The following is a 115,343-nucleotide window of genomic DNA, read 5'->3' as shown; positions in this document are numbered from 1 at the left end:
TCAGACTGAACGGCACGTTTCTTAGCTGATTTGATATTAGCCAAGTCCAACTCCCAAATATGTTCTATGTGGACAATTCAAAGGCCGAGGAATATGCCCTCTTTGCCTTCTTTTGTCAATGGATTTGTGCAAATAAGCGCCGTTAATTAGCGACGCTACGTTACGTAGTGATGGCTCAGGATTCTACCAGCTTGTCTTCCCTGAATACAGCCTTTCGGCATAAAAATCGCAGTTCACGAGCAGATTTTTTCGCTGCGAAAGGTCAGCCTGATGAAATCATTACGGCTTTCTGTTTTGCGCGAACAATCGCCGGTTAACCTTAACCGCTGTACAAGGTATACTTTGGCGATTTTCACTGTTTTGAGCCAGACATGAAGCTGATACGCGGCATACATAATCTCAGCAGCGCACCGCACGGGTGCGTGCTGACTATTGGTAATTTCGACGGCGTGCATCGTGGTCATCAGGCGCTGTTGCAGGGATTGCGTAAAGAAGGGGAGGCCCGCGGCCTGCCTGTTGTAGTGATGATTTTCGAGCCGCAGCCGCTGGAGCTGTTCGCGGGCGATAAATCTCCCGCCCGCCTCACTCGCCTGCGCGAGAAGTTGCGCTATCTGGCGGAGTCCGGCGTGGACTATGTATTGTGTGTACGTTTCGATCGCCGCTTTGCCGCGCTGACAGCACAAAATTTCGTCAGCGACCTGCTGGTTAAGCGCCTTGGCGTGCAGTTTCTCGCCGTGGGCGATGATTTCCGCTTTGGCGCTGGTCGTCAGGGCGATTTCTTGCTATTACAGAAGGCTGGTCTGGAGTACGGATTTGACGTCACCAGCGCGATGACCTTCTGCGAAGGCGGCGTGCGCGTCAGCAGCACGGCGGTTCGCCGGGCATTGGCCGATGATGAACTGGATACGGCTGAAACCCTGCTGGGGCATCCGTTTACTATCTCTGGCCGCGTGGTCCATGGCGATGCGCTGGGCCGCACGATAGGCTTCCCGACGGCGAATATACCGCTGCGTCGTCAGGTTTCCCCGGTTAAAGGGGTTTATGCGGTGGTAGTGGCAGGACTGGGCGATAAGCCGTTCTACGGCGTCGCCAACATTGGCACGCGTCCGACCGTCGCGGGTGTGCGTCAACAGTTAGAAGTGCACCTGCTGGACGTTGTAATGGACCTGTATGGTCGCCATATAGATGTGATACTGCGTAAAAAAATACGCAACGAGCAGCGATTTGGTTCGCTGGATGAACTAAAAGCGCAAATTGCGCGAGATGAATTGACGGCCCGCGAGTTTTTTGGGCTTTGAACCCGGCTTAACTGCCTACGTGATAAATACGGAACCGAGAATCTGATGAGTGACTATAAATCAACCCTGAATTTGCCGGAAACAGGGTTCCCGATGCGCGGCGATCTCGCCAAGCGCGAACCGGGAATGCTGGCGCGTTGGACCGATGATGACCTGTACGGCATCATTCGTGCAGCCAAAAAAGGCAAAAAAACCTTCATTCTGCATGATGGCCCTCCATATGCGAATGGCAGCATTCATATTGGTCACTCGGTTAACAAGATTCTGAAAGACATTATCGTGAAGTCCAAAGGGCTCACGGGCTATGACTCGCCTTACGTTCCAGGCTGGGACTGCCACGGTCTGCCAATCGAGCTGAAAGTGGAGCAAGAGTTCGGCAAGCCGGGTGAGAAGTTCACCGCCGCCGAGTTCCGTGCGAAATGCCGCGAATATGCAGCCACGCAGGTCGACGGTCAGCGCGCTGACTTCATCCGTCTGGGCGTGCTGGGCGACTGGTCGCACCCGTACCTGACCATGGATTTCAAAACTGAAGCCAACATCATCCGTGCGCTGGGCAAAATCATCGGTAACGGTCACCTGCACAAAGGCGCTAAGCCGGTGCACTGGTGCGTGGACTGCCGCTCTGCGCTGGCAGAAGCGGAAGTGGAGTATTACGACAAAACTTCCCCATCTATCGACGTGGCGTTCCATGCCGTCGATCAGGATGCGGTGAAGGCTAAATTTGGCGTCTCCTCGGTAAACGGCCCGATCTCTCTGGTGATTTGGACCACCACCCCGTGGACTCTGCCTGCCAACCGTGCGATCTCCCTGTCCGGTGAGTTCGAATACGCACTGGTGCAGATTGACGGTCAGGCGGTTATCCTGGCGAAAGATCTGGTTGAGAGCGTGCTGAAGCGCGCGCATATCAGTGACTACACCGTGCTGGGCACCGTGAAAGGTGACGCCCTGGAGCTGATGCGCTTCAAGCACCCGTTCCTGGACTTCGACGTTCCGGCGATCCTGGGCGATCACGTGACGCTGGAAGCGGGTACCGGTGCGGTGCATACCGCCGGTGGCCACGGTCCTGACGACTACAACATCAGCCTGAAGTACGGTCTGGAAATCGCTAACCCGGTCGGCCCGGACGGTTCTTATCTGCCTGGCACCTACCCGGCGCTGGATGGTATCAACGTCTTCAAAGCGAACGACATTATCGTCGACATGCTGCGTACCAGCGGCGCGCTGCTGCACGTAGAAAAAATGCAGCACAGCTATCCGTGCTGCTGGCGTCACAAGACCCCGATCATCTTCCGTGCGACCCCACAGTGGTTCGTCAGCATGGATCAGAAAGGCCTGCGCGAGCAGTCTCTGAAAGAGATCAAAGGCGTGCAGTGGATCCCTGACTGGGGCCAGGCGCGTATCGAATCCATGGTAGCTAACCGTCCTGACTGGTGTATCTCCCGTCAGCGTACCTGGGGTGTACCGATGTCTCTGTTCGTGCACAAAGAGACGCAGGAACTGCACCCGAACACCCTGGAACTGATGGAAGAAGTGGCGAAGCGCGTCGAAGTTGACGGCATTCAGGCGTGGTGGGATCTCGACGCCCGCGACATCCTGGGCGCTGATGCAGATAACTACGAGAAAGTGCCGGATACCCTGGACGTGTGGTTCGACTCCGGGTCTACCCACTCCTCCGTGGTTGACGTGCGTCCGGAATTCGCCGGTCACGCTGCCGATATGTATCTGGAAGGGTCGGACCAACACCGCGGCTGGTTCATGTCATCTCTGATGATCTCCACCGCCATGAAGGGTAAAGCACCTTACCGTCAGGTACTGACTCACGGCTTCACCGTGGATGGACAGGGCCGTAAGATGTCCAAGTCCATCGGTAACACCGTTTCTCCGCAGGATGTGATGAACAAGCTGGGCGCAGACATCCTGCGTCTGTGGGTGGCTTCGACCGACTACACCGGCGAAATGGCGGTGTCTGACGAGATCCTGAAGCGTGCTGCCGACAGCTATCGCCGTATCCGTAACACCGCGCGCTTCCTGCTGGCGAACCTGAACGGGTTCGATCCGGCAAAAGACATGGTGAAACCGGAAGAGATGGTGGTGCTGGACCGCTGGGCGGTAGGCTGCGCGAAAGCGGCGCAGGACGATATCCTGAAAGCCTATGAGTCTTACGACTTCCACGAAGTGGTGCAGCGCCTGATGCGCTTCTGCTCCATCGAGATGGGCTCGTTCTACCTCGACATCATCAAAGACCGCCAGTACACCGCGAAAGCGGACAGCGTGGCGCGTCGTAGCTGCCAGACCGCGCTGTTCCACATCGCAGAAGCGCTGGTACGCTGGATGGCGCCGATCATGTCCTTCACCGCGGATGAAATCTGGGGCTATCTGCCGGGTGACCGTGAGAAGTATGTCTTCACGGGTGAGTGGTACGAAGGTCTGTTCGATCTCTCCAGCACCGAAGCGATGAACGATGCCTTCTGGGACGAGCTGCTGAAAGTGCGTGGCGAAGTGAACAAGGTTATCGAGCAGGCGCGCGCAGACAAGAAAGTCGGCGGCTCTCTGGAAGCGGCAGTCACGCTGTACGCCGAACCGGAGCTGGCGGCGAAGCTGATCGCGCTGGGCGATGAATTACGATTTGTCCTGTTGACCTCCGGTGCGAAAGTTGCGGATTATGCCGAGGCTTCTGCTGATGCTCAGCAGAGCGAACTGCTCAAAGGACTGAAAGTCGCGCTGAGCAAAGCCGACGGTGAGAAATGCCCGCGTTGCTGGCATTACACCACCGATGTCGGTCAGGTGGCGGAACACGCAGACATCTGCGGACGCTGTGTAAGCAACGTCGCCGGTGACGGCGAAAAACGTAAGTTTGCCTGATGAGTAAAACTCTCTGTTCAACAGGACTGCGCTGGCTGTGGCTGGTTGTGGTGGTGCTGATTATCGATCTGGGCAGCAAATTCCTGATCCTCCAGAATTTTGCTCTGGGGGAGACGGTCCCGCTGTTCCCATCGCTTAACCTGCACTACGCGCGTAACTACGGCGCAGCGTTTAGTTTCCTTGCCGACAGCGGTGGCTGGCAGCGCTGGTTCTTTGCAGGTATCGCTCTGGGTATCTGCGTGATCCTGGCGGTGCTGATGTACCGCTCGAAGGCCACGCAAAAGCTGAATAACATCGCCTACGCGCTGATCATTGGCGGCGCGCTGGGCAACCTGTTTGACCGCCTGTGGCACGGCTTTGTGGTCGATATGATTGACTTTTACGTCGGCGACTGGCATTTCGCGACCTTTAACCTGGCCGATACGGCAATTTGTATCGGTGCGGCGTTAATCGTGCTGGAAGGCTTCTTGCCTAAACCGGCTGCGAAAGAGCAGGCGTAACACACTCGCCCGGTGGTGTAATGCCACCGGGCAAAACAAGCGAGCAATTTGCATGTCTAAATCCGTACAGAGCAACAGCGCGGTTCTCGTTCACTTCACGCTGAAGCTGGATGACGGCTCCACGGCCGAATCCACCCGCAATAACGGCAAACCGGCCCTGTTTCGTCTTGGCGATACCTCCCTGTCTGAAGGTCTTGAGCAGCAGCTTCTCGGTCTGAAAGAGGGTGAGAAAAAGGCCTTTTCGCTGGAGCCGGATGCCGCGTTTGGCGTGCCGAGTCCGGACCTGATCCAGTATTTCTCGCGCCGCGAGTTTATGGATGCGGGTGAACCGGAAATCGGAGCGATTATGCTCTTTACCGCTATGGACGGCAGCGAAATGCCTGGCGTGATCCGCGAAATCAACGGCGACTCCATTACCGTTGACTTCAACCATCCGCTTGCCGGGCGTACCGTTCATTTTGATGTTGAAGTGCTGGAAATCGATCCTGCACTGGAGGCCTGAAATGCAGATCCTGTTGGCTAACCCGCGCGGCTTCTGCGCCGGTGTAGACCGCGCTATCAGCATTGTTGAAAACGCGCTGGAGATTTACGGCGCGCCGATTTATGTGCGTCACGAAGTGGTGCATAACCGCTATGTGGTCGACAGCCTGCGCGAGCGCGGCGCAATTTTTATTGAGCAGATCAGCGAAGTACCGGACGGTGCGATTCTGATCTTCTCCGCGCACGGTGTCTCGCAGGCGGTCCGTAACGAAGCAAAAAGCCGCGATCTGACCGTATTCGATGCTACCTGTCCGCTGGTGACAAAAGTGCATATGGAAGTGGCGCGCGCCAGCCGTCGTGGTGAAGAGTCGATTTTGATTGGCCATGCCGGTCATCCGGAAGTCGAAGGCACCATGGGCCAGTACAGCAACCCGGAAGGGGGGATGTATCTGGTTGAGTCGCCTGAAGATGTCCTTACGCTGAACGTGAAAAACGAAGCGCGTCTGTCGTTTATGACCCAGACGACGCTCTCCGTAGACGATACCTCAGACGTGATTGACGCCCTGCGTCAGCGCTTCCCGAAAATCGTCGGCCCGCGTAAGGATGATATCTGCTACGCAACCACTAACCGTCAGGAAGCGGTGCGCGCGCTGGCTGAAAAGGCGGATGTGGTGCTCGTGGTCGGCTCCAAAAACTCATCTAACTCCAACCGTCTGGCCGAACTGGCGCAGCGCATGGGGAAAATGGCTTTCCTGATTGATGACGCGTCGGATATTCAGGAAGCGTGGGTTAAAGACGCGGCCTGTGTCGGCGTGACGGCCGGGGCATCTGCGCCAGATATTCTGGTTCAGAACGTCATTTCCCGTCTGCAGGAGCTGGGCGGTGGCGAAGCGGTGCCGCTGGAGGGGCGTGAAGAGAACATCGTTTTCGAAGTCCCGAAAGAACTGCGCATCGACGCCCGCGAAGTTGAATAGTCCTTTTTCTGATGAAAGGCCAGCACCTCCTGTGCTGGCCTTTTTTTTACCCGTTACTTTATCGTGACGACAAAATCATGTCTTTTACTGATATTTAAGTCGGTTTCACGTTAAATTCTAATTATCGGTGTTTTCAGTTGGCAGTGCTTCTCAAGGCTGGTTAATCTGAAAACGGTTTACATCATTTTAACGTAAGAGAATAACTATGCATGATGCACAGATCCGTGTCGCCATTGCGGGCGCGGGTGGACGTATGGGCCGTCAGCTTATTCAGGCGGCACTTCAGATGGATGGCGTAGCGCTTGGCGCGGCACTGGAGCGTGAAGGTTCTTCGCTTCTGGGGACCGATGCCGGTGAGCTGGCGGGCGCTGGCCACACGGGCGTTACCGTGCAAAGCAGTCTGGAAGCGGTAAAAGAGGACTTCGATGTATTCATCGATTTTACCCGCCCGGAAGGGACGCTCACGCATCTGGCGTTTTGTCGTCAGCACGGCAAGGGGATGGTGATCGGCACCACCGGTTTTGACGATGCGGGCAAGCAGGCTATCCAGGATGCATCAAAAGAGATTGCAATTGTCTTCGCGGCAAACTTCAGCGTGGGCGTTAACGTCATGCTGAAGCTGCTGGAGAAGGCCGCGAAGGTGATGGGCAATTATACCGATATCGAGATTGTAGAAGCTCACCACCGTTACAAGGTTGATGCGCCATCTGGCACGGCGCTGGCGATGGGCGAAGCGATTGCTCATGCACTTGATAAAGATTTAAAAGACTGCGCGGTCTATACCCGCGAAGGTTACACCGGCGAACGCGTGCCTGGCACCATTGGTTTCGCAACCGTGCGAGCGGGTGACATCGTCGGCGAACATACGGCGATGTTCGCCGATATTGGCGAACGTGTCGAAATTACGCATAAAGCTTCAAGCCGAATGACGTTCGCCAACGGCGCCGTACGTTCCGCTTTGTGGCTTAAAAGCAAGAAAAGCGGTCTTTTTGATATGCGAGATGTGCTCGATCTCAACAATTTGTAAGCATTATTACCCATCGTGATGTGGTTATTGCAGTCGTAATTGTTTGATTGCATAGGGCAATATTTTATTGCCCTTTTATTTTATCTGTTTCATGTGTTATTTTTAATTAAGCATCTAAATTTCTTTATCTTGTAGCGTTTTAACGTTGCTGAAATGTAAATTTTGACCATCCGGTCCACTTTTTCATGCTCTAACACGACATTTTTTATTAAACCAGGCGCGCAAGCGTTTTCAGCAGTGATTTACCTGATCTTTTTGTCGCTTAAGCCGCATTACTCTCGCCAGGGCTGCAAAACACTAAACAAAATATCCGTTTTAAGTTGACTTTTACCCACCAAATCTCCAGAATGCCGCCGTTTGCCAAAAATCCGCTGGCAACACATTTGCATTGATTCATGACACGGTTATGAATTAATATGCAAATAAAGTGAGTGAATATTCTCTGGAGGGTGTTTTGATTAAGTCAGCGCTATTGGTTCTGGAAGACGGAACCCAGTTTATCGGTCGGGCCATAGGGGCAACGGGTTCGGCGGTTGGGGAAGTCGTTTTCAATACTTCAATGACCGGTTATCAAGAAATCCTCACTGATCCTTCCTATTCTCGCCAAATCGTTACTCTTACTTATCCTCATATCGGCAATGTCGGCACCAATGCGGCTGACGAAGAATCCTCTCAGGTACATGCGCAAGGCCTGGTCATCCGCGACCTGCCGCTGATTGCCAGCAACTTCCGCAATACCGAAGATCTTTCTTCTTACCTGAAGCGCCATAACATCGTGGCGATTGCCGATATCGATACCCGTAAGCTAACGCGTCTGCTGCGCGAGAAGGGTGCACAGAACGGCTGTATCATCGCGGGTGATAACCTCGATGCGACGCTGGCGCTTGAAAAAGCGAAAGCCTTCCCTGGCCTGAACGGCATGGACCTGGCGAAAGAAGTGACTACTGCTGAAGCCTACAGCTGGACTCAGGGTAGCTGGACGCTGGAAGGCGACCTGCCGGAAGCGAAAAAAGAGAGCGAGCTGCCGTTCCACGTGGTGGCCTACGATTTCGGCGCCAAGCGCAACATCCTGCGCATGCTGGTTGACCGCGGCTGCCGCCTGACGGTGGTTCCTGCACAAACGTCTGCCGAAGACGTGCTGAAGATGAATCCGGACGGTATTTTCCTGTCCAACGGTCCTGGCGACCCGGCGCCGTGTGATTACGCCATCGCCGCCATCAAGTCCTTCCTGGAAACCGACATCCCGGTATTCGGCATCTGCCTCGGCCATCAGCTGCTGGCGCTGGCTAGCGGTGCGAACACCGTTAAGATGAAGTTCGGCCACCACGGTGGTAACCACCCGGTGAAAGACATCGATAACAACACGGTGATGATCACCGCGCAGAACCACGGCTTTGCCGTCGATGAAGCCTCAATGCCGGCTAACCTGCGCGTGACCCATAAGTCGCTGTTCGATGGCACCCTGCAGGGTATCCACCGTACCGATAAGCCAGCATTCAGCTTCCAGGGCCACCCTGAAGCCAGCCCGGGTCCACACGACGCCGCGCCGCTGTTCGATCACTTCATCGAACTTATCGAGCAATACCGTAAGACAGCTAAATAATCAGGAGCCGAGAAGACAATGCCAAAACGTACAGACATAAAAAGCATCCTGATCCTTGGCGCTGGCCCGATCGTGATCGGCCAGGCCTGCGAATTCGACTACTCCGGCGCGCAGGCGTGTAAAGCCCTGCGCGAAGAGGGTTACCGCGTTATCCTGGTGAACTCCAACCCGGCAACCATCATGACCGACCCGGAAATGGCAGATGCAACCTACATCGAGCCGATTCACTGGGAAGTGGTGCGTAAAATCATCGAGAAAGAGCGTCCGGACGCGGTGCTGCCAACCATGGGCGGCCAGACGGCGCTGAACTGTGCGCTGGAGCTGGAGCGTCAGGGCGTGCTGGAAGAGTTCGGCGTGACCATGATCGGCGCGACCGCCGACGCCATTGATAAAGCAGAAGACCGTCGCCGCTTCGACGTGGCAATGAAGAAAATCGGCCTCGACACCGCGCGTTCCGGTATCGCACACAATATGGAAGAAGCGCTGGCCGTTGCCGCTGAAGTGGGTTATCCGTGCATCATCCGTCCATCGTTCACCATGGGCGGCACCGGCGGCGGTATCGCCTACAACCGTGAAGAGTTCGAAGAGATTTGTGAGCGCGGTCTTGATCTCTCCCCAACCAAAGAGCTGCTGATTGACGAGTCGCTGATTGGCTGGAAAGAGTACGAGATGGAAGTGGTGCGTGATAAAAACGACAACTGCATCATCGTCTGCTCCATCGAAAACTTCGATGCGATGGGTATCCACACCGGTGACTCCATCACCGTTGCGCCAGCCCAGACCCTGACCGACAAAGAGTATCAAATCATGCGTAACGCCTCGATGGCGGTACTGCGTGAAATCGGCGTGGAAACCGGCGGTTCTAACGTGCAGTTCTCGGTTAACCCGAAAACAGGCCGCCTGATTGTTATCGAAATGAACCCGCGCGTGTCCCGTTCCTCCGCGCTGGCGTCTAAAGCGACCGGCTTCCCGATTGCGAAAGTGGCGGCGAAGCTGGCGGTGGGTTACACCCTCGACGAGCTGATGAACGACATCACCGGTGGCCGCACGCCTGCGTCCTTCGAGCCGTCCATCGACTACGTTGTGACCAAAATTCCTCGCTTCAACTTCGAGAAATTCGCGGGCGCGAACGACCGTCTGACCACCCAGATGAAATCTGTCGGTGAAGTGATGGCGATTGGCCGCACCCAGCAGGAATCCCTGCAGAAAGCGCTGCGCGGCCTGGAAGTGGGCGCGACCGGCTTTGACCCGAAAGTGAGTCTGGACGACCCGGAAGCGCTGACTAAAATTCGCCGCGAGCTGAAAGACGCGGGCGCAGAGCGTATCTGGTACATCGCCGATGCCTTCCGTGCGGGCCTGTCCGTGGACGGCGTGTTCAACCTGACCAACATCGACCGCTGGTTCCTGGTGCAGATTGAAGAGCTGGTCCGTCTGGAAGAACAGGTTGCCGAGCTGGGCATTACCGGTCTGGACGCTGACTTCCTGCGCGTGCTGAAGCGTAAAGGCTTCGCCGACGCGCGTCTGGCTAAGCTGGCGGGCGTGCGTGAAGCAGAAATCCGCAAGCTGCGCGACCAGTACAACCTGCACCCGGTCTACAAGCGCGTGGACACCTGTGCGGCTGAATTCTCGACCGACACCGCGTACATGTACTCCACCTATGAAGACGAGTGCGAAGCGAACCCGTCAGTCGACCGCGACAAGATTATGGTGCTGGGCGGCGGTCCAAACCGTATCGGCCAGGGCATCGAGTTCGACTACTGCTGTGTACACGCCTCGCTGGCGCTGCGCGAAGACGGTTACGAGACCATCATGGTCAACTGTAACCCTGAAACGGTTTCTACCGACTACGACACCTCTGACCGCCTCTACTTCGAGCCGGTTACCCTGGAAGACGTGCTGGAAATCGTGCGCATCGAGAAGCCAAAAGGCGTTATCGTGCAGTACGGTGGCCAGACCCCGCTGAAGCTGGCGCGCGCGCTGGAAGCGGCGGGCGTACCGGTTATCGGCACCAGCCCGGATGCGATTGACCGCGCGGAAGACCGCGAGCGTTTCCAGCAGGCGGTTGACCGTCTGAAGCTGAAACAGCCGGCGAACGCCACCGTGACCGCTATCGAACAGGCCGTTGAGAAGGCGAAAGAGATTGGCTACCCGCTGGTGGTGCGTCCTTCCTACGTGCTGGGCGGCCGTGCGATGGAAATCGTTTATGACGAAGCCGACCTGCGTCGCTACTTCCAGACCGCAGTGAGCGTTTCCAACGATGCGCCAGTGCTGCTCGACCGCTTCCTCGACGACGCGGTGGAAGTAGACGTTGACGCCATCTGCGACGGCGAAATGGTGCTGATTGGCGGCATCATGGAGCATATCGAGCAGGCGGGCGTGCACTCCGGCGACTCCGCCTGTTCTCTGCCAGCGTACACCCTGAGCCAGGAGATTCAGGACGTGATGCGCCAGCAGGTACAGAAGCTGGCCTTCGAGCTGCAGGTTCGCGGCCTGATGAACGTCCAGTTCGCGGTGAAAGACAACGAAGTCTACCTGATCGAAGTCAACCCGCGTGCGGCACGTACCGTACCGTTCGTCTCCAAAGCCACCGGCGTACCGCTGGCGAAAGTGGCAGCGCGCGTGATGGCGGGCCAGACGCTGGCGCAGCAGGGTGTGACCAAGGAGATCATTCCACCGTACTACTCGGTGAAAGAAGTGGTGCTGCCGTTCAACAAATTCCCGGGCGTTGACCCGCTGTTAGGGCCAGAAATGCGCTCTACCGGGGAAGTGATGGGCGTGGGCCGCACCTTTGCCGAAGCGTTCGCGAAGGCGCAGCTGGGCAGTAGCTCTACCATGAGAAAATCAGGCCGTGCGCTGCTCTCCGTTCGCGAAGGCGACAAAGAGCGCGTGGTTGACCTGGCCGCCAAGCTGCTGAAACAGGGCTTTGAGCTGGACGCAACCCACGGTACGGCGATTGTGCTGGGTGAAGCCGGCATCAATCCGCGTCTGGTGAACAAGGTGCATGAAGGCCGTCCGCACATTCAGGACCGTATCAAGAATGGCGAATACACCTACATCATCAACACCACCGCAGGCCGCCAGGCGATTGAAGACTCCAAGCTGATTCGCCGCAGCGCGCTGCAGTACAAGGTGCACTACGACACAACCCTGAACGGCGGTTTCGCAACGGCTATGGCGCTGAACGCGGATGCTACCGAGAAGGTGATTTCAGTGCAGGAAATGCACGCGCAGATTAGCAAGTAAGTAAAAATGCCCGGTGCCGTTCGGTTGCCGGGCATTCTCCCCATCTTCAGAACCTTCTGGTTTTTCATCCGGTTTCAGTCAGTTAGCCTAAAATGGTTAGGTCGATAACGAAATTCAACTGAGAGCAGGGGAAAACACCATGCAAAATAAATTACTGATCGCTTCCGTTCTGGCTGCTACGGCAATGTTTACCGTTGCGGGCTGTTCGTCTAATCAGGCCGTAAAAACCACCGATGGCAAAACCATTGTCACCGACGGCAAACCGCAGGTGGATGACGATACCGGTCTGGTGTCGTACAAAAACGCCGAAACCGGTCAAACCGAGCAGATTAACCGTGACCAGGTGAAATCCATGGGCGAGCTGGATAACTAATTCAGAATTCTGACGTAAGCCCGTCAATAATATTCACTATTAGCCTGTTGAATTACTGACTACACTCTTTTGTTAAAAGAAAGCAGTAACAACAGGCTAATCAATGATTCTGATAATTTATGCCCATCCTTATCCGCAGCACTCGCATGCGAATAAGCGGATGCTTGAGCAGGTAAGGACGCTTGATAACGTTGAGATACGTTCCCTCTATCAACTCTATCCCGATTTTAATATCGATATCGCCGCCGAACAGGAGGCGCTTTCTCGTTCCGATCTGATTATCTGGCAGCACCCCATGCAGTGGTACAGCACGCCTCCGCTGCTGAAACTGTGGATTGATAAAGTCTTCTCCCACGGCTGGGCGTATGGACACAACGGCCATGCGCTAAAAGGGAAAAGCCTGATGTGGGCGGTCACCACCGGCGGTGGGGAAAGCCATTTTGATATCGGTTCCTTCCCGGGTTTTGACGTCCTGGCGCAGCCGCTGCAGGCGACAGCGCTCTATTGCGGTCTGAACTGGCTCCCGCCTTTTGCGATGCATTGCACGTTTGTTTGCGACGATGAAACGCTGCAGGCGCAGGCTCGCCATTATAAACAACGCTTACTTGAGTGGCAGGAGACGCACCATGGATAGCCATACGCTGATACAGGCGCTGATTTACCTCGGCGCGGCGGCGCTGATTGTGCCCGTGGCGGTACGCCTGGGGCTGGGCTCTGTTCTCGGCTATCTGATTGCGGGCTGCGTCATTGGGCCGTGGGGCTTTCGACTGGTCACGGATGCAGAGGCGATTCTCCATTTTGCTGAAATCGGCGTTGTGCTGATGCTGTTTGTGATTGGCCTGGAGCTTGATCCCCAGAGGTTGTGGAAGCTTCGCGCCTCGGTATTTGGCGGAGGGGCACTGCAGATGGTGGCCTGCGGCCTGCTGCTGGGTGGGTTCTGCATCCTGCTGGGCATGGACTGGAAAGTGGCAGAGCTCATCGGCATGACGCTGGCGCTCTCCTCAACGGCTATTGCCATGCAGGCGATGAACGAGCGAAATCTGACGGTATCCCAGATGGGACGTAGCGCGTTCTCGGTGCTGTTGTTCCAGGATATTGCCGCTATTCCGCTGGTGGCGATGATCCCGCTGCTGGCAGCCAGCGGTTCCTCTACCACGCTGGGCGCTTTCGCGCTGTCGGCACTGAAGGTGGCGGGCGCGCTGGCGCTGGTGGTGCTGCTTGGCCGTTACGTGACCCGCCCGCTGCTGCGGTTTGTTGCCCGTTCAGGCCTGCGCGAAGTGTTCAGTGCCGTGGCGCTGTTCCTGGTGTTTGGCTTTGGTCTGCTGCTGGAAGAAGCCGGGCTGTCGATGGCGATGGGGGCGTTCCTCGCAGGCGTCCTGCTTGCGAGCTCGGAATACCGCCACGCGCTGGAAAGCGATATCGAGCCGTTCAAAGGGTTACTGCTGGGGCTGTTTTTCATCGGCGTGGGGATGTCCGTCGACTTTGGCACGCTTGTGGCTCACCCGCTGCGGATCGTCATCCTGCTCGTCGGCTTCCTGATCATTAAAATGGTAATGCTGTGGCTGATTGCGCGTCCGCTGAAGGTTCCAAATAAGCAGCGCAGCTGGTTTGCAGTGCTGCTGGGGCAGGGGAGTGAATTTGCGTTCGTGGTCTTTGGCGCCGCGCAGATGGCAAACGTGCTCGATCCCGAGTGGGCGAAAGCGCTGACGCTGGCAGTCGCGCTGTCGATGGCCGCAACGCCCGTTCTGCTGGTGGTGCTGACGCGTCTGGAAAAATCGGGTAGCGAGCAGGAGCGCGAAGCCGATGAAATTGACGAAGAACAGCCGCGCGTCATCATTGCCGGATTTGGCCGCTACGGGCAGATCGTTGGCCGTCTGCTGCTGTCCAGCGGGGTGAAGATGGTTATCCTCGATCACGACCCCGACCATGTCGATACTCTGCGTAAATTTGATATGAAGGTATTTTACGGCGATGCGACCCGCGTCGATCTATTGGAATCCGCCGGTGCGGCCAAAGCGGAGGTATTGATTAACGCGATTGACGATCCGGAGACCAGCATGCAGATGGTGGAAATGGCAAAAGAACATTTCCCGGATCTGACCATTATTTCCCGTGCCCGCGATGTGGATCATTATATCCGTCTCAGGCAAGCGGGCGTAGAAGCCCCTGAGCGTGAAACCTTTGAAGGCGCGCTGAAATCTGGCCGTATGGCGCTGGAAAATCTGGGGCTCGGCGCGTATGAAGCGCGCGAGCGGGCGGACCTGTTCCGCCGCTTTAACACCGAGATGGTCGAAGAGATGGCGGCGATGGCCGGGAGTACGGCCACCGAGCGTGCGGCGGTGTTTAAACGCACCAGCGCCATGCTGACGGAAATCATTAACGAGGACCGTAATCACCTGTCGCTGATCCAGCGTCACGGCTGGCAGGGCACGGAAGAGGGCAAGCATACCGGCGATCCGTCTGACGAACCGGAGAGTAAACCTTCCGCGTGAAGTGGAGTTGCCAGCAATATTAAAAAATTTCTTTATCTTTACTCTGCCGCCAGTCGACGAAAGATTAAGCTTTCCGTATAGTGGCGGCAATTTTTTGCATCCGGGAAATTTTCAATGATCAGTCTGATTGCAGCGCTGGCGGTGGACCGCGTTATCGGTATGGAAAATGCCATGCCGTGGAACCTGCCTGCCGATCTCGCATGGTTTAAACGTACTACGTTAAACAAGCCGGTAGTGATGGGCCGCCTGACCTGGGAGTCGATTGGTCGTCCATTGCCGGGCCGTAAGAATATCGTTATCAGCAGCCAGCCGGGCACTGACGATCGCGTCGAATGGGTAAAATCAGTCGACGAGGCGATTGCTGCATGCGGCAATGCCGAAGAGATCATGGTGATCGGCGGTGGGCGCGTGTACGAGCAGTTCCTGCCAAAAGCGCAGAAGCTGTATTTGACCCACATTGATGCAGAAGTGGAAGGGGATACTCATTTCCCGGACTACGATCCGGACGAGTGGGAATCGGTATTCAGTGAATTCCACGACGCGGATGCACAGAACTCCCATAGCTACTGCTTCGAGATTCTGGAACGTCGTTAAGTGATTTTCCCTCTCCCGGCCGGGAGAGGGAATAGCGTATCAGGAGGCGACGGCCTCGCCTTCTCCTAAGTCCAGCTGTCGGTTGGACGGCTGCACAAAGTAAGCTTTATCTTCCCAGCGCAAGCAGGTTAACTCTCCGCCCCAGCAGCATCCGGTATCCAGACCGTAAATCCCTTCCGGCGTTCCTTTTCCTTCCAGTGCCGCCCAGTGACCAAATACCACGCTGTACTCGCTTGTCACCGGCCCCGGAATGGCAAACCACGGTTTCAGCGGAGCGGGCGCACTTTCCGGCGTCTCTTTGGAATACATGTCCAGCTGTCCGTTCGGGAAGCAGAAGCGCATGCGGGTAAAGGCGTTGGTGATAAAGCGTAGACGGGCCAGACCGCTGAGATCCTCGCTCCAGTGGTTCGGCATATCGCCGTACATGGCATCGAGGAAGAAAGGATACGAGTCGCTTGCCAGCACCGCCTCAACGTCGCGCGCGCAGGTTTTCGCCGTCTCAAGATCCCATTGCGGGGTGATCCCGGCATGCGCCATGACCAGCTTTTTCTCCTCGTCGACCTGCAGCAGCGGCTGACGGCGAAGCCAGTTAATCAGATCGTCCGCGTCCGGCGCATCCAGCAGCGGAGTGAGGCGATCTTTAGGTTTGTTGCGGCTGATCCCGGCGAACACCGCCAGCAGATGCAGATCGTGATTGCCCAGCACCATGCGGACGCTGTCGCCCAGCGATTTGACGAAACGTAATACTTCAAGGGAGCCGGGGCCACGCGCGACTAAATCGCCCGTCAGCCAGAGCGTGTCCTGTCCTGGCGTAAAGTCGACCTGTTTTAATAATGCGATCAGTTCATCGTAGCAACCGTGAACGTCGCCAATCAGATATGTAGACATTAGATTAATGAATAAGTGTGGTTACGGCGAGACGGAACACGGGAATGGCAACGCGGAAATCATTGCCATCGACATCGACCATTTCATAATGGCCCTGCATCGTACCCATCGGCGTTTCAATCACCGCGCCGCTGGTGTACTGGTACTCTTCGCCAGGGGCGATGTGGGGCTGTTCACCGACCACACCTTCACCCTGAACTTCGATTTCGCGGCCATTGCCGTTGGTGATAAGCCAGTAGCGTCCGCGCAGCTGCACGGGCGTCCGCCCCAGATTGCGAATGGTCACGGTGTAAGCAAAGACAAAACGTTCTTCGTCCGGCGATGACTGTGATTCAACATAGACGCTTTGTACATGGACACATACGCGGGGCGAATCAATCATGGCTTAACTCTCCTTCGGCGGCGCATTATCGCTGATGTAATTAGCCAGCTTGCAGTATTGCTCTACGGAAATGTTCTCCGCACGCATTGCCGGGTCGATTCCCAGTTCGGCTAACACCTCAACGGTAAAGGAATTGCTGAGGCTGTTACGGATCGTTTTACGACGCTGGTTAAAGGCTTCAGTGGTAATGCGGCTCAGTACACGCAGATCTTTAACCGGATACGGTTTCGTTTTGTGCGGTACAAGGCGCACAACCGCTGAATCCACTTTCGGTGGTGGTGTGAACGCTGACGGCGGTACTTCGAGTACCGGGATCACGTTGCAGTAATATTGTGCCATCACGCTTAAACGACCATACGCTTTACTGTTCGGGCCTGCAACCAGACGGTTAACAACCTCTTTTTGCAACATGAAGTGCATGTCGGCAATGGCATCAGTATAGCTAAAGAGGTGGAACATGAGCGGCGTGGAGATGTTGTACGGCAGGTTGCCGAAGACGCGCAGCGGCTGGCCCATTTTTTCCGACAGTTCGCCAAAGTTCATGGTCATGGCGTCCTGCTGATAGATGGTCAGCTTCGGCCCGAGGAACGGGTGCGTTTGCAGGCGAGCGGCCAGATCGCGGTCCAGTTCGATGACGGTCAGCTCGTCAAGGCGTTCGCCTACCGGCTCGGTCAGCGCGGCAAGACCCGGGCCGATTTCGACCATCGCCTGACCTTTTTGCGGATTAATAGCCGAGACAATGCTTTCGATCACGAACTGATCGTTAAGGAAGTTTTGCCCGAAACGTTTACGGGCTAAGTGGCCCTGATGGACTCGATTAGTCATTGAGTATTAACAATCATTTTGATGGCGAGATTAAGCGCCGTAATAAAACTGCCGACATCCGCTTTCCCCTGGCCTGCCAGATCCAGCGCAGTACCGTGGTCAACGGACGTTCGAATAAAGGGTAAACCGAGGGTGATATTCACCCCGCGGCCAAAGCCCTGGTATTTTAGCACGGGCAGGCCCTGATCGTGGTACATCGCGAGCACGGCGTCGGCATTATCCAGGTATTTCGGCTGGAAAAGAGTATCTGCAGGGAGCGGCCCGCTGAGGTTCATCCCCTTCGCCCGCATTTCGTTGAGCACCGGAATAATGGTGTCGATCTCTTCGGTGCCCATGTGCCCGCCTTCGCCGGCGTGCGGATTCAGGCCACAGACCAGCACATGCGGCTGCGGTATCCCAAACTTTGTCTGCAGATCGTGGTGCAAAATCCCGATGATCTCGCGCAGGAGTTCAGGGGTGATCGCATCAGGAATGGCTTTGATCGGCAGATGGGTGGTCACCAGCGCAACGCGCATTTCCTCCGTCGCCAGCATCATCACCACTTTCGGGCTACGTGAGCGCTCTTCGAAGAACTCCGTATGCCCGGTAAACGGTATACCCGCTTCGTTGATGACGCCTTTATGGACGGGACCGGTAATCAGGGCGGCAAATTCGCCCTTCAGGCAACCGTCGCAGGCGCGCGCCAGGGTTTCCACGACATAGTGGCCGTTTTCCGTGCTGAGCTGGCCAGGAATGACCGGCGTACGAAGGGGAACAGAAAGAAGGGTGAGGGTACCGGCTTGCTGCGGTGCAGGCTGTTGGCCTTCAACGTAAGGGATAAGCGTTAAAGGCAGACCGAGCAGCGTTGCCCGGTCTTGTAACAGTGTTGCATCGGCGCAGACAACCAGTTCTACAGGCCAGCTGCGCTGGGCGAGCTGGACAACGAGGTCAGGCCCAATCCCGGCGGGTTCGCCGGGCGTGATAACAACACGATGCTGTTTCATTAGTTGCTCAGAATTTTCACGTATGCGCTGGCGCGTTGTTCCTGCATCCAGGTGGCTGCTTCTTCAGAGAACTTACGGTTAAACAGCATACGGTAGGCTCTGTCTTTTTGTGCCGCATCCGTTTTATCAACGTTACGGGTGTCCATCAGCTCGATCAGATGCCAGCCAAACGAAGAGTGGACCGGCGCGCTGATCTGGCCTTTGTTCAGCTTCATCAACGCATCGCGGAAGGCAGGATCGTAAATATCCGCAGCCGCCCAGCCCAGATCGCCGCCCTGGTTAGCAGAGCCTGGATCCTGAGAGAACTCTTTTGCTGCCTTCGCAAAAGAGGTTTTACCGCTCTTAATGTCTGCTGCAATCTGTTCCAGCTTCGCACGCGCCTGATCGTCAGTCATGATCGGTGACGGTTTCAGAAGAATGTGGCGAGCGTGAACTTCGGTGACGGAGATATTTTGGCTCTGACCACGCAGATCGTTCACCTTCAGAATGTGGAAGCCCACGCCTGAACGGATTGGACCCACGATATCCCCCTTCTTCGCCGTGCTCAGCGCCTGAGCAAAGATGGATGGCAGCTCCTGAATACGTCCCCAGCCCATCTGGCCGCCTTTCAGCGCCTGTTGGTCAGCGGAGTAGGTGATAGCCAGCTTGCCAAAGTCTCCGCCGTTACGCGCCTGTTCGACAATAGAACGCGCCTGGCTTTCAGCTTCCGCAGCCTGATCGGAAGTTGGGTTCTCTGGCAGTGGGATCAGGATGTGGCTCAGGTTCAGCTCTGTGCTCGCATCGTTCTGGTTACCCACCTGTTTTGCCAGCGCGTCCACTTCCTGAGGCAGGATAGTCACGCGGCGACGCACTTCGTTGTTACGCACTTCCGAAATCAGCATCTCTTTACGGATCTGATTACGGTAGGTGGCGTAGCTGATGCCGTCATAGGCCAGACGGCTGCGCATCTGGTCTAAAGACATATTGTTCTGCTTCGCGATGTTAGCGATCGCCTGATCGAGCTGCTCGTCAGTGATCTTCACACCCATTTTCTGCCCCATCTGCAGAACGATCTGATCCATGATCAGACGCTCCAGGATCTGGTGGCGCAGCGTGGCGTCATCCGGAAGCTGTTGACCGGCTTCACCCGAATTGAGCTTCACCGATTTCATCAGACCGTCAACGTCACTTTCAAGCACGACGCCGTTGTTAACCACAGCAGCGACTTTATCAACAACCTGGGGGGCGGCGAAGCTGGTATTCGCAACCATAGCGACACCGAGCAGCAGCGTTTTCCAGTTCTTCATACTTTTTCCATTTCAATTAACCGCAAAGCGGATTACGTTGCAAATCAAGCACATTACAAGGCGCTACTGTACGGCAGAATATTCGAGCGCAGCATTTTCTGCGTACCCAGGCCGTAGTTGGAACTCAGGCCGCGTAACTCGAAGTTAAAGCCAATCACGTTATCGTATTTGCTCTGATTGTTTTCACTGTTCCAGCCGTTAAGCTTACGTTCGTAGCCGAGACGCAGCGCGTAACAGCAGGAGTTATATTGCAGACCAACCATCTGGTCAGCAGCTTTATTGGCGTTAGTATCGAAGTAGTAAGCGCCTACGATTGACCAGCGGTCGGCGATTGGCCAACTCGCTGCGCCACCCACCTGCGAAATACCGTCTTTATACTGCTCGGCAGTACCATAGTTCGGTAGCGTCGCCTGAATATATTCCGGGCTGGCATAACGATAGGTCAACTGCACCATACGATCTTCATCCCGGCGATACTCAATCGCCGCCGTACTGTTGGCGATATTGTCGAGACGAGTGTCATATTGAACGCCGCCGCGCAGACCCCAACGATCGGTCATACGCCAGTAGGTGTCACCAGCCCAAATCAGCGAACCTGTCTTGTTATCTTTCTCCCACTTGATATTGTCATCGCCCGTGCGAGACTCGGTGAAATAGTAGATTTGACCAACAGAAACGTTAAAACGTTCAACGGCAGCGTCATCATAAACGCGCGATGTGACCCCGGTCGTTAACTGGTTCGCTGAGGCGATGCGGTCAAGGCCGCCGTAGGTACGATCGCGGAACAGGCCGCTATAGTCAGATTGCAGTAAAGAGGAGTCGTAGTTATTGATGTTGCTCTGGTCGCGATAAGGCACGTACAGGTACTGCATACGTGGCTCCAGCGTCTGGGTATAGCCATCCGCCAGAAGTGCCATATTGCGTTCGAAGATCAGCTTACCGTCCATTTTGAACTGCGGAAGCGTACGGTTTACGGATTCCTCAAGATGGGCGTTGTTGCTGGTATTGTAATCATCAATATTTTTTTGCTGATAATGGGTCGCCATCAGCTTGGCTTCCGTATTCAGGCTTGCCCAGTCATTCGACCATGGCAAGTTGATTACGGGCTCCAGGTGAACACGGGTGGCTTCCGGCATATTGGAATTGGTGTTCACAAAATGCACGGCCTGACCATAAATACGAGTGTCGAACGGACCTACGTCATTCTGGTACCAGTTAACGTCCAGCTGAGGTTCGGCGCCATAGGTACTTGCCGTCTGGCTGGAGAATACCTGGAACTGTTTGTTGGTTACCGTCGCATCGAAGTTCTGAACCGCGTAGCCAACGCTGAAAATCTGTGTGGCATAACCATCGGTACTCGAACCGTATTTGGATGAGAAATCATTGAAGTAGTTCGGGTCACTGACTTTGGTGTAGTTGACGTTGAAACGCCAGACCTTGTCCATCACCCCGGAATGCTGCCAGAAATACATCCAGCGGTGCTTATCGCCTTCGGTTGGATGCTCGTCCTGGAAAACTTTATCCGACGGCAGATAATCCAGCTCCATCAGACCCGCACCAGCCTGGGTCAGATAGCGGAACTCATTCTCCCACATGATGTTGCCGCGCTTGTGGATATAGTGCGGCGTGATCGTCGCATCCATGTTTGGCGCGATGTTCCAGTAATACGGCAGGTAGAACTCAAAGTAGTTCGTGGTGCTGTATTTGGCATTCGGGATCAGGAAACCGGAGCGACGTTTGTCACCCACGGGAAGCTGCAGATAAGGGCTATAGAATATGGGCACCGGACCCAGCTTGAAGCGGGCGTTCCAGATCTCTGCGACCTGTTCTTCGCGGTCATGGATAACCTCGCTCCCGACCACGCTCCAGGTATTTGAACCCGGCAGACATGACGTGAACGTACCGTTTTCCAGGATCGTATAGCGGTTTTCACCGCGCTGTTTCATCAGGTCTGCGTCACCGCGCCCCTGGCGACCCACCATCTGGTAATCACCTTTCCAGACGTTGGTATCTTTCGTATTCAGGTTTGACCAGGCTTTCGGACCTTTCAGGATGACCTGATTGTCGTCATAGTGCACATTACCCAGCGCATCCACCGTTCGTACCGGCTCGGTCGCACCTTCCGGTTGTTTCTGGTGCAGCTGCACTTCATCTGCCTGCAGACGGCTATTGCCCTGGTTAATATCGACATTGCCCGTAAACGTGGCATTGTCAGGGTAAGTCCCTTTTGAACTGTCGGCAGTAATGGTTACCGGCAAGCTATTTGTATCGCCACTCACCAGTGGGCGATTATAACTTGGGACGCCAAGCATACACTGCGAGGCGAGATCGGCCGCCAGACCCTGTTGACTGTACAGGGCGGAGCCAATCATTGTGGCCAGGAGGGTGGGGATACGTTTTTTCATACGTTGTATTTTATTGTTCCGTCATCAGTGGCTACGGCTTATAAACGCTCAGAGACTATCTTACTCATCTGCGCAGTACCAGCGTTAATCCTGCCCGTTTGCGTGCCAGAGTGTTAGGCTCGCTATCGAATGACGAGTATGATAAAGCAAATTATAGGCGATGTCCTTCAATTGACCGTGACTTGAACACAGTGATGATGACGTTGCGTCGGCAAGGAATATGACTATCCGGGGAGTATATGCAGTATTGGGGTAAAATAATCGGCGTTGCGTTCGCCATCATCATGGGTGCCGGGTTCTGGGGAATTGTGCTGGGGCTTATTATTGGCCATATGTTTGATAAGGCGCGCAGCCGCAAAATGGCCTGGTTTGCCAATCAGCGCGAGCGTCAGTCACTCTTTTTCTCCACCACCTTTGAGGTCATGGGGCACTTAACCAAATCCAAAGGGCGTGTCACAGAAGCCGATATTCAGATTGCCAGCGTTTTTATGGATCGCATGAACCTGCACGGCGACTCCCGTCTGGAAGCGCAAAATGCGTTTCGCATCGGGAAATCCGATAACTATCCGCTTCGCGAAAAAATGCGTCAGTTCCGCAGCATCTGTTTTGGACGTTTTGATTTAATTCGGATGTTTCTGGAAATTCAAATCCAGGCGGCCTTCGCGGACGGTTCACTACACCCTAATGAACGTGACGTGCTGTACGTCATTGCGGAAGAGCTGGGCATCTCCCGTATGCAGTTCGACCAGTTCCTGCGCATGATGCAGGGCGGGGCACAGTTTGGCGGTGGCTATCACCAGCAGTCGTCCGGCGGTGCCTGGCAGCAGGCGCAGCGTGGTCCGACGCTGGAAGATGCCTGCAATGTGCTTGGCGTTAAGCCCTCTGACGATCAGACCACAATTAAACGTGCCTATCGTAAGCTCATGAGCGAACATCATCCGGATAAACTGGTCGCGAAAGGCTTACCGCCAGAAATGATGGAGATGGCGAAGCAAAAAGCGCAGGAAATTCAGAAAGCGTACGAACTGATTAAAGAGAAGAAAGGTTTCAAATAAAAAAAGCCCGACGATGTCGGGCTTTTTTTTAGAAGTCCACCGGGGCTTTAAACGTCATTGCGTTACCGAAGGCCGGATGGGTGATGGTGAGCGTCTGCGCGTGCAGCTGCAGACGTGGCGCTAAGGCCAGCGCTTCAGGCGGCGCGTAAAACCTGTCGCCCAGAATCGGATGACCCAGCGCAAGCATATGCACGCGCAGCTGATGCGAGCGTCCGGTAATCGGCTTTAGCAGGACGCGCGCGGTATTATCCGGCGCGTACTCAAGCACTTCATACTCGGTCTGCGCGGCCTTGCCGGTTTCATAACACACCTTCTGCTTTGGCCGGTTCGGCCAGTCGCAGATCAGCGGTAAATCCACCAGCCCTTCGGCCTGCGCCGGGTGACCCCAGATGCGGGCGACATACTGCTTCTTCGGCTCGCGCTCGCGGAACTGGCGCTTCAGCTCGCGTTCCGCCGCTTTGTTCAGCGCCACCACAATCACGCCGCTGGTCGCCATGTCCAGGCGATGGACAGACTCCGCCTGAGGATAATCACGCTGAATGCGCGTCATCACGCTGTCTTTGTGCTCGTCCAGACGCCCCGGCACGGACGACAGCCCGCTGGGCTTGTTGACCACCATAATGTGTTCATCCTGATACAGAATGACCAGCCAGGGATCCTGCGGCGGATTGTACGGCTCCATCACCATCTTGCGCTCCGGTTACTGATGCGTCACAACGATAAGACGCAGGGCATCCAGGCGCCAGCTAGCCTGGTTGAGGCTTTCCAGCACCTGCTGACGGTTGCTTTCAATCGCTGCCAGTTCGTCGTCACGGATGTTCGGGTTCACGGCCTTCAACGCCTCCAGACGCGACAGCTCTGCAGACAGTTTCTCGTCGGCTTCCGCGCGCGCGGCGTCAATCAGCGCTCTGGCCGCTTTTTCAATCTGGGTTTCACCCTGCTGGAGAATGGCATGCACGTCCTGCTGGACCGCGTTAACCAGCTTGCTGCCGGTATGGCGGTTCACCGCGCTCAGCTGTCGGTTGAAGCTCTCGAATTCAACCTGTCCCGCCAGGTTCGTACCGTTTTTGTCCAGCAGCAGGCGGACAGGCGTTGGCGGCAGGAAGCGGTTGAGCTGCAGCTGTTTCGGCGCCTGCGCTTCCACAACGTAGATCAGCTCCAGCAGTAGGGTACCCACCGGCAGCGCCTTGTTCTTCAACAGGGAGATGGTGCTGCTGCCGGTATCGCCGGAGAGGATCAGGTCCAGACCGTTGCGGATCAGCGGGTGTTCCCAGGTGATAAACTGGGCATCTTCGCGGGACAGCGCCACATCGCGCTCGAAGGTGATGGTACAGCCATCTTCCGGCAGGCCCGGGAAATCCGGAACCAGCATGTGATCGGACGGGGTCAGGACAATCAGGTTCTCGCCGCGGTCGTCCTGGTTAATGCCGACGATGTCGAACAGGTTCATGGAGAAGCTGATCAGACTGGTGTCATCATCTTGTTCTTCAATACTTTCGGCAAGCGCCTGCGCTTTTTCACCGCCGTTGGAGTGGATCTCAAGCAGGCGGTCGCGGCCCTGTTCCAGCTGCGCTTTTAGCGCGTCGTGCTTCTCACGACAGGACTTAATCAGATCGTCAAAGCCGTCGGTGTTTTCCGGCGCGGCCAGGTAGCCGATCAGATCGCCATGCACCTGATCGTAAATGGTGCGGCCCGTCGGGCAGGTATGTTCAAACGCGTCCAGACCTTCGTGGAACCAGCGCACCAGCACGGACTGGGCCGTTTTTTCCAGATACGGGACGTGGATCTGAATATCATGCGCCTGACCGATACGATCCAGACGGCCGATACGCTGCTCCAGCAGATCGGGGTTGAACGGCAGATCGAACATCACCAGGTTGCTGGCGAACTGGAAGTTACGGCCTTCAGAACCGATTTCAGAGCACAGCATAACCTGAGCGCCGCTGTCCTCTTCGGCAAACCACGCTGCGGCGCGGTCGCGTTCAACGATGGACATGCCTTCGTGGAACACGGCGGCGCGAATGCCTTCGCGCTCGCGCAGGACCTGCTCCAGCTGCAGCGCGGTGGCCGCCTTGGCGCAGATCACCAGCACCTTCTGGGAACGGTGCGCGGTCAGGTAGCCCATCAGCCACTCTACGCGCGGATCGAAGTTCCACCAGGTGCCGGTATCGCCTTCAAATTCCTGGTAGATTTGTTCCGGGTAGAGCATGTCGCGAGCGCGCTCTTCCTGCGTTTTGCGCGCGCCCATAATGCCGGAAACTTTAATGGCCGTCTGATATTGCGTCGGCAGCGGCAGCTTGATGGTGTGCAGCTCGCGTTTCGGGAAGCCTTTGACGCCGTTACGGGTGTTACGGAACAGCACGCGACTGGTGCCGTGGCGATCCATCAGCATGTCGATAAGTTCTTTACGCGCGGATTCCGCGTTCTCGCTGTCGCTGTTAGCGGCCTGCAGCAGCGGCTCGATATCCTGCTCGCCAATCAGATCGCTCAGGGTGTTGAGTTCATCATCAGAAAGACGCTTGCCCGCCAGCAGCAGCGCGACGGCATCCGCAACCGGACGGTAGTTATTCTGTTCTTCCACAAACTGCCCGAAGTCGTGGAAACGGTTTGGATCGAGCAGGCGCAGACGGGCGAAGTGGCTTTCCAGACCCAGCTGTTCCGGCGTTGCGGTCAGCAGCAGGACGCCAGGCACGCGCTCGGCAAGCTGCTCGATAGCCATATATTCGCGGCTCGGCGCGTCTTCACTCCAGACCAGGTGGTGCGCTTCGTCGACCACCATCAAATCCCACTCGGCATCGCACAGGTGCTCTAGACGCTGCTTGCTGCGGCGCACGAAGTCCAGGGAACAGATCACCAGCTGTTCGGTTTCAAAAGGGTTGTCCGCATCATGCTGCGCTTCGGCATAGCGTTCGTCGTCGAACAGGGAGAAACGCAGGTTAAAGCGGCGCAGCATTTCAACCAGCCACTGGTGCTGCAGGGTTTCTGGCACCACAATCAGCACACGTTCGGCAGCGCCGGAAAGCAGCTGTTGATGCAGGATCATGCCTGCTTCAATGGTTTTACCCAGGCCCACCTCATCTGCCAGCAGCACGCGCGGCGCGTGACGACGGCCCACGTCATGGGCGATGTTCAGCTGGTGGGGGATCAGGCTGGTGCGCTGGCCGCGCAGGCCGCTCCACGGCATGCGGTACTGTTCACTCTGGAACTTACGCGCGCGATAGCGCAGGGAGAAGCGATCCATACGGTCGATTTGCCCGGCAAACAGGCGGTCCTGCGGCTTGCTGAACACCAGCTTGCTGTCGAGCAGCACTTCACGCAGGATGACATTTGACTCGTCGGTGTCCAGGCGAGTCCCGATGTAGGCGAGCAGTCCATTCTCTTCTTTTACGTCTTCAATCTTGAGCTGCCAGCCGTCATGGCTGGTCACGGTGTCACCCGGATTAAACATCACGCGGGTTACAGGGGAGTCATTGCGAGCGTACAGACGGTTTTCACCGGTGGCAGGGAAGAGGAGGGTAACCATACGCGTATCGATTGCTACGACGGTTCCTAATCCAAGTTCGCTTTCTGTATCGCTGATCCAGCGTTGACCAAGTGTAAAAGGCATAGTTGTTCGGCTCTAATCTTTAATTGCAGGCAATAGTTCGACTACCGTCAGAAAAAACGGTCATCGAAAAATGGGTCCGGGAATGGAAAGGGCGCTATGGTACTGGATGGCAGCCATTTCGTCACGCGTCAAAATAGGCCAAGTTGCCCTGTAACCAGTGTAGCAAAATCATCGTCGATGAAGGGCAAAATTCCGTCGGCAACCGGCTGAAGCTGACGCGTCAGATAGTGTTCATAATCCAGAGGCGAGTGCTGATAATCCACCGGTTCCGGGCCGTTAATCGTCCAGACGTATTTGATGGTCCCCCGGTTCTGATACTGCGGCGCGCGGCCGCGGCGGACGTTTTCTTCATCTGCCAGACGCGCGGCGCGGACGTGCGGAGGAACGTTACGCTGGTACTCCGCCAGCGGACGGCGCAGACGCTTGCGGTACACCAGCTGCGCGTCAAGTTCGCCCGCCATCAGGCTGGCTATCGTCTCGCGCACGTAGTCCTGATACGGCTCATTGCGGAACACCCGCAGATAAAGCGTCTGCTGGAACTGCTGCGCCAGCGGCGTCCAGTCGGTACGTACCGTCTCCAGCCCTTTAAAGACCATCCGCTGCGCGTCGCCTTCCTGAATTAGCCCGGCGTAGCGCTTCTTGCTGCCCTGATCGGTACCGCGAATGGTGGGCATTAAAAAGCGGGCAAAATGGGTTTCAAATTCCAGCTCCAGCGCGCTGGTTAAGCGCGCTTTCTGCAGATGTTCCTGCCACCAGTCGTTCACGAAGGCGACCAGCCCTTTGCCGATTTGCGCGGCGTCTTCTTCTGAATGCGCGCCCTTAAGCCATACAAAGGTGGAGTCCGTGTCGCCGTAGATGACGTCATAGCCCCGGGACTCAATCAGCGCTTTAGTCTGGCGCATGATCTCGTGTCCGCGCATGGTGATCGACGACGCCAGACGCGGGTCAAAGAAGCGGCAGGCGCTGGTGCCCAGCACGCCGTAAAAGGCGTTCATGATGATTTTCAGCGCCTGCGATAGCGGCTTGTTGCCGTGGCGCTTGGCCTCATCTCGGCCGTGCCAGATGTTTCCCACGATTTCAGGCAGGCAGTGTTTTTCCCGCGAAAAACGTGCGCCGAGGAAGCCTTCGGTGCTGTGCTCATCATCCGGCTGGGCCAGGCCTTCCACCAGCCCGACGGGGTCGATCAGGAAGGTGCGAATTATCGACGGGTAGAGGCTTTTGTAGTCCAGCACCAGAACGGAGTCATACAATCCTGGCCGGGAGTCCATGACATATCCGCCGGGGCTGGCTTGCGGCGGCACGTCCCCAAGGTTGGGGGCGACGTATCCTGCCCGGTGCATCCGCGGAAAATAGAGGTGGCTGAAAGCCGCCACGGAGCCGCCGTGTCTGTCAGCTGCCAGGCCGTTCACCGTCGCGCGCTCCAGCAGGAACGGCATAATCTCGGTTTTATGGAATATCTGCGTGACCAGCTCGCAGTCTTTCAGGTTATAGGTGGCGAGCGCGGGCTTGTCTTCGTTAAAGCGCCGGTCGATCTCGTCCATTCTGTCCCAGGGGTTGTCGATGGATTTACCTTCACCAAGCAGCTCCTGCGCCACCGCCTCGAGGGAGAATGAAGAGAAGTTCCAGAAGGCGGATTTCAGCGCCTCAATGCCGTCGATAATCAGGCGACCGTTCGCCTGGGCGAAGAAGACGCCGTTCTTAAAACCGTGCTCGCGCCATTCCAGCTCGCTGTTGCCGCGGCCAAGCATCAGCGGAATGCGGTAACGCTCGGCGTGCTTTTGCAGCACGCGCAGATCGAACTGCACCACGTTCCAGCCGATCAGGACGTCGGGATCGTAGTCGGCAAACCACTGGTTAAGCTTCTCCAGCAGCTGCGGGTGGCTGTTGACGTACTCAAGCCGGAAATCCAGCGCGGAGGCATTACCATTCGGCGGCCCGAGCATATAGACAACCCGATCGCCGCAGCCTTCCAGGCCAATGCAGTACAGTTCGCCGTGGCGGGTGGTTTCGATATCCAGTGATACCCACTTCAGCGGCGGGCGGTAGTGCGGGTTCGGCTTCAGCCGCGCGTTAACGAGGCTGCCGTTATGCGCGGTGCCGTCCACCCAGACGGGCGCGGTAATAAACCGCTCCATCAGAAAGCGTTCCGGTGGGCGGATATCCGCTTCGTAGAGCGTCACGTCTGCTTCGCGCAGCAGTTTTTCATAGCGCATCAGCTGACGATGGGCGCGACAGTAGAGGCCGTAAACCGGCTGACGGTGGAAATCTTTCAGCTCAAGCGGAGTGATGCGCCAGCCGTTTTCGCCGCGCAGCAGCTCTTTCACTTTTTCGACGTGCGCTTCCGGAATAAAAGCCACGGATTCCTGCGGGGGGAGCGTAACGTGCAGCGGACCGTTTTCCGTCGCCAGCCAGAACGCGACCTCGGTGCCCTGAGGGGTATCCCGCCAGTGTCGGGTCAGTAAAAAGCCTTCTTGCGCCTGCGCCACGCCGTTATCCCAGAAAACAAAACCAGGCCTGATTATAGCCTGGTTAAGATTTTAATGCTGGGTTTATATACAGTTTACTGCCCGTAGTAGGCCTTCGCGCCGTGCTTGCGCAGGTAATGCTTATCCAGCAGGGTTTGCTGCATATCTGGCAGCTGCGGTGCCAGCTGGCGACAGAAGATCCCCATATAGGCGATCTCTTCAAGCACGATGGCGTTATGCACCGCGTCTTCTGCGTTTTTCCCCCAGGCAAACGGGCCGTGGGAGTGCACCAGCACGCCGGGCATTTGCGCCGCGTCGATTCCCCGTTTTTCGAAGGTTTCAACGATCACGTTGCCGGTTTCCCACTCATACTCGCCGTTGATTTCTGCATCGGTCATCAGACGAGTGCAGGGAATGGTGCCGTAGAAGTAGTCCGCGTGGGTGGTGCCTGTCGCCGGGATGGACTGGCCCGCCTGCGCCCAGATGGTGGCATGGCGTGAATGGGTATGCACGATACCGCCGATGGTCGGGAATGAGCGGTACAGCAGGCGGTGGGTCGGCGTATCGGAGGACGGTTTTTTGTTTCCTTCCACCACTTCACCTGTTTCGATGCTGACCACGACCATATCCTCTGCGGTCATCACCGTGTAATCCACGCCCGAAGGCTTGATCACGAATACCCCTTTTTCCCGGTCAACGGCGCTGACGTTGCCCCAGGTCAGGGTCACCAGGTTATGCTTTGGCAGCGCCAGGTTGGCTTCAAGTACCTGACGTTTGAGATCTTCTAACATGGTTGTCTCCCTGCCCGGCGAGCGCAGCGCCACCGGGCATTACGTGCTTTAGCGTTTTGAACCGTAATAGACTTCGTTCCAGCGCAGCGCGTCCTTGAAGGCGGGCAGGCGGGTATCGTTATCAATGACGGTCAGCTCGATATCATGCAGCTCGGCAAACTGACGCATGTCGTTCAGATCCAGCGCGTGGCTGAAGACGGTGTGGTGCGCGCCACCTGCGAGGATCCAGGCTTCTGAAGCGGTCGGCAGATCCGGCTGTGCTTTCCACAGGGCGTTGGCGACCGGCAGTTTCGGTAGAGAATGTGGGGTTTCAACCGCATCGACGCAGTTCACCAGCAGGCGGAAACGATCGCCCAGATCGATCAGGCTGGCGTTGATGGCCGGGCCCGTGCGGGTGTTGAAGATCAGACGCGCCGGATCGGCTTTACCGCCAATACCGAGGTACTGCACGTCCAGGATCGGTTTTTCCTCTACCGCGATGGAAGGGCAGACTTCCAGCATGTGCGAGCCGAGCACCAGGTCGTTGCCGTTTTCGAAGTGGTAGGTGTAGTCCTCCATAAAGGAGGTGCCGCCCTGCAGACCGGTCGACATCACCTTCATGATGCGAAGCAGAGCGGCAGTTTTCCAGTCGCCCTCGCCCGCAAAGCCGTAGCCCTGCTGCATCAGACGTTGTACCGCCAGGCCCGGAAGCTGTTTCAGGCCGTGGAGGTCTTCAAAGGTGGTGGTAAAAGCGTGGAAGCCGCCCTGTTCCAGGAAGCGCTTCATGCCCAGCTCGATGCGCGCCGCGTCCAGCACGTTCTGGCGCTTATCGCCGTTGATTTGTGCCGCAGGCGTCAGGCGGTAGCTGCTTTCGTACTCGTCCACCAGCGCGCTCACGTCGCCGTCGCTGATTTCATTCACCACCTGCACCAGGTCGCCCACGGCCCAGGTATTTACGGAGAAGCCGAACTTGATCTGCGCGGCCACTTTGTCGCCGTCGGTGACCGCCACTTCACGCATGTTGTCGCCGAAACGCACCACTTTCAGGTGGCGGGTATCCTGCTTAGAGACCGCCTGGCGCATCCAGGAGCCGATACGTTGTTGCGCTTTGCCATCCTGCCAGTGGCCGGTGACCACCGCATGCTGCTGACGCATACGCGCGCCGATAAAGCCGAACTCGCGGCCGCCGTGCGCGGTCTGGTTCAGGTTCATAAAGTCCATGTCGATGCTGTCCCACGGCAGGGAGGCGTTGAACTGGGTGTGGAACTGCAGCAGCGGTTTGTTGAGGATAGACAGGCCGTTGATCCACATTTTTGCGGGGGAGAAGGTGTGCAGCCACACCACCAGACCGGCGCATTTATCGTCGTAGTTGGCGTCGCGGCAGATGTGAGTGATTTCGTCCGGCGTTGTGCCCAGCGGTTTCAGCACCAGTTTGCACGGCAGCTTGGCTTCCGCATTCAGCGCGTTAACGACGTGCTCCGCGTGTTTTGTCACCTGCTGCAGCGCTTCCGGTCCGTACAGATGCTGGCTGCCAATCACAAACCACACTTCATAGTTATTAAAAATGGTCATCATCGTGTCCTTAATGGGTCAGGGTTGCCGTAGTGTCCGCGGTGCTTTTGGCCGGGGCGGCGACAGGGAGATAGTGAAGTTCGGCGCTTTTTGCCCATTGCTGGTAGCGCTGATAAAGCTGTTCAAAGCGTTGTGCCTGCTGGGCACGCGGCTGGAGCGTATTTTCGACAGCGCTCGCCATATGCTGCTGCGCGGTCGGGATATCCGCATGGACCCCTGCGGCCACGGCGGCAAAAATCGCCGCGCCCAGCGCGCAGCACTGATCGGAGGCCACAATCTGAAGCGGACGGTTCAGCACGTCGCAGCAGGCCTGCATGATCACCGGGTTTTTACGGGCAATACCGCCCAGAGCCATCACGTTATTCACGTCGATGCCCTGCCCGGTGAAGCACTCCATTATCGCGCGGGCGCCGAAGGCCGTTGCGGCAATAAGGCCGCCGAACAGCGCAGGGGCGTCGGTTGCCAGGTTGAGATCCGCGATCACACCTTTCAGACGCTGGTTGGCGAACGGCGTACGACGGCCGTTAAACCAGTCCAGCACTACCGGGAGGTGATCGAGAGAAGGATTTTTTGCCCAGGCTTCGGTGAGCTGCGGCAGGAGCTGCTTTTTGCTCTCGGCTATCTGTGTTTTCAGTTCAGGATGCGCCGCCGCCAGCTGGTCCAGCGGCCAGCCCAGCACGCGGCCAAACCAGGCGTAGATATCGCCAAACGCGGACTGACCGGCTTCCAGGCCGATGAAGTCCGGCACCACGCTGCCGTCAACCTGTCCGCAGATGCCTTTTACCGCGCGGTCGCCGACGGTGGCTTTATCCGCCGTCAGGATGTCGCAGGTGGAAGTCCCGATGACTTTGACCAGCGTGTTTGGCTGTGCGCCCGCGCCCACGGCGCCCATATGGCAGTCAAAGGCGCCGCCAGAGATCGCCACGTTCTGCGGCAGACCGAGGCGCGTTGCCCACTCTTCGCAGAGGGTGCCGACGGGAACATCGGCGGTGAAGGTGTCGGTAAACAGCGGGTATGTCAGGCTCTTGTTGATAATCGGGTCGAGTTCATCAAAGAACGCGGCAGGCGGCAGGCCGCCCCAGCTTTCATGCCACAGGGATTTATGCCCGGCGCTGCAGCGACCGCGGCGGATATCCTGCGGGCGGGTGGTGCCGGAGAGCAGGGCAGGCACCCAGTCGCACAGTTCAACCCATGACGCGGCAGCCTGCGCAACGGAGTCGTCGGCACGGGTGACGTGGAGGATCTTGGCCCAGAACCATTCGCTGGAGTAAATCCCGCCGATGTAGCGCGAGTAGTCTGTTTTGCCGGGCTGATGGCATAAGCGCGTAATGGCTTCGGCCTCTTCCACGGCGGTGTGGTCTTTCCACAGCACGAACATGGCGTTCGGGTTGTCGGCAAACTCCGGGCGCAGCGCCAGCACGCGTCCTTCGGCATCCACAGGGGCTGGCGTGGAGCCGGTGCTGTCGACGCCAATCCCCACAATCTCAGCTCGCTGGGCGTCAGTCAGTTCGGCCAGGACGGTTTTGATCGCCGCTTCCATCGACTCGATATAGTCACGCGGGTGGTGGCGGAACTGGTTGTTCGGCGCATCACAGTAGCGCCCCTCTTGCCAGCGCGGGTACCACTCAACGCTGGTTGCTATCTCCTGGCCGGACGTACAGTCCACTGCCAGCGCGCGAACCGAATCGCTGCCAAAATCGAGGCCAATCGCAATTGCCATGGTGTTGCTCCATCGAAAAAACAGGTATGGAAGAACATTAGAGACTGGGGGAAAAAGTCGTCAGGCAGGATCCGCTAATCTTATGGACTAAATTGCTGTTACAACGGAAAGTGTGACGCCGTGCAAATATTCAATGTGGACATTTCTGCCGCACTTATAGACACTTTTGTTACTGGTTATCTGCTTGCTCTGGCGAAGAAATCAGGGGGAAAGGCTGAAACATGGCGGACGTAAAAGCGGCGTGATGCTTTTTAGATCTTTACGCGGGCCATTTTTAAGCTGCTTTTAGTGATATGGACAATTGGTTTCCTTCAGGACCCTTGGGAGAACTGAATCTATGGCCGAAACGCAAAACGATCCCCTGCTGCCGGGATACTCGTTTAACGCGCACCTTGTGGCGGGACTGACCCCTATCGAGGCTGAGGGATATCTCGACTTTTACGTCGACCGACCGCTTGGGATGAAAGGGTATATCCTCAACCTCACCGTGCGAGGGGAAGGAATCATCAAGAACGGTGACCAGCAGTTTGTCTGCCGCCCGGGGGATATCCTGCTGTTCCCGCCGGGTGAGATCCACCACTATGGCCGTCATCCTGAGGCCAAAGAGTGGTATCACCAGTGGGTTTACTTCCGTCCGCGCGCCTACTGGCAGGAGTGGCTTTCCTGGCCAGCAATTTTTGCGCACACCGGTTTTTATCGCCCGGACGAGGTTCATCTTGCGCAGTTTCGCGAGCTTTTTGCCCAGATTATCGAGGCGGGGCAGGCCGGTGGTCGCTATGCCGAACTGCTGGCGATAAACCTCCTTGAACAGCTGCTGCTGCGACGGATGGAGGCGATTAACGAGTCGCTTAACCCGCCGCTGGATAACCGCGTGCGCGACGCCTGCCAGTACATCAGCGACCACCTGGCCGATAGCCAGTTTGATATCGCCAGCGTTGCTCAGCACGTCTGCCTGTCGCCGTCGCGGCTGTCGCATCTGTTCCGCCAGCAGCTGGGCGTCAGCGTATTGAGCTGGCGTGAAGATCAGCGCATCAGCCAGGCGAAACTGTTGCTCAGCACCACCCGGATGCCCATCGCCACCGTGGGACGCAACGTAGGCTTTGAGGATCAGCTCTATTTCTCCCGCGTATTTAAAAAATGTACCGGTGCCAGTCCGAGTGAATTCCGCGCGGGATGTGAATAATTGGTAAAAAAAGATAAACAAACAGGTGAATGCGGAAAGCAACCTGTAAACTATTCAGACAATTGTTGCCTTGACGCGGTGCGGGGCGCTAAGCAGAATCGCTGATTCGTTTTCTGACCGGAATAGTTATGCAGGCATTGCTGGAACACTTTATTACCCAGTCCGTTATGTACTCGCTCATCGCCGTGGCGCTGGTGGCGTTTCTGGAGTCGCTGGCGCTCGTCGGGTTAATCCTGCCCGGCACCGTAATGATGGCAGGGCTTGGTGCGCTGATTGGCAGCGGCGAGGTTAATTTCTGGCAGGCGTGGCTCGCCGGGATTATCGGCTGCCTGCTCGGCGACTGGATCTCCTTCTGGCTGGGCTGGCGCTTTAAGAAGCCGCTGCACCGCTGGTCGTTCATGAAAAAGAACAAAGCCTTGCTGGATAAAACCGAGCATGCGCTGCATCAGCACAGCATGTTTACCATCCTCGTCGGGCGCTTTGTCGGGCCAACGCGTCCGCTGGTGCCAATGGTGGCCGGGATGCTGGATCTGCCCGTCGCGAAATTCGTGGTGCCGAACATTATCGGCTGCGTCTTCTGGCCGCCGTTCTACTTCCTGCCGGGGATCCTCGCGGGTGCTGCCATTGATATTCCGGACGGGATGCAAAGCGGTGAGTTTAAGTGGTTGCTGCTGGGCACGGCGCTGCTGCTGTGGCTGGCGGTCTGGCTCTGCTGGCGACTGTGGCGCAGCGCTAAAGCCAGTGTCGATCGCCTGACGCGCTACCTCCCGCGTACTCGCCTGCTCTGGCTGGCTCCGCTGACGCTGGGTGTGGCTGCGGTAGCCCTGGTCGCGCTGATTCGTCACCCGCTGATGCCGGTGTACGGTGAGATTTTGTTAAAAGTGGTCAGTCGTTAAGGACTATTGCCCTCTCCCAGTGGGAGAGGGCAAGGGTGAGGGCATCAGACCGCACGAATGCCCAACAGTGAAGACGCCCCCGCTTGACCACTGAGCAGCTCTTCCGTCTTCCCATCCCATGCAATCCGCCCTTCGGCAACGACCACCGATCTCGGCGCAATCCGTGCTGCATCCTCAATACTGTGCGAAACCATCAGCATCGTCAGCTGCTGGCGCTGGCAGACCTCCTGCACCAGGGCGAGCATCTCCTGACGCAGCGCGGGATCGAGCGCCGAGAAGGGCTCATCCAGCAGCAGAAGCGGCTGCTCGCGCACCAGACAACGCGCCAGCGCCACGCGCTGACGCTGGCCGCCGGAGAGCTCGCCCGGCAGCCTGTCGATAAATTCGGTGATCCCCATCTGTCCGGCAATCACTTCAAGTTTTTCGCGTTGGGCATCGTTCAGCCTGAGCCCCGGATGCATTCCCAGCGCGATGTTTTGCCGCACCGTCAGATGGGTGAAGAGGTTATTTTCCTGAAACAGCATCGACACAGGACGTTTAGCCGGAGGGGCGTTGGTGAAATCACGATTATCGATGGCTATCGACCCGCTGGCAGGTTGCAGAAAGCCGGCGATCAAATTGAGCAAGGTGCTTTTCCCGGCACCGCTTGGGCCAAGCACCGCAATCCGCTCGCCCTGCTGAACGGAGAGCGTGAAGCGCATCGGCAGATGCTGATAGAGCCAGGTTACATCAGTCAGTTTTAACATCACGCCCCGGGAGTTTTTCGATAACGGTAAATAAGGCAAAGCACAGCAGCAGCAGTAACAGCGCGGTAACCGCGCCATCCTGACTGCGGTAAGAGCCGATTTGCTGATAAAGCCAGTACGGAAGCGTGCGGAAATCGTCATTGCCGAACAGCGCCACGACGCCAAAGTCTCCAATAGAGAGCACGCAGGCAAACGCCAGCGCCTGCGCCAGCGGGCGTTTTAGCGCGCGCAGTTCGACTACCTTCAGCCGCTGCCAGCCCTGCATCCCCAGCGACTGGCACAGCAAACCGTAGCGGCTGTTGACGTCGCGCATCGGGTTTTCCAGCACCTTGAGCGCGTAGGGGATGGCCATTAAGGCGTTGGTGAAAATCACAATGCCATCTGCCCTTTCCGGCAGGCCGAAGGTGCTGTTAAACAGTAAAAAGAAGCCCGTTGCCAGCACGATGCCCGGCATCGCCAGGATCAGCATGCCCGTCAGCTCCAGCATTTGTCCGGCTTTTTGCGCCTGGCGGGCGTAGAGCTCACGGCTGCTCCACAGCAGCATCATGGTCAGGAGGACGCACAGTAATCCGGCAGCGAGGGCGATACGCAGCGAGGTCCAGGTGGCTTGCCAGAGAACGGGCTGTTGCAGGACGGACCCGAGATTGAGGTTCAATCCGTCAACAATAACGGCCATCAGCGGCGGCAGCAGTAGCAGAAGCGCCAGCGCGATCAGGATAAAATCACTGACGCGGCTGTGCAGGCTGTCCTGCGGATCGCGCCAGCCGGTTATTTGATGACTGCCAGCGGGAATGGCTTTACTCAGCCGCTGGCTCAACAGCACCAGCGCAAGACAGCACGCCATCTGCACCATCGCCAGCAGCGCGGCGCGACCGGGATCGTAGTCGTAACTCAGCGCCTGGTAAATCGCCAGCTCAATGGTGGTGGCCTGCGGCCCGCCGCCGAGTGACAGCACGGTGGCAAAGCTGGCAAAGCAGAGCATAAAGATTAACGCCGCCACGGGCGGGAGCTGGCGGCGAAGCCACGGCCATTCGACAAAGCGGAAGAACGACACGCCGCGCATGCCGAGCTGGGCGGCAATCTGACGCTGTTCGCCGGGAATATTTTCCAGCGCCTGCAAAAAGAGGCGCGTTGCCATCGGCATATTGAAAAATACGTGCGCCAGCAGAATGCCCTGCAGTCCGTAAGGCGAGAATGACCATTCCAGGCCAAGCTGACCGAACAGTGAAGACAGCCAGCCCTGGCGACCGTAAACGCTTAGAATACCAAATACCGCCACCAGCACGGGCAGGATCAGCGTCATGGCGCACAGGCGCAGCAGGGCCTGCCTGCCGGGAAATCGCCGTCGATACAGAGCGCGTGCCAGAAAAATAGCCGGGATCACCGACAGCAGGGCAGAAAGAGACGCCTGCCAGAAGGAGAACCGGATAACGTGCCAGAGGTAGCTGTCGTGCCAGAGGGCGAGCAGGTCGCTCCCTGGCGCGTTAAACCACAATGCAAGAAAAGCCCCCAGGCTGACCGCTACCATCACGGCGGCGGCGAGCAGCCCGGGAAGTAACCAGCCGGGAATCAACGGCTGACGGCGCGTTGCCATTCGCTTACCCATGCTGCACGCTGCGCGGCGACCTGCTGCGGCGTAAACTCCAGCGAGGTTTTCGGTTTGGTCAACTGCTCGAAACCTGCGGGCAGCGCAACGTTAGTAACCGGATACATCCAGTTGCCCGCTGGAATGGCGTTCTGGAACGCCGGTGAAACCATAAACTTCAGGAACTTCTCGGCCAGCTCCGGCTGTTTGCTGGCAGCGGTACGCGCGGCCACTTCCACCTGCAGATAGTGCCCTTCCGCAAAATCTGCGGCTGCATAGTTGTCTTTTTTCTCGGCGATAATGTGGTAGGCCGGGGAGGTGGTGTAGCTCAGCACCAGGTCGCTTTCGCCTTTGAGGAACAGGCCGTAGGCTTCGCTCCAGCCTTTGGTCACGGTGACGGTTTTGGCGGCCAGCTTCTGCCATGCTTCCGGTGCTTTATCCCCGTAGACCTTTTGCATCCATAGCAGCAGGCCCAGACCCGGCGTGCTGGTACGCGGATCTTCGTAAATTACGCGCCACTTCTGATCGCTTTCGACCAGCTCTTTCAGGCTCTTCGGCGGGTTTTTCAGCTTATTTTTGTCGTAAACAAAAGCAAAGTAGCCGTAGTCGAACGGCACAAAGGTGTCGTTCTTCCAGCCGCCCGGCACGTTAACGGCATCTGCCGCGACGCCGCTTTTGGCAAACAGTTTGGTTTGCGAGGCGGCTTCCAGCAGGTTGTTATCCAGCCCGAGTACCACGTCGGCTTTACTGTTTTTTCCTTCCATGCGCAGACGGTTGAGCAGCGACACGCCATCTTCAAGCGCCACGAACTTCAGCTCGCAGTTGCAGTCCGCTTCAAAGGCTTTTTTGACAACCGGGCCAGGGCCCCAGTCGGCAGAGAAGGAGTCGTAGGTGTAGACCGTCAGGACGGGTTTGGCAAAAGCAGGCAGCGCGAACAGCGCCAGCAGGGGGAGAACTTTTTTTAACACTTTGCACCTCAGGGTTGAGTGGCAAAGGATTTTGAGCGACAGCCTCAAATCCCTTCGCCGGCGTTATCCGGATCAGGTTCGACGGGTATTATCTCAGCGCACATCTGTGATGCAGCACCCCGTTGAGAACGGCGCTATTGTAATGATTTGGTGAATATTACGAAAGCGTTATGGCTCCGGTGGCGCAAACCAGGCGGATTTAAAATCAAACCAGCCCAGGGTGTTCATCCGCAGGCCGCGCATGCTGCGCTGGCCCTGGATCATCAGCCAGTGGTGGATCAGCGGGACGATCGCCTGCTCGGCCAGCAGCTGCTGGCACCAAACGGCAAGGTTCATCTCGCCCGATCGCCATAGGGCGGCGTCCTGCTGCCAGTCCCGATCGATGCAGTGCTGGATCAGCGGGACTTCATACAGGTGTGAAAATAATGAAAAATCGAGCGGCAGGGTAAAATTAGCGCTGTTGAGCCAGATATCGCTGGCGATCTCTCCCTGATGCCATTCGTCATAGTCCACTTCTCTTACCTCTAACTTGACCCCCTCGGCTGCCAGCAGGCGGGTCATGATCCTCGCGATAAAACGATGCTCCACGTGCTCGCGGTAGTAGGTCAGGGTGATGGACTCCAGCCCTGCGGGTTTGTCGCAGTGCGACGGCCGGGCGTGGTGCCAGCGCGGAAGCAGGCCGTAGGCCGGAAACCAGTATGTCTGGTACTGCTCTTCCGCATGGTAGATCAGATTGGAAGGGGACAGCACGTGGCTGATCCACTTGCGGACGCCCTGGTTTGCCCCGCGGTGGGTGCGGCGGTCAAACAGGAGATAGTAGCATCCTTCCTCCAGGCGGCTCTCCACGGCCTTTTCTCCGGTGGTGGGGCCTTCAAGCGTCAGACCGCAGCTCAGGTCTTCATTGAGATCAGGCAATACCCACACGTTCACTTCGTCGATCAGCGCCCGATAGCCAAAGTAGTCATCGAACGCGCGGATTTTCAGCTGGTTGCTGTTATTGCGGGACACGGAGTAGGGCCCGGTGCCAATCGGCAGGCTGGCAAAATTGTTCAATGATTCCCACTCGCCGGGCAAAATCATCGACGGTACATAGCCCAGCAGCCAGGGAAGCCACTTGTCCTGCTGCGACAGCTCAATGTCTAGCGTCCAGGCCGTGGGGGAGTGGATGCGCGAAATATGCGAGTAGAGCGGCAGCCTGCGGGCGCGTTCCAGAGAGGCGATGACGTCGTGCATCTCCAGCTCGCGGCCGTGGTGAAAGTGGATGCCGGGGCGTAAGAAGAAGCGCCAGTGGCGCGGGGAAAGCTGCTGCCAGTGGTGCGCAATATCCGCCTCCAGTTCCCCGTTTTCCTCATTTATGCGCGTCAGGCCGCTGAAGATTTGTCGGGCCATGTGGGTTTCCGAGCGGCGTAACGCCGTGCCGGGCAACAGATTTTTCATCGGACGGTAGTAGAGCACCCGAAGAATGTGTCGGCCCTGACGAAAGCTGCGTCCGAGATGGGAGACCAGCATCTGGCGCACGGCGGCCTTGTCGCCCACCAGCTGGACCAGCTGATCGATGCGGTCCTGTTCGAGCAGATCTTCTGCGCGCTGCTGCTGCAACGCCAGTCCGGTATACAGGAAGGTCAGCCGCGAACGTTTGCCGCGTCCCGCTTCCGCTTCCCAGCTTAACCACCCCTGCTGCTGCATGGTGTTGAGCAGCGTGCGCATATGACGGCGGGAACAGCTAAGCAGGTCCGCCAGCTCGTTGAGCGTGGTCTCCTGCGATTGTCCCTCGCAGCACTGCCAGAGGCGGATAAACTGTTGTTGCAGACGACCGGAAGGCATAAAAGGGGAACTCCTGACAAAAAACCAGCAATTTATTTATCCCTATATTAGGCCAATAATTCTCCTCGATGAAGCGAGGAGGTAAATTATGAAGAGGTCTACCGCACGTCAGTTTTATCAGCAGTACTTTTCAGCGACAAAAGGATCGTCCTGGCTGGCCCGCCGGTGTGCAGAGCAACGGCTGAAAACGTTAGAAGAATTGATGCAGTGGGACGTTACGACACCGACCTCTTCCCGCTAACTCGCCTCGATCATGTGTGACTGAGTATTGGTGCTTATCACCCGCCAGCAAAATGTTTTTGCTGGCTTTTTTCGTTTACTATTCACCCAATTTCGATTCGCTTTCACAAGGACTTGCGCATGCTGTGGTTGATGACGATGGGGCGACGCCTGAACGGCGTGTATGCCGCTTTTATGCTGGTGGCCTTTATGATGGGCGTGGCGGGGGCGCTTCAGGCGCCGACGCTGAGCCTGTTTCTCAGCCGCGAGGTGGGGGCTCAGCCGTTTTGGGTCGGCCTGTTTTATACCGTCAATGCCATTGCCGGGATCCTGGTCAGCCTCGCGCTGGCGAAACGATCGGACAGCCAGGGCGATCGCCGCAAGCTGATCCTCTTTTGCTGCGCCATGGCCGTGGGTAACGCGCTGCTCTTTGCCTTCAATCGTCATTATCTGACGCTCATTACCTGCGGCGTGCTGCTGGCGTCGTTGGCGAACACCGCTATGCCGCAGCTGTTCGCCCTGGCCCGTGAATATGCGGATAACTCCGCGCGGGAAGTGGTGATGTTCAGCTCGGTGATGCGTGCCCAGCTCTCGCTGGCGTGGGTCATTGGTCCGCCGCTGGCCTTTATGCTGGCGTTGAACTATGGCTTTACCACCATGTTCTCCATTGCGGCAGGGATTTTTGTCATCAGCCTGGCGCTGATAGCCTTCGCACTGCCGTCCGTGGCCCGCGTCGAACAGGCGACGGATAAACCTGTTACCCAGGTGAGCGGCTGGCAGGACAAGAACGTCCGCATGTTGTTTATTGCCTCGACGCTGATGTGGACCTGCAACACCATGTACATTATTGATATGCCGCTGTGGATCAGCAGCGATCTGGGCTTACCGGACAAGCTCGCAGGGATCTTAATGGGAACCGCCGCCGGGCTGGAAATTCCGGCGATGATTCTGGCGGGCTATTACGTTAAGCGCTTTGGAAAGCGTCGGATGATGATCGTCGCCGTGGCGGCCGGGGTACTGTTCTACGCGGGGTTGATCCTTTTCCATTCGCGTGAAGCGTTGCTGGCGCTGCAGCTGTTTAACGCCGTGTTTATTGGAATTGTTGCCGGGATCGGCATGCTCTGGTTCCAGGATCTGATGCCCGGCCGTGCAGGCTCGGCAACGACGCTTTTTACCAACAGTATTTCAACCGGCGTGATCCTGGCGGGCGTGATTCAGGGGGCGCTGGCGCAAAGCTATGGCCATGCGTCGGTCTACTGGATGATTGCGGCGCTATCCGTCGTGACGCTCCTGCTGACCTGCCGCGTAAAAGACGTGTGATCGGATGAGTGAAACGGAGCCCGGGAGCACCGGGCTCTGCGAACCGTTTTATTCGGAATACTGATATTTACGCTGCGCGCGTAGCGTCAGGTACATATGAACGAGGCCCATGAAACCGTGTGCCCAGAAATATGTCTCAATAAAAACTGTCAGGAATTTATGCAAATCTAAGACGGATTCCGTGACGGACGAAACCGGCCCAAGCGTGGCGTTCAGCACGAACCAGGCCGCGCCGCAGAGTGCAACGCCCAGCAGCGCCAGCACACCCAGACCTTGCACCGTTGCCGCCATACCGCCAGCATGCGCGTCAGGTAATTGACGCTGCGCGAGGGTGCGAATATCTTCAACGATTCCACGAAAATCCAGCGCCAGCCAGGCGAAGTAATACTTAAATCCGCGCTGGGTTAACATCCATGCCATCATGGCAATACCACAAAAAATTAAACCAAACCCTGAGATAACATGGATCCAGGTAACAATTCCGTTCAGTCCGGATTCGTGGAGGGCCTCGCTTTCGGTGAAATTAGAATTGATAATTTGGGCCAGCACCAGTATGGCTACAAGAATGTGCAGTACGCGAAGAAAAGGCGTTTCTTTATGGGGAAGCGTATTACGTAGCGTTGGGTTCATCGCTTTTTACCTCAATAATGAGAGAGCTGATGCGATGCAGTGTGACGCAGATTAATTAACGAAACCTTAACGATGAGTAGCGTCACACTGTATTTATGCGTTCCGATTAGTGGGCAGGATCAATATGCGTCATCACGTTCAGCACATTGAATTTTTGCATCACGTTGTTTCTGGCATTGACGGCAATCTGATGCCCTTCTTTTACGCTTAATTCGCCGTTCACTTCCAGATGGACATCGACAAGGGCTAAATCGCCCATCTTGCGGGTTTTTAAATCATGGAGTCCGGTGACGCCTTCGGTTGAGAGAAGACACGTTTTGATATCGTGCTCCAGCTCGGGTTCAAGCGAACGGTCCATCAGATCGTGCAGGGCATCGGCAGAGAATTTGTAACCCATATGGGCGATGAACACTCCGACAATCAGGGCCGCAATCAGGTCCATCGCGTGAAAACCCACTAAATTCCCCGCAATACCGATGGCGACAACCACTGACGACGCTGCGTCAGAACGGGCATGCCAGGCATTGGCTATCAGCAGCGAGGACTGAATACGTTTTCCCGTGGCAAACATGTATCTGAACAGACTCTCCTTCACCACCAGCGCCAGTATCGCCACCCACAAAGCGGCCCCTTTTACTATCTGATGCGTCTCGGGATTAAGCAGTTTATTGCCAGCGGACCAGAGCATCCCGACCCCCACGAGCAGCAGAATAGCGCCAATAATAAGCTTTGCACCGTTTTCGAAACGCAGATGACCGTAATGATGATCGATATCAGAGGCTTTCTGACTCTTTTTATTCGCAATCAGAACGACAAAGTCAGAAGATAAATCGGAAAGAGAATGAATCCCATCAGCAATTAACCCCTGCGAGCCGGAGAATATTCCTGCAACTATCTGAAAGCAGGTGAGTAAAATATTAATTATCACGCTTGCTAATGTGCATTTGTGTATTTCCCTAGAACGGATATGAGACTCATTGCTATTTTTCTTTTCCATGATAATTTCCGCTACCAACTGATTGAGCGATTATTCTGCGCAGGGAACATTAAATTGACGTTAAATATAACGTCATTATTGGCTGGGTTTAGGAATATTTACAGAATGAGGGCGGGTATCGGGATAAAATGCGGCCTGCAGAGTGCACTGCAGGCCGGAGGATTACTTCATAAATGCAGGTTGTTTGTTTTCGTAAGTGGCAATCGCCGCTTCGTGCTGGAGAGTTAAACCTATGCTGTCCAGACCGTTCAGCATGCAGTGACGGCGGAACGCATCAATGCTGAAGCTGTAGGTTTTATCCCCGGCTTTCACCACTTCCGCTTCCAGATCCACTTCAAACGAAATACCCGGATTCGCCTTAACCAGCGCGAACAACTCATCGATCTGTTCATCGCTCAGCGTGACGGGCAGCAGCTGGTTGTTGAAGCTGTTACCGTAAAAAATATCCGCGAAGCTTGGGGCGATGACCACTTTGAAGCCGTAATCGGTGAGCGCCCACGGAGCGTGTTCGCGGGATGAGCCGCAGCCAAAGTTTTCTCGGGCCAGTAAAATGGAGGCGCCTTTGTACTCCGGGAAGTTCAGAACGAATTCCGGATTAGGCACTTCGCCTTTGTCGTCCAGGAAACGCCAGTCGTTGAACAGGTGCGCGCCAAAGCCGGTACGCGTCACCTTCTGCAGAAACTGTTTGGGAATAATAGCGTCAGTATCGACGTTAGCGGCGTCCAGCGGGACAACCCGGCCCGTATGTTGGGTAAATTTCTCTGCCATGATTGTCTCCTTATTTCAGGCTGCGAATATCGGCGAAATGGCCGGTGACTGCCGCAGCGGCGGCCATTGCCGGGCTGACCAGATGGGTACGCCCACCGCGGCCCTGACGGCCTTCAAAGTTACGGTTGCTGGTAGAGGCGCAGCGCTCACCCGGATTCAGGCGATCGTTATTCATGGCCAGACACATCGAGCAGCCAGGCAGGCGCCACTCGAAGCCCGCTTCGATAAAGATCTTATCCAGACCTTCGGCTTCCGCCTGGGCTTTCACCGGACCAGAGCCTGGAACCACCAGCGCCTGCACGCCCGGCGCGACTTTACGGCCTTTGGCAATCTCTGCCGCCGCGCGCAAATCTTCGATACGGGAGTTAGTGCAAGAACCGATAAAGACTTTATCAATGGTCACGTCGGTCAACGGCACGCCGGGCTTCAGCCCCATATAGGCCAGCGCTTTTTCCGCACTGGCGCGCTCGACCGGATCGGCAAAGGAAGCAGGATCTGGAATGGAGTCGTTGACGGAAATCACCTGACCCGGGTTGGTCCCCCAGGTCACCTGCGGCGCAATCTCTTCTGCCTGCAGCGTGACAACGGTATCAAACGTCGCCCCATCGTCGGTTTTCAGGGTTTTCCAGTATGCTACCGCGTCGTCAAAATCCTGACCTTTCGGCGCGTGCAGACGGCCCTTCACATAGTTGAAGGTCGTTTCATCTGGCGCGACCAGACCGGCTTTGGCGCCCATCTCAATGGCCATGTTGCACAGGGTCATGCGGCCCTCCATGCTCAGCGCCTGGATAGCGTCTCCGCAGAACTCAACGACGTGGCCTGTACCGCCTGCGCTGCCGGTTTTACCGATAATCGCCAGCACGATATCTTTCGCGGTAATGCCAGGTGCCGCTTTGCCCTTCACTTCAATCTTCATCGTTTTGGCGCGGCCCTGCTTCAGGGTCTGCGTCGCCAGAACGTGTTCAACCTCAGAAGTGCCAATCCCGAACGCCAGAGCGCCAAACGCGCCGTGTGTCGCGGTATGGGAGTCACCGCAGACGATGGTCATGCCCGGCAGGGTGATCCCTTGCTCAGGCCCCATCACGTGGACGATGCCCTGATAAGGATGGTTCAGGTCGTACAGCTCAACGCCAAATTCTTTACAGTTCTTAATCAGCTCCTGCATCTGGATACGCGCCATCTCACCCGAGGCATTAATGTCTTTGGTCTGGGTGGAAACGTTGTGATCCATCGTCGCGAAGGTTTTACCCGGCTGACGTACCGGACGCTTGTGCGCGCGCAGGCCGTCAAATGCCTGAGGAGAGGTCACTTCGTGTACCAGATGACGGTCAATGTACAGCAGCGGGGTTTCGTTTGGTGCCTCGTAAACAACGTGCGCATCAAACAACTTTTCATATAACGTTTTAGCCATGATTACACCCCTTCAGCGACATAGCGGGCAATGATGTCGCCCATTTCATCGGTACTGACTGCCGCCGTGCCGCGTGCTAAATCGCCGGTACGGACGCCTTCTTCTAACGCCCGGTTAATGGCGTGTTCAATTGCGGTTGCTGCATCGTCTGCATCCAGGCTGTAGCGCAGCAGCAGGGCCAGGGAGAGGATCTGCGCAATCGGGTTAGCGATGTTTTTACCCGCGATATCCGGTGCAGAACCGCCTGCCGGTTCATACAGACCAAAGCCTTCTTCATTCAGGCTTGCGGATGGCAGCATCCCCATGGAGCCGGTGATCATTGCGCACTCGTCAGAGAGAATATCGCCGAACAGGTTGGAGCACAGCAGCACGTCAAACTGGGACGGATCCTTAATCAGCTGCATGGTCGCGTTATCGATGTACATGTGCGACAGCGTGACGTCCGGGTACTGCTTAGCGACTTCACTGACGATCTCGCGCCACAGAATGGAAGATTGCAGCACGTTCGCTTTGTCAATGGAGGTCACTTTATGGCGACGTTTACGCGCAGACTCAAAGGCGATATGGGCGATACGTTCAATTTCGAAACGGTGATACACCTCGGTGTCGAACGCTTTTTCGTGTTGTCCGCTGCCTTCGCGTCCTTTTGGCTGACCGAAATAGATCCCGCCGGTCAGTTCACGCACGCACAGAATGTCGAATCCGTTGGCGGCGATATCCGCGCGCAGCGGGCAGAACTCTTCCAGACCCTGATACAGCTTCGCCGGACGCAGGTTGCTGAACAGCTTGAAGTGTTTACGCAGCGGCAGCAGCGCGCCGCGCTCTGGCTGCTCTGCTGGCGGCAGGTGTTCCCATTTTGGACCACCGACGGAACCAAACAGCACGGCATCGGCATTTTCACAGCCTTCCACGGTCGCTTTTGGCAGTGGCGTACCGTGGTTATCAATCGCAATACCGCCCACATCGTAGTGGCTGGTGGTGATTTTCATCGCAAAACGCGCGCGAACGGCTTCCAGTACTTTCAGCGCCTGTGCCATCACTTCCGGGCCAATACCGTCACCCGGCAACACAGCAATATGGTAATTCTTCGACATTACACGGTTTCCTTGTTGTTCTCTTTATTCTGAGCTTTGCGTTGCAACTCTTTTTCGACTTCGGCGGCGCGCCAGATGTTGTTCAGAACATGCACCATCGCCTTCGCGGAGGATTCAACGATATCTGTCGCCAGGCCCACGCCATGGAAGCGGCGGCCGTTGTAATTAACCACGATATCTACCTGACCCAGCGCATCTTTGCCGTGGCCCTTGGCCGTCAGGTCATATTTGACCAGCTCAACGTCGTACTCGGTGACGCGATTAATCGCCTGGTAAATCGCATCGACAGGGCCGTTACCGTTAGCTGCCTCTGCTTTAATTTCATCTCCGCAGGCCAGCTTGACCGAGGCGGTAGCGATGTCGCTGGAGCCGGACTGCACGTTAAAGTAATCCAGACGGAAGTGCTCCGGCTCTTCCTGCTGTTTGTTGATAAAGGCCAGTGCTTCCAGGTCGTAGTCGAAGACCTGGCCTTTTTTGTCGGCCAGCTTCAGGAACGCGTCATACAGCTGATCCATGTTGTAATCGCTGTCCTTATAACCCATCTCTTCCATACGGTGCTTAACCGCCGCACGGCCGGAACGGGAGGTCAGGTTCAACTGGACCTGGTTCAGACCGATGGATTCCGGGGTCATGATTTCGTAGTTTTCACGGTTCTTCAGCACGCCATCCTGGTGAATACCGGAAGAGTGTGCGAAGGCGCCAGTGCCGACAATCGCTTTGTTAGCCGGAATGGGCATGTTGCAAATCTGGCTGACGGTCTGGCTGGTGCGCCAGATTTCGTTGTGATTGATGCGGGTGTGCACGTCCATGATGTCTTTGCGCACTTTGATCGCCATGATCACTTCTTCCAGAGAACAGTTGCCCGCACGTTCGCCGATGCCGTTCATCGCGCCTTCAACCTGACGTGCCCCGGCGTGGACGGCGGCGATGGCATTGCCCACGGCCAGACCCAAATCATCGTGGGTGTGGACGGAGATAATTGCCTTATCAATATTTGGTACGCGGTCATACAGGCCGGTGATGATGTTGGAGAACTCAAACGGCATGGTGTAGCCGACGGTGTCCGGAATGTTGATGGTTTTCGCGCCCGCGTTGATGGCGGCTTCGACGACGCGCGCCAGGTCTTCGATTGGCGTACGACCCGCATCTTCACAGGAGAATTCAACGTCATCGGTATAGTTGCGTGCGCGCTTAACCATATAGACCGCACGCTCAATCACCTCATCCAGCGTGCTGCGCAGCTTGGTTGCGATGTGCATAGGAGAGGTCGCAATGAAGGTGTGAATACGGAACGCTTCAGCCACCTTCAATGACTCAGCGGCAACGTCGATATCTTTCTCTACGCAGCGCGCCAGGGCACACACGCGGCTGTTTTTAATGGTGCGGGCGATAGTCTGGACGGATTCGAAATCACCGGGAGACGAGACAGGGAAACCGACCTCCATCACGTCGACACCCATACGTTCGAGAGCCAGCGCGATCTGCAGTTTCTCTTTAACACTCAGGCTTGCCTGTAATGCCTGTTCACCGTCACGTAAAGTAGTATCGAAAATAATGACTTGCTGGCTCATGGGTTAGGTCCTTGTCAGTCTTAGGGCGCCTTGCTACGAGCATAAAAAAACCCGCGCAGTGGCGCGGGTTTTTAGTCTTACTGGTGACGATTCAACGCTGAATTTCGCCCGCCAGTCTACCGCGCACAGTGGATGCGTTTAGTAGTAGTAGACCGGTGAAACGAATGGTGCGTGTCATGAATCGTGCTCCGTTAAATTCAATATACTTTTAGTGGTACTGGATACGGCTGTTCATGTCAACCCCTGATGATGAAAACGGGCCCGACAGACTGAATTAATAGGCTATTCACTTTAGCTAATTGTGCTGGTTTTAGCTTTTTCGAACCGACTAATTGTCTAATTTTGGACTTAAGAAAAGAGTTGCAGAAACAAATAAATTAATTTTTTTAAAAATGAGTGAAATGTGTTGAAGAGGATGCTTAGAGCTTAAAGATTTTTAATATCATAAAGTTATAAATGAAGTGGATCTATTCCAGAACACTGAAAAACGAGCTGAGATAACAGATTGTTAACTAACTGTAGGGTGATAGCAATAATAGTTTAATCATACTTAAGTCATCATTAACCTGTCGGCAATTGTATATTTGTTTGGTTTATGGTTTCATTCAGTTCCTGAAGTCAAACATATCATTTTCGCTGATTAATGTTTGTTAATATAAAGTCTTTATATATTCTGAATTTTAAATAATTCTCTTTCGCTGATCGTATTTGCATGATAATGCACCTTTAAGGTTATTATCGTGCGTTGGCAAAGGAGTGTAGCGTGACAGTGGAGTCAGAAGTGCCAGAAAATAATATTAAAAAACCTCAAGTTGCTGATGGGATTAAACCGCAGTTACGCACGGTGGATCTTAATCTTCTGACGGTTTTTGATGCGGTCATGCAGGAACAGAATATCACCCGTGCAGCCCAATCGTTGGGGATGTCACAACCTGCTGTGAGTAATGCCGTTGCCAGGCTTAAGCTCATGTTTAACGACGAATTATTTGTCCGCTACGGGAGGGGGATCCAGCCTACGGCGCGCGCATTCCAGCTATTCGGCTCCATTCGTCAGGCGTTGCAACTGGTCCAAAATGAGCTGCCGGGATCGGGGTTTGAACCCTTAAGCAGCGAGCGCGTATTCCATCTTTGTGTCTGTAGCCCATTAGATAATTATTTAACGTCAATTATTTATAATAAAGTTGAAGAAATCGCACCAAATATCAATCTTGTTTTTAAATCATCCTTGAATCAAAACACGGAACATCAGTTACGCTATCAGGAGATCGAATTTGTTCTGGGGTATGAAGAGTTCCGTCGCCCGGAATTTTCCTGTGTGCCGCTGTTTAAAGATGAAATGGTTCTGGTCGCCAGCAAAAAACACCCACGTCTGAATTCTCCGATGCGAGAAAACGATGTTTATAACGAGCAGCATGCCGTTGTTGCACTCGACAGATATGCTTCTTTTAGCCTGCCGTGGTATGACACTGCGGATAAACAGGCGAGCGTGGCTTATCAGGGCATGGCTATGGTCAGCGTATTAAACGTGGTGTCCCAGACCCAGCTGGTGGCGATTGCGCCGCGCTGGCTGGCAGAAGAGTTTTCTGACCCTTTAAATCTGCAAATTTTGCCTCTGCCACTCAAGCTAAATAGCCGTACCTGTTATCTTTCCTGGCATGAAGCGGCGGGGCGAGATAAAGGACATCAGTGGATGGAAGAGTTGCTGGTGGGCATCTGCCGCCGGTAAAACGCATCAGGATAAATCGCATCGGATTGTGTGATTTATCCTGGTTTTTTTTAGATAATTGATATTTTGTTCTGTTGTTCTTTTTTTGGAGCTGCTCTCCGGCTCGCAAAAATAGATGATTTCCTGCATTGCCGCGCTTTTCAGTGATGATTTATCACCCCATCCTCTATTCCCAGAGTATTTAACCATATCCTCTGCTAACAGCTGCTTTTTCTGCTTTACGCACCGTTTATCTCTCCGGGTTTGCTAATTGCCTGCCTCATAACGAGCGGTTAAGGTAAAGAACACTCTGCAAAATATAAGATTGGTTTCTCCCAATCGTAAGACGGTGCGGAAATGAATTCGGCATTCCGTCTATAACAATATGCCTGGAGGCAAACCATGGAGATGTTGTCTGGCGCGGAAATGGTCGTTCGGTCACTGATCGATCAGGGCGTAAAGCAAGTGTTCGGCTACCCTGGTGGTGCAGTTCTCGATATTTATGATGCGCTGCACACGGTAGGGGGCATTGACCATGTTCTGGTACGTCACGAGCAGGCGGCGGTACACATGGCTGACGGTCTGGCGCGGGCGACGGGTGAAGTGGGCGTGGTGTTAGTCACTTCCGGCCCCGGCGCGACAAACGCCATTACCGGCATTGCGACAGCGTATATGGACTCTATCCCGCTGGTGATCCTCTCCGGGCAGGTAGCAACCTCACTGATCGGTTACGATGCGTTTCAGGAGTGCGACATGGTCGGGATTTCGCGTCCCGTTGTGAAGCACAGCTTCCTGGTCAAGCAAACGGAAGACATTCCTGGCGTACTGAAGAAAGCTTTCTGGCTGGCGGCGAGCGGACGCCCGGGACCAGTGGTGGTCGATCTGCCTAAAGATATCCTCAACCCGGCAAACAAGCTGCCTTATGTCTGGCCGGAAGCTGTCAGCATGCGCTCTTATAACCCCACAACGCAGGGGCACAAAGGTCAGATCAAGCGAGCGTTGCAAACGCTTCTGGCAGCCAAAAAACCGGTGGTCTATGTCGGTGGCGGGGCGATCAACGCTGCCTGTGAAGTCCAGCTTCGTGAACTGATTGAAAAACTCAACCTTCCCGTTGCATCGTCGCTGATGGGGCTGGGGGCGTTTCCCGCAACCCATCGTCAGGCGCTGGGTATGCTGGGCATGCACGGTACCTATGAAGCCAACATGACGATGCACCATTCCGATGTGATTTTTGCCGTCGGCGTGCGGTTTGACGATCGCACCACCAATAACCTGGCGAAGTACTGCCCTAACGCCACCGTACTGCATATTGATATCGATCCAACGTCAATTTCAAAAACGGTATCGGCTGATGTTCCTATCGTCGGTGATGCCCGGCAGGTTCTGGAGCAAATGCTGGATCTGCTGGCCCAGGAGAGTGCAACCCAGCCGCTGGATGAGATCCGCGACTGGTGGCAGCAGATTGAACAGTGGCGCGCGCGTCAGTGCCTGAAATATGACACACAAAGTGAAAATATTAAGCCGCAGGCGGTCATTGAAGCGGTGTGGCGACTGACGAAAGGTGAGGCGTACGTAACCTCAGATGTAGGGCAGCATCAGATGTTTGCCGCCCTGTATTACCCGTTTGATAAACCGCGACACTGGATCAACTCCGGTGGTTTAGGAACAATGGGCTTTGGTCTGCCTGCCGCGTTGGGCGTGAAGCTGGCGTTGCCGAATGAAACCGTCGTCTGCGTAACGGGGGACGGCAGTATTCAGATGAACATTCAGGAGCTGTCTACTGCGCTGCAATATGAATTGCCGGTACTGGTGCTGAACCTGAATAACGGTTATCTCGGTATGGTGAAGCAGTGGCAGGATATGATCTACTCTGGCCGTCACTCTCAATCCTACATGAAATCGCTGCCGGATTTTGTTCGCCTTGCTGAAGCTTACGGCCATGTTGGCATGCGGGTGACCGATCCGGCAGAGCTGGAAACAAAGCTCGCGCAAGCGCTTGAGCACGTTAAAAACAACCGCCTCGTCTTTATGGATGTGATTGTTGATGGGACCGAGCACGTTTATCCGATGCATATTCGTGGAGGTGGTATGGATGAAATGTGGTTAAGCAAAACGGAGAGAACCTGATATGCGCCGGATATTATCGGTTTTACTGGAAAATGAGTCTGGCGCACTGTCGCGCGTCATTGGCCTTTTTGCCCAGCGCGGCTATAACATTGAAAGCCTGACCGTTGCCCCGACGGAAGACCCAACGCTGTCGCGCATGACGATTCAAACCGTTGGCGATGAGAAAGTGCTTGAGCAAATTGAAAAACAGCTGCATAAGCTGGTTGATGTGCTGCGCGTGAGCGAGCTGGGGCAGGGGGCCTACGTTGAACGTGAGGTCATGCTGGTGAAAATCCAGGCCAGCGGCTACGGGCGTGAAGAAGTTAAACGCAATGCGGATATTTTCCGCGGACAAATTATCGACGTCACGCCTTCTCTTTATACGGTTCAGCTGGTCGGGACAAGCGACAAGCTGGATGCTTTTCTCGCGTCCGTGCGGGATGTTGCAAAAATTGTCGAGGTCGCGAGATCGGGTGTAGTGGGTCTGTCACGCGGCGAGAAAATCATGCGTTAGTTATCAAAAAGGTTCGCCTCTTTCTGCCCGGTCACCAAAGCCGGGCTTTTTTTTGCGTAATCAGCCGACAACGCAGATAAAAGCGGTTGCCGCGAAGGCTTTTCTGCGTTTAGATGTTAAAAGATTTAACCATAACCTTGACAGGGCCATGGATTCTTTTCTTTTTTTAAGGGGCAATTGTGAAACTGGATGAAATCGCCCGGCTAGCCGGCGTGTCACGAACAACGGCCAGCTATGTGATTAACGGTAAAGCAAAGCAGTACCGTGTCAGCGACAAGACCGTTGAAAAAGTTATGGCGGTGGTTCGTGAGCATAACTACCATCCGAATGCTGTCGCAGCCGGTCTGCGTGCCGGGCGTACCCGCTCTATTGGTCTGGTGATCCCTGACCTGGAAAATACCAGCTATACCCGTATCGCCAACTATCTCGAACGTCAGGCGCGCCAGCGCGGCTATCAACTGCTGATTGCCTGCTCTGAAGATCAGCCCGACAACGAGATGCGCTGCATTGAACATCTTCTCCAGCGCCAGGTGGATGCCATTATTGTTTCGACCTCCCTACCGCCAGAACATCCGTTCTACCAGCGCTGGGCGAACGACCCGTTCCCAATCGTTGCGCTGGATCGCGCGCTCGATCGCGAGCATTTCACCAGCGTCGTGGGTGCGGATCAGGATGATGCAGAAATGCTGGCCGCAGAGCTGCGAACTTTCCCCGCAGAAACTGTGCTGTATCTTGGCGCGCTGCCCGAGCTTTCCGTTAGCTTCCTGCGTGAGCAGGGGTTCAGAACCGCGTGGAAAGACGATCAGCGCGAGGTTAACTATCTCTATGCCAACAGTTACGAACGTGAAGCCGCAGCGCAGCTGTTCGAAAAATGGCTAGAGACACACCCGATGCCGCAGGCGCTATTCACCACGTCGTTTGCGCTGTTGCAGGGTGTCATGGATGTAACCTTACGCCGTGAAGGTAAACTTCCCTCTGACCTGGCGATTGCCACTTTTGGGGATAACGAGCTGCTCGACTTCCTTCAGTGTCCGGTGCTGGCGGTAGCACAGCGTCACCGTGATGTGGCTGAACGCGTGCTGGAGATTGTGCTGGCAAGCCTGGATGAGCCGCGCAAACCGAAGCCGGGCCTGACGCGTATCAAACGTAATCTCTATCATCGCGGAATTTTAAGCCGCCAAAAATGAAATGACCGGGGCGGGAAAGTCTGCCCCATTTTGCTGCGATAAATCGTCCGGATAATTCCCGGAGAGAAATTAGGATAATTCTTGTGAGATGATAATCGCCAATTTTTCTTAATTCATTTTGGCTTTTAAATTGTCCTTTAAAGAACATCTCAGCGATTTTAAACAGCTATCTTTGTATTATTTTGTTACAAACCCTATTCGGCCGATGAATATTCAGACGTTTTTCCTCCTCCTGTAGCTGCTTACGTGGCAACTGCCGCGCTTACCCGGTGCCAGAGTGAATCTGGCGCTGTTATCCCCTGAGAATCTGTCATAAAATGCTGCCCGCGTCGCAAACTGACACTTTATATTTATCTGCGATGATATTGAGTGAGCTTTAACGCTAGTGTGCATATTCGGTTTTTTTCTTACAAATATTCATAACGTTAATTTTGCCTCGCCAGTTGTGCAGTTATTAACCAGGACTGTTTATCTCTGTAAATAGAGGGCGTTCGAGTCCTTACAGGGAGAGTCCTGGCTTGACAAGCTTTTCCCTCGCTCCGTAAACTCCTTTAGGTGGGAATTTGTGGGTTAAAGTGGTGAGGAGGGGTGAGACTGGCATGTTCCGTGGAGCAACGTTAGTCAATCTCGACAGCAAAGGGCGTTTATCGGTACCAACCCGATATCGCGACCAGCTGATCGAGAACGCTGCGGGTCAAATGGTTTGCACCATTGACATTAACTCCCCCTGCCTGCTGCTTTACCCCTTGCCTGAATGGGAAATTATTGAGCAAAAGCTGTCGCGACTGTCGAGCATGAACCCGCAGGAACGCCGCGTGCAGCGGCTGTTATTGGGACATGCCAGTGAATGTCAGATGGATAACGCAGGGCGGTTACTGATTGCCCCTGTGTTACGGCAACATGCCGGTCTGACCAAAGAAGTGATGCTGGTCGGGCAGTTCAACAAATTTGAACTGTGGGATGAAACGACCTGGTATCAACAGGTCAAGGAAGATATCGACGCTGAGCAGTCTGATTCCGCGACATTATCGGAACGGCTGCAGGACTTGTCTCTATAAATATGATGGAAAATTATAAACACAAAACGGTGTTACTGGACGAGGCCGTAAACGGTCTGAATATTCGTCCGGATGGCATCTACATTGATGGCACGTTTGGTCGCGGTGGTCACTCGCGTTTGATTCTCTCCCAGCTCGGAGAGGAAGGCCGCCTGCTGGCAATCGATCGCGATCCGCAGGCAATTGCGGTTGCTCAGACCATCAATGACCCACGCTTTTCCATCGTGCATGGACCTTTTTCTGCGCTTGCAGATTATGTTGCTGAGCGCGGCCTGACGGGTAAGATCGACGGGATTCTTCTCGATCTTGGCGTCTCTTCACCCCAACTTGATGATGCCGAACGTGGTTTCTCCTTTATGCGTGATGGTCCGCTGGATATGCGGATGGATCCAACGCGCGGTCAGTCTGCCGCTGAGTGGTTACAGACCGCTGACGAAGCCGATATTGCATGGGTCATCAAAACGTTTGGCGAAGAGCGCTTTGGCAAACGAATCGCGCGCGCCATCGTTGAGCGTAATCGCATTGAGCCAATGACCCGCACCAAAGAGTTGGCCGAAGTGATCGCGGCGGCGACACCGGTGAAGGATAAGCACAAACATCCCGCGACCCGTACCTTCCAGGCGGTTCGCATCTGGGTAAACAGTGAACTGGAGGAAATAGAGCTGGCGCTAAAAAGCTCGCTCGACGTGCTGGCCCCGGGGGGGCGGTTATCCATCATCAGCTTCCATTCGCTGGAAGACCGTATTGTGAAACGCTTTATGCGTGAACAAAGCCGCGGTCCACAGGTGCCAGCGGGGCTGCCGATGACGGAAGAACAACTCAGGAAGCTGGGTGGCCGTCAGTTGCGAGCATTAGGCAAGTTGATGCCGGGCGAAGAAGAAGTGGCAGAGAATCCACGCGCCCGTAGTTCAGTGCTGCGTGTTGCAGAGAGGACGAACGCATGATCGGCAGAGTGACAGAGACCCTAAGCAAAGTTAAGGATTCGTTAGGAAGCAACGAGCGCCATGCCTTGCCTGGCGTGATCGGCGACGATCTTTTGCGGTTTGGGAAACTGCCACTCTGTCTGTTCATTTGCATCATTGTCACGGCAGTTACGGTGGTGACCACCGCCCACCATACACGTTTATTGACTGCGCAACGCGAGCAGATGGTACTGGAACGCGATGCGCTGGATATTGAATGGCGAAATCTGATCCTTGAAGAAAACGCGCTCGGCGATCACAGCCGGGTTGAACGGATCGCAACGGAAAAGCTGCAATTGCAGCATGTTGATCCTTCGCAGGAAAATATCGTAGTACAAAAATAAGGGAAAACGCGACGCATGAAAGCAGCGGCAAAAACGCTAAAACCAAAACGTCAGGAAGAACAGGCCAACTTTATCAGTTGGCGTTTTGCGTTGCTTTGCGGCTGCATTTTACTCGCTCTGGGTTTTCTGCTTGGACGCGTGGCCTGGCTACAAATCATCGCTCCTGACATGCTGGTACGCCAGGGTGACATGCGTTCCCTGCGCGTTCAGGAAGTGTCGACATCCCGTGGGATGATTACCGATCGCTCGGGTCGTCCGCTAGCGGTGAGCGTGCCGGTGAAGGCGATTTGGGCCGATCCTAAAGAACTGCATGATGCTGGCGGTATCACGCTTGATAACCGCTGGAAGGCCCTTGCGGATGCGCTGAAGATGCCGTTGGACCAGTTAGCTTCACGCGTGAATACGAACCCGAGAGGGCGCTTTATCTATCTGGCACGTCAGGTGAACCCTGACATGGCGGACTACATCAAAAAATTGAAGCTGCCGGGGATCCATCTGCGTGAAGAATCCCGTCGTTACTATCCATCCGGCGAAGTGACTGCTCACCTCATTGGCTTTACTAACGTCGATAGCCAGGGGATTGAAGGCGTTGAAAAAAGCTTTGATAAATGGCTTACCGGCCAGCCCGGCGAGCGCATTGTGCGTAAAGACCGCTATGGTCGCGTGATCGAGGATATTTCCTCAACGGACAGCCAGGCCGCACACAACCTTGCGCTGAGTATTGATGAGCGATTACAGGCGCTGGTTTACCGCGAACTGAACAATGCCGTGGCCTTCAACAAAGCGGAATCGGGCAGTGCTGTGTTAGTTGATGTCAGCACGGGTGAAGTGCTGGCGATGGCCAATAGCCCGTCCTACAACCCTAATAATCTTACCGGCACGCAGAAGGATGTTATGCGTAACCGTACCATCACCGACGTGTTCGAACCGGGTTCGACGGTTAAGCCGATGGTGGTCATGACTGCACTTCAGCGCGGTATCGTCAACGAAAACACCGTACTGAATACCATTCCATACCGAATTAACGGTCACGAAATCAAAGACGTGGCGCGCTACAGCGAATTGACCCTGACCGGGGTATTACAGAAGTCGAGTAACGTCGGCGTTTCAAAGCTGGCGTTAGCGATGCCGTCCTCAGCGTTAGTAGAGACTTACTCACGTTTTGGACTTGGAAAGGCGACCAATTTGGGGTTGGTCGGAGAACGCAGTGGCTTATATCCTCAAAAACAACGGTGGTCTGACATAGAGAGGGCCACCTTCTCTTTCGGCTACGGGCTAATGGTAACTCCGTTACAGCTAGCGCGAGTCTATGCAACGATTGGCAGCTATGGCGTCTATCGTCCGCTGTCGATTACTAAAGTTGATCCACCGGTTCCGGGCGAGCGTATCTTCCCGGAATCTGTCGTTCGTACCGTGGTGCACATGATGGAAAGCGTGGCGCTGCCTGGCGGCGGCGGCGTGAAGGCGGCGATCAAAGGTTATCGCATTGCCATCAAGACCGGTACAGCGAAAAAGGTGGGGCCAGACGGCCGCTACATCAACAAATATATTGCCTATACCGCAGGCGTTGCGCCTGCAAGCAATCCGCGTTTTGCGCTGGTGGTCGTAATAAACGATCCACAGGCGGGTAAATACTACGGCGGCGCCGTCTCCGCGCCTGTGTTCGGGGCTATCATGGGCGGCGTGTTACGCACCATGAACATTGAACCGGATGCGCTGGCGACGGGCGAAAAAAGTGAATTTGTAATTAATCAAGGCGAGGGTACAGGTGGCAGATCGTAATTTGCGCGACCTTCTCGCTCCGTGGGTGCCAAATGCACCGGAGCGAGCACTGCGAGAGATGGTACTGGACAGCCGCGTGGCTGCTTCTGGCGATCTTTTTGTGGCGGTGGTCGGTCATCAGGCGGACGGGCGTCGTTATATCCCGCAGGCGATTGCGCAAGGTGTGGCTGCCATTATTGCTGAGGCCAAAGATGAGGCAACCGACGGTGAGATCCGTGAAATGCACGGGGTGCCGGTTATCTATCTCAGCCAGTTAAACGAGCGTCTCTCCGCGCTGGCGGGACGTTTTTATCACGAACCTTCCGACCAGCTGCGTCTGGTCGGCGTGACGGGCACGAACGGTAAAACCACCACCACGCAGCTGATGGCGCAGTGGGCCCAGCTGTTGGGTGAAACCGGTGCAGTGATGGGTACCGTAGGTAACGGCCTGCTGGGCAAAGTGAGCCCGACGGAAAACACCACCGGCTCGGCGGTAGACGTACAGCATGTGCTTGCAGGTCTGGCTGGGCAGGGGGCAACCTTTGCTGCGATGGAAGTATCTTCGCACGGTCTGGTACAGCATCGGGTTGCGGCGCTGAAATTTGCCGCTTCAGTGTTTACTAACCTGAGCCGCGATCATCTTGATTATCATGGTGATATGGAGCATTACGAAGCCGCGAAATGGCTGCTGTTCTCCACTCACCATTACGGACAAGCCATCATCAACGCCGACGACGAAGTGGGCCGCCGCTGGCTGGCGAAGCTGCCGGATGCGGTTGCGGTGTCGATGGAAGACCATATCAATCCGAACTGCCACGGACGCTGGCTGAAGGCGGTTGAGGTGAATTACCACGACAGTGGGGCGACAATCCGCTTTGCCTCTTCCTGGGGTGAAGGCGAAATTGAAAGCCGCCTGATGGGCGCGTTCAACGTCAGCAACCTGCTGCTGGCGCTGGCGACGCTGCTGGCGCTGGGTTATCCGATGGCTGAACTGCTGAAAACCTCAGCGCGTCTGCAGCCGGTTTGTGGCCGTATGGAAGTGTTCAACGCGCCGGGCAAACCGACCGTTGTGGTTGATTATGCCCACACGCCGGATGCGCTGGAAAAAGCGCTGGAAGCGGCGCGCCTGCACTGCGCCGGAAAACTCTGGTGCGTGTTTGGCTGCGGCGGCGATCGCGATAAAGGCAAACGCCCGCTGATGGGGGCTATTGCCGAGCAGTTCGCAGATATTCCGGTAGTAACCGATGACAACCCGCGTACGGAAGAGCCGCGCGCCATCATCAATGACATTCTGGCGGGCATGCTGGACGCGGGCCGTGCTCGCGTGGTGGAAGGCCGTGTGGAAGCCGTGACCAATACCATTATGCAGGCGCAGGAGAATGATGTTGTCCTCTTAGCGGGCAAAGGGCATGAAGATTATCAGATCGTTGGCAATCGCCGTCTGGACTACTCGGACCGCGTAACGGCAGCTCGTCTGCTGGGAGTCGTGGCATGATTAGCATCACGTTACGTCAGGCCGCTGCAATCCTGAAGGGCGACCTGCACGGGCAAGACCTGACCATTGATGCCGTAACGACGGACACCCGCAAAATCACCGCGGGGTGTCTGTTTGTGGCGCTGAAAGGCGAACGTTTTGACGCGCATGATTTTGCTGAACAGGCCAAAGAGAACGGCGCCGGTGCGCTGCTGGTCAGCCGCAAGCTCGATATCGATCTGCCGCAAATTGTGGTGAAAGATACGCGCCTCGCGTTCGGTGAGCTGGCCGCCTGGGTGCGTCAGCAAGTGCCTGCTCGCGTCGTCGCGCTGACCGGGTCATCCGGCAAAACGTCGGTGAAAGAGATGACGGCGGCGATCCTCGGCCAGTGCGGCAATACGCTTTATACCGCGGGCAACCTCAATAATGACATCGGCGTGCCGATGACATTGCTTCGCCTGACCAAAGAACATGACTATGCGGTGATCGAGTTAGGAGCAAACCACCAGGGCGAAATCGCCTGGACCGTGAGCCTGACTCGCCCGGAAGCTGCGCTGGTGAATAACCTCGCGGCTGCGCACCTGGAAGGCTTTGGCTCGCTGGAAGGCGTGGCGAAAGCGAAAGGTGAGATTTATACCGGCCTGCCGGATAACGGTATCGCTATTCTGAACGCCGATAACAACGACTGGCTGAACTGGCAGAGCATCATTGGCTCGCGTAAAACCTGGCGCTTCTCGCCAAATGCGGCCAACAGTGATTTTACGGCGACTAATATCCATGTGACGTCCCACGGCACCGAGTTCACCCTTACGACCCCAACGGGGGGCGTGGAGGTTCTGCTGCCGCTGCCGGGTCGCCATAACATCGCCAATGCCCTTGCGGCGGCGGCGCTGTCAACGGCGGTGGGCGCTTCACATGAGGCGATCAAAACTGGGCTGGCGAACCTGAAAGCCGTGCCTGGTCGTCTGTTCCCGATTCAGCTTTCGGAAAACAAACTGCTGCTGGATGACTCCTACAACGCGAACGTTGGTTCAATGACTGCGGCGGTGCAGGTGTTATCCGAAATGCCGGGCTACCGCATCATGGTGGTTGGCGACATGGCAGAGCTGGGCGACGAAAGCGAAGCCTGTCATAACCAGGTCGGTGAAGCGGCGAAAGCGGCGGGGCTGGACTGCGTGCTGAGCGCAGGAAAACTGAGCCAGGCGATTAGCCATGCCAGCGGCGTTGGCGAGCATTTTGCTGATAAAGCCGCGTTGATAGAGCGCCTTAAAGCGTTGATTACAGAAAAACAAATTGTGACTGTGTTAGTGAAAGGTTCACGTAGTGCCGCCATGGAAGAGGTTGTGCACGCATTACAGGAGAACGGGACATGTTAGTTTGGCTGGCCGAACATTTGGTCAAATATTATTCAGGCTTTAACGTCTTTTCATATCTGACGTTTCGCGCCATCGTCAGCCTGCTGACTGCGCTGTTCATCTCGTTGTGGATGGGCCCGCGCATGATTGCCCGTCTGCAAAAACTCTCTTTCGGCCAGGTTGTGCGTAACGACGGTCCGGAGTCGCACTTCAGCAAGCGCGGCACGCCAACCATGGGCGGAATCATGATCCTGACCGCCATCGTTGTTTCCGTGCTGCTGTGGGCGTACCCCTCCAACCCGTACGTCTGGTGCGTTCTGACGGTACTGGTGGGTTACGGGATCATCGGTTTTGTGGATGATTACCGCAAAGTCGTTCGTAAAGATACTAAGGGCCTGATCGCGCGCTGGAAATATTTCTGGATGTCGGTCATCGCGCTGGGCGTTGCCTTCGCTCTGTATCTGGCAGGCAAAGACACACCGGCCACCGAGCTGGTTGTGCCGTTCTTTAAAGACGTGATGCCACAGCTGGGGCTGTTCTACATTCTGCTGGCCTACTTTGTGATTGTCGGCACGGGCAACGCCGTTAACCTGACCGACGGTCTGGATGGCCTGGCCATTATGCCAACCGTCTTTGTGGCCGCCGGTTTTGCGCTGGTGGCGTGGGCGACCGGTAACATGAACTTTGCGAACTACCTGCACATCCCTTATCTGCGCCACGCGGGTGAGCTGGTGATCGTCTGTACGGCGATTGTCGGCGCGGGGCTGGGCTTCCTGTGGTTCAACACCTATCCGGCGCAGGTCTTTATGGGTGACGTCGGTTCTCTGGCTTTGGGCGGTGCGCTCGGCATTATCGCCGTACTGCTGCGTCAGGAGTTCCTGCTGGTGATCATGGGCGGCGTGTTTGTGGTGGAAACCCTGTCGGTGATTTTGCAGGTCGGTTCCTTCAAGCTGCGCGGTCAGCGCATCTTCCGTATGGCGCCGATTCACCACCACTATGAACTGAAAGGCTGGCCGGAGCCGCGCGTGATTGTGCGCTTCTGGATTATTTCGCTGATGCTGGTGCTGATTGGCCTGGCAACGCTGAAGGTACGTTAATCATGGCAGATTACCAGGGCAAAAAAGTCGTTATCATCGGGTTGGGCCTCACGGGGCTCTCCTGCGTGGACTTTTTCCTCGCGCGCGGCGTGACGCCGCGCGTGATGGATACGCGTGTCTCTCCACCGGGTCTGGACAAACTGCCGGAACAGGTTGAACGCCACCTTGGTGGTCTGAATGATGACTGGCTGCTGGCAGCCGATTTGATTGTCGCCAGCCCGGGTATGGCGCTGGCGCACCCTTCGCTGAGCGCTGCCGCGGATGCGGGTGTGGAAATTGTCGGCGATATCGAGCTGTTCTGCCGTGAAGTGCAGGCGCCCGTTATCGCTATTACCGGTTCTAACGGTAAAAGCACCGTCACCACTCTGGTGGGTGAAATGGCGAAAGCGGCAGGCATGAACGTCGGCGTTGGCGGTAACATTGGTTTACCTGCTCTGATGCTGCTGGACAAAGGCTGCGAGCTGTTCGTGCTGGAACTCTCCAGCTTCCAGCTGGAAACGACTTCCAGCCTGCATGCTGCGGCTGCGACGATCCTCAACGTGACTGAAGATCATATGGACAGGTATCCATTTGGCCTGCAGCAATACCGTGCCGCTAAGCTGCGCGTTTATGAAAATGCAAAAGTCTGCGTTGTTAATGCCGATGACGCTCTGACGATGCCGGTGCGTGGCGCAGACGATCGCTGTATTAGCTTTGGTATTACGATGGGGGACTACCACCTGAACCGCCAACTGGGCGAAACCTGGCTGCGCGTGAAGGGTGAGAAAGTGCTGAACGTGAAAGAGATGAAGCTCACAGGTCAGCACAACTACACCAATGCCCTGGCGGCGCTGGCGCTGGCTGATGCTGTAGGGCTGCCGCGCTCCTCCAGCCTGAAAGCGTTAACCACCTTTTCTGGTCTGGCACACCGTTTCCAGCTGGCGCTGGAGCACAACGGCGTGCGCTGGATTAACGACTCCAAAGCCACCAACGTGGGTAGCACGGAGGCCGCGCTGAACGGGCTGCACGTTGACGGCACCCTGCATTTACTGCTGGGCGGCGACGGTAAATCAGCTGATTTTTCCTCGCTGAAGCCCTATCTCTCCGGCGATAACATCCGTCTCTACTGCTTTGGCCGTGACGGCAGCGAACTTGCTGAACTGCGCCCTGAAGTTGCCGAGCAAACCGAAACCATGGAACAGGCGATGCGGTTGATTGCCCCTCGCGTGAAGCCAGGCGATATGGTGCTGCTCTCTCCGGCCTGTGCCAGCCTCGATCAATTCAAGAATTTCGAACAGCGTGGTGATGTCTTTACCCGCCTGGCGAAGGAGTTAGGCTGATGCGTTTATCTATCCCTCGCCTGAAAATGCCGCGCATGCCAGGATTTGGGATCCTGGCATGGCTGTTTGCGGCGCTCAAAGGCTGGGTAATGGGCTCTCGTCAAAAAGATAACGACAGCCTGATCATGTACGACCGCACGCTGTTCTGGCTCACGATGGGGCTGGCGGCGGTAGGCTTTATTATGGTGACGTCGGCATCAATGCCTGTCGGGCAGCGTCTGGCGAACGATCCTTTCCTGTTTGCCAAGCGTGATGGTCTTTACATTATCCTGGCGTTCTGTCTGGCGCTGGTGACCTTGCGTCTGCCGATGGAGTTCTGGCAGCGGCACAGTACGGCGATGCTGATCGCGTCGATTATTATGCTGCTGATCGTACTGGTGGTGGGCAGCTCCGTTAACGGGGCATCCCGCTGGATCGCCTTCGGCCCGCTGCGTATTCAGCCTGCGGAATTTACCAAGCTCTCCCTGTTCTGCTACCTGGCTAACTACCTGGTGCGTAGGGTAGATGAGGTGCGTAACAACCTGCGCGGCTTCTTAAAACCGATGGGCGTGATTCTGGTGCTGGCGGTATTACTGCTGGCGCAGCCTGACCTCGGTACCGTTGTCGTGCTGTTCGTTACCACCCTGGCCATGCTGTTCCTGGCGGGCGCGAAGCTGTGGCAGTTCATCGCTATTATCGGGATGGGGATTTCGGCGGTTGTGCTGCTGATCCTCGCCGAGCCTTACCGTATTCGCCGTGTGACCTCGTTCTGGAACCCGTGGGAAGATCCGTTCGGCAGCGGTTATCAGCTGACGCAGTCGCTGATGGCCTTTGGTCGCGGTGAAGTCTGGGGACAGGGGCTGGGGAACTCGGTACAGAAACTCGAGTATTTACCGGAAGCGCATACTGACTTCATCTTCTCCATTATTGCGGAAGAACTGGGTTATATCGGTGTGGTATTAGCGCTATTAATGGTATTCTTCGTCGCTTTCCGCGCCATGTCCATCGGCCGGAAAGCGCTGGAGATCGATCACCGCTTCTCAGGCTTCCTGGCCTGCTCAATTGGTATCTGGTTTAGCTTCCAGGCATTGGTTAACGTCGGGGCCGCAGCGGGTATGCTGCCGACCAAAGGTCTGACGTTGCCGTTGATCAGTTATGGTGGTTCCAGTCTGTTGATTATGTCGACGGCCATCATGCTGTTGTTGCGCATAGATTATGAAACGCGTCTGGAAAAAGCCCAGGCGTTTACACGAGGTTCACGATGAATCAACCGAAGCGGTTAATGGTGATGGCAGGCGGTACCGGTGGACACGTGTTCCCGGGACTGGCGGTTGCGCACCATTTAATGGAACAGGGCTGGCAGGTACGCTGGCTGGGAACCGCAGACCGCATGGAGGCCGATCTGGTACCGAAGCACGGTATCGAGATCGACTTTATTCGTATTTCCGGCCTTCGGGGCAAAGGCCTCAAGGCAATGCTGCTGGCTCCGGTGCGTATTTTTAACGCCTGGCGTCAGGCGCGCACCATCATGAAGCGCTTTAAGCCTGATGTGGTGCTGGGCATGGGCGGGTATGTCTCGGGCCCTGGCGGGCTGGCGGCGTGGTCGTTAGGTATTCCCGTCGTGCTGCATGAGCAGAACGGTATTGCCGGTCTGACCAACAAGTGGCTGGCGAAAATCGCTACCAAAGTTATGCAGGCGTTTCCCGGCGCGTTCCCGAAAGCGGACGTAGTGGGTAATCCGGTGCGTGTCGACGTGCTGGCGCTGCCTCTGCCGGATGCTCGCCTGACGGGCCGTGAAGGACCGGTTCGTGTACTGGTCGTCGGGGGCTCTCAGGGCGCACGCATTTTAAACCAGACGATGCCGCAGGTTGCCGCAAAGCTGGGCGATACCGTGACCATCTGGCACCAGAGCGGGAAAGGCGCTCAGCAGACCGTTGAGCAAGCTTATGCAGACGAAGGTCAGCCGCAGCATAAAGTCACTGAGTTTATCGACGACATGGCGGCAGCGTATGCCTGGGCCGATGTCGTGGTCTGTCGTTCAGGCGCGCTGACGGTGAGCGAGATCGCCGCCGCCGGTCTGCCGGCCCTGTTTGTGCCGTTCCAGCACAAAGACAGACAGCAGTACTGGAATGCGCTGCCGCTTGAGAAAGCCGGTGCGGCGAAGATATTTGAGCAGCCACAATTTACCGCCGACGCGGTCGCCACCACCCTGGCGGGCTGGAACAGAGACGCACTGCTGGAGATGGCACAACGCGCGCGCGCGGCCGCTATCCCTGATGCGACGGAACGGGTGGCAAAAGAAGTGAGCCTGGCAGCCCAGGCTTAACCCTCGCAGCGCGTGAAGCGCGGCACGAATTTTAAGTAGTCGATGGCGTTTAGAGAATGAATACACAACAACTGGCAAAACTGCGTTCAATCGTGCCCGAGATGCGTCGCGTCCGGCACATTCACTTTGTTGGCATCGGTGGTGCTGGCATGGGCGGTATTGCCGAAGTGTTAGCTAACGAAGGCTATCAGATCAGCGGGTCTGACCTGGCGCCAAACCCTGTTACGCAGCAGCTGGCGTCGCTTGGGGCGACTATCTATTTCAACCATCGTCCGGAAAACGTGCGCGATGCGAGCGTGGTGGTGGTCTCAAGCGCCATCTCCTCTGACAACCCTGAAATCGTTGCTGCGCACGAAGCGCGCATTCCGGTGATCCGCCGTGCAGAAATGCTGGCGGAACTGATGCGTTTTCGTCACGGCATCGCCATTGCCGGGACCCACGGTAAAACCACGACCACGGCGATGGTTTCCAGTATTTATGCGGAAGCGGGGCTCGATCCGACGTTCGTCAACGGCGGTCTGGTCAAAGCCGCAGGCGTGCATGCACGTCTGGGCCACAGTCGTTATCTGATTGCTGAAGCGGATGAGAGCGACGCGTCGTTCCTGCACCTGCAGCCGATGGTGGCGATTGTCACTAACATCGAAGCTGACCATATGGATACCTACCAGGGCGACTTCGAGAACTTAAAGCAGACCTTCATCAACTTCCTGCACAACCTGCCGTTCTATGGACGTGCGGTAATGTGCGTAGACGATCTGGTGATCCGCGAGCTGCTGCCGCGCGTGGGTCGTCAAATCACCACCTACGGCTTCAGCGAAGACGCTGACGTCCGCGTGGAGGAGTACAAACAGATTGGCGCGCAGGGACACTTCACGCTGGCGCGTCAGGACAAAGAGCTGCTGCACGTCACGCTGAATGCGCCAGGGCGCCATAACGCCCTCAATGCCGCAGCGGCAGTGGCCGTCGCGACGGAAGAAGGCATTGATGATGATGCGATTCTGCGCGCGCTGGAAAGCTTCCAGGGCACCGGTCGCCGTTTCGACTTCCTCGGTGAATTCCCGCTGGATGCAGTGAACGGTAAAGCCGGTTCGGCGATGCTGGTGGACGACTACGGCCACCATCCGACCGAAGTGGACGCCACCATTAAAGCCGCACGCGCGGGCTGGCCTGACAAAAATCTGGTGATGATCTTCCAGCCGCACCGCTTCACGCGTACGCGCGATCTGTATGACGATTTCGCCAGCGTCCTGTCACAGGTAGACACCCTGTTAATGCTGGACGTATACGCCGCAGGCGAGACGCCGATTCCAGGGGCCGACAGCCGCTCCCTGTGCCGTACAATCCGTGGACGCGGTAAGGTTGACCCTATTCTGGTTTCTGACCCTGTACAGGTGGCGGAAATTCTGGCACCGGTCCTGACGGGTAACGATTTGATTCTGATTCAGGGCGCGGGAAATATCGGCAAAATCGCCCGTACCTTAGCTGAAATCAAACTGAAGCCGCAAACCCAGGAGGATGAGCATCATGGCTGATAAGATTGCTGTCCTGTCTGGCGGCACCTCCGCCGAGCGCGAGGTTTCCCTGAATTCCGGCGCCGCTGTACTGGCGGGCCTGCGTGAAGGTGGCGTCAATGCGCACCTGGTCGATCCAAAAGAGGTCGACGTGACGCAGTTAAAAGCCATGGGCTTCGATAAAGTCTTTATCGCTTTACACGGTCGTGGCGGCGAAGACGGCACCCTGCAGGGGCTTCTGGATCTGATCGGTCTGCCATACACCGGCAGCGGCGTGATGGCGTCTGCTATCTCTATGGATAAACTGCGCAGCAAGCTGCTGTGGCAGGGCGCAGGTTTACCTGTCGCGCCATGGGTGGCACTGACGCGTCGCGAATTTGAATTGGGCCTGCCGGATAGCGTTAATGCACGCATTGCTGAACTGGGCTTACCGGTTATTGTAAAGCCAAGCCGGGAAGGCTCCAGCGTGGGAATGTCCAAAGTCGACAAAGCTGAAGATCTTTCGTCCGCTTTAGCGCTGGCATTTCAACATGATGATGAAGTTTTGGTAGAGAAATGGCTCAGCGGGCCGGAATTTACCGTCGCGATGCTTGGCGAAGAAATTTTACCGTCAATCCGTATCCAACCCGCTGGAGTCTTCTATGATTATGAGGCGAAGTATCTCTCTGATGAGACGCAATATTTCTGCCCAAGTGGTCTTGAAGCTGAGCGTGAAGCCGATTTACAGTCCTTGGTGCTTAAAGCCTGGCATGTTCTGGGTTGCCAGGGCTGGGGACGCATCGATGTGATGCAGGACAAAGATGGACAATTTTATCTGCTGGAAGCCAACACCTCTCCGGGTATGACGAGCCACAGCCTTGTGCCGATGGCCGCGCGTCAGGCGGGGATGAGTTTCTCGCAGTTAGTCGTGCGCATTCTGGACCAGGCGGGCTGATATGTCTCAGGCTGCATTGAACACGCGCAACCGCGATGACGAGGACGAATACACCTCTTCACGCCGCAGTAATGGAACGCGTCTTGCAGGCATCATTTTCCTGCTCGGGGTGCTGTGCACCGTGTTTATCAGCGGCTGGATGGTCCTGGGCTGGATGGAAGATGCGCAGCGGTTGCCGCTCTCTAAGCTGGTGGTCACCGGTGAGCGTCACTACACGCGTAACGACGATATTCGCCAGTCAATACTGGCGCTGGGTTCGCCTGGCACCTTTATGACGCAGGACGTCAATATTATTCAGAGTCAGATAGAACGTCTGCCATGGATAAAACAGGCGAGCGTAAGAAAGCAATGGCCTGATGAATTGAAGATTCATCTGGTTGAATATGTGCCCATTGCGCGTTGGAATGATCAGCACATGGTTGACGCAGACGGAAATTCCTTCAGCGTCCCGGCCGATCGTGTCAACAAGCAAAATTTACCGATGTTGTATGGCCCTGAAGGCAGCGAAAACGAAGTGTTACAGGGTTTTCGCGAAATGGGTCAGGTGCTGGCGAAGGACAGGTTTACGTTAAAAGATGCTGCCATGACGGCGCGCCGTTCCTGGCAGCTGACGTTAACGAACGGCATTAAGCTCAACCTGGGACGCGGGGACACCATGAAGCGTCTGGCGCGTTTTGTCGAACTTTACCCGGTTTTACAGCAGCAGGCACAGACTGACGGCAAACGGATAAGCTACGTTGATTTGCGCTATGACTCAGGCGCAGCAGTCGGTTGGGTACCGGCTCCGGTCGAGGAACCTAATCAGCAACAGAATCAGGCACAGGTACAGGCAGAACAACAATGATCAAGGCGACGGACAGAAAACTGGTAGTTGGACTGGAGATTGGCACCGCGAAGGTTGCCGCTTTAGTAGGGGAAGTTCTGCCCGACGGTATGGTCAATATCATTGGCGTAGGCAGTTGCCCGTCCCGTGGTATGGATAAAGGTGGGGTAAACGATCTTGAATCGGTGGTGAAATGCGTTCAGCGCGCCATCGATCAGGCTGAACTGATGGCAGATTGCCAGATTTCGTCTGTCTATCTGGCCCTTTCTGGTAAGCACATTAGCTGCCAGAACGAAATTGGTATGGTGCCGATTTCCGAAGAAGAAGTGACGCAGGAAGACGTTGAAAACGTAGTGCACACGGCGAAATCCGTGCGTGTCCGCGACGAACATCGCGTGCTGCATGTCATTCCGCAGGAATATGCGATTGACTACCAGGAAGGGATCAAGAACCCGGTCGGTCTTTCTGGCGTACGTATGCAGGCAAAAGTGCACCTGATCACATGTCACAACGATATGGCGAAGAACATTGTAAAAGCCGTTGAACGTTGTGGCCTGAAAGTTGACCAACTTATTTTCGCGGGTCTGGCGGCAAGTTATTCCGTGCTGACAGAAGATGAACGTGAACTGGGTGTCTGTGTGGTCGATATTGGTGGTGGTACAATGGATATCGCCGTCTATACCGGCGGTGCGTTGCGCCACACTAAAGTGATCCCTTATGCCGGGAACGTTGTGACCAGCGATATTGCTTACGCTTTTGGTACGCCGCCGAGCGATGCAGAAGCAATTAAAGTGCGCCACGGCTGTGCGCTGGGGTCTATCGTTGGCAAAGATGAGAGCGTTGAAGTGCCGAGCGTCGGTGGTCGTCCACCGCGTAGCCTGCAGCGCCAGACGTTGGCAGAGGTGATTGAGCCGCGCTATACCGAGCTGCTCAACCTGGTCAACGAAGAGATTTTACAGTTACAGGAACAGCTTCGTCAGCAGGGTGTTAAGCATCATCTTGCGGCGGGGATTGTATTAACCGGCGGTGCGGCGCAAATTGAAGGTCTTGCGGCCTGTGCTCAGCGCGTGTTCCATACGCAGGTGCGTATTGGTGCGCCGCTGAATATCACCGGTTTAACGGATTATGCTCAGGAGCCGTATTATTCAACGGCTGTGGGCCTGCTTCACTACGGGAAGGAATCTCATCTCAGTGGTGAAGCAGAAGTGGAAAAACGCGTCTCAGTGGGGGCGTGGGTCAAACGACTGAACAACTGGTTGCGAAAAGAGTTTTAATTTTTTTAAGAGACCGGAGAGAATTAGCGGTCTCGGGCGACAGGCACAACGGAGAGAGAAATTATGTTTGAACCTATGGAACTGACCAACGACGCGGTGATTAAAGTCATCGGCGTCGGTGGCGGCGGCGGTAACGCCGTAGAGCATATGGTGCGTGAACGCATTGAAGGTGTTGAATTCTTCGCAGTTAACACCGATGCGCAGGCACTGCGTAAGACGGCTGTAGGCCAGACTATCCAGATCGGCGGTGGTATCACCAAAGGGCTGGGAGCAGGGGCTAACCCGGAAGTTGGTCGCAATGCGGCTGAAGAAGATCGTGAAGCGCTGCGCGCTGCACTGGAAGGTGCGGACATGGTCTTCATCGCAGCAGGTATGGGTGGCGGTACGGGTACCGGCGCAGCACCTGTTGTGGCTGAAGTAGCTAAAGATTTAGGTATCCTGACCGTTGCTGTCGTGACCAAGCCTTTCAACTTTGAAGGCAAGAAGCGTATGGCGTTCGCGGAGCAGGGTATCACCGAGCTGTCCAAGCATGTGGACTCGCTGATCACCATCCCTAACGACAAGCTGTTGAAGGTTCTGGGGCGCGGTATCTCCCTGCTGGACGCATTCGGTGCAGCAAACGACGTGCTGAAAGGCGCGGTCCAGGGTATCGCTGAACTGATTACCCGTCCTGGCCTGATGAACGTTGACTTTGCAGACGTTCGCACCGTGATGTCCGAAATGGGCTACGCGATGATGGGCTCTGGCGTGGCGAGCGGTGAAGATCGTGCAGAAGAAGCGGCTGAAATGGCCATCTCTTCTCCACTGCTGGAAGATATCGATCTGTCTGGTGCGCGCGGCGTGCTGGTCAACATTACCGCTGGCTTTGACCTGCGTCTGGATGAGTTTGAAACCGTGGGTAACACTATCCGTGCGTTCGCCTCTGACAACGCTACCGTGGTAATCGGTACTTCTCTTGACCCTGAAATGAACGACGAGCTGCGTGTTACCGTTGTTGCTACCGGTATCGGCATGGACAAACGTCCTGAGATCACCTTAGTGACTAACAAGCAGACTCAGCAACCGGTAATGGATCGTTACCAGCAGCACGGTATGTCTCCTCTGACTCAGGAGCAGAAACCGGCCGCGAAAGTGGTGAACGACCCAACGCCGCAAACGGCGAAAGAGCCAGATTATCTGGATATCCCGGCGTTCCTGCGTAAGCAAGCTGACTAAGAATTGGCTGGAATTTGGGGATTTGCGCTCTTTGTGCTAAACTGGCCCACCGTTAGTGATATACACTCTCGGTTGGATAGTTAATTTGGCGAGATTATACGATGATCAAACAAAGGACACTTAAACGTATCGTTCAGGCGACGGGTGTCGGTTTACATACCGGCAAGAAAGTCACGCTGACGTTACGCCCTGCGCCGGCCAATACCGGGGTCATCTATCGTCGCACCGACTTGAATCCACCGGTAGATTTTCCGGCCGATGCCAAATCTGTGCGTGATACTATGCTCTGTACTTGTCTGGTGAACGAGCATGACGTGCGGATTTCTACCGTTGAGCACCTGAACGCCGCCCTGGCGGGACTGGGTATCGACAACATTATTGTTGAAGTCGATGCGCCAGAAATCCCGATTATGGATGGCAGTGCTGCACCGTTCGTCTATCTGTTGCTGGATGCTGGCATCGAAGAACTGAACTGCGCGAAGAAATTTGTTCGCATCAAAGAGACCGTTCGCGTCGAAGATGGCGACAAATGGGCTGAATTCAAACCGTACAATGGTTTCTCGTTGGATTTTACCATCGACTTTAACCATCCGGCGATTGACTCCAGCACCCAACGCTATGCGATGAACTTCTCTGCCGATGCGTTTATGCGCCAGATCAGCCGAGCCCGTACGTTTGGCTTCATGCGTGATATAGAATATCTGCAGTCCCGCGGCCTGTGCCTGGGCGGCAGCTTCGATTGTGCCATCGTTGTTGACGATTATCGCGTACTGAACGAAGACGGCCTGCGTTTCGAAGATGAATTCGTTCGTCACAAAATGCTGGATGCTATCGGCGACCTGTTCATGTGTGGTCACAACATCATTGGTGCATTTACCGCGTTCAAATCCGGTCATGCGCTGAACAACAAACTGTTGCAGGCCGTCCTGGCAAAACAGGAAGCCTGGGAATATGTGACCTTCGAAGACGAAGCTGAACTGCCGCTGGCTTTCAAAGCACCGAGCATGGTTCTGGCGTAACGGTTCACGCCGTTTCGTAAAAAAATCGACTGGTTAACCTGGTACTCTCTCCGACCAGGAACACCAGTCGTTTTTATTTTTACCCTTCTTAGTTTGCCCCAGCGTTATCTCTTGTTTGTCCTTCGCAGAAAATGTGTGCGTTAGCTGCATTCTTGACCGTTTTTCCCCGCAGCGGCACCTCATTCCTGCTGATGTGCATTGGCTTTAGTGATACTATCTGGGCGCTAAAAGAATAACTGAACTCAGCCTCTGCAAGGCTGGCTTATTGGGTGGAGCAGGTGAGCGGAATACTGACGCGCTGGCGACAATTTGGCAGACGTTACTTCTGGCCGCATCTCTTATTAGGGATGGTCGCGGCGAGCTTTGGCTTGCCTGCGCTCAGTAACAGTGCCGAAGCGGCGACGCCCGCAAAAACCTCCACGACTAAACACGATTTCAACACGCGGGTTAACTTCACTAACCTTGCGTGGCTTGAAGCCAGCCGCCGTCCAAACTTCACCGTCGATTACTGGCACCAGCACGCTATCCGCACGGTTATCCGCCATCTGTCGTTTGCGATGGCACCGCAGGCCATGCCTGTTGCGGAAGAGGCGCTGCCGGTGCAGGCTCAGCATCTTGCCCTGCTGGACACGCTCAACGCGCTGCTCACGCAGGACAGCCAGCCGCCGGTCATAGCTCGTCAGTCGACGCAACGTGAGTTTGTTTCACCTGTTTCATTCTCTGTTTCAACCTGGATTAGCCAGGCTCACGGCATTCGCGCCGGGCCGCAACGCCTCAGCTAAATTAACTTTTTCAATACCTTAATTTATCTGCCCACAATGGGGCGTTTGAGAATTTATTATGCTAATCAAATTGTTAACTAAAGTTTTTGGTAGTCGTAACGATCGTACCCTGCGCCGTATGCGCAAAGCAGTTGCCGTCATCAACGGTATGGAACCGGCGATGGAGAAGCTCTCTGATGACGAGCTTAAAGCGAAAACGGCGGAATTTCGTGCGCGTCTGGAAAAAGGTGAAACCTTAGAAAGCCTGATCCCGGAGGCGTTTGCTGTCGTGCGCGAAGCGAGTAAACGCGTGTTCGGCATGCGTCACTTCGACGTTCAGCTGCTGGGTGGTATGGTGCTCAACGAGCGCTGCATCGCGGAAATGCGTACCGGTGAAGGTAAAACCCTGACCGCAACGCTGCCGGCTTACCTGAACGCGCTGACCGGTAAAGGCGTTCACGTCGTTACCGTCAACGACTATCTGGCGCAGCGTGACGCCGAAAACAACCGTCCACTTTTCGAATTCCTCGGTATGACTGTCGGCATCAACATGTCCGGCCTGCCTGCGCCAGCCAAGCGTGAAGCGTATAACGCGGATATTACCTACGGTACCAACAACGAATACGGCTTCGACTACCTGCGTGACAACATGGCGTTCAGCCCTGAAGAGCGTGTCCAGCGTAAGCTGCACTACGCGCTGGTGGATGAGGTGGACTCCATCCTGATCGATGAAGCGCGTACTCCGCTTATCATCTCCGGCCCGGCTGAAGACAGCTCCGAGATGTACCGTAAGGTCGACAAAATCATTCCACACCTGCTGCGTCAGGAGAAAGAGGACTCCGACACCTTCCAGGGTGAAGGCCACTTCTCCGTTGATGAAAAAGCGCGCCAGGTGAACCTGACCGAACGCGGTCTGGTGAAAATTGAAGAGCTGCTGGTCGCTGAAGGCATTATGGAAGAGGGTGAGTCCCTGTACTCACCGAGCAACATTATGCTGATGCACCACGTGACCGCTGCGCTGCGTGCCCACGCGTTGTTCACCCGCGACGTCGATTACATCGTGAAAGACGGTGAAGTGATCATCGTCGATGAACACACCGGCCGTACCATGCAGGGGCGTCGCTGGTCTGACGGTCTGCACCAGGCTGTAGAAGCCAAAGAAGGCGTGGATATTCAAAACGAAAACCAGACGCTGGCGTCTATCACCTTCCAGAACTACTTCCGTCTGTACGAGAAGCTGGCAGGGATGACCGGTACCGCCGATACCGAAGCGTTTGAATTCAGCTCCATCTACAAGCTGGATACCGTGGTCGTTCCAACCAACCGTCCGATGATCCGTAAGGATATGCCGGATCTGGTGTACATGACCGAAGCGGAAAAAATCCAGGCAATCATTGAAGACATTCGCGAACGTACCGCAAAAGGCCAGCCGGTTCTGGTGGGGACCATCTCCATCGAGAAATCTGAAGTGGTTTCCAACGAGCTGACCAAAGCAGGCATCAAGCACAACGTTCTGAACGCCAAGTTCCACGCTAAAGAGGCAGACATTGTTGCGCAGGCGGGTTATCCGGCTGCCGTCACCATCGCCACCAACATGGCGGGTCGTGGTACCGATATTATGCTGGGCGGTAGCTGGCAGGCTGAAGTGGCTGAGCTGGAAAACCCAACGCCAGAACAGATTGCGCAGATCAAAGCCGACTGGCAGGTTCGTCATGACGCCGTTCTGGCTTCCGGCGGTCTGCACATCATCGGTACGGAGCGTCACGAATCGCGTCGTATTGATAACCAGCTGCGTGGTCGTGCGGGTCGTCAGGGTGATGCCGGTTCATCCCGCTTCTACCTGTCTATGGAAGATGCGCTGATGCGTATTTTTGCCTCCGACCGCGTGTCCGGCATGATGCGTAAGCTGGGGATGAAACCTGGCGAAGCCATTGAGCACCCGTGGGTGACCAAAGCGATCGCGAACGCACAGCGTAAAGTGGAAAGCCGCAACTTTGATATTCGTAAGCAACTGCTGGAATATGATGACGTGGCTAACGATCAGCGTCGTGCGATCTACACCCAGCGTAACGAACTGCTGGACGTCTCCGACGTGAGCGAAACCATCAATAGCATTCGTGAAGATGTGTTTAAAGCAACCATCGACGCGCATATTCCACCGCAGTCTCTGGAAGAAATGTGGGATATCGAAGGCCTGCAGGAACGCCTGAAAAACGACTTTGACCTCGATCTGCCAATCAAAGAGTGGCTGGATAAAGAGCCTGAGCTACACGAAGAGACCCTGCGTGAACGTATCTTTGAAACCGCGCTGGACGTATACAAGCGTAAGGAAGAGGTCGTTGGCGCTGAGATGATGCGTCACTTCGAAAAAGGCGTGATGCTGCAGACCCTGGATTCCCTGTGGAAAGAGCACCTGGCGGCTATGGACTACCTGCGTCAGGGTATCCACCTGCGTGGCTATGCGCAGAAAGATCCGAAGCAGGAATACAAGCGTGAATCCTTCTCCATGTTTGCGTCTATGCTGGAGTCGCTGAAGTATGAAGTGATCAGCACCCTGAGCAAGGTTCAGGTGCGTATGCCGGAAGAGGTAGAAGCGATGGAGCAGCAGCGTCGTGAAGAAGCCGAGCGTCTGGCACAAATGCAACAGCTGAGCCACCAAACCGACGACAGCGAAGCCGCAGCGGCGATTGCCGCGCAGACCGGCGATCGTAAAGTGGGGCGTAACGATCCGTGCCCGTGTGGTTCTGGTAAAAAGTACAAGGCGTGCCACGGCCGTCTGAGCTAAGTTCATAAAAAAACAAAAAGGCGCAGATTTCTGCGCCTTTTTTATAGAAGCGACACTATGAAAATACTGCAAATTGCCGTCGGGATTATTCGCAACCCGCAAAACCAAATCTTCATCACCCAGCGCGCTGCCGACGCCCACATGGCAAACAAGTGGGAGTTTCCGGGCGGTAAAATCGAGTCAGGTGAAACGCCGGAAGAGGCGCTGGTTCGGGAGCTTCAGGAAGAGGTGGGGATCACCCCGCATGGCGCAACGCTGTTTGATAAGCTTGAATACCAGTTTCCGGACAGGCACATCACGCTGTGGTTTTGGCTGGTAGAAAACTGGGAGGGTGAACCCTGGGGAAAAGAGGGACAGCCGGCTAACTGGGTGGAGCTTCAGGCAAGTGATGCCGAAAAATTCCCGCCAGCCAATGAGCCTGTGATCCTGCGGTTAGCCGCACAATCGTAGGCCTGCTAAGCGAAGCGCCAGCAGGCGTTACTGATTACTGCTGGGTTTCGCTCCAGTCGTCGCTGTCCGAGAGACCGCCTTCACTTGGAATGCGTTTCTCTTCCGCCGCCCATTCGCCCAGATCAATGAGCTGGCAGCGCTTGCTGCAGAATGGGCGGAACGGACTCACTTCGCCCCATACAACGGTTTTGCCGCAGGTCGGGCAACTTACGGTGGTGACATCAGACATTGGCACTCCTTAACAACAGGCCAGTTCAAAATCGAGACGTTCCGGCACGGTGCCATTTTCACTGTCCAGCGGCATAAAGCGAATCGCAAAACGGCTCTTATGCCCGGAAATCTGCGGGTAAAGCTGTTCGCCAAGCGATAAATTCAGGCGCAGAAGATCGGCATCATCACCGTTATCCTGGTAGAAACCATTCAGGCTGGTTTGCTTGCGGAACGGCGCAGAGTTACGTATCAGGTCGAGGATCAGCGACAGCGTCTGGTGCATAGGCTCCAGGCTTGCCAGCCAGCTGTTCACCTGCGCGTCACGCTGAGCCTGTGGCATATGTAGCCACATATGCAGCGTCGGCAGGTCGAAGCTACAGCAGCCGCCAGGGATGCTCAGGCGCTGGCGCACCAGACCAATCAGGCGGTCTTCGCGCAAAAACTGCCCGACGCGTGGCGCGGCCATCAGGACGGCGCTACTGCTTTTCAACTGCTGGCGGAGCGCGTCGATACGGCTCTGATCTACGCCGGGGACTTCTGTCCATGCCTGCAATTTACGCTGCTGGCGCTCCAGCTCTTTGAGTAATTCTGTGCGGACATCACCGCGTTCAATCACATCCAGCAGATCGCCTACGTTGCGGAAGAAGTGCAATACGGTGGCATGATCGTTAACCGGCAGATGTTGTGAAAGTTGTTGAATAAGAAATTCGATACGCAGCCAGGTGCGCATTTTTTCGTTGAGCGGATGCTCAAAAAGAATGTGTGTCGACATTATGGTTTTTCCTGTGCAACGGCCTGCGCGGCGAACGTCAGATACTGCGCGTGCAGACGGGCAACATCCGATGCAATGGCATCTGGTGCGCCGTTATTATCAATAACATCATCCGCCACGGCAAGACGCTGAGCGCGCGTAGCCTGAGCGGCAAGAATTTGTTCAGCATGCTCCCGCGAAACGCGATCGCGCGTCATGGTTCGCTGGATTTGCGTTTCGGGTGCGACATCAATCACCAGCACCCGATCGGCTTTCTGATGCAGCTGATTTTCCACCAGCAGCGGGACCACCCACAGGACATAGGGCGAGCGGGCTGCGGCTATCTGACGCTGAGTTTTCTGGTGGATGATGGGGTGGAGCAGGGCATTAAGCCAGGCTTTTTCCGCAGAATCAGAAAAAATCCATTCGCGAAGCTGACGGCGATTCAGTGTGCCGTCGGCATTGATGATTGCCTGACCAAAATGTTCTGCTATGGCCTTTAGCGCGGGTGTATTGGGCTCTACCACCTGGCGGGCAATGATATCGGCATCAATAATCGTGATACCCAAACGAGAAAACGCGTCCGCAACGGTACTTTTGCCACTACCGATGCCGCCGGTTAATGCGACGATATACCCCATTAAATCAAATCCTGGGAATTATTCATTATTAAAATCAGTTGATTAAAACTCTCAGGTGCGCCAGCAACTGTTTAGCCTTGTTTACCGGCTTTTGACCAGGTAAATTTATAGGATTGTAGCGTAAAAAAAGAGAATTTCGCAGTCTTGCGGAGCAGGTATTAGTGCGTATGATAGCGTCACTGGAGTTGTGCTTTTAACATATTTGCCTCTAACCCCAGGAATCCGCACATGCGTATCGAAGAAGATCTGAAGTTAGGTTTCAAAGACGTTCTTATCCGCCCTAAACGCTCTACACTGAAAAGTCGCTCAGACGTTGAACTCGAACGTCAATTCACCTTTAAACATTCCGGTCAGACTTGGTCTGGCGTGCCGATCATTGCTGCCAATATGGATACTGTGGGAACCTTTGAGATGGCAACCGCCCTGGCACAGTTTGATATTCTCACCGCCGTGCACAAACATTACAGCCCTGAAGAGTGGAATGCGTTTGTTGTGTCCGCATCTGCTGACGTAGTGAAGCATGTGATGGTTTCTACCGGCACCTCCGATGCGGATTTCGAGAAGACCAAACAGATCCTGAACGCTAACCCGGCGCTCAACTTCGTTTGTATTGACGTGGCGAACGGTTACTCCGAGCACTTCGTGCAGTTCGTCAGCAAGGCGCGTGAGGCCTGGCCGACGAAAACCATCATCGCGGGCAACGTGGTGACCGGTGAAATGTGTGAAGAGCTGATCCTCTCCGGTGCCGATATCGTGAAAGTGGGCATTGGTCCGGGCTCTGTATGCACGACACGCGTCAAAACCGGCGTCGGTTATCCGCAGCTCTCCGCCGTCATTGAATGTGCCGATGCGGCGCACGGGCTGGGCGGCCAGATCATCAGCGACGGCGGTTGCACCATGCCGGGTGATGTAGCAAAGGCTTTCGGCGGCGGCGCGGACTTCGTGATGCTCGGCGGTATGCTGGCAGGCCACGAAGAGAGCGGTGGTACCGTAGTTGAAGAGAACGGCGAGAAATTCATGCTGTTCTACGGCATGAGCTCTGAGTCTGCGATGACCCGTCACGTCGGTGGCGTGGCAAAATACCGTGCGGCAGAAGGCAAAACCGTGAAGCTGCCTCTGCGCGGCCCGGTTGAAAACACTGCACGCGATATCCTCGGCGGCCTGCGCTCTGCCTGCACCTACGTTGGGGCATCCCGTCTGAAAGAGCTGACAAAGCGTACGACGTTTATTCGCGTTCAGGAACAAGAAAACCGCGTATTCAATAGCCTGTAATGGCTTTCGCTGGCGCATGCCCGTGCGCCAGCCCTACTGTACTATCCCGCACTCAACGCATCCCCCAGATGGAAAATTGGCAGGTACATTGCCACCACCAGCGTGCCGATGATGACCCCTGTCACAATCAGAAGCACTGGCTCGAGAAGTGCCGCCAGATTATCTGCTCGTTGAAAGGTCTGTTCCGTGTGATGCCGGGCGAGGTTTGCCAGCATGATATCCAGCGCACCTGACATTTCGGCGGTTCGTAAAAGCTGAATACACAGCGGGGTAAAGATGTCCGCTTTATTAAAGGATGACCAGACGGGGAGACCTTTTTCAATGTCCTCCCGAACGCCACGGAGTATTCCCTGCCAGTACCGACTTTCAACGGTCTCCTCTGCACTCTCCAGGCCCTGTAGAAAGGGGATTCCGGACTGCTGCGTGAGTGACAGCACGGTAAAGATGTGTCCCAGTTTTTGCCCTTTTGCCAGCGCGCCCATCACGGGCGTATACATCAGCATGCGCTGCCACCGAGGGTTCTGCCGCAGAGCCCAGGCAGCGGCCAAGGGCGCTAATAACGCGGCGAACAACGCGAGGGCATAGGACTGGATAAAGGCGGCCATCCCCATGACCATCTGAGTTAGCAGCGGAAGCGGAGCGTTAAACGTTTTATAGATCGCGGCAAACTCCGGCAAGACCAGGATGACCATCGCCAGCACCACGAGCACGGCCAGCGTCAGGACAATCGCCGGATAGCGCAGGGCTTTTTTTACCTTTGCTCTGAGCTCCTGCTGCGCTTTTTGCTGCTGCGCGAGCTGGCGAAAACACTCCTCCAGTTTCCCTGTGAGCTCACCGGTTTTCACCATCGAGACATGCAGTGGGCTAAAAACGGCTGGCCACTTTTTTAGCGACTCAGAAAAGGGGGCTCCCTCACTGAGCTCATCGGCAATACTTTGCAGCAGTGCCTGCCACGGTTTTAACGGATGTTGCTCTGCCAGCATCTGCAGGCTGTGGGACAACGTCAGCCCGGCCTGCAAAAGCGTTGCAAGCTGGCGAAACATCTCGTAGCAGTGATGTGGCCGCCAGCGGTGTCGCTGAGTGCATCGGGTCAGCGTCAAAGGATGGAGATCGCTCCGCATTAGCCTGGTGAAGGCGGCATTGCGGTCTGTGGCCCAGAGTGTCCCGCTTCGGGGTTCTCCTTCTTTGGTGAGCGCTCGCCAGCTCCAGAGTTGATTAGCCGCCATCCGGCATTCCCAGCACGCGCACCAGTTCTTCGACCGTGGTCAACCCTTGTTCAACGGCCATGCAACCGTGCTCGTAAAGAGAAATCATTCCCGCCTGCCGGGCGCTCGCTTCTATCACTTCTGTTCCCGCTCCACTGGCAATGGCCTGCCGCAGGGCATTGTCGATCGTCAGGACTTCAAAAATGGCCACGCGACCATAAAAACCGTGATAACACCGTTCGCAGCCGGTGGGCTGCCAGCGTGGAAGCGGTCTGGGCCATACGGCGCGCGGTAATTCAGCATGCTCGCTGGCTTCCCGACGACAATGTGGGCACAGGCGCCTGACCAGTCGCTGGGCAATCACCATCGACAGCGCGGAAGATATCATCCAGCGCGCGACGCCCATCTGCTCAAGGCGAATCAGGGTTTCTGTCGTCGAGTTGGTGTGAAGCGTTGACAGTACCAGATGACCGGTCTGGGCGGCATTAATGGCAATTGCTGCCGTTTCACCGTCACGGATTTCGCCGACCATAATGATGTCGGGATCCTGACGTAGCAGCGCCCTCAACACGCTCTGGAATGTTAAACCCGACCGGGGATTAATCTGCGTCTGGTTTAAACCCGTAAGGGGGATCTCAATGGGATCCTCCACGCTGCATATGTTGACGTCAGGGGTGTTACGCGCCTGCAGCGCGCTGTACAGGGTCACGGTTTTGCCGCTGCCGGTAGGGCCGGTGACCAGAATCAGCCCCTGCGGCTGGTGGAGCACCTCGTTGAAACGGGCCAGTTGTTCAGCACTCATACCAAGCGCTTCAGGCTCAAGGGCCTGCTGAACCTGATGCAAGAGACGCAGCACAATTTTCTCACCACCGCTGCAGGGAAGCGTCGCGATCCGAAATGAGACCGGCTCGTTTGCCAGCTCAATCGTAAATTGACCGTCCTGGGGCAAACGACGTTCTGCAATATCCAGGTTACCCAGCACCTTTAAACGTGCGCTGAACAGGCTTGCCAGTTCAGCGGCAAGAGGAGGCTGAGGACAAAGTACGCCGTCGATACGTAAACGAATCTGGCACGCGTGCTCCATCGGTTCGATATGAATATCAGAGGCGCGCCGGTTGATTGCCTGGAGCAGCGTGTGGTTGAGGACATCTACTGTTGAGTATGTTTGCGAAATGCCGGGCAGATGCGATTGGGACGTTAGCTGCCGGTGTTTTTCCATGCGCTCAGCGCTCCAGCACTCAATATCAATTCGTTTCTGGGTCGCGAAGCGCAGCGCCTCCATGAGTTCAGCCGCGGGGCTTCCCACGACGGCAATGCTGACCATGTCACTGTCGCTGGTGAGCAGCAGCGCGCGGTGGCGCAGACAAAGCGCCACGAGTTGCTCGGTATTCATTATCCGCTCCTCAGTTGTTGTCGAAGCGGAAAACGTCTTCGCAGGCCTGTTTCAGGGCGCTATCAGCACCGATCTTACAGTTGCGCGTCCAGCCCGTCATACCGTTGCCGTCGTTCCATAGTGGCGTCATGGTTACCGTCAGCCCGTTAAGACTCTCCTGTCCTGTTAAGGTCACGGTCCCTTTTGCCACGCTCATTCCTGAAACGTAGCGTGTCGTGGTGGGGGAAGGAATACCGTTACTGCCGGCATCGCAGCTCTCCACGCCTCCGTGATCCAGTGCGCAAAGCTCAATGGCCGTGCGGTAAGGAACGAAGGTTTGCAGCATATCGGTCAGCGCCGCTTTGCGCAGGTAGTTCTGATAGGCTGGTACGCCGATGGCGCTCAGAATCGCGATAATGCCGATGACCACCATCAGCTCAATGAGAGTGAATCCGTGTTGTCTGTTCATATCTGCTCCTTACGTTTAGTGGCGCTACTCTGTCAGCGCGAAAGGGCAGATACGAGGGGCAAAAAAGTGAACGGGAAAGCACATTCAGAGAATTTATGCCGCGTTGCAGGGAAGAACAGCGGATATGCGAGCGGGGCTGAAATTCCCCTCTCCGGGCGGAGAGGGGAGAATGCATTATTTGAAGCGCATTGAGAGGTCGAGGGCGCGAACGTGTTTGGTCAGCGCGCCGACGGAGATGTAATCCACGCCGGTTTCGGCGAATTCACGGATCGTTTCGAAGGTGACGTTCCCGGACACTTCAAGCTGGGCCCGGCCGTTAGTCAATTTTACCGCCTCGCGCATCTGCTCGGTTTCGAAGTTATCGAGCATGATGATATCGGCCCCGGCCTTAATCGCCTGCTCCAGCTCGTCCAGGTTTTCCACTTCCACTTCAACCGGCACATCAGGGTGCAGCCAGAAGGCCTTCTCCACTGCCTGACGCACGGAGCCAGAGGCAATAATATGGTTTTCTTTAATCAGGAAGGCGTCGGACAGGCCCAGACGATGGTTTGCGCCACCGCCGCACAGCACCGCATACTTCAGCGCCGTGCGCAGGCCCGGCAGCGTTTTGCGGGTATCCAGCAGCTGGGTGCGGGTGCCTGCCAGCAGGTCAACGTAGCGACGTACTTCACTGGCGACACCAGAGAGCGTTTGTACAAAGTTGAGCGCGGTACGTTCGCCAGTCAGCAAGACGCGGGAAGGTCCGTCCAGTTCAAACAGCGGCTGGTTTGCCGTAATCGCATCGCCGTCTTCAACGTGCCAGATAATCTGCACATCATCACCCGCCAGTTGAGTAAAGACCTCTTCAACCCAGCGCTTGCCGCAAAAAACACCCTCTTCGCGGGTGATAATGACCGCGTGGGAGCGCGTCTCTTTCGGCAACAATTGTGCGGTAATATCCTTTTCGGCATTAACATCACCGCCCAGATCTTCTTTCAAAGCATGGGAGACGCTTGCCGGAATATCCATATTAATACGTTCCAGAAGCGCTTCACGTCGGTGGTCGGGGTTGTAGCGGCGAGGCGGCATGATAAAACTCCAAATTGGTAACGAATCATAATATTGAAACATGCTACTCTGAACCGAGTCATTGCACCATACAGAAGGAGTTCCAGCATGTTGTTAGAAAACGGATGGCTGGTGGATGCGCGGCGTGTGCCCTCGCCGCACCACGATTGCCGCCCGGAGGATGAAAAGCCCACACTGCTGGTGGTTCATAATATTAGTCTCCCGCCGGGTGAATTTGGCGGCCCGTGGATTGATGCGTTATTCACGGGAACGATTGATCCCCATGCTCATCCCTTCTTTGCTGAAATTGCACATCTGCGCGTATCGGCTCACTGCCTGATTCGTCGCGATGGTGAAGTGGTTCAGTATGTTCCTTTTGATAAGCGCGCCTGGCATGCCGGGGTGTCGGTGTATCACGGGCGCGAGCGGTGCAATGATTTTTCTATCGGGATCGAACTGGAAGGCACGGATACCACGCCCTACACCGATTCACAGTATCAACAGCTAGCGGCTGTGACCCGCACGCTTATCGGACTTTACCCGGCAATCGCCGACAATATTACCGGGCACTGCGATATTGCCCCGGCGAGAAAAACCGATCCCGGCCCGGCATTCGACTGGCCCCGCTTTCGCGCCATGCTCACCGCGTCGTCAGAATAAGGAGATACCATGACGTTGTTTACCATGCTGCTGGTCATCATCGCTGAACGCCTGTTCAAGCTCGGCGAGCACTGGCATCTGGATCACCGGCTGGAGGTGTTTTTCCGCCGGATTAAGCATTTTTCCATGTTGCACACGCTGCTGATGATGGCAGGGGTGATGGTCATTACGTTCCTGCTCCTGCGCTCGCTGTACGGACTGTTTTTCAACGTGCCGCTGCTGGTGGTGTGGATCTTGCTCGGCGTGCTGTGCATTGGTGCGGGCAAGGTGCGTTTGCACTATCACGCCTACCTGAAAGCCGCTTCCCGTGACGATGCCCATGCGCGCAGTGCCATGGCGAGCGAGCTGACCATGATCCACGGCGTGCCGCCTGACTGCGACGAGCGCGAGTTTCTGCGCGAACTGCAGAACGCGCTGCTGTGGATTAACTTCCGTTACTACCTGGCGCCGCTGTTCTGGTTTGTGGTAGGCGGCCCGTGGGGACCGGTCTTGCTGATGGGGTATGCGTTCCTGCGCGCCTGGCAGACCTGGCTTGCCCGCTATCTGACGCCGCATGAACGCCTGCTGTCCGGCATCGATGCCATCCTGCACCTGCTAGACTGGCTCCCGGTGCGTCTGGTGGGCGTGGTTTACGCGTTAATTGGCCACGGTGAAAAAGCGTTGCCCGCGTGGTTTGCTTCTCTTGCCGATCGCCATACGTCGCAGTATCAGGTGCTAACGCGTCTGGCGCAGTTCTCGCTGGCACGTGAGCCGCATACCGACAAGATTGAAACGCCGAAAGCCGCTGTCTCCATGGCGAAGAAAACGTCGTTTGTGGTGGTGGTTATCGTGGCGCTGCTGACTATCTACGGCACGCTGGTGTAAGCCAGCGCGCCGCAAAGTCTAAAGCGTATCTGCGGGCGGGATGCCGAAATCAGGCATCCCGTTTTCATTCCAGCGGACGCGCTTCAGGCGGGTATGACGGTTCGGATCGTACAGCGGATCGCCCTCAATTTCGGTGTAGTTCCGCGCGTGATACACCAGCACATCTTCCCCTTCCGGCGTTTGTGTGAAGCTGTTGTGGCCCGGGCCGTACTGGCGGTTTTCGTAGCTGGTCACGAATACGGGATGCGGAGATTTTTGCCAGTTCAGTGGGTTTTGCGGATCCGCGTTCAGGTCTATCCACAGCAGCCCCATGCAGTAGTTCTCGTCGGTAGCGCTGGCGGAATAGCTGATAAACAGCTTATCGCCGTGAACCAGTACCGCCGGGCCTTCGTTGACCCAAAACCCGCGACACTCCCAGTCGTATTCCGGCTTGCTGAGCATCACCGGCTCGCCTTTTAGCGTCCACGGGTTCGCCATTTCACACAGATAAAGGTTGGAGTTCCCGGTGATATCCGGCGCTTTTTGCGCCCACAGATACCAGCGTTTCCCCTGATGCAAAAAGGTGGTGGCGTCCAGGGCGAAGGTATCGAAAGGCGTTTTGATCTGCCCTTTCTCCACCCACGTGCCGGTAAGCGGATCGCTGTCGGCACATTCAATGGCAAACATGCGGTGCTGGAACATCCCGAGCGCGTCGAGCGCCTGGGTGTGCGCCGCAGCAAAATAGATGTACCACTTCCCGTCAATGTGGTGCAGTTCCGGCGCCCAAATCAGCTGGCTCATTGGTCCGGTCTCGGGTTTACGCCAGACCACCACTTCTTCGGCATGACGTAAGCCTTCCAGCGACGCTGCGCGGCGGATCGCCAGCCTGTCGTACTCCGGCACGGAGGCGATAAAATAGTACTGCCCCTCGTGATGTAAAATGTACGGATCGGCGCGTTGTTCGATAAACGGGTTTGGCCAGGTTTGCATTCGGCTTTCCTTATTTAGTCTCAGCAGCTTTCAGTTCCTGATAATCGTTCAGCTCTTGATAGTTGTTGCGGCGTTTTTCCAGATCGGACTGGATCTGCTTCATGGTTTCACGATCCACCTTCAGCAGTCGTACCACGCCAGCGGTAATTAAGTATCCAATGCCGGGAATGACGGTAAAGAGCAGCACGATCCCGTTAATGGCGTCCGCGCTCTGCGCTTTTGCTCCCGCATCATAACCGTACCAGGAGAGCAGGAAGCCGACCATCGCCCCGGCAATCGCCAGCCCCAGCTTCAGGAAGAAGATGTTGCCGGAGAAGCTGATCCCGGTAATGCGTTTCCCGGTTTTCCACTCACCGTAGTCGTCCACGTCGGCCATCAGCGACCAGTGCAGCGGAGACGGGATCTGGTGCAGGATGTTCAGCAGGAAGTAGAGCACCACGATGGTGACGGTGGCTTTCGGGTCGAAGAAATAAAAGGCGCAGGAGAAAATCGCCAGCACGATATTGGTCCAGAAGAAGACCTTTAGTTTGCACCAGCGGTCGGTCAGCACTTTTGCCAGCACGCTGCCGAGCATCATGCCGACGACGCCCAGGCTGATAAACAGCGTGGCGAAATGAGTGCTCTGACCCATCACCCAGGTAACGTAATACATGGTGGCCGCCATGCGGATAAAGCCCGGGCAGACGTTGCAGAGCGTCAGCAGCAGAATGCGCACCCACTGGTCATTCTTCCACACGTCTTTCAGGTCATTTTTCAGCTGGTCATTGGTCTGCACCGCCGGACGCACGCGCTCGCGCACGGTGGCGAAGCAGAACAGGAACATGCATGTGCCAATCAGCGCCAGAACGGTCATCGCCATCTGGTAGCCTTTGGCTTTGTTGTCCCCGCCAAACCAGTCGGCCATCGGCAGCAGCGTTAATGAGAGCAGCAGCGTGGCGATGCCGACCAGCACGAAGCGATAGGACTGGCAGGCCACACGTTCTTTTGGATCGTTGGTGATCACCCCGCCCAGCGAGCAATAGGGGATGTTGATGGCGGTGTAGGTAAGCGACAGCAGGAAATAGGTGACAAACGCATAGATAACTTTGCTGTTATAGCTCCACTCAGGCGTGGTGAACATCAGGATGCTGAACAGCGCGTAGGGGAAGGCGATCCACAGCAACCATGGACGAAACCGGCCATATTTGCTGCGGGTACGGTCAGCAATCGCGCCCATGATCGGGTCCGTTACGGCGTCAATCACGCGCACGGAAAGCAGCAGCACGCCGACCAGCGCAGGGGCGAGGCCAAAAATATCCGTATAAAAATAGTTAACAAACAGCATGATGGCGCCGAAGATGATGTTGCATCCCGCGTCGCCCATCCCATAGCCGATCTTTTCTTTTACTGACAGTTTGTTGTTATCCATCGACAGCTCTCCGGTTTACGGTATGGAGAGAATTATTTGCTGGCAAAGGAATATATGCGTTGCAGTATCAGGGCGGTGATATGGATAAATGCGCTGTGGACGTGAAAGTGTGAGAGAGGTAACAACGCGCGGCACCCGCAAAAGCAGGTGCCGCGAAGAGAGGCTTAGTGTGCCTTCATGGCATTACGGCTTTTCTGACTGAAGAGATAGCCCACGCCAAGGATCGCAATCCAGACCGGGATCAGGTAGACGGAAATCGCCATACCCGGGGTGATCAGCATAATCACCAGCACGGCTGCCATAAACAGCAGGCAGATCCAGTTACCCAGCGGATAGAGCAGGGCAGGGAAGCGCGTGGTGACGCCCTGCTGCTGTTTTGCGCGGCGGAACTTCATGTGCGCCAGGCTGATCATCGCCCAGTTGATGACCAGGGCAGAGACCACCAGCGCCATCAGCAGGCCAAACGCCGATTCCGGTGCCATGTAGTTAATGAGCACGCACAGCGCGGTCACGACCGCCGAAACAAGAATCGTGTTTACCGGCACGCCGCGCTTATCGACGTTGAGCAGCGCTTTTGGCGCGTTACCCTGCTGGGCCAGGCCGAACAGCATGCGGCTGTTGCAGTATACGCAGCTGTTGTATACGGAGAGCGCGGCGGTGAGTACAACGATGTTCAGGGCGTTGGCGACAAAGGTGTCGCCCAGCTCGTGGAAGATCAGCACAAACGGGCTAGTGTCGGCGGTGACGCGCGTCCACGGCAGCAGGGAGAGCAGCACGGCCAATGAGCCCACATAGAAGATCAGAATGCGGTAGATAACCTGGTTAGTGGCTTTCGGGATGCTCTGCTCCGGGTTGTCGGCTTCAGCGGCGGTTATGCCCACCAGTTCCAGGCCGCCGAAGGAGAACATAATGATGGCCATCATCATCACCAGGCCGGTCATACCGTGAGGCAGGAATCCGCCCTGTTCCCAGAGGTTGCGCACGGTGGCCTGCGGGCCGCCGTTGCCGCTGAACAGCAGCCAGCCGCCAAAGATAATCATCGCCACCACGGCAATGACCTTGATGATGGCAAACCAGAACTCCATCTCCCCGAACACTTTAACGTTGGTCAGGTTAATGGCGTTGATAATGACGAAGAAGGCTGCAGCAGAAGCCCAGGTTGGGATTTCTGGGTACCAGAACTGAATGTATTTCCCGACGGCGGTCAGTTCGGCCATGGCAACCAGAACGTACAGCACCCAGTAGTTCCAGCCCGAGGCGAAACCGGCAAAGCTGCCCCAGTATTTATAGGCAAAGTGGCTGAAGGAGCCGGCGACCGGCTCTTCCACTACCATTTCGCCCAGCTGGCGCATGATCAGAAAAGCAATGAAACCCGCAATCGCGTAACCCAAAATAATGCCCGGACCGGCAGACTGGATAACGGATGCGCTGCCCAGAAACAGGCCGGTACCAATCGCACCGCCCAGTGCGATGAGCTGAATATGGCGGTTTTTAAGCCCGCGCTTTAGCTGATCGCCGTGCTGTTGAGCTTCCATTTGAAACCTCGTGTGTGGTTGTTATGTTCACGCTGAGCGTGTGTAATTATGAAAATCCATATTCTGTATTTATTTCTTTACGGTTAACGAGACCGAAAAAAGCGGATATGACTTCCGTAAGCGCCAGAATAGTGGTAAGTGCCTGCGAATGCACCTGCTTTATGAAGGGGTGATGACGACTTGAATAAAAAGAAAGCATTTGTAAATCGGCCCGCTCGTTGTTCCTCTCCCAACCTATAGAATAGAAATGCGCCGTAAGTGGGCGAATTTTCATTATTTGCCTTGTTGAATCGCTTCAGATTGCAAAAACCCTCGTTTCATTATGGTTAAAACTCCCTCTTTGGGAGTAATCAACTCATTTGTGCAAAGTTACATTTCTGAAACGTTATTTCTGTAAGGTTGTTAAAATGTGCAGGGTTTACTGATTTCAATCAAAACCAATATGGACAGAAGGTGAATACTTTGTTACTTTAGCGATACGAAATAGAAATTGGTAAGACCAATTGACTCCGGGCAAAAAGGCGTAAGACAGGGAATATGGCCTACAGCAAAATTCGCCAACCAAAACTATCTGATGTGATTGAGCAGCAGCTGGAGTTTTTAATCCTCGAAGGGACTCTGCGCCCGGGTGAGAAACTTCCGCCAGAACGCGAGCTGGCAAAACAGTTCGACGTTTCACGTCCTTCTCTGCGTGAGGCGATTCAACGTCTCGAAGCAAAGGGCTTGCTGCTTCGTCGTCAGGGCGGCGGAACCTTTGTGCAAAACAGCCTGTGGCAGAGCTTCAGCGATCCGCTGGTAGAACTTCTCTCTGACCACCCAGAATCCCAGTTTGACCTGCTTGAGACCCGTCACGCGCTTGAAGGTATTGCGGCCTATTACGCCGCCCTTCGCAGCACTGATGAAGATCGCGTGCGTATCCGCGAACTGCATCAGGCCATTGAACGGGCACAGCAGTCCGGCGATTTAGACGCCGAGTCCAGCGCCGTCGTCCAGTATCAAATCGCCGTCACCGAAGCGGCCCACAACGTGGTGCTCCTCCATCTGCTACGCTGCATGGAGCCGATGCTGGCCCAGAACGTTCGTCAAAATTTTGAATTGTTGTATGCCCGTCGGGACATGCTCCCACTGGTAAGCAACCATCGCACCCGAGTATTCGAGGCGATAATGGCCGGGGAACCGGAGCAGGCGCGCGAAGCGTCGCACCGCCATCTGGCTTTCATTGAGGAAATCTTGCTGGACCGCAGCCGTGAACAATCGCGTCGCGAACGTTCATTACGCCGCATACAGCAACGAAAGGATTAAGCGCCAGGTACTTTTAGAGCGCGGCAACTAAACGCAGAACCTGTCTTATTGTGTTCTTGCCCAAGAGCACAATGGGACAGGTTCCAGACAAATCAACGTATTAGATAGATAAGGAATACCCCCATGTCAGAACGTCTCCAAAATGACGTGGATCCGATCGAAACTCGCGACTGGCTACAGGCGATCGAATCGGTCATCCGTGAAGAAGGTGTTGAGCGCGCTCAGTATCTGATTGATCAGCTGCTTTCTGAAGCCCGCAAAGGCGGCGTGAAGGTTGCTTCAGGTGCAGGGGCTAGCAACTACGTAAACACGATTGCCGTCGAAGACGAACCGGAATACCCGGGCAATCTGGATCTGGAACGTCGTATCCGTTCTGCAATCCGCTGGAACGCCATTATGACCGTTCTGCGCGCATCCAAGAAAGACCTGGAACTGGGTGGCCACATGGCGTCCTTCCAGTCTTCTGCGACCGTTTACGAAGTGTGCTTCAACCACTTCTTCCGTGCAGCGAACGAGAAAGACGGCGGCGATCTGGTGTACTTCCAGGGCCACATCTCTCCGGGCATCTATGCACGTGCATTCCTGGAAGGTCGTCTGACTGAAGAGCAGATGAACAACTTCCGTCAGGAAGTTCACGGTAAAGGTCTGTCTTCTTACCCGCACCCTAAACTGATGCCTGAATTCTGGCAGTTCCCAACCGTATCTATGGGTCTGGGCCCAATCGGTGCGATCTACCAGGCGAAATTCCTGAAGTATCTGGAACACCGTGGTCTGAAAGACACCTCTGAGCAGACCGTATACGCCTTCCTGGGCGACGGCGAAATGGATGAGCCAGAATCCAAAGGTGCGATCACCATCGCAACCCGTGAAAAGCTGGACAACCTGTGCTTCATCATCAACTGTAACCTGCAGCGTCTGGATGGTCCGGTAACCGGTAACGGCAAGATCATCAACGAACTGGAAGGCATCTTCGCAGGTGCTGGCTGGAACGTGATCAAAGTGATGTGGGGTTCCCGTTGGGACGAACTGCTGCGTAAAGACACCAGCGGTAAACTGATCCAGCTGATGAACGAAACCGTTGACGGTGACTACCAGACCTTCAAATCCAAAGACGGTGCCTACGTGCGTGAGCACTTCTTCGGCAAATATCCAGAAACCGCAGCCCTGGTTGCAGACTGGACTGATGAGCAGATCTGGGCCCTGAACCGCGGTGGTCACGATCCGAAGAAAATCTACGCTGCACTGAAAAAAGCGCGTGAAACCAAAGGTAAAGCGACTGTAATCCTGGCCCACACCATCAAAGGTTATGGCATGGGTGATACCGCAGAAGGTAAAAACATCGCTCACCAGGTTAAGAAAATGAACATGGACGGCGTGCGTTATATCCGCGACCGTTTCAACGTTCCAGTGACCGATGAGCAGGTAGAAAACCTGTCTTACATCACCTTCCCGGAAGGTTCTGAAGAGCACAAGTACCTGCACGAACGTCGTCAGGCGCTGAAAGGCTACCTGCCAGCTCGTCAGCCAAACTTCACCGAGAAACTGGAACTGCCAGCGCTGGAAGACTTCTCTCAGCTGCTGGAAGAGCAGAACAAAGAGATCTCTACCACTATCGCTTTCGTTCGTGCTCTGAACGTGATGCTGAAGAACAAGTCGATCAAAGATCGCCTGGTGCCAATCATCGCCGACGAAGCGCGTACTTTCGGTATGGAAGGTCTGTTCCGTCAGATCGGTATCTACAGCCCGAACGGCCAGCAGTACACCCCGCAGGACCGTGAGCAGGTTGCATACTACAAAGAAGACGAGAAAGGTCAGATCCTGCAGGAAGGTATCAACGAGCTGGGCGCAGGCGCATCCTGGCTGGCTGCTGCGACCTCTTACAGCACCAACAACCTGCCGATGATCCCGTTCTACATTTACTACTCCATGTTCGGGTTCCAGCGTATCGGTGACCTGTGCTGGCAGGCAGGCGACCAGCAGGCTCGCGGCTTCCTGATCGGTGGTACTTCCGGTCGTACGACCCTGAACGGTGAAGGTCTGCAGCACGAAGATGGTCACAGCCACATTCAGTCTCTGACTATCCCTAACTGTATCTCTTACGACCCGTCTTACGCGTACGAAGTGGCTGTCATCATGCATGACGGTCTGCAGCGCATGTACGGTGAAGCGCAGGAGAACATTTACTACTACATCACCACCCTGAACGAAAACTACCACATGCCGGCAATGCCAGCGGGCGCCGAGGAAGGTATCCGTAAAGGTATCTACAAACTCGAAACCATCGAAGGTAGCAAAGGTAAAGTTCAGCTGCTGGGCTCCGGTTCTATCCTGCGTCACGTTCGTGAAGCAGCGCAGATCCTGGCGAAAGACTACGGTGTCGGTTCCGATGTGTACTCTGTTACCTCCTTCACTGAACTGGCGCGTGATGGCCAGGATTGTGAGCGCTGGAACATGCTGCACCCAATGGAAACCCCACGCGTTCCTTACATCGCTCAGGTGATGAACGACGCGCCAGCGGTGGCGTCTACTGACTATATGAAACTGTTCGCTGAGCAGGTTCGTACTTACGTTCCAGCTGATGATTATCGCGTACTGGGTACTGACGGCTTCGGTCGTTCTGACAGCCGCGAAAACCTGCGTCACCACTTCGAAGTTGATGCTTCTTACGTGGTTGTAGCAGCACTGGGCGAACTGGCTAAACGTGGCGAAATCGATAAGAAAGTGGTTGCAGACGCAATCACCAAATTCAACATCGATGCAGAAAAAGTTAACCCGCGTCTGGCGTAAGAGGTAAAAGAATAATGGCTATCGAAATCAATGTACCGGACATCGGGGCTGATGAAGTTGAAATCACCGAGATCCTGGTCAAAGTAGGCGACAAAGTTGAAGCTGAACAGTCGCTGATCACCGTAGAAGGCGACAAAGCCTCTATGGAAGTCCCGTCTCCTCAGGCTGGCATCGTTAAAGAGATCAAAGTCTCTGTTGGCGATAAAACCGAGACTGGCAAACTGATCATGATTTTCGATTCCGCCGACGGTGCAGCAGCAGCTGCACCTGCGCAGGAAGAGAAGAAAGCCGCTCCGGCCGCCGCTGCTCCAGCAGCTGCCGCAGCTGCAAAAGAAGTGAACGTGCCGGATATCGGCGGTGACGAAGTTGAAGTCACTGAGATCCTGGTGAAAGTGGGCGATACCGTTGCGGCCGAGCAGTCACTGATCACTGTAGAAGGCGACAAAGCCTCTATGGAAGTGCCGGCTCCGTTCGCGGGTACCGTTAAAGAGATCAAGATCAACACCGGCGACAAAGTGTCTACCGGCTCCCTGATCATGATCTTCGAAGTGGCGGGTGCTGCCCCTGCTGCCGCGCCTGCACAGGCCGGTGCTCCGGCTCCTGCCGCAGCCCCAGCCGCTGCTGGCGGCGCGAAAGACGTTAACGTACCGGACATCGGCGGTGACGAAGTTGAAGTCACCGAAGTGATGGTGAAAGTGGGCGACAAAGTTGCCGCTGAACAGTCACTGATCACCGTTGAAGGCGACAAGGCTTCTATGGAAGTCCCTGCGCCATTCGCGGGTACCGTTAAAGAGATCAAAATCAGCACCGGCGACAAAGTGTCTACCGGCTCTCTGATCATGGTCTTCGAAGTGGAAGGCGCTGCGCCTGCCGCAGCACCGGCTGCCGCGGCTGCTCCAGCACCGGCTCAGGCTGCTAAACCAGCCGCTGCCCCTGCTGCAAAAGCAGAAAAATCAGAGTTCGCTGAAAACGACGCTTACGTCCACGCGACGCCGCTGATTCGTCGCCTGGCGCGCGAATTCGGTGTTAACCTGGCGAAAGTGAAAGGGACCGGCCGTAAGGGTCGTATCCTGCGCGAAGACGTTCAGACCTACGTGAAAGACGCGGTGAAACGCGCCGAAGCTGCACCAGCTGCAGCCGCTGGCGGCGGTATCCCGGGCATGCTGCCATGGCCGAAAGTGGACTTCAGCAAGTTCGGCGAAATCGAAGAAGTGGAGCTGGGCCGTATCCAGAAAATCTCTGGTGCGAACCTGAGCCGTAACTGGGTGATGATCCCGCACGTTACGCACTTCGACAAAACCGATATCACCGATCTGGAAGCGTTCCGTAAACAGCAGAACGCTGAAGCTGAGAAGCGTAAACTGGACGTGAAATTCACCCCAGTGGTCTTCATCATGAAAGCGGTTGCTGCGGCTCTGGAACAAATGCCACGCTTCAACAGCTCCCTGTCCGAAGACGGCCAGAAGCTGACGCTGAAGAAATACATCAATATCGGTGTTGCGGTTGATACGCCAAATGGTCTGGTTGTTCCGGTCTTCAAAGACGTGAACAAGAAGAGCATCACTGAGCTGTCCCGTGAACTGACCGTGATCTCCAAGAAAGCGCGTGACGGTAAGCTGACTGCCGGCGAAATGCAGGGCGGCTGCTTCACTATATCCAGCATCGGCGGCCTGGGTACCACCCACTTCGCGCCGATTGTGAACGCGCCGGAAGTGGCTATCCTCGGTGTGTCTAAGTCCGCGATGGAGCCGGTGTGGAATGGCAAAGAGTTCGTACCGCGTCTGATGATGCCAATCTCTCTGTCCTTCGACCACCGCGTGATCGACGGTGCTGATGGTGCGCGCTTCATCACCATCATCAACAACATGCTGAGCGACATTCGCCGCCTGGTGATGTAATCGAAAAGCCGGCCAGTCGGCCGGCTTTTTTCTGATAATCTCATGGTGTTTGTGAGGTTATTGGCGAAAGCGACAATTCGTGAGCCGTTTGTTGTTTCAAAATTGTTAACAATTTTGTAAACTGCGGGCGGATAGAACGACCCGGTGGACGACGGGTATAAATTAAGAGGTCATGATGAGCACAGAAATCAAAACTCAGGTCGTAGTACTTGGGGCAGGCCCGGCAGGTTACTCCGCAGCATTCCGCGCCGCGGATTTAGGTCTGGAAACCGTCATCGTAGAACGTTACAGCACCCTCGGCGGTGTTTGTCTGAACGTCGGCTGTATCCCTTCTAAAGCGCTGCTGCACGTAGCGAAAGTTATCGAAGAAGCCAAAGCGCTGGCTGAACACGGTATCGTCTTCGGCGAGCCGAAAACCGATATCGACAAAATTCGTACCTGGAAAGAGAAAGTTATCACTCAGCTGACCGGCGGTCTGGCGGGTATGGCCAAAGGCCGTAAAGTGAAAGTGGTAAACGGTCTGGGTAAATTCACCGGTGCGAACACCCTGGAAGTGGAAGGCGAAAACGGTAAAACCGTGATCAACTTCGACAACGCGATCATCGCGGCAGGCTCTCGCCCAATCGAACTGCCATTCATTCCACATGAAGATCCACGCGTGTGGGATTCCACCGATGCGCTGGAGCTGAAAACCGTTCCTAAGCGTCTGCTGGTTATGGGCGGCGGTATCATCGGTCTGGAAATGGGTACCGTGTACCACGCGCTGGGTTCAGAGATCGACGTGGTTGAAATGTTCGACCAGGTTATCCCGGCTGCCGACAAAGACATCGTTAAAGTCTTCACCAAACGCATCAGCAAGAAATTCAACCTGATGCTGGAAACCAAAGTGACTGCCGTTGAAGCGAAAGAAGACGGTATTTACGTTTCCATGGAAGGCAAAAAAGCCCCATCCGAACCACAGCGTTACGACGCCGTGCTGGTGGCTATCGGTCGTGTACCGAACGGTAAAAACCTCGATGCGGGCAAAGCTGGCGTGGAAGTGGACGACCGTGGCTTCATCCGCGTTGACAAGCAGCTGCGCACTAACGTGCCGCACATCTTTGCTATCGGCGATATCGTCGGTCAGCCAATGCTGGCGCACAAAGGTGTTCACGAAGGTCACGTTGCCGCTGAAGTTATCGCCGGCATGAAGCACTACTTCGATCCGAAAGTGATCCCATCTATCGCGTACACCGAGCCAGAAGTGGCATGGGTTGGTCTGACTGAGAAAGAAGCGAAAGAGAAAGGCATCAGCTACGAAACCGCCACCTTCCCGTGGGCTGCTTCTGGCCGTGCTATCGCATCCGACTGCGCAGACGGTATGACCAAACTGATCTTCGACAAAGAGACTCACCGTGTGATCGGTGGTGCGATTGTCGGTACCAACGGCGGCGAGCTGCTGGGTGAAATCGGTCTGGCTATCGAAATGGGCTGTGACGCTGAAGACATCGCGCTGACCATCCACGCTCACCCGACTCTGCACGAGTCCGTGGGCCTGGCGGCAGAAGTGTTTGAAGGCAGCATCACCGACCTGCCAAACGCGAAAGCGAAGAAGAAATAAGTTTCTTCAGATGAAAAAAGCGGCCAATGGCCGCTTTTTTTATGCGCTGCGTTCAGGGTGCTACAGGCTGCCAGGTTTTATCAGGGCTATAGGCGGCTAGCGCACGGGCTTTCTGCTCTGAATTGCTGCCGAGATCGGACTGGTACACCTTGTCGTCCTGGTTTATCAAAAAGCTCATGACGCCCGTCTGGCCGTAGCTGACCGGCCAGGCCACCATCGCGAAACCGTTATTATCCGGCAGGATGCGGAAGCGATAGCCGTGATAGCCGGTACCCGGCTCTTTTGGGCTAAATGCCGGTCCGAGCGGACTGGGCGCTTCGCCGGGGGAGGCGGGCCAGTACAGACCGTCTTTTTTCCCCTTCGAGCTGACAATTTTCTGCGCGTATTTCTGGTTCATTGCAAAGTAGCTTTGCTGCGCATCAACATAGGCATGTAAGGCTTCAATGGCGGCGAGCTCGTTACGCCCAATTTCGCGGGTCAGGATTTCTTCAGCCCCTTCTTTGATATCGAACTGCCAGCCTGCAGTGGTTTTGATCACCGGGATGGGAAGCTGCCAGCCGCTGTCTCCGACAACCAGATGCGCCGTATCCCCTTCGACAACGGTCTTATGACGGACTTTCCAGTCGCGCAGGAAGCGATCGACGGCATCCGGATCAACGCCTTCAGGGGGCAGAAAATCGCGCCAGTTCTCTCCAAGCAGATTGCTCATCGCGCTCTCATTTTGCTCACTGATGGCGTTGGCTAGCGCATCGGTCGCCCGATCGGGCGTGCTGAAGGACTGCTGCGCCATCACAGGGGCCGAAAGCATGAACAACACCATTCCGCTGAGTAGTTTACTTTTCATGTCGGTTCCCTTAGCGATGTCGAATTTCACGGCGTTCAGCGCGTCCACCAGACGCCTGACGCTGCTGCTGGCGAGCGGCAAGCTGCCTGCTTTGCGCACCACGCTGCTGCTGCGTCTGCCAGTTCGCGGAGCGGCTGTCGTTGCCGCTCAGCGCATTGGCCCGGGGCTGGCTGTTTCGCTGCTGCAGAGTGCGTTGCTGCGCGGGCTGCGAAACCCGTTTCTCTTGTCTCTGCGCGGTGGTCTGGCGATTTTCTCGCTGCTGCGTGGTGCTCCGCCTCGTCGTCTGCGGTTTGGTGTCGTAGCCACGGTAGTTATTGCGCTGGGAAATCTGCTTCAGCTGTTCACTTGAGGCCTGACGCTGAACATCTTTCGTGCCGGTGCGCGCCGTTTGGGGGAAGGTTTTACCCGTGGATTTCTCCATCTGGCTCAGGGCCGCCTGACGCTGGCTGTCCCGGTTAACCGGTTTTTGCTGCGTTGAACTGAGCCCTGTCGCCGTGCTGGTGGAGTGGAAGCGACTGTTGAGCTGGTTAGTCGGATAGGGCACGCCTTCCCGATAGGCCGGGTTGTGCTGCCAGGTACGGTTGGCGTCCGTCAGACGCTGACCGCTGATTTTATTGAAGTTCTCAACGTTGATATTGATGTTGTTATCACCGTTGCGGTTATAGCCGCCGTGATTATCCCAGTCACCGTCATGATGGTGGTCCCAGTCATCGTCATCCCAGTCGATATTGCTGAAAATGGCATAGGTTGTGGCAACGCCCAGGCTGAAACCTAAGCCGTTAACGAAGCTGTTGCCAAACTGCTCTCCGGGCGTGGGCGGGAGATAGGTGGGCGGATAGGCGGTATTTGGCCAAGTACCGTAAACCGTATTGGGGTTATAGGTGGGGACGTAAACGACCTGCGGATCGGCAGATTCAATTTTGATAACCGTAGGGGCGGGTGCAGACGTGGTTGTTGTTGCCTCGGTGGCGCTGGTTTTCGCTGGTGCTGGCTTTGTCACGGTGGTGACCTTCTGCTGAGGCGTGGATTGTAAAGCGCCGGTCTTCTGTGCCAGCGCGCGCAGGCGCTGAACGGAATCCATTACGTCTTTCGGCTGCGCGAGAAACGCATCGCCCAGATTTTGTACCCACGGCGGGTTTTCACCCATCAGGGACATAAGCTGAGGAAACGCGACCAGCGATTTCACGCTCGGATCCCAGGGCTGGCTGGCAACGGCCTGAATCGCGGCGTCTCCTTCCATTTTAGGGTTGTCTTTGGACCACTGCGCCGCCTGAATCACGTTGGCCGGATAGGTCGACGCCATCAAAATTTGCGACAGCAGGGCGTCAGGGTAGAGCGCAATGGGGGCAACCCACTGATCGATTTGTGCGGCTGTGTAGGTTGGCGCGACAGCAGGGGCGGGCTGCGCTGCGGCAGGCGCGTCCGATGCAGCCGGCTGTTGTGCGACGGGGGCTGTCGCAGCGGGTTCCGTTGCGCGGCTTTTGACAAACATGACGCCCGAGGCGGCAAACAGCCCGGCACTGCACATAAGGACGAGCAGATGTGGCTTAAAGGGCAACTTCATAAATGACTCCAACGAGACAAGCGCTGTGCCGTGAGGCGTTACGGTTGGCGTGAGTATTATTCACCCGCCTTTTACCGTTTTGACTTTTATTGGGAAGCGTCCGGTACGTCCGGATAAAGAGTGTGAGTATTTATTACACAATTATATCTGATGAAGGAAAACCTGAAGCGTCACGGTGCAGAAGAAACCGCAAATGGTGGCCTAAATCCCCGCTACACCATGCTTAACGATTCAGCAAATTATTTAATGTTGCTTTTTTGTAAACGGATTAACACTGTGCAGAAATCCTGCTATGCTGCCCGACGCGGTATCGGGCATTTACCCTACAAACTGCTGTCTCACAGGAGCGTGAAGAGAACGCCCGCCGCATATGACAATGAGAGCGAGGAGAACCGTCGTGCTAGAAGAATACCGTAAGCACGTAGCAGAACGTGCCGCCGAGGGAATTGTACCCAAACCTTTAGATGCAACCCAAATGGCCGCGCTCGTCGAGCTGCTGAAGAACCCGCCTAAGGGCGAAGAAGAATTCCTGTTAGATCTGTTGATCAACCGCGTACCGCCTGGCGTAGATGAAGCTGCCTACGTAAAAGCCGGATTCCTTGCTGCTATCGCCAAAGGCGAAGCCACCTCCCCACTGGTTACTCCTGAAAAAGCCATTGAACTGCTCGGCACCATGCAGGGTGGTTACAACATTCATCCGCTGATTGACGCGCTGGATAACGACAAGCTGGCACCGATTGCCGCTAAAGCGCTCTCTTCTACGCTGCTGATGTTCGATAACTTCTACGATGTGGAAGAAAAAGCCAAAGCTGGCAACGTCTATGCGAAACAGGTGATGCAGTCCTGGGCTGATGCCGAATGGTTCCTGAACCGTCCAGCGCTGGCTGAAAAAATCACCGTTACCGTCTTCAAAGTAACCGGTGAAACCAACACCGATGACCTCTCTCCGGCACCGGACGCGTGGTCTCGCCCGGATATCCCTCTGCACGCCCTGGCGATGCTGAAAAACGCCCGTGAAGGCATTGAGCCGGATCAGCCGGGCAGCGTTGGCCCGATCAAACAGATCGAAGCCCTGCAGAAAAAAGGGTTCCCGCTGGCCTACGTGGGTGACGTTGTGGGTACCGGTTCTTCCCGTAAGTCCGCGACCAACTCCGTGCTGTGGTTCATGGGCGACGATATTCCGCACGTGCCAAACAAGCGCGGCGGCGGTCTGTGCCTCGGCGGTAAAATTGCGCCAATCTTCTTCAACACCATGGAAGATGCGGGCGCACTGCCGATCGAAGTGGACGTCTCTAACCTGAACATGGGCGACGTGATTGACGTTTACCCGTACAAAGGTGAAGTGCGTAACCACGAAACCAACGAACTGCTGGCAAGCTTTGAGCTGAAAACCGACGTGCTGATCGACGAAGTGCGTGCTGGTGGTCGTATTCCGCTGATCATCGGCCGTGGCCTGACCACCAAAGCGCGTGAAGCGCTGGGTCTGCCGCACAGTGATGTATTCCGTCACGCGAAAGACGTGGCGGAAAGCAATCGCGGTTACTCTCTGGCACAGAAAATGGTCGGTCGCGCCTGCGGCGTCGCCGGCGTTCGTCCTGGCGCATACTGCGAGCCGAAGATGACCTCCGTAGGTTCTCAGGACACCACTGGCCCAATGACCCGCGACGAACTGAAAGACCTGGCGTGCCTAGGCTTCTCTTCCGATCTGGTGATGCAGTCCTTCTGCCACACTGCGGCGTATCCGAAGCCGGTTGACGTGACCACGCACCACACGCTGCCAGACTTCATCATGAACCGCGGCGGTGTTTCCCTGCGTCCTGGTGACGGCGTAATCCACTCCTGGCTGAACCGTATGCTGCTGCCGGATACCGTGGGTACCGGCGGTGACTCCCATACCCGTTTCCCAATCGGTATCTCCTTCCCGGCGGGTTCCGGTCTGGTGGCGTTTGCTGCGGCGACCGGCGTAATGCCGCTGGATATGCCGGAATCAGTGCTGGTGCGCTTCAAAGGTAAAATGCAGCCGGGTATCACCCTGCGCGACCTGGTTCACGCGATCCCGCTGTATGCGATTAAACAGGGTCTGCTGACCGTTGAGAAGAAAGGGAAGAAAAACATCTTCTCTGGCCGTATCCTGGAAATTGAAGGTCTGCCGGATCTGAAAGTAGAGCAGGCGTTCGAGTTGACCGATGCCTCCGCCGAGCGTTCAGCCGCGGGCTGTACCATCAAGCTGAACAAAGAGCCGATCATTGAGTACCTGAACTCTAACATCGTGCTGCTGAAGTGGATGATTGCAGAAGGCTACGGCGACCGTCGTACGCTGGAGCGTCGTATCCAGGGCATGGAAAAATGGCTGGCCGATCCGCAACTGCTGGAAGCCGATGCCGACGCAGAGTACGCGGCGGTGATCGACATCGATCTGGCGGATATCAAAGAGCCAATCCTGTGTGCACCGAACGATCCGGACGACGCGCGTCCGCTGTCTGAAGTTCAGGGCGAGAAGATCGACGAAGTGTTCATCGGATCCTGCATGACCAACATCGGTCACTTCCGCGCAGCCGGTAAGCTGCTGGATACCCACAAAGGACAGCTGCCAACCCGTCTGTGGGTGGCTCCGCCGACCCGTATGGACGCGGCTCAGCTGACCGAAGAGGGATACTACAGCGTGTTTGGTAAGAGCGGTGCACGTATCGAAATTCCTGGCTGTTCCCTGTGTATGGGTAACCAGGCGCGCGTAGCCGACGGCGCGACGGTGGTCTCCACCTCGACCCGTAACTTCCCGAACCGTTTAGGTACCGGTGCGAACGTATTCCTGGCTTCTGCTGAGCTGGCGGCGGTTGCGGCGCTGATTGGCAAACTGCCAACGCCGGAAGAGTACCAGACCTTCGTGGCTCAGGTGGATAAGACTGCGGTTGATACCTACCGCTATCTGAACTTCGACCAGCTCTCTCAGTACACCGAGAAGGCTGACGGGGTTATCTTCCAGACGGCAGTATAAACAGCAAAACCGTCTCCACGAGACGGTTTTTAGTGTATGCACCCTCTCCTGTGGGAGAGGGACGGGGTGAGGGCATCAGGCCGCAGGGTCTTGCTCTCACCTTTTTATTTTCATTCCTCCCACCTCTCACGCTTTTTTTCTTCCTCGCTGCTGCGATAATTACCTTAATGGCTTTGCAGAGGAAAACACTATGGATTACGAATTTCTGCGCGACATCACCGGAGTGGTGAAAGTGCGTATGTCGATGGGCCACGAAGCCGTTGGACACTGGTTTAACGAAGAGGTGAAAGAAAACCTCGCACTTCTTGATGAGGTTGAACAGGCGGCAAATACGGTAAAAGGCAGTGAACGATCCTGGCAGCGCGCCGGGCATGAATATACGCTGTGGATGGATGGTGAAGAGGTCATGGTGCGTGCCAACCAGCTCGAGTTTTCAGGTGACGAGATGGAAGAGGGAATGAGCTACTATGACGAAGAGAGCCTGTCGATGTGTGGCGTAGAAGATTTCCTTCAGGTGGTGAACGCATACCGTGATTTCATGAAACAGAAATAACAGCCCGGAGCATCCCTGCTCCGGCTTGTTCTTACACGGCCGGAATATTACGGCCGTAGTAAATCTCGCGCATCTCTTTCCAGAGCAGGTCAGTAATCGCCTTACGCTCTTCTTCGCTCAAATCTTCCGGCTTCGTGTGGAACATATAGTGCTTAAGGTCGAACTCCTTAAGTAACATCTTGGTATGGAAGATGTTTTCCTGATACACGTTCACGTCCATCATGTCGTACAGCGATTTCATGTCCTCGGACATAAAGTTCTGTATGGAGTTGATCTCGTGGTCAATGAAGTGCTTCATGCCGTTGACGTCACGAGTAAAACCGCGCACGCGATAATCAATCGTGACGATATCCGATTCCAGCTGGTGGATGAGATAGTTCAGCGCGTTCAGCGGGGAAATCACGCCGCAGGTCGACACTTCAATATCGGCGCGGAACGTACACAGCCCACCTTCCGGGTGACTCTCCGGGTAGGTATGGACGCAGATATGGCTTTTATCCAGGTGGGCAACAACCACTTCCGGCAGCGGGCCCGGATGTTCCGTTTTGTCGATAAGCTTCGGGTCAACCGGCTCTTCGCTGACCAGAATGGTCACGCTCGCGCCCTGGGGTTCATAATCCTGTCGGGCGATATTCAGGATATTTGCGCCGATAATGGAACAGGTTTCTGACAGGATCTCGGTCAGACGGTTGGCGTTGTAGAGTTCGTCGATATAGGCGATGTAACCATCGCGTTCTTCCGCTGTTTTGGCATAGCAGATATCGTAAATACAAAAACTCAGGCTTTTGGTCAGATTGTTAAAGCCATGCAGTTTAAGCTTTTTCAATTAGCTCACCCCCTTAGTGGATAATGCGTCTTGCAGGTACTGCGGCAGAGCAAACGCTGCGGTATGAATAGCCGGATTGTAGTATCGGCACTGAAGACCTGCCTGATGGAAGCGGGCCTGAATAATTTCGGTGGAGAGATGGCGTAATACGTCGTTATCCGTTGCCCAGGCAAAGGTCATGATCCCGCCGTAGTACGTCGGAATGGCCGCCTGATAGAAGCTGACATCCTCGAAATAGGTGCTGAGCTTGCGATGGCTGTCCAGCGCTTCATCCTGCTGCAGGAAGCAGACGCCGTTTTGTGCGACGAAGATCCCGCCCGGGTTCAGGCAGCGCTTGCAGCCTTCGTAGAACGAGGAAGTGAACAGCGACGCGCCTGGGCCAATAGGGTCGGTGCAGTCGGAGATAATCACGTCAAAGGTCTGCGAGGTCTGGTTAACAAAGTTAACGCCGTCGTCAATCACCAGGCTAAAGCGGGGATCGTCATAGCTGCCGGCATTGTGGTTGGGCAGGTACTGGCGGCAGAAAGAGACGACGCCCGCATCGATTTCCACCATGGTGATGGTTTCAATGGAACGATGGCGGGACACTTCACGCAGCATTGCGCCGTCGCCGCCGCCGATAATCAGAACATGCTTCGCGTGACCGTGCGCCAGGAGCGGGACGTGGGTCATCATTTCATGATAAATAAACTCGTCGCGCTCGGTGGTTTGCACCACGCCGTCCAGCGCCATCACGCGGCCAAAGGCAGCATTTTCGAAGATGATCAGATCCTGGTGATCGGTTTTCTCATGATAGAGCACGTTATCAACGGCAAAGTACTGACCAAACTGGTCATGCAATGTTTCATGCCACAACGTGTGGTCGGCCATAGCGAACTCCTCCTGTGTAAACATCCGTTACGCTCGCAAAAAATGAGCGAAACATGATAGCTAACTCTAACCGTGGTTGCACGGCCAGAGGTTCAACAGGAGGCGTCGGGAAGGTTATTTAACGTAGGCGAGCAGGCTGAGTGAGTCGCGAGCCAGCGCTTTGCATTTTTTAGCAGTGGGAATGCCAATACCGCTTAAGTCACGGTAGCTGTCTTCGCCGAGCGCCTTCATGTCGAAGCTGTCGTAGTTGCTGAGATCCCACTGGTTCTGCTGGGCAAAAAAGACCAGCGCGCGGCGAATCTGCCCGTTGGGTAAATTCTGGTAGCCACAATCATTTTTCAGGAATACAAAAACCGCCGTTAAATCGGCCATATCTTCCGCTTCATTTTCACTTAGCGCATAGCTGTTCGCACACATTGCCATCAGGCTACCGAACAAAATTGTCCTGAAAAACGTCTTCATTGCTTCTACCACTTCTTCACGGAAAATTAACGTTAGCATACTTGATGCCAGTGCGACGATCTTTATTATTGCCGCTTTACTTGACCTTCCGGTAAGGGGAGGGTTTATGCTCAAAAGATCGCCTGCTGGAAATAAGGAAATGAACATGCAACGTCGTGATTTTTTAAAATATTCCGCTGTGCTGGGGGCTGCCAGCGCATTACCTCTCTGGAGCCGCGCGGTTTTCGCGGCCGACAGGCCAGCCTTACCCATTCCTGATTTAGTGACCGCTGATGCGCGAAGCCGTATCCAGCTTGTGGTTCAGGCCGGTAACACGACGTTCGGCGAGCACAACGCTACGACGTGGGGCTATAACGGTAATTTGCTCGGTCCGGCGCTTCAGCTGCGTAAAGGGAAAGCGGTGACGGTGGATATCCACAACACGCTCGCTGAAGAGACGACGCTGCACTGGCACGGGCTGGAAGTGCCGGGAGAGGTGGACGGCGGGCCGCAGGGCATCATCAAAGCGGGCGGTTCGCGCAGCGTCACCTTTACGCCCGACCAGCGCGCGGCGACCTGCTGGTTCCATCCGCATCAGCATGGTAAAACGGGCCATCAGGTGGCGATGGGGCTGGCGGGGCTGGTGCTGATTGAAGACGACGAAAGCCGCCTGCTGCGCTTGCCGAAGCAGTGGGGCATCGACGATGTGCCGGTGATTGTGCAGGACAAGAAATTCACCGCTGACGGGCAAATTGACTACCAGCTGGACGTGATGAGCGCGGCGGTAGGCTGGTTTGGCGACACGCTGCTGACCAACGGCGCCATTTATCCTCAGCACGCCGCGCCGAAGGGCTGGCTGCGCCTGCGTCTGCTTAACGGCTGTAACGCGCGTTCCCTCAACTTCGCCACCAGCGATAAGCGTCCGCTGTACGTGGTCGCCAGTGACGGCGGCCTGCTACCGGAGCCGGTGAAATTGAGTGAGCTGCCGATGCTGATGGGCGAACGCTTTGAGGTGCTGGTGGACATCAGCGACGGCAAGGCGTTTGACCTCGTGACGCTGCCGGTTAGCCAGATGGGGATGGCGGTCGCGCCGTTTGACAAGCCGCACCCGGTGCTGCGTATCCAGCCTTTACCGGTGACCGCTTCCGGCACGCTCCCTGATACGTTAACCACTATGCCAGCACTTCCGTCGCTTGATGGGCTTACGCAACGCAAGCTGCAGCTCTCTATGAACCCGATGCTCGATATGATGGGCATGCAGGCGCTGATGGCGAAATATGGCGATAAGGCGATGGCGGGAATGCATCACGGGCAGATGATGGGCCATATGAATATGGACCATGGAAAAATGGGCGGCATGGGGAACATGAATCACGGCGACCATGGCTTTGATTTCCACAACGCCAATATGATCAACGGCAAGGCGTTCGATATGAATACGCCGATGTTTGCTGCGACAAAGGGCCAGTTTGAGCGCTGGGTGATTTCAGGCGAAGGGGACATGATGCTGCATCCGTTCCATATCCACGGCACCCAGTTCCGCATTCTCTCTGAGAACGGTAAAGCGCCGGACGCGCATCGCGCGGGCTGGAAGGATACGGTGAAGGTGGAGGGCGGCGTCAGCGAGGTGCTGGTGAAGTTTGACCACGACGCGCCGAGGGAGTTTGCCTACATGGCGCACTGCCATCTGCTGGAACATGAAGATACGGGGATGATGCTGGGCTTTACCGTATAAAAAAAGCCGGGTGGCGGCTTCGCCTTACCCGGCCTACATAGCGTATCCATAGGCCCGGTAAGCGTAAGCGCCACCGGGCTTTTCAGTTACTTGTTTTCGTCAGGCAGCGCATACGCGACAATATAGTCGCCCATCTTCGTGCCAAACGAACCGTGACCGCCCGCAGAGATGACAACGTACTGCTTGCCATTCACTTCATAGGTCATCGGCGTGGCTTGTCCACCCGCTGGCAGACGGCCTTGCCACAGTTTCTCACCGTTGGTCATGTTGTACGCGCGCAGGTAGTTATCTGCGGTTGCCGCGATGAACAGCACGTTACCGGCGGTGGAAATTGGGCCACCCAGCATTGGCATACCCATATTGAACGGCACCGGAACCGGCATAGGGAACGGCATGCTGTCCTGTGGCGTACCAATACGTTTTTTCCACACGATCTGGTTAGTTTTCAGATCCAGACCGGAGATGTAACCCCAGGCAGGCTGTTTACACGGCAGACCAAACGGAGACAGGAACGGGTTCAGCGTTACGCCGAACGGTACGCCGTACTGCGGCTGAATGCCGGCTTCGGTACCGCTGCCTTTCGCGTCTTTCGGCTGTTCCATTGGGTTGCCCGGACCGCGTGGGATCAGACGGGAAACGAACGGCAGCGCCATCGGGTTGGCAATTGCCACCTGACGGTTAGGATCAACGGAGATCCCGCCCCACTCGAACATCCCCAGGTTACCCGGGAAGACCAGCGTGCCCTGCTCAGAAGGCGGGGTGAAGATGCCTTCATAGCGCAGCTGATGGAACATCACGCGGCACACCAGCTGGTCAAACATTGTGGCGCCCCACATGTCTGCCCCGCTGAGGTCTTTCTTCGGACGGAAGCTCAGGTCGGAGAACGGCTGGGTTTTGCTGACGTAATCGCCTTTCGCCGCACCCTGCGGTACCGGTTTTTCCGGTGCAGGCACAACCAGCTTGCCGTTGCTGCGATCCAGCACGAAGATGTTGCCGGTTTTGGCCGGGGCGTAAATCACCGGCACGGTTTTACCGTTTACAGTAATGTCCGCCAGCGTCGGCTGGGACGGCATATCCATATCCCACAGATCGTGGTGAACGGTCTGGTAGCTCCAGGCCAGCTTACCGGTGGTTGCGTTCAACGCCACGATAGCGCTGGCATAACGTTCCTGTTCCGGCGTGCGGTTACCGCCCCAGATATCTGGCGTAGTAACGCCCATCGGCAGGTAGACCAGGTCCAGCTTCGCGTCATACGCCGCTGGTGCCCAGGAGTTTGGCGAGTTAAAGGTAAAGGTGTGCTCGTCAGACGGGATCGCGTTTGGATCTTTCGCGCCCGGGTCGAAGGCCCACAGCAGTTTACCGGTATTCACGTCGAAACCACGGATAACGCCGGAGGTTTCACGCGTGGAGAAGTTATCCGTTACCGAACCGGCAATCACGATGGTTTTATCGGTGATGATTGGCGGTGAGGTTGGCTCATACAGACCCGGCGTGGTGTCAGGCATGTTGGTCTGCAGATTCAGGATACCTTTGTTGGCAAAGGTTTCGCACAGCTTGCCCGTTTCGGCATTGATGGCGAACAGGCGACCATCGTTGACCGGCAGCATGATGCGGCGAGGACAGTCGGCAATGACTTCCGGGCTCGCATTATCCGGGCGCGCTTCGTGGTAAGAGACGCCACGGCAGGTCACGTGCTGGAAGGACGGGTTGGAGTTCAGCTGCGGATCGAAGTGCCATTTCTCTTTACCGGTGGCCGCGTCGAGCGCGAACAGACGCTGGTGCGCCGTACACAGATAAAGCATATCGCCGACTTTAATTGGCGTCACTTCGTTGGTCAGTTCACCCGGATCGTTCGGCATCTTCAGGTCGCCGGTACGGAATACCCAGGCTTCTTTCAGGTTTTTAACGTTGTCCGCGTTGATCTGCTTCAGCGGGGAGTAACGCTGGCCTTCCTGGTTACGACCATAGGCAGGCCAGTCGCCGTCAGCGACCTGAGAGATCGCCGCCGCAGGCGTCGATTCTGCGTTCAGCGTACCGTTGATCTCCTGCGGGTCGTTAAAGCCGGCCCAGGTCAGGATACCGCCGCTGATCAGCAGGGCTACTACCAGCGCCGCAACGGCACCGCTGGACGGCACGATCAGGCGACGCCAGACAAACGGCAGGATCAGCCATATACCGAAGAAGACCAGAATATCGCTGCGCGGCGTCAGCGCCCAGAAGTCAAAGCCGACTTCCCAGACGCCCCAGATCATGGTGGCAAGAAGGAATGCGGCATACAGCCACAGTGCGGATTGTTTTCTACGCAACAGCAGGACGGTTACGGCAACCATCACCAGGCCCGCAATCGGGTAGTACCAGGAGCCGCCTAAAGCGACCAGCCAGACGCCACCGATTAACAGATACAGCGCGCAGAAGGCTGCGAACGCTGCTGTTAATGTCACCAGTAGACGCGGCTGTTTAGAGTTTGTTTCAGCCATAGAAAGTGTACTCGTCAGTTTTTGTTAATAATTTGCTAGCAACTAATTATAGGTATTAACAAGTGTGATCGGAATCACAATATTTGCTTTTTATAACTCATACGCCAGGCTTATCCATTTGCTGATATAATGAGGGGCTTGCGTATCAGTGCTGGATATTAACTCATCCGTATTGAGAGATTTTCATTAAAATCATTTGGTTAGTAATATGAAACATACTGTTGAAGTGATGATCCCGGAAGCCGAGATCAAAGCGCGTATCGCCGAACTGGGTCGTCAAATCACCGAACATTACAAGGACAGCGGCAGCGAAATGGTGCTGGTCGGTCTGTTGCGTGGCTCTTTCATGTTCATGGCAGACCTGTGCCGTGAAGTGCATGTGCCCCACGAAGTCGATTTTATGACCGCCTCCAGCTACGGCAGCGGCATGTCCACCACCCGTGATGTGAAAATCCTGAAAGACCTGGATGAAGATATTCGTGGCAAAGATGTGTTGATCGTTGAGGACATTATCGACTCCGGCAATACGCTGTCAAAAGTGCGCGAGATCCTGAGCCTGCGTGAGCCAAAATCGCTGGCGATTTGCACCCTGCTGGATAAGCCTGACCGCCGTGAAGTGCAGGTGCCGGTAGAGTTCGTGGGTTTCTCAATTCCTGACGAATTCGTCGTCGGTTACGGCATTGACTACGCGCAGCGTTATCGCCATCTGCCGTATGTTGGGAAAGTGGTATTGCTGGACGAGTAATTGCGGGCTGATGCCCTCACCCCGGCCCTCTCCCGCAGGGAGAGGGAGAACATCCCCGGCTTTATTTATGATTCACATGCTTAAGCTGAAGGTTGGCAATCCCAGAACGGTAACGCTGCTCCAGCGTTTCGCGGTTGGTGGCAGTCACTTCCAGATTGCGCAGCAGACCATCGTGAATTCCGTACGCCCAGCCGTGGATAGAGACCTTCTGCCCGCGTTTCCACGCTGATTGCATGATCGTTGAGTGGCCCAGGTTATACACCTGCTCCATCACGTTGAGTTCGCAAAGGGTATCCATGCGACGCTCCTGCGGCATTTCACCCAGCAGTGAGCTATGTTTGAACCAGATATCGCGGATGTGCAGTAGCCAGTTATCAATGAGCCCCAGTTCCGTGTTTTCAACCGCCGCCTGCACGCCGCCGCAGCCGTAATGGCCGCAAATGATGATGTGCTCGACTTGCAGAACGTCAACGGCATACTGAACAACAGAAAGACAGTTGAGATCGGTGTGAATCACCAGATTGGCAACGTTGCGGTGAACGAACAGTTCGCCGGGCTCAAGGCCTGTCAGGCGCTCCGCCGGTACGCGGCTGTCGGAGCATCCAATCCAGAGAAAGCGTGGGTTTTGCGCCTGCGCGAGTTTTCCAAAAAATCCGGGGTCTTCCTCCACCAGCATTTTTGACCATAGTGCATTGTTGCTGATGAGTGTATCTATGTTGTTCATGGAGGTTAGCGACCTGTAACCGAGTAATTGCGTTGCGCTACTATAGGGTAACCCGACTTTTAATGAAACCACACAACGTGTGTCAGAACTGAAGGTAAGTTAATTTCATGGCAATTGCACTGGAGCTTGAACAGCTTAAAAAAACCTATCCGGGCGGCGTTCAGGCGCTACGCGGAATAGATCTTAAAGTAGAGGCCGGTGATTTTTACGCGCTTCTGGGGCCGAACGGCGCGGGGAAATCGACCACCATTGGGATTATCAGCTCGCTGGTCAACAAAACGTCCGGCCGGGTGAGCGTCTTTGGTTACGACCTGCAAAAAGATGTGGTGAACGCCAAGCGCCAACTGGGTCTGGTACCGCAGGAGTTCAACTTCAACCCGTTCGAGACGGTGCAGCAGATCGTCGTTAACCAGGCGGGTTATTACGGCGTCGAGCGTAAAGAAGCCCTTGAACGGAGCGAAAAATACCTCAAGCAGCTCGACCTGTGGGAAAAGCGTAACGAACGCGCACGGATGTTATCCGGCGGGATGAAGCGCCGGCTGATGATTGCCCGTGCGCTTATGCACGAGCCAAAACTGCTGATTCTTGATGAGCCAACGGCGGGCGTAGACATCGAGCTGCGACGCTCCATGTGGGGCTTCCTGAAGGATCTCAACGACAAAGGCACCACCATTATTCTGACCACCCACTACCTTGAAGAGGCTGAAATGCTCTGCCGCAACATCGGCATCATCCAGCACGGTGAGCTGGTGGAGAACACCTCGATGAAGAATCTGCTCTCCAAGCTGAAATCAGAAACCTTCATTCTCGATCTGGCGGCTAAAAGCCCGCTGCCGAAGCTTGAAGGGTATCAGTATCGTCTGGTGGATACCTCGACGCTGGAAGTGGAAGTGCTGCGCGAGCAGGGGATTAACAGCGTGTTCTCGCAGCTGAGCGCGCAGGGGATTCAGGTCTTAAGTATGCGTAACAAAGCGAACCGACTGGAAGAGCTGTTTGTCTCTCTGGTACAGGACAAACAAGGAGACAAGGCATGACGCATCTTTACTGGGTCGCGCTGAAAAGCATCTGGGCGAAAGAGATTAACCGCTTTATGCGTATCTGGGTGCAAACCCTGGTGCCACCGGTCATCACGATGACGCTCTATTTCATCATCTTCGGTAACCTGATTGGTTCCCGGATTGGTGAAATGCACGGCTTTACCTATATGCAGTTTATCGTGCCGGGTCTGATCATGATGGCGGTGATTACTAACGCCTACGCCAACGTAGCGTCATCATTCTTCAGCGCTAAGTTCCAGCGCAATATTGAAGAGCTGCTGGTTGCGCCTGTGCCGACGCACGTCATTATCGCGGGCTATGTTGGCGGCGGCGTAGCGCGCGGGCTGTGCGTGGGCATCCTGGTCACGGCGATTTCACTGTTCTTCGTGCCGTTCCAGGTCCACTCGTGGCTGTTCGTCGCGCTGACGCTGCTACTGACGGCAATCCTCTTTTCGCTGGCCGGATTACTGAACGCTGTGTTCGCTAAGACGTTTGACGATATCAGCCTGATTCCGACCTTTGTGCTGACGCCGCTGACCTATCTCGGCGGGGTGTTCTACTCCCTGACGCTGCTGCCACCGTTCTGGCAGGCGCTGTCGCACCTGAACCCGATTGTCTACATGATCAGCGGTTTTCGCTTTGGCTTCCTCGGCATTACCGATGTGCCGCTGTTTACCACGGTTGCGGTGCTGGTGGTGTTCATCATCGCCTTCTACCTGCTCTGCTGGTATCTGATCCAGCGCGGACGCGGTCTGCGCAGCTAATCTTTTGCCCGGCGACGTTTAGTTTGCCGGGCACTTTCTTTGACAGTTATCACCGAAAGCTAACCTTCACTTCGCTAAACTACTTGCCTGCTAAGGAGAGAGTTATGCTGGGATGGGTTATCACCTGCCACGATGAACAGGCGCAGGAAATGCTGGATAAGCTTGAAGCCAGATTTGGCCCGCTGGTGCAATGCCGGGCGGTAAACTACTGGCGCGGGTTGAGCACCAACATGCTTAGCCGCATGATGTGCGATGCCCTGCATGAAACGGACACCGGTGATGGTGTGATTTTCCTTACCGATAAATCGGGCGCGGCGCCTTACCGTGCAGCCGCTTTGCTCAGCCATAAGCATGCATGCTGTGAAGTGATCTCGGGTATTAACCTCTCCCTGCTGACGTTAATGTATCCGCAGCGTGAAGCCTTAAGCAGCGCTGAGTTTCGTCAGGCTATCGTGGCACAGGGCGTTCCGGGCGTCAGCAGCTTGTGGCATCAGCAGCAAAAAAATCCTCCTTTCGTCCTGCTCCACGATTTGTATAAGAATTAAACGTGGGTATTGATGTCTCATTTGTTACAATAGCGGCAGTTTTCCGCACCGATTAAGACACCATGCTACCGCGCATTCTTTTCCTGCTATTGATGCTCATTTCCGGCGTCAGCTCAGCCAGTTTACTCAGTCAGCAAACGCTGCCTGCCCAGTACATGCAAACCACCGAAGACGCGGCGATCTGGGCGCAGGTGGGAAACAGCGTGATCAACGTCGGTAACGTGCGCGCCGGGCAGATCCTCGCCGTTGTGCCCGCGGCGGCGGACTACTATGAATTTCGCTTCGGTTTTGGCACGGGTTTTATCGATAAAGGGCACCTGGAGCCGGTTCAGGGGAAACAGCGCGTTGAGGACAGCCTCGGGGATCTCAATAAACCCCTGAGCAATCAGAATCTCATTACCTGGAAAGACACGCCGGTCTATAACGCGCCGTCGAGCGGTAGCGCGCCGTTCGGCACATTAAGCGCCAATCTTCGCTATCCCATATTAAACAAACTGAAAGACCGCCTGAATCAGACCTGGTTCCAGATCCGCATCGGCAATCGTCTGGCTTGGATCAGCAGCCTGGATGCGCAGGAAGATAATGGACTTCCGGTTCTGACCTACCATCATATTTTGCGTGATGAAGAAAACACGCGCTTTCGACATACGTCCACGACGACCAGCGTACGTGCGTTTAACAACCAGATGGCCTGGTTACGCGATCAAGGCTATACCACCCTGACGATGTACCAGCTGGAAGGGTACGTGCGTAACAAAATGAACCTGCCTGCAAAATCGGTGGTAATAACCTTTGACGACGGCCTGAAATCTGTCAGCCGCTATGCCTATCCTGTGCTGAAAGAGTACGGCTTCAACGCTACCGCATTTATTATCTCTTCCCGCATTAAAGGCCACCCGCAGAAATGGGATCCTAAATCGCTGCAGTTTATGAGCGTGCAGGAGATTAAGGGCATTCAGGATGTGTTTGATATTCAGTCTCATACCCACTTCCTGCACCGCGTGGATGGGTATAAGCACCCGATTTTACTGAGCCGCAGCTATCACGTGATTTTGTTTGATTTTGAACGCTCGCGTCGCGCGCTGGCGCAGTTTAACCCGCGCGTGCTCTATCTTTCCTATCCGTTTGGCGGCTACGACAATAAAGCGATAAAGGCGGCAAATGATGCCGGTTTCCATCTGGCAGTGACGACGGTGAAAGGTAAGGTGAAGCCGGGTGATAATCCTTTCTTACTGAAACGCCTGTACATCTTAAGAACGGATTCGCTGGAAACAATGTCGCGGCTGATCAGCAATCAGCCGCAGGGATAATGCTTAAGCAACCTGAACCGGAATCGCCTTCGCGGTACGTTTCATGTCGTTGTCGCCTTCAAAATAGGCGACTTTCGGCTGCCAGCGGCGTGCCTCTTCATCAGACATCATCACGAAGCTGGCGATAATCACAATATCGCCCACGTCCGCGCAGTGCGCTGCCGCGCCGTTAACGGAGATGATTTTAGACCCGCGCTCGGCGGCGATGGCATAGGTTGAGAAACGTTTGCCGTTGTTAACGTTCCAGATATCAATCGCTTCGTTTTCAAGGATGCCCGCGGCATCAAGGAAATCCTGGTCGATGGCGCAGGAGCCTTCATAGTGCAGGTCGGCCTGGGTGACTTTCACACGGTGAAGCTTACCTTGCAGCATTTTGCGAATCATTACGTTTACCTTTCATCTTCCGGGTAGAGAAACCTACGCCAGTTCAACCACTTTGTTGTCGATTAGGCGGGCCTGACCAAGCCATGCCGCCACCAGAATGACCGCACGTTTGCTGGCCTGTGTAAGCTCCAGAAGCGTGTCGGCATCGCGAATTTGAATATCATCAGCGCGGAAGCCTTTATCGTTCAGCGCCTGTTCAGCCAGAGCAATAATCTCTTCGGCAGTTAACTCTTTCGCCAGAAGCTGTTCTGCCATGGTATTCATGACCTTGCTTAAGCCCGGCGCGATTTTACGCTGGTCGGCGGTCAGGTAGCCATTTCGCGAGCTGAGCGCCAGACCGTCTTTGGCGCGTACAATCGGTACGCCGACAATCTCGATATCGTAACCCATATCCGCAACCATCTTGCGGATCAGCGCCAGCTGTTGGAAATCTTTCTCACCGAAGCAGGCAACGTCCGGCTGCACAAGGTTGAACAGCTTGCTGACGATAGTGGAAACGCCGCGGAAATGACCCGGGCGGCTCGCGCCTTCGAGCATTGTGGAAATGCCCGGGACGTCAACGTAGGTTGCCTCTTCAGTACCCTGCGGGTAAACATCCGCCGGTGCAGGTGAGAAGACGATATCCGCATGGCGTTTTTTTAGCTTCTCGCAATCTTCCTGCAGGGTACGCGGATAGCGTGCCAGATCGTCGGCGCGGTCAAACTGCATTGGGTTAACGAAGATACTGACCACCACGATATCTGCACGGGCTCTTGCTTCGTCAACCAGCTTCATATGACCGTCATGCAGGTTGCCCATGGTCGGGACCAGTGCGATACGTTTACCTTCCTGACGCGCACGACGGATATGCTGGCGAAGCAGCGGCAGGGTTTCAATGATTAGCACAACGAGACTCCTTAATGGAAACTGTGTTCTTCACCCGGGTAAACACCGGATTCAACGTCGGCAATATACTGCCTGACCG

General features: G+C 55.6%; 100 protein-coding genes, 1 pseudogene and 1 riboswitch (1 of these 102 only partly in view). Of the genes and pseudogenes, 56 read left to right on the top strand and 45 right to left on the bottom strand.

Annotated features, from left to right (window positions below; translation table 11 throughout):
* A protein-coding gene (gene rpsT, locus ACWYRJ_RS00770; protein ID WP_003856458.1) for a 30S ribosomal protein S20 crosses the window boundary here: on the bottom strand, nucleotides 1–44 show its 5' end (the start). Its footprint begins 220 nt before the window's first position; only the first 44 of its 264 coding nucleotides appear in the window; the start codon lies at nucleotides 42–44; the stop codon falls past the left edge of the window.
* Between the two features lie 101 nt (nucleotides 45–145).
* Here rpsT and ACWYRJ_RS00765 point away from each other — a divergent pair.
* From ACWYRJ_RS00765 to folA, 13 genes and pseudogenes are all read left to right on the top strand, one after another.
* Nucleotides 146–364, top strand: a pseudogene (locus tag ACWYRJ_RS00765) (DUF2575 domain-containing protein).
* Nucleotides 365–371: 7 nt separating this feature from the next.
* Complete coding sequence (gene ribF / locus ACWYRJ_RS00760; protein ID WP_455507251.1) at nucleotides 372–1,298, top strand: bifunctional riboflavin kinase/FAD synthetase; 927 nt, start codon at nucleotides 372–374, stop codon at nucleotides 1,296–1,298.
* A gap of 45 nt (nucleotides 1,299–1,343) precedes the next feature.
* Complete coding sequence (ileS, locus tag ACWYRJ_RS00755) at nucleotides 1,344–4,160, top strand: isoleucine--tRNA ligase (RefSeq protein WP_115876466.1); 2,817 nt, start codon at nucleotides 1,344–1,346, stop codon at nucleotides 4,158–4,160.
* On the top strand, nucleotides 4,160–4,660 hold the full coding sequence (gene lspA, locus ACWYRJ_RS00750; protein WP_033144602.1) for a signal peptidase II: 501 nt from the start codon (nucleotides 4,160–4,162) through the stop codon (nucleotides 4,658–4,660). Before ileS ends, lspA begins: the two co-directional genes overlap by 1 nt.
* Before the next feature lie 52 nt (nucleotides 4,661–4,712).
* On the top strand, nucleotides 4,713–5,162 hold the full coding sequence (gene fkpB / locus ACWYRJ_RS00745) for an FKBP-type peptidyl-prolyl cis-trans isomerase (protein ID WP_003856450.1): 450 nt from the start codon (nucleotides 4,713–4,715) through the stop codon (nucleotides 5,160–5,162).
* Between the two features lies 1 nt (nucleotide 5,163).
* Complete coding sequence (gene ispH, locus ACWYRJ_RS00740; RefSeq protein ID WP_111964069.1) at nucleotides 5,164–6,114, top strand: 4-hydroxy-3-methylbut-2-enyl diphosphate reductase; 951 nt, start codon at nucleotides 5,164–5,166, stop codon at nucleotides 6,112–6,114.
* A 205-nt stretch (nucleotides 6,115–6,319) separates the two neighbouring features.
* Nucleotides 6,320–7,141, top strand: a complete 822-nt coding sequence (gene dapB / locus ACWYRJ_RS00735) for a 4-hydroxy-tetrahydrodipicolinate reductase (protein WP_127729578.1) — start codon at nucleotides 6,320–6,322, stop codon at nucleotides 7,139–7,141.
* Nucleotides 7,142–7,595: 454 nt separating this feature from the next.
* The gene (gene carA, locus ACWYRJ_RS00730; protein ID WP_010427050.1) at nucleotides 7,596–8,744 is read left to right on the top strand and encodes a glutamine-hydrolyzing carbamoyl-phosphate synthase small subunit; all 1,149 of its coding nucleotides are present in this window, start codon (nucleotides 7,596–7,598) and stop codon (nucleotides 8,742–8,744) included.
* Nucleotides 8,745–8,762: 18 nt separating this feature from the next.
* On the top strand, nucleotides 8,763–11,987 hold the full coding sequence (gene carB / locus ACWYRJ_RS00725) for a carbamoyl-phosphate synthase large subunit (protein WP_111964067.1): 3,225 nt from the start codon (nucleotides 8,763–8,765) through the stop codon (nucleotides 11,985–11,987).
* 139 nt (nucleotides 11,988–12,126) lie between these two features.
* Nucleotides 12,127–12,360, top strand: a complete 234-nt coding sequence (locus tag ACWYRJ_RS00720; protein WP_003856439.1) for a YgdI/YgdR family lipoprotein — start codon at nucleotides 12,127–12,129, stop codon at nucleotides 12,358–12,360.
* 103 nt (nucleotides 12,361–12,463) lie between these two features.
* Nucleotides 12,464–12,994 carry a glutathione-regulated potassium-efflux system oxidoreductase KefF gene (gene kefF, locus ACWYRJ_RS00715; RefSeq protein WP_455507250.1) on the top strand — a complete coding sequence of 177 codons (531 nt, stop codon included), beginning with the start codon at nucleotides 12,464–12,466 and terminating at the stop codon, nucleotides 12,992–12,994.
* Complete coding sequence (kefC, locus tag ACWYRJ_RS00710) at nucleotides 12,987–14,852, top strand: glutathione-regulated potassium-efflux system protein KefC (protein WP_455507249.1); 1,866 nt, start codon at nucleotides 12,987–12,989, stop codon at nucleotides 14,850–14,852. Before kefF ends, kefC begins: the two co-directional genes overlap by 8 nt.
* A gap of 114 nt (nucleotides 14,853–14,966) precedes the next feature.
* Nucleotides 14,967–15,446, top strand: a complete 480-nt coding sequence (gene folA, locus ACWYRJ_RS00705; RefSeq protein ID WP_008502023.1) for a type 3 dihydrofolate reductase — start codon at nucleotides 14,967–14,969, stop codon at nucleotides 15,444–15,446.
* A 39-nt stretch (nucleotides 15,447–15,485) separates the two neighbouring features.
* Here the strand turns inward: folA and apaH are convergent, their stop codons facing one another.
* The 6 genes from apaH to lptD are packed head-to-tail and all read right to left on the bottom strand — an operon-like array spanning nucleotide 15,486 to nucleotide 22,215.
* A complete protein-coding gene (gene apaH / locus ACWYRJ_RS00700) occupies nucleotides 15,486–16,334 on the bottom strand; it encodes a bis(5'-nucleosyl)-tetraphosphatase (symmetrical) ApaH (RefSeq protein ID WP_115876460.1) in 849 nt (282 codons plus the stop codon).
* Nucleotides 16,335–16,338: 4 nt separating this feature from the next.
* Nucleotides 16,339–16,716 (bottom strand): Co2+/Mg2+ efflux protein ApaG, encoded by a 378-nt coding sequence (gene apaG, locus ACWYRJ_RS00695; protein WP_008502021.1) that lies wholly within the window; start codon nucleotides 16,714–16,716, stop codon nucleotides 16,339–16,341.
* A gap of 3 nt (nucleotides 16,717–16,719) precedes the next feature.
* Complete coding sequence (gene rsmA / locus ACWYRJ_RS00690) at nucleotides 16,720–17,541, bottom strand: 16S rRNA (adenine(1518)-N(6)/adenine(1519)-N(6))-dimethyltransferase RsmA (protein ID WP_023310362.1); 822 nt, start codon at nucleotides 17,539–17,541, stop codon at nucleotides 16,720–16,722.
* Complete coding sequence (gene pdxA, locus ACWYRJ_RS00685) at nucleotides 17,538–18,524, bottom strand: 4-hydroxythreonine-4-phosphate dehydrogenase PdxA (protein ID WP_032660737.1); 987 nt, start codon at nucleotides 18,522–18,524, stop codon at nucleotides 17,538–17,540. The genes rsmA and pdxA overlap by 4 nt, the downstream gene beginning before the upstream one ends.
* Complete coding sequence (gene surA / locus ACWYRJ_RS00680; RefSeq protein WP_223581215.1) at nucleotides 18,524–19,810, bottom strand: peptidylprolyl isomerase SurA; 1,287 nt, start codon at nucleotides 19,808–19,810, stop codon at nucleotides 18,524–18,526. Before surA ends, pdxA begins: the two co-directional genes overlap by 1 nt.
* Nucleotides 19,811–19,863: 53 nt before the next feature.
* Entirely contained in the window at nucleotides 19,864–22,215 is a 2,352-nt protein-coding gene (gene lptD, locus ACWYRJ_RS00675) for an LPS assembly protein LptD (protein ID WP_455507248.1), read from the bottom strand.
* A gap of 239 nt (nucleotides 22,216–22,454) precedes the next feature.
* Here lptD and djlA point away from each other — a divergent pair, with 239 nt between their 5' ends.
* Nucleotides 22,455–23,270: a co-chaperone DjlA gene (gene djlA, locus ACWYRJ_RS00670; protein ID WP_008502016.1), complete on the top strand. Its 816-nt coding sequence runs from the start codon at nucleotides 22,455–22,457 to the stop codon at nucleotides 23,268–23,270.
* 28 nt (nucleotides 23,271–23,298) lie between these two features.
* Here djlA and rluA read toward each other — a convergent pair whose 3' ends face one another.
* The 6 genes from rluA to araB all read right to left on the bottom strand — a co-directional run bounded on the left by rluA (nucleotide 23,299) and on the right by araB (nucleotide 33,404).
* Nucleotides 23,299–23,958 (bottom strand): bifunctional tRNA pseudouridine(32) synthase/23S rRNA pseudouridine(746) synthase RluA, encoded by a 660-nt coding sequence (rluA, locus tag ACWYRJ_RS00665; protein ID WP_455507247.1) that lies wholly within the window; start codon nucleotides 23,956–23,958, stop codon nucleotides 23,299–23,301.
* A gap of 12 nt (nucleotides 23,959–23,970) precedes the next feature.
* Nucleotides 23,971–26,877: an RNA polymerase-associated protein RapA gene (gene rapA / locus ACWYRJ_RS00660; RefSeq protein WP_133293761.1), complete on the bottom strand. Its 2,907-nt coding sequence runs from the start codon at nucleotides 26,875–26,877 to the stop codon at nucleotides 23,971–23,973.
* Between the two features lie 128 nt (nucleotides 26,878–27,005).
* Nucleotides 27,006–29,363 carry a DNA polymerase II gene (gene polB / locus ACWYRJ_RS00655; protein ID WP_455507246.1) on the bottom strand — a complete coding sequence of 786 codons (2,358 nt, stop codon included), beginning with the start codon at nucleotides 29,361–29,363 and terminating at the stop codon, nucleotides 27,006–27,008.
* A 74-nt stretch (nucleotides 29,364–29,437) separates the two neighbouring features.
* On the bottom strand, nucleotides 29,438–30,133 hold the full coding sequence (gene araD, locus ACWYRJ_RS00650) for an L-ribulose-5-phosphate 4-epimerase (RefSeq protein ID WP_111964059.1): 696 nt from the start codon (nucleotides 30,131–30,133) through the stop codon (nucleotides 29,438–29,440).
* Nucleotides 30,134–30,181: 48 nt separating this feature from the next.
* A complete protein-coding gene (araA, locus tag ACWYRJ_RS00645) occupies nucleotides 30,182–31,684 on the bottom strand; it encodes an L-arabinose isomerase (RefSeq protein ID WP_032649842.1) in 1,503 nt (500 codons plus the stop codon).
* A gap of 10 nt (nucleotides 31,685–31,694) precedes the next feature.
* Nucleotides 31,695–33,404, bottom strand: a complete 1,710-nt coding sequence (araB, locus tag ACWYRJ_RS00640; RefSeq protein ID WP_111964057.1) for a ribulokinase — start codon at nucleotides 33,402–33,404, stop codon at nucleotides 31,695–31,697.
* A gap of 337 nt (nucleotides 33,405–33,741) precedes the next feature.
* Here araB and araC point away from each other — a divergent pair, with 337 nt between their 5' ends.
* Together araC and ACWYRJ_RS00630 are read left to right on the top strand one after the other, a co-directional pair.
* On the top strand, nucleotides 33,742–34,587 hold the full coding sequence (gene araC / locus ACWYRJ_RS00635; RefSeq protein WP_149367725.1) for an arabinose operon transcriptional regulator AraC: 846 nt from the start codon (nucleotides 33,742–33,744) through the stop codon (nucleotides 34,585–34,587).
* Between the two features lie 128 nt (nucleotides 34,588–34,715).
* Nucleotides 34,716–35,483 carry a DedA family protein gene (locus ACWYRJ_RS00630; RefSeq protein WP_111964056.1) on the top strand — a complete coding sequence of 256 codons (768 nt, stop codon included), beginning with the start codon at nucleotides 34,716–34,718 and terminating at the stop codon, nucleotides 35,481–35,483.
* 44 nt (nucleotides 35,484–35,527) lie between these two features.
* Here the strand turns inward: ACWYRJ_RS00630 and thiQ are convergent, their stop codons facing one another.
* From thiQ to sgrR, 4 genes are all read right to left on the bottom strand, one after another.
* Nucleotides 35,528–36,229 carry a thiamine ABC transporter ATP-binding protein ThiQ gene (gene thiQ / locus ACWYRJ_RS00625; RefSeq protein ID WP_111964055.1) on the bottom strand — a complete coding sequence of 234 codons (702 nt, stop codon included), beginning with the start codon at nucleotides 36,227–36,229 and terminating at the stop codon, nucleotides 35,528–35,530.
* On the bottom strand, nucleotides 36,213–37,823 hold the full coding sequence (gene thiP, locus ACWYRJ_RS00620; protein ID WP_149367723.1) for a thiamine/thiamine pyrophosphate ABC transporter permease ThiP: 1,611 nt from the start codon (nucleotides 37,821–37,823) through the stop codon (nucleotides 36,213–36,215). The genes thiQ and thiP overlap by 17 nt, the downstream gene beginning before the upstream one ends.
* Nucleotides 37,799–38,782, bottom strand: a complete 984-nt coding sequence (gene thiB, locus ACWYRJ_RS00615) for a thiamine ABC transporter substrate binding subunit (RefSeq protein WP_069303662.1) — start codon at nucleotides 38,780–38,782, stop codon at nucleotides 37,799–37,801. Before thiB ends, thiP begins: the two co-directional genes overlap by 25 nt.
* 31 nt (nucleotides 38,783–38,813) lie before the next feature.
* Nucleotides 38,814–38,914: riboswitch (TPP riboswitch) on the bottom strand.
* 36 nt (nucleotides 38,915–38,950) lie between these two features.
* Entirely contained in the window at nucleotides 38,951–40,606 is a 1,656-nt protein-coding gene (gene sgrR / locus ACWYRJ_RS00610; protein WP_111964052.1) for an HTH-type transcriptional regulator SgrR, read from the bottom strand.
* A gap of 88 nt (nucleotides 40,607–40,694) precedes the next feature.
* Between sgrR and sgrT the strand changes: the two genes are divergently transcribed.
* Both sgrT and ACWYRJ_RS00600 read left to right on the top strand, forming a co-directional pair.
* Entirely contained in the window at nucleotides 40,695–40,847 is a 153-nt protein-coding gene (gene sgrT, locus ACWYRJ_RS00605; RefSeq protein WP_023334488.1) for a glucose uptake inhibitor SgrT, read from the top strand.
* Between the two features lie 119 nt (nucleotides 40,848–40,966).
* Nucleotides 40,967–42,145 carry a sugar efflux transporter gene (locus ACWYRJ_RS00600; RefSeq protein ID WP_111964051.1) on the top strand — a complete coding sequence of 393 codons (1,179 nt, stop codon included), beginning with the start codon at nucleotides 40,967–40,969 and terminating at the stop codon, nucleotides 42,143–42,145.
* A 48-nt stretch (nucleotides 42,146–42,193) separates the two neighbouring features.
* Here the strand turns inward: ACWYRJ_RS00600 and ACWYRJ_RS00595 are convergent, their stop codons facing one another.
* The 7 genes from ACWYRJ_RS00595 to leuL form a co-directional block, all read right to left on the bottom strand.
* Nucleotides 42,194–42,775: a cytochrome b/b6 domain-containing protein gene (locus ACWYRJ_RS00595; RefSeq protein WP_133293772.1), complete on the bottom strand. Its 582-nt coding sequence runs from the start codon at nucleotides 42,773–42,775 to the stop codon at nucleotides 42,194–42,196.
* A 106-nt stretch (nucleotides 42,776–42,881) separates the two neighbouring features.
* On the bottom strand, nucleotides 42,882–43,772 hold the full coding sequence (locus tag ACWYRJ_RS00590) for a cation diffusion facilitator family transporter (RefSeq protein WP_455507245.1): 891 nt from the start codon (nucleotides 43,770–43,772) through the stop codon (nucleotides 42,882–42,884).
* Nucleotides 43,773–43,934: 162 nt separating this feature from the next.
* Nucleotides 43,935–44,540, bottom strand: coding sequence for a 3-isopropylmalate dehydratase small subunit (gene leuD, locus ACWYRJ_RS00585; RefSeq protein WP_455507244.1), 606 nt, complete (start codon nucleotides 44,538–44,540; stop codon nucleotides 43,935–43,937).
* Nucleotides 44,541–44,550: 10 nt separating this feature from the next.
* On the bottom strand, nucleotides 44,551–45,951 hold the full coding sequence (gene leuC, locus ACWYRJ_RS00580; RefSeq protein ID WP_111964048.1) for a 3-isopropylmalate dehydratase large subunit: 1,401 nt from the start codon (nucleotides 45,949–45,951) through the stop codon (nucleotides 44,551–44,553).
* 2 nt (nucleotides 45,952–45,953) lie between these two features.
* A complete protein-coding gene (gene leuB / locus ACWYRJ_RS00575) occupies nucleotides 45,954–47,045 on the bottom strand; it encodes a 3-isopropylmalate dehydrogenase (protein ID WP_115876446.1) in 1,092 nt (363 codons plus the stop codon).
* Nucleotides 47,045–48,616 carry a 2-isopropylmalate synthase gene (gene leuA / locus ACWYRJ_RS00570; protein WP_023334495.1) on the bottom strand — a complete coding sequence of 524 codons (1,572 nt, stop codon included), beginning with the start codon at nucleotides 48,614–48,616 and terminating at the stop codon, nucleotides 47,045–47,047. Before leuA ends, leuB begins: the two co-directional genes overlap by 1 nt.
* 91 nt (nucleotides 48,617–48,707) lie before the next feature.
* Nucleotides 48,708–48,794 carry a leu operon leader peptide gene (leuL, locus tag ACWYRJ_RS00565; RefSeq protein ID WP_071786497.1) on the bottom strand — a complete coding sequence of 29 codons (87 nt, stop codon included), beginning with the start codon at nucleotides 48,792–48,794 and terminating at the stop codon, nucleotides 48,708–48,710.
* A gap of 603 nt (nucleotides 48,795–49,397) precedes the next feature.
* On the opposite strand from leuL, the gene leuO reads away from it, so the two are divergent.
* From leuO to mutT, 23 genes are all read left to right on the top strand, one after another.
* Nucleotides 49,398–50,342: a transcriptional regulator LeuO gene (gene leuO, locus ACWYRJ_RS00560; RefSeq protein WP_149367805.1), complete on the top strand. Its 945-nt coding sequence runs from the start codon at nucleotides 49,398–49,400 to the stop codon at nucleotides 50,340–50,342.
* A 381-nt stretch (nucleotides 50,343–50,723) separates the two neighbouring features.
* The gene (gene ilvI, locus ACWYRJ_RS00555; protein WP_111964045.1) at nucleotides 50,724–52,448 is read left to right on the top strand and encodes an acetolactate synthase 3 large subunit; all 1,725 of its coding nucleotides are present in this window, start codon (nucleotides 50,724–50,726) and stop codon (nucleotides 52,446–52,448) included.
* Between the two features lies 1 nt (nucleotide 52,449).
* Nucleotides 52,450–52,941, top strand: a complete 492-nt coding sequence (gene ilvN, locus ACWYRJ_RS00550; RefSeq protein ID WP_223581231.1) for an acetolactate synthase small subunit — start codon at nucleotides 52,450–52,452, stop codon at nucleotides 52,939–52,941.
* A 179-nt stretch (nucleotides 52,942–53,120) separates the two neighbouring features.
* Complete coding sequence (gene cra / locus ACWYRJ_RS00545) at nucleotides 53,121–54,128, top strand: catabolite repressor/activator (protein ID WP_223581233.1); 1,008 nt, start codon at nucleotides 53,121–53,123, stop codon at nucleotides 54,126–54,128.
* A gap of 599 nt (nucleotides 54,129–54,727) precedes the next feature.
* Nucleotides 54,728–55,186: a division/cell wall cluster transcriptional repressor MraZ gene (mraZ, locus tag ACWYRJ_RS00540; RefSeq protein WP_021240528.1), complete on the top strand. Its 459-nt coding sequence runs from the start codon at nucleotides 54,728–54,730 to the stop codon at nucleotides 55,184–55,186.
* Nucleotides 55,187–55,188: 2 nt separating this feature from the next.
* The gene (gene rsmH / locus ACWYRJ_RS00535; RefSeq protein WP_021240527.1) at nucleotides 55,189–56,130 is read left to right on the top strand and encodes a 16S rRNA (cytosine(1402)-N(4))-methyltransferase RsmH; all 942 of its coding nucleotides are present in this window, start codon (nucleotides 55,189–55,191) and stop codon (nucleotides 56,128–56,130) included.
* On the top strand, nucleotides 56,127–56,492 hold the full coding sequence (gene ftsL, locus ACWYRJ_RS00530) for a cell division protein FtsL (RefSeq protein ID WP_008501989.1): 366 nt from the start codon (nucleotides 56,127–56,129) through the stop codon (nucleotides 56,490–56,492). The genes rsmH and ftsL overlap by 4 nt, the downstream gene beginning before the upstream one ends.
* Nucleotides 56,493–56,507: 15 nt before the next feature.
* Nucleotides 56,508–58,274 carry a peptidoglycan glycosyltransferase FtsI gene (locus ACWYRJ_RS00525; protein ID WP_111964042.1) on the top strand — a complete coding sequence of 589 codons (1,767 nt, stop codon included), beginning with the start codon at nucleotides 56,508–56,510 and terminating at the stop codon, nucleotides 58,272–58,274.
* The gene (gene murE, locus ACWYRJ_RS00520) at nucleotides 58,261–59,748 is read left to right on the top strand and encodes a UDP-N-acetylmuramoyl-L-alanyl-D-glutamate--2,6-diaminopimelate ligase (RefSeq protein ID WP_455507243.1); all 1,488 of its coding nucleotides are present in this window, start codon (nucleotides 58,261–58,263) and stop codon (nucleotides 59,746–59,748) included. The genes ACWYRJ_RS00525 and murE overlap by 14 nt, the downstream gene beginning before the upstream one ends.
* The gene (gene murF, locus ACWYRJ_RS00515; RefSeq protein WP_455507242.1) at nucleotides 59,745–61,103 is read left to right on the top strand and encodes a UDP-N-acetylmuramoyl-tripeptide--D-alanyl-D-alanine ligase; all 1,359 of its coding nucleotides are present in this window, start codon (nucleotides 59,745–59,747) and stop codon (nucleotides 61,101–61,103) included. Before murE ends, murF begins: the two co-directional genes overlap by 4 nt.
* Nucleotides 61,097–62,179 (top strand): phospho-N-acetylmuramoyl-pentapeptide-transferase, encoded by a 1,083-nt coding sequence (gene mraY / locus ACWYRJ_RS00510; protein ID WP_008501985.1) that lies wholly within the window; start codon nucleotides 61,097–61,099, stop codon nucleotides 62,177–62,179. Before murF ends, mraY begins: the two co-directional genes overlap by 7 nt.
* Nucleotides 62,180–62,181: 2 nt before the next feature.
* Nucleotides 62,182–63,498, top strand: coding sequence for a UDP-N-acetylmuramoyl-L-alanine--D-glutamate ligase (gene murD, locus ACWYRJ_RS00505; RefSeq protein WP_111964039.1), 1,317 nt, complete (start codon nucleotides 62,182–62,184; stop codon nucleotides 63,496–63,498).
* The gene (gene ftsW / locus ACWYRJ_RS00500; RefSeq protein ID WP_455507241.1) at nucleotides 63,498–64,742 is read left to right on the top strand and encodes a cell division protein FtsW; all 1,245 of its coding nucleotides are present in this window, start codon (nucleotides 63,498–63,500) and stop codon (nucleotides 64,740–64,742) included. Before murD ends, ftsW begins: the two co-directional genes overlap by 1 nt.
* Nucleotides 64,739–65,803, top strand: coding sequence for an undecaprenyldiphospho-muramoylpentapeptide beta-N-acetylglucosaminyltransferase (gene murG / locus ACWYRJ_RS00495; RefSeq protein ID WP_313149366.1), 1,065 nt, complete (start codon nucleotides 64,739–64,741; stop codon nucleotides 65,801–65,803). Before ftsW ends, murG begins: the two co-directional genes overlap by 4 nt.
* A 56-nt stretch (nucleotides 65,804–65,859) precedes the next feature.
* A complete protein-coding gene (gene murC / locus ACWYRJ_RS00490; protein ID WP_455507240.1) occupies nucleotides 65,860–67,335 on the top strand; it encodes a UDP-N-acetylmuramate--L-alanine ligase in 1,476 nt (491 codons plus the stop codon).
* A complete protein-coding gene (locus ACWYRJ_RS00485; protein WP_302235792.1) occupies nucleotides 67,328–68,248 on the top strand; it encodes a D-alanine--D-alanine ligase in 921 nt (306 codons plus the stop codon). Before murC ends, ACWYRJ_RS00485 begins: the two co-directional genes overlap by 8 nt.
* A gap of 1 nt (nucleotide 68,249) precedes the next feature.
* Entirely contained in the window at nucleotides 68,250–69,092 is an 843-nt protein-coding gene (gene ftsQ / locus ACWYRJ_RS00480) for a cell division protein FtsQ (protein ID WP_111964036.1), read from the top strand.
* The gene (ftsA, locus tag ACWYRJ_RS00475) at nucleotides 69,089–70,345 is read left to right on the top strand and encodes a cell division protein FtsA (RefSeq protein ID WP_455507239.1); all 1,257 of its coding nucleotides are present in this window, start codon (nucleotides 69,089–69,091) and stop codon (nucleotides 70,343–70,345) included. Before ftsQ ends, ftsA begins: the two co-directional genes overlap by 4 nt.
* Nucleotides 70,346–70,408: 63 nt before the next feature.
* Entirely contained in the window at nucleotides 70,409–71,560 is a 1,152-nt protein-coding gene (gene ftsZ, locus ACWYRJ_RS00470) for a cell division protein FtsZ (RefSeq protein ID WP_008501978.1), read from the top strand.
* Nucleotides 71,561–71,661: 101 nt separating this feature from the next.
* Nucleotides 71,662–72,579: a UDP-3-O-acyl-N-acetylglucosamine deacetylase gene (lpxC, locus tag ACWYRJ_RS00465; protein ID WP_008501977.1), complete on the top strand. Its 918-nt coding sequence runs from the start codon at nucleotides 71,662–71,664 to the stop codon at nucleotides 72,577–72,579.
* 278 nt (nucleotides 72,580–72,857) lie between these two features.
* Nucleotides 72,858–73,361 carry a secA translation cis-regulator SecM gene (gene secM / locus ACWYRJ_RS00460; RefSeq protein WP_188035116.1) on the top strand — a complete coding sequence of 168 codons (504 nt, stop codon included), beginning with the start codon at nucleotides 72,858–72,860 and terminating at the stop codon, nucleotides 73,359–73,361.
* 58 nt (nucleotides 73,362–73,419) lie between these two features.
* Entirely contained in the window at nucleotides 73,420–76,125 is a 2,706-nt protein-coding gene (gene secA, locus ACWYRJ_RS00455; protein ID WP_111964034.1) for a preprotein translocase subunit SecA, read from the top strand.
* Nucleotides 76,126–76,182: 57 nt separating this feature from the next.
* Nucleotides 76,183–76,575, top strand: coding sequence for an 8-oxo-dGTP diphosphatase MutT (gene mutT, locus ACWYRJ_RS00450; protein WP_249576603.1), 393 nt, complete (start codon nucleotides 76,183–76,185; stop codon nucleotides 76,573–76,575).
* Nucleotides 76,576–76,609: 34 nt separating this feature from the next.
* On the opposite strand, the gene yacG is transcribed toward mutT, so the two are convergent.
* Genes yacG through coaE form a run of 3 tightly spaced genes read right to left on the bottom strand, consistent with a single transcriptional unit; the run spans nucleotide 76,610 to nucleotide 78,177 of the window.
* Nucleotides 76,610–76,804 carry a DNA gyrase inhibitor YacG gene (gene yacG / locus ACWYRJ_RS00445; RefSeq protein WP_111964032.1) on the bottom strand — a complete coding sequence of 65 codons (195 nt, stop codon included), beginning with the start codon at nucleotides 76,802–76,804 and terminating at the stop codon, nucleotides 76,610–76,612.
* Between the two features lie 9 nt (nucleotides 76,805–76,813).
* Nucleotides 76,814–77,557 carry a cell division protein ZapD gene (zapD, locus tag ACWYRJ_RS00440; RefSeq protein WP_455507238.1) on the bottom strand — a complete coding sequence of 248 codons (744 nt, stop codon included), beginning with the start codon at nucleotides 77,555–77,557 and terminating at the stop codon, nucleotides 76,814–76,816.
* Nucleotides 77,557–78,177, bottom strand: a complete 621-nt coding sequence (coaE, locus tag ACWYRJ_RS00435; protein WP_455507237.1) for a dephospho-CoA kinase — start codon at nucleotides 78,175–78,177, stop codon at nucleotides 77,557–77,559. Before coaE ends, zapD begins: the two co-directional genes overlap by 1 nt.
* Before the next feature lie 228 nt (nucleotides 78,178–78,405).
* Here coaE and ACWYRJ_RS00430 point away from each other — a divergent pair, with 228 nt between their 5' ends.
* Nucleotides 78,406–79,449, top strand: a complete 1,044-nt coding sequence (locus ACWYRJ_RS00430; protein WP_407214083.1) for a GMP reductase — start codon at nucleotides 78,406–78,408, stop codon at nucleotides 79,447–79,449.
* Nucleotides 79,450–79,490: 41 nt separating this feature from the next.
* Here the strand turns inward: ACWYRJ_RS00430 and hofC are convergent, their stop codons facing one another.
* The 4 genes from hofC to nadC all read right to left on the bottom strand — a co-directional run bounded on the left by hofC (nucleotide 79,491) and on the right by nadC (nucleotide 83,563).
* The gene (gene hofC, locus ACWYRJ_RS00425) at nucleotides 79,491–80,675 is read right to left on the bottom strand and encodes a protein transport protein HofC (RefSeq protein WP_455507236.1); all 1,185 of its coding nucleotides are present in this window, start codon (nucleotides 80,673–80,675) and stop codon (nucleotides 79,491–79,493) included.
* Nucleotides 80,665–82,047: a type II secretion system protein GspE gene (gene gspE / locus ACWYRJ_RS00420; protein WP_149367708.1), complete on the bottom strand. Its 1,383-nt coding sequence runs from the start codon at nucleotides 82,045–82,047 to the stop codon at nucleotides 80,665–80,667. Before gspE ends, hofC begins: the two co-directional genes overlap by 11 nt.
* A 10-nt stretch (nucleotides 82,048–82,057) precedes the next feature.
* Entirely contained in the window at nucleotides 82,058–82,495 is a 438-nt protein-coding gene (ppdD, locus tag ACWYRJ_RS00415; RefSeq protein ID WP_249576600.1) for a prepilin peptidase-dependent pilin, read from the bottom strand.
* 174 nt (nucleotides 82,496–82,669) lie between these two features.
* Entirely contained in the window at nucleotides 82,670–83,563 is an 894-nt protein-coding gene (gene nadC / locus ACWYRJ_RS00410) for a carboxylating nicotinate-nucleotide diphosphorylase (protein ID WP_115876431.1), read from the bottom strand.
* An 87-nt stretch (nucleotides 83,564–83,650) separates the two neighbouring features.
* Here nadC and ampD point away from each other — a divergent pair, with 87 nt between their 5' ends.
* Entirely contained in the window at nucleotides 83,651–84,202 is a 552-nt protein-coding gene (gene ampD, locus ACWYRJ_RS00405; protein ID WP_249576598.1) for a 1,6-anhydro-N-acetylmuramyl-L-alanine amidase AmpD, read from the top strand.
* Between the two features lie 9 nt (nucleotides 84,203–84,211).
* Nucleotides 84,212–85,066 carry a beta-lactamase regulator AmpE gene (gene ampE / locus ACWYRJ_RS00400; RefSeq protein WP_455507235.1) on the top strand — a complete coding sequence of 285 codons (855 nt, stop codon included), beginning with the start codon at nucleotides 84,212–84,214 and terminating at the stop codon, nucleotides 85,064–85,066.
* 18 nt (nucleotides 85,067–85,084) lie between these two features.
* On the opposite strand, the gene ACWYRJ_RS00395 is transcribed toward ampE, so the two are convergent.
* The 4 genes from ACWYRJ_RS00395 to ACWYRJ_RS00380 form a co-directional block, all read right to left on the bottom strand.
* Nucleotides 85,085–86,035 carry a glycoside hydrolase family 43 protein gene (locus ACWYRJ_RS00395; RefSeq protein ID WP_455507234.1) on the bottom strand — a complete coding sequence of 317 codons (951 nt, stop codon included), beginning with the start codon at nucleotides 86,033–86,035 and terminating at the stop codon, nucleotides 85,085–85,087.
* Between the two features lie 10 nt (nucleotides 86,036–86,045).
* Nucleotides 86,046–87,443, bottom strand: coding sequence for a glycoside-pentoside-hexuronide (GPH):cation symporter (locus ACWYRJ_RS00390; RefSeq protein ID WP_115876428.1), 1,398 nt, complete (start codon nucleotides 87,441–87,443; stop codon nucleotides 86,046–86,048).
* 164 nt (nucleotides 87,444–87,607) lie between these two features.
* Nucleotides 87,608–88,978 carry an aromatic amino acid transporter AroP gene (aroP, locus tag ACWYRJ_RS00385; RefSeq protein WP_045355157.1) on the bottom strand — a complete coding sequence of 457 codons (1,371 nt, stop codon included), beginning with the start codon at nucleotides 88,976–88,978 and terminating at the stop codon, nucleotides 87,608–87,610.
* Between the two features lie 46 nt (nucleotides 88,979–89,024).
* Entirely contained in the window at nucleotides 89,025–89,252 is a 228-nt protein-coding gene (locus ACWYRJ_RS00380) for a hypothetical protein (RefSeq protein ID WP_111964022.1), read from the bottom strand.
* Between the two features lie 263 nt (nucleotides 89,253–89,515).
* On the opposite strand from ACWYRJ_RS00380, the gene pdhR reads away from it, so the two are divergent.
* From pdhR to lpdA, 4 genes are all read left to right on the top strand, one after another.
* Nucleotides 89,516–90,280 carry a pyruvate dehydrogenase complex transcriptional repressor PdhR gene (gene pdhR / locus ACWYRJ_RS00375; protein ID WP_008501960.1) on the top strand — a complete coding sequence of 255 codons (765 nt, stop codon included), beginning with the start codon at nucleotides 89,516–89,518 and terminating at the stop codon, nucleotides 90,278–90,280.
* Between the two features lie 123 nt (nucleotides 90,281–90,403).
* A complete protein-coding gene (aceE, locus tag ACWYRJ_RS00370; protein ID WP_028015529.1) occupies nucleotides 90,404–93,067 on the top strand; it encodes a pyruvate dehydrogenase (acetyl-transferring), homodimeric type in 2,664 nt (887 codons plus the stop codon).
* 14 nt (nucleotides 93,068–93,081) lie between these two features.
* The gene (gene aceF, locus ACWYRJ_RS00365; protein WP_455507233.1) at nucleotides 93,082–94,965 is read left to right on the top strand and encodes a pyruvate dehydrogenase complex dihydrolipoyllysine-residue acetyltransferase; all 1,884 of its coding nucleotides are present in this window, start codon (nucleotides 93,082–93,084) and stop codon (nucleotides 94,963–94,965) included.
* 175 nt (nucleotides 94,966–95,140) lie between these two features.
* Nucleotides 95,141–96,565, top strand: a complete 1,425-nt coding sequence (gene lpdA / locus ACWYRJ_RS00360; RefSeq protein ID WP_003856313.1) for a dihydrolipoyl dehydrogenase — start codon at nucleotides 95,141–95,143, stop codon at nucleotides 96,563–96,565.
* A gap of 52 nt (nucleotides 96,566–96,617) precedes the next feature.
* On the opposite strand, the gene ACWYRJ_RS00355 is transcribed toward lpdA, so the two are convergent.
* Together ACWYRJ_RS00355 and ACWYRJ_RS00350 are read right to left on the bottom strand one after the other, a co-directional pair.
* The gene (locus tag ACWYRJ_RS00355) at nucleotides 96,618–97,409 is read right to left on the bottom strand and encodes a DUF2950 family protein (protein ID WP_111964161.1); all 792 of its coding nucleotides are present in this window, start codon (nucleotides 97,407–97,409) and stop codon (nucleotides 96,618–96,620) included.
* Nucleotides 97,410–97,419: 10 nt separating this feature from the next.
* Nucleotides 97,420–98,973: a DUF3300 domain-containing protein gene (locus tag ACWYRJ_RS00350; RefSeq protein WP_455507232.1), complete on the bottom strand. Its 1,554-nt coding sequence runs from the start codon at nucleotides 98,971–98,973 to the stop codon at nucleotides 97,420–97,422.
* Between the two features lie 397 nt (nucleotides 98,974–99,370).
* Between ACWYRJ_RS00350 and acnB the strand changes: the two genes are divergently transcribed.
* Nucleotides 99,371–101,968, top strand: a complete 2,598-nt coding sequence (acnB, locus tag ACWYRJ_RS00345; RefSeq protein ID WP_032645211.1) for a bifunctional aconitate hydratase 2/2-methylisocitrate dehydratase — start codon at nucleotides 99,371–99,373, stop codon at nucleotides 101,966–101,968.
* A 190-nt stretch (nucleotides 101,969–102,158) separates the two neighbouring features.
* Nucleotides 102,159–102,521, top strand: a complete 363-nt coding sequence (yacL, locus tag ACWYRJ_RS00340; RefSeq protein ID WP_023310423.1) for a protein YacL — start codon at nucleotides 102,159–102,161, stop codon at nucleotides 102,519–102,521.
* Nucleotides 102,522–102,552: 31 nt separating this feature from the next.
* Here the strand turns inward: yacL and speD are convergent, their stop codons facing one another.
* The 3 genes from speD to ACWYRJ_RS00325 form a co-directional block, all read right to left on the bottom strand.
* Complete coding sequence (gene speD, locus ACWYRJ_RS00335; RefSeq protein WP_008501953.1) at nucleotides 102,553–103,347, bottom strand: adenosylmethionine decarboxylase; 795 nt, start codon at nucleotides 103,345–103,347, stop codon at nucleotides 102,553–102,555.
* Complete coding sequence (speE, locus tag ACWYRJ_RS00330) at nucleotides 103,348–104,217, bottom strand: polyamine aminopropyltransferase (protein WP_039265690.1); 870 nt, start codon at nucleotides 104,215–104,217, stop codon at nucleotides 103,348–103,350. It lies immediately after the preceding gene.
* Nucleotides 104,218–104,331: 114 nt separating this feature from the next.
* Nucleotides 104,332–104,679 carry a YacC family pilotin-like protein gene (locus ACWYRJ_RS00325; RefSeq protein ID WP_014882582.1) on the bottom strand — a complete coding sequence of 116 codons (348 nt, stop codon included), beginning with the start codon at nucleotides 104,677–104,679 and terminating at the stop codon, nucleotides 104,332–104,334.
* A 145-nt stretch (nucleotides 104,680–104,824) separates the two neighbouring features.
* Here ACWYRJ_RS00325 and cueO point away from each other — a divergent pair, with 145 nt between their 5' ends.
* Nucleotides 104,825–106,393, top strand: coding sequence for a multicopper oxidase CueO (gene cueO, locus ACWYRJ_RS00320; RefSeq protein ID WP_223581266.1), 1,569 nt, complete (start codon nucleotides 104,825–104,827; stop codon nucleotides 106,391–106,393).
* 86 nt (nucleotides 106,394–106,479) lie between these two features.
* Here cueO and ACWYRJ_RS00315 read toward each other — a convergent pair whose 3' ends face one another.
* Nucleotides 106,480–108,870 (bottom strand): glucose/quinate/shikimate family membrane-bound PQQ-dependent dehydrogenase, encoded by a 2,391-nt coding sequence (locus ACWYRJ_RS00315; RefSeq protein ID WP_115876424.1) that lies wholly within the window; start codon nucleotides 108,868–108,870, stop codon nucleotides 106,480–106,482.
* 208 nt (nucleotides 108,871–109,078) lie between these two features.
* On the opposite strand from ACWYRJ_RS00315, the gene hpt reads away from it, so the two are divergent.
* Nucleotides 109,079–109,615, top strand: coding sequence for a hypoxanthine phosphoribosyltransferase (hpt, locus tag ACWYRJ_RS00310; protein ID WP_008501948.1), 537 nt, complete (start codon nucleotides 109,079–109,081; stop codon nucleotides 109,613–109,615).
* Nucleotides 109,616–109,676: 61 nt separating this feature from the next.
* On the opposite strand, the gene can is transcribed toward hpt, so the two are convergent.
* The gene (gene can, locus ACWYRJ_RS00305) at nucleotides 109,677–110,339 is read right to left on the bottom strand and encodes a carbonate dehydratase (protein WP_008501947.1); all 663 of its coding nucleotides are present in this window, start codon (nucleotides 110,337–110,339) and stop codon (nucleotides 109,677–109,679) included.
* A 107-nt stretch (nucleotides 110,340–110,446) separates the two neighbouring features.
* On the opposite strand from can, the gene ACWYRJ_RS00300 reads away from it, so the two are divergent.
* From ACWYRJ_RS00300 to ACWYRJ_RS00285, 4 genes are all read left to right on the top strand, one after another.
* Complete coding sequence (locus tag ACWYRJ_RS00300) at nucleotides 110,447–111,373, top strand: ABC transporter ATP-binding protein (RefSeq protein ID WP_008501946.1); 927 nt, start codon at nucleotides 110,447–110,449, stop codon at nucleotides 111,371–111,373.
* Nucleotides 111,370–112,140: an ABC transporter permease gene (locus tag ACWYRJ_RS00295; protein WP_023334536.1), complete on the top strand. Its 771-nt coding sequence runs from the start codon at nucleotides 111,370–111,372 to the stop codon at nucleotides 112,138–112,140. The genes ACWYRJ_RS00300 and ACWYRJ_RS00295 overlap by 4 nt, the downstream gene beginning before the upstream one ends.
* Before the next feature lie 104 nt (nucleotides 112,141–112,244).
* Nucleotides 112,245–112,685 (top strand): PTS sugar transporter subunit IIA, encoded by a 441-nt coding sequence (locus ACWYRJ_RS00290; RefSeq protein ID WP_111964015.1) that lies wholly within the window; start codon nucleotides 112,245–112,247, stop codon nucleotides 112,683–112,685.
* 62 nt (nucleotides 112,686–112,747) lie between these two features.
* Nucleotides 112,748–113,995: a polysaccharide deacetylase family protein gene (locus ACWYRJ_RS00285; RefSeq protein WP_133293796.1), complete on the top strand. Its 1,248-nt coding sequence runs from the start codon at nucleotides 112,748–112,750 to the stop codon at nucleotides 113,993–113,995.
* Nucleotides 113,996–113,998: 3 nt separating this feature from the next.
* Here ACWYRJ_RS00285 and panD read toward each other — a convergent pair whose 3' ends face one another.
* The 3 genes from panD to ACWYRJ_RS00270 all read right to left on the bottom strand — a co-directional run.
* On the bottom strand, nucleotides 113,999–114,379 hold the full coding sequence (panD, locus tag ACWYRJ_RS00280; protein ID WP_006810068.1) for an aspartate 1-decarboxylase: 381 nt from the start codon (nucleotides 114,377–114,379) through the stop codon (nucleotides 113,999–114,001).
* Between the two features lie 33 nt (nucleotides 114,380–114,412).
* Nucleotides 114,413–115,264, bottom strand: coding sequence for a pantoate--beta-alanine ligase (gene panC, locus ACWYRJ_RS00275; RefSeq protein ID WP_325849463.1), 852 nt, complete (start codon nucleotides 115,262–115,264; stop codon nucleotides 114,413–114,415).
* A gap of 11 nt (nucleotides 115,265–115,275) precedes the next feature.
* Nucleotides 115,276–115,343 (bottom strand): hypothetical protein (locus ACWYRJ_RS00270; RefSeq protein WP_455507254.1); only part of this gene is annotated, 68 nt, incomplete at its 5' end.

The organism is Enterobacter sp. (genome assembly GCF_977039595.1).
This window is presented reverse-complemented; position numbering and strand designations above follow the sequence as displayed.

What these genes read in the sequence shown, in the direction of transcription:
- can (WP_008501947.1), bottom strand. Translation starts at nt 110,339, where the DNA reads ATGAACAACATAGATACACTCATCAGCAACAATGCACTATGGTCAAAA.
- ACWYRJ_RS00315 (WP_115876424.1), bottom strand. Translation starts at nt 108,870, where the DNA reads ATGGCTGAAACAAACTCTAAACAGCCGCGTCTACTGGTGACATTAACA.
- ftsW (WP_455507241.1), top strand. Translation starts at nt 63,498, where the DNA reads ATGCGTTTATCTATCCCTCGCCTGAAAATGCCGCGCATGCCAGGATTT.
- rsmA (WP_023310362.1), bottom strand. Translation starts at nt 17,541, where the DNA reads ATGACTAATCGAGTCCATCAGGGCCACTTAGCCCGTAAACGTTTCGGG.
- ACWYRJ_RS00380 (WP_111964022.1), bottom strand. Translation starts at nt 89,252, where the DNA reads ATGAAAATTCGCCCACTTACGGCGCATTTCTATTCTATAGGTTGGGAG.
- mutT (WP_249576603.1), top strand. Translation starts at nt 76,183, where the DNA reads ATGAAAATACTGCAAATTGCCGTCGGGATTATTCGCAACCCGCAAAAC.
- ftsA (WP_455507239.1), top strand. Translation starts at nt 69,089, where the DNA reads ATGATCAAGGCGACGGACAGAAAACTGGTAGTTGGACTGGAGATTGGC.
- ilvI (WP_111964045.1), top strand. Translation starts at nt 50,724, where the DNA reads ATGGAGATGTTGTCTGGCGCGGAAATGGTCGTTCGGTCACTGATCGAT.
- ACWYRJ_RS00720 (WP_003856439.1), top strand. Translation starts at nt 12,127, where the DNA reads ATGCAAAATAAATTACTGATCGCTTCCGTTCTGGCTGCTACGGCAATG.
- ampD (WP_249576598.1), top strand. Translation starts at nt 83,651, where the DNA reads ATGTTGTTAGAAAACGGATGGCTGGTGGATGCGCGGCGTGTGCCCTCG.
- apaG (WP_008502021.1), bottom strand. Translation starts at nt 16,716, where the DNA reads ATGATTGATTCGCCCCGCGTATGTGTCCATGTACAAAGCGTCTATGTT.
- carB (WP_111964067.1), top strand. Translation starts at nt 8,763, where the DNA reads ATGCCAAAACGTACAGACATAAAAAGCATCCTGATCCTTGGCGCTGGC.
- kefF (WP_455507250.1), top strand. Translation starts at nt 12,464, where the DNA reads ATGATTCTGATAATTTATGCCCATCCTTATCCGCAGCACTCGCATGCG.
- lptD (WP_455507248.1), bottom strand. Translation starts at nt 22,215, where the DNA reads ATGAAAAAACGTATCCCCACCCTCCTGGCCACAATGATTGGCTCCGCC.
- araD (WP_111964059.1), bottom strand. Translation starts at nt 30,133, where the DNA reads ATGTTAGAAGATCTCAAACGTCAGGTACTTGAAGCCAACCTGGCGCTG.
- ampE (WP_455507235.1), top strand. Translation starts at nt 84,212, where the DNA reads ATGACGTTGTTTACCATGCTGCTGGTCATCATCGCTGAACGCCTGTTC.
- ACWYRJ_RS00355 (WP_111964161.1), bottom strand. Translation starts at nt 97,409, where the DNA reads ATGAAAAGTAAACTACTCAGCGGAATGGTGTTGTTCATGCTTTCGGCC.
- leuL (WP_071786497.1), bottom strand. Translation starts at nt 48,794, where the DNA reads ATGACACGCACCATTCGTTTCACCGGTCTACTACTACTAAACGCATCC.
- ribF (WP_455507251.1), top strand. Translation starts at nt 372, where the DNA reads ATGAAGCTGATACGCGGCATACATAATCTCAGCAGCGCACCGCACGGG.
- speE (WP_039265690.1), bottom strand. Translation starts at nt 104,217, where the DNA reads ATGGCCGACCACACGTTGTGGCATGAAACATTGCATGACCAGTTTGGT.
- ACWYRJ_RS00395 (WP_455507234.1), bottom strand. Translation starts at nt 86,035, where the DNA reads ATGCAAACCTGGCCAAACCCGTTTATCGAACAACGCGCCGATCCGTAC.
- rluA (WP_455507247.1), bottom strand. Translation starts at nt 23,958, where the DNA reads ATGGTGATGGAGCCGTACAATCCGCCGCAGGATCCCTGGCTGGTCATT.
- leuB (WP_115876446.1), bottom strand. Translation starts at nt 47,045, where the DNA reads ATGTCGAAGAATTACCATATTGCTGTGTTGCCGGGTGACGGTATTGGC.
- ftsZ (WP_008501978.1), top strand. Translation starts at nt 70,409, where the DNA reads ATGTTTGAACCTATGGAACTGACCAACGACGCGGTGATTAAAGTCATC.
- surA (WP_223581215.1), bottom strand. Translation starts at nt 19,810, where the DNA reads ATGAAGAACTGGAAAACGCTGCTGCTCGGTGTCGCTATGGTTGCGAAT.
- nadC (WP_115876431.1), bottom strand. Translation starts at nt 83,563, where the DNA reads ATGCCGCCTCGCCGCTACAACCCCGACCACCGACGTGAAGCGCTTCTG.
- araA (WP_032649842.1), bottom strand. Translation starts at nt 31,684, where the DNA reads ATGACCATTTTTAATAACTATGAAGTGTGGTTTGTGATTGGCAGCCAG.
- ilvN (WP_223581231.1), top strand. Translation starts at nt 52,450, where the DNA reads ATGCGCCGGATATTATCGGTTTTACTGGAAAATGAGTCTGGCGCACTG.
- sgrT (WP_023334488.1), top strand. Translation starts at nt 40,695, where the DNA reads ATGAAGAGGTCTACCGCACGTCAGTTTTATCAGCAGTACTTTTCAGCG.
- murC (WP_455507240.1), top strand. Translation starts at nt 65,860, where the DNA reads ATGAATACACAACAACTGGCAAAACTGCGTTCAATCGTGCCCGAGATG.
- mraY (WP_008501985.1), top strand. Translation starts at nt 61,097, where the DNA reads ATGTTAGTTTGGCTGGCCGAACATTTGGTCAAATATTATTCAGGCTTT.
- ftsL (WP_008501989.1), top strand. Translation starts at nt 56,127, where the DNA reads ATGATCGGCAGAGTGACAGAGACCCTAAGCAAAGTTAAGGATTCGTTA.
- yacL (WP_023310423.1), top strand. Translation starts at nt 102,159, where the DNA reads ATGGATTACGAATTTCTGCGCGACATCACCGGAGTGGTGAAAGTGCGT.
- thiP (WP_149367723.1), bottom strand. Translation starts at nt 37,823, where the DNA reads ATGGCAACGCGCCGTCAGCCGTTGATTCCCGGCTGGTTACTTCCCGGG.
- djlA (WP_008502016.1), top strand. Translation starts at nt 22,455, where the DNA reads ATGCAGTATTGGGGTAAAATAATCGGCGTTGCGTTCGCCATCATCATG.
- ACWYRJ_RS00325 (WP_014882582.1), bottom strand. Translation starts at nt 104,679, where the DNA reads ATGAAGACGTTTTTCAGGACAATTTTGTTCGGTAGCCTGATGGCAATG.
- araB (WP_111964057.1), bottom strand. Translation starts at nt 33,404, where the DNA reads ATGGCAATTGCGATTGGCCTCGATTTTGGCAGCGATTCGGTTCGCGCG.
- mraZ (WP_021240528.1), top strand. Translation starts at nt 54,728, where the DNA reads ATGTTCCGTGGAGCAACGTTAGTCAATCTCGACAGCAAAGGGCGTTTA.
- ACWYRJ_RS00600 (WP_111964051.1), top strand. Translation starts at nt 40,967, where the DNA reads ATGCTGTGGTTGATGACGATGGGGCGACGCCTGAACGGCGTGTATGCC.
- yacG (WP_111964032.1), bottom strand. Translation starts at nt 76,804, where the DNA reads ATGTCTGATGTCACCACCGTAAGTTGCCCGACCTGCGGCAAAACCGTT.
- murF (WP_455507242.1), top strand. Translation starts at nt 59,745, where the DNA reads ATGATTAGCATCACGTTACGTCAGGCCGCTGCAATCCTGAAGGGCGAC.
- aroP (WP_045355157.1), bottom strand. Translation starts at nt 88,978, where the DNA reads ATGGAAGCTCAACAGCACGGCGATCAGCTAAAGCGCGGGCTTAAAAAC.
- zapD (WP_455507238.1), bottom strand. Translation starts at nt 77,557, where the DNA reads ATGTCGACACACATTCTTTTTGAGCATCCGCTCAACGAAAAAATGCGC.
- hpt (WP_008501948.1), top strand. Translation starts at nt 109,079, where the DNA reads ATGAAACATACTGTTGAAGTGATGATCCCGGAAGCCGAGATCAAAGCG.
- folA (WP_008502023.1), top strand. Translation starts at nt 14,967, where the DNA reads ATGATCAGTCTGATTGCAGCGCTGGCGGTGGACCGCGTTATCGGTATG.
- leuA (WP_023334495.1), bottom strand. Translation starts at nt 48,616, where the DNA reads ATGAGCCAGCAAGTCATTATTTTCGATACTACTTTACGTGACGGTGAA.
- ACWYRJ_RS00285 (WP_133293796.1), top strand. Translation starts at nt 112,748, where the DNA reads ATGCTACCGCGCATTCTTTTCCTGCTATTGATGCTCATTTCCGGCGTC.
- apaH (WP_115876460.1), bottom strand. Translation starts at nt 16,334, where the DNA reads ATGTCTACATATCTGATTGGCGACGTTCACGGTTGCTACGATGAACTG.
- lpdA (WP_003856313.1), top strand. Translation starts at nt 95,141, where the DNA reads ATGAGCACAGAAATCAAAACTCAGGTCGTAGTACTTGGGGCAGGCCCG.
- panD (WP_006810068.1), bottom strand. Translation starts at nt 114,379, where the DNA reads ATGATTCGCAAAATGCTGCAAGGTAAGCTTCACCGTGTGAAAGTCACC.
- ppdD (WP_249576600.1), bottom strand. Translation starts at nt 82,495, where the DNA reads ATGAACAGACAACACGGATTCACTCTCATTGAGCTGATGGTGGTCATC.
- ACWYRJ_RS00390 (WP_115876428.1), bottom strand. Translation starts at nt 87,443, where the DNA reads ATGGATAACAACAAACTGTCAGTAAAAGAAAAGATCGGCTATGGGATG.
- gspE (WP_149367708.1), bottom strand. Translation starts at nt 82,047, where the DNA reads ATGAATACCGAGCAACTCGTGGCGCTTTGTCTGCGCCACCGCGCGCTG.
- murD (WP_111964039.1), top strand. Translation starts at nt 62,182, where the DNA reads ATGGCAGATTACCAGGGCAAAAAAGTCGTTATCATCGGGTTGGGCCTC.
- ACWYRJ_RS00590 (WP_455507245.1), bottom strand. Translation starts at nt 43,772, where the DNA reads ATGGAAAAGAAAAATAGCAATGAGTCTCATATCCGTTCTAGGGAAATA.
- pdhR (WP_008501960.1), top strand. Translation starts at nt 89,516, where the DNA reads ATGGCCTACAGCAAAATTCGCCAACCAAAACTATCTGATGTGATTGAG.
- ACWYRJ_RS00300 (WP_008501946.1), top strand. Translation starts at nt 110,447, where the DNA reads ATGGCAATTGCACTGGAGCTTGAACAGCTTAAAAAAACCTATCCGGGC.
- leuD (WP_455507244.1), bottom strand. Translation starts at nt 44,540, where the DNA reads ATGGCAGAGAAATTTACCCAACATACGGGCCGGGTTGTCCCGCTGGAC.
- leuC (WP_111964048.1), bottom strand. Translation starts at nt 45,951, where the DNA reads ATGGCTAAAACGTTATATGAAAAGTTGTTTGATGCGCACGTTGTTTAC.
- hofC (WP_455507236.1), bottom strand. Translation starts at nt 80,675, where the DNA reads ATGGCGGCTAATCAACTCTGGAGCTGGCGAGCGCTCACCAAAGAAGGA.
- ACWYRJ_RS00290 (WP_111964015.1), top strand. Translation starts at nt 112,245, where the DNA reads ATGCTGGGATGGGTTATCACCTGCCACGATGAACAGGCGCAGGAAATG.
- ACWYRJ_RS00485 (WP_302235792.1), top strand. Translation starts at nt 67,328, where the DNA reads ATGGCTGATAAGATTGCTGTCCTGTCTGGCGGCACCTCCGCCGAGCGC.
- dapB (WP_127729578.1), top strand. Translation starts at nt 6,320, where the DNA reads ATGCATGATGCACAGATCCGTGTCGCCATTGCGGGCGCGGGTGGACGT.
- araC (WP_149367725.1), top strand. Translation starts at nt 33,742, where the DNA reads ATGGCCGAAACGCAAAACGATCCCCTGCTGCCGGGATACTCGTTTAAC.
- sgrR (WP_111964052.1), bottom strand. Translation starts at nt 40,606, where the DNA reads ATGCCTTCCGGTCGTCTGCAACAACAGTTTATCCGCCTCTGGCAGTGC.
- coaE (WP_455507237.1), bottom strand. Translation starts at nt 78,177, where the DNA reads ATGGGGTATATCGTCGCATTAACCGGCGGCATCGGTAGTGGCAAAAGT.
- ACWYRJ_RS00430 (WP_407214083.1), top strand. Translation starts at nt 78,406, where the DNA reads ATGCGTATCGAAGAAGATCTGAAGTTAGGTTTCAAAGACGTTCTTATC.
- rapA (WP_133293761.1), bottom strand. Translation starts at nt 26,877, where the DNA reads ATGCCTTTTACACTTGGTCAACGCTGGATCAGCGATACAGAAAGCGAA.
- rsmH (WP_021240527.1), top strand. Translation starts at nt 55,189, where the DNA reads ATGATGGAAAATTATAAACACAAAACGGTGTTACTGGACGAGGCCGTA.
- cueO (WP_223581266.1), top strand. Translation starts at nt 104,825, where the DNA reads ATGCAACGTCGTGATTTTTTAAAATATTCCGCTGTGCTGGGGGCTGCC.
- ispH (WP_111964069.1), top strand. Translation starts at nt 5,164, where the DNA reads ATGCAGATCCTGTTGGCTAACCCGCGCGGCTTCTGCGCCGGTGTAGAC.
- murG (WP_313149366.1), top strand. Translation starts at nt 64,739, where the DNA reads ATGAATCAACCGAAGCGGTTAATGGTGATGGCAGGCGGTACCGGTGGA.
- ftsQ (WP_111964036.1), top strand. Translation starts at nt 68,250, where the DNA reads ATGTCTCAGGCTGCATTGAACACGCGCAACCGCGATGACGAGGACGAA.
- ACWYRJ_RS00295 (WP_023334536.1), top strand. Translation starts at nt 111,370, where the DNA reads ATGACGCATCTTTACTGGGTCGCGCTGAAAAGCATCTGGGCGAAAGAG.
- ACWYRJ_RS00595 (WP_133293772.1), bottom strand. Translation starts at nt 42,775, where the DNA reads ATGAACCCAACGCTACGTAATACGCTTCCCCATAAAGAAACGCCTTTT.
- secA (WP_111964034.1), top strand. Translation starts at nt 73,420, where the DNA reads ATGCTAATCAAATTGTTAACTAAAGTTTTTGGTAGTCGTAACGATCGT.
- fkpB (WP_003856450.1), top strand. Translation starts at nt 4,713, where the DNA reads ATGTCTAAATCCGTACAGAGCAACAGCGCGGTTCTCGTTCACTTCACG.
- ACWYRJ_RS00630 (WP_111964056.1), top strand. Translation starts at nt 34,716, where the DNA reads ATGCAGGCATTGCTGGAACACTTTATTACCCAGTCCGTTATGTACTCG.
- kefC (WP_455507249.1), top strand. Translation starts at nt 12,987, where the DNA reads ATGGATAGCCATACGCTGATACAGGCGCTGATTTACCTCGGCGCGGCG.
- aceF (WP_455507233.1), top strand. Translation starts at nt 93,082, where the DNA reads ATGGCTATCGAAATCAATGTACCGGACATCGGGGCTGATGAAGTTGAA.
- ACWYRJ_RS00350 (WP_455507232.1), bottom strand. Translation starts at nt 98,973, where the DNA reads ATGAAGTTGCCCTTTAAGCCACATCTGCTCGTCCTTATGTGCAGTGCC.
- ileS (WP_115876466.1), top strand. Translation starts at nt 1,344, where the DNA reads ATGAGTGACTATAAATCAACCCTGAATTTGCCGGAAACAGGGTTCCCG.
- ACWYRJ_RS00525 (WP_111964042.1), top strand. Translation starts at nt 56,508, where the DNA reads ATGAAAGCAGCGGCAAAAACGCTAAAACCAAAACGTCAGGAAGAACAG.
- aceE (WP_028015529.1), top strand. Translation starts at nt 90,404, where the DNA reads ATGTCAGAACGTCTCCAAAATGACGTGGATCCGATCGAAACTCGCGAC.
- pdxA (WP_032660737.1), bottom strand. Translation starts at nt 18,524, where the DNA reads ATGAAACAGCATCGTGTTGTTATCACGCCCGGCGAACCCGCCGGGATT.
- lpxC (WP_008501977.1), top strand. Translation starts at nt 71,662, where the DNA reads ATGATCAAACAAAGGACACTTAAACGTATCGTTCAGGCGACGGGTGTC.
- lspA (WP_033144602.1), top strand. Translation starts at nt 4,160, where the DNA reads ATGAGTAAAACTCTCTGTTCAACAGGACTGCGCTGGCTGTGGCTGGTT.
- thiQ (WP_111964055.1), bottom strand. Translation starts at nt 36,229, where the DNA reads ATGTTAAAACTGACTGATGTAACCTGGCTCTATCAGCATCTGCCGATG.